Consider the following 111422-nt stretch of genomic DNA (forward strand, 5'->3'; position numbering starts at 1 on the left):
CAGGCCAGTTCGTGACGCTGGAACTGCCGACGCCGGACGGATCGCTGATGCGTACCTATACGCTGTCGTCCTCGCCGTCGCGGCCGTTCTCGATCGCGGTGACGGTGAAGGCGCAGGCGGGCAGCGTCGGCACACGCTGGATGTTCGATCACCTGGCGCCGGGCTCGCACGTCAAGGCCTATGGACCAGGCGGCGACTTTTCACTGCACAGCCATCCGGCGGCGAAGTATCTGTTCGTCTCGGCCGGTTCCGGCGTGACGCCGATGATGTCGATGCTGCGCTGGCTGAACGACTGCGCGCCATGGACCGATGTCGGCTTCGTCAACTGCGCGCGGCGCCCGGAAGAGATCATCTTTCGCAAGGAGCTCGAGCTGCTCGGTGGCCATATGCCGGGCCTGTCGCTCGGCTTCATGATCGAGGAGCGGTCGAGCCGCGAGGGCTGGTACGGCCATATGGGCCGCATCGACGCCATCCGGCTGCCGCTCCTGGCACCCGATTTCCGCGAACGCGAAATCTTCTGCTGCGGCCCAGATCCCTTCATGCGCGCCGTGCGCGGCATGCTGGAAGCCGCCGGCTTCGACATGACAAAGTACCATCAGGAGAGCTTTGCCGCACCGACCGTGGAGGAAATCCCGGCCCCGTTCGCGGCGCCGGCGCAGGACGGTGTGGCTGTCCCCGTCGAAGCCGCGACGCCGATCCGCTTCGCGCTTTCGGATGTCGACGCCGAATGCGTCGCCGGCCAGACCGTGCTGCAGACGGCGCGTGCCTCGGGCGTGCGGATACCGGCGGCCTGCGAATTCGGCCTGTGCGGAACCTGCAAGGTGAAGAAAGTCTCCGGCAGCGTCGAGATGAGCCACAATGGCGGCATCCTCGATCATGAGGTCGACGATGGCTTCATCCTGGCCTGTTGTTCCAAGCCACTGTCGGCGCTGGAAATCGAGGCTTGATGCCGAACTGATCGCAGAAATGGTCGGCACAGCTTGCCTTGCCGGGATATCGTTTTCGAATCCTTCTTCGGCCGTCGCGGCAATTCCGCCGATGGGACGATCAGGCGACGGTCGCCACCTATGGCGCATTGCCTTTCCAGCTGGTCTCGGCGACCTTTTCGGCGATCGGCTGAGACGAAAGCGACATCTGTTCGCCATGGCTATGATGTCTGGCCCGCCTGCAGCCGTCGAAACAAGGTTCTTGCGTCCGCGAGCCTGATCCCGGCAAGCATCAAGGCCGACAGCGACGTGCCGTGCAATCTGTAACGGTCGTTCAACCGCCAGGTTAGAACGCCCTTAACTGCTCGCTGCTAGAACTCACCGATACTGGTCGTTCTGGTGATGAAAGCCGTTTGCATGAATGCGCCGCTCGCTGCTCAGGGCAAGCTGGCAAGCTTGAAATCCAGCAAGGTTGTATTTCGACTTGTCGGGCCGGTTGTCGCAACACTGTCGATCGCCATTTATGCGATCGTCGTCTCGCTCTTCGTGGTGCCGAGCAATGTCGACGTGTCCTGGCTGCTGACGGTTGGCGACCGTGTCCTCGACGGCGAACGTCTTTACGTCGATATCGCCGAGGGCAATCCACCTTTTTCAACCTGGCTCTATCTGCCTTTCCTCGCCATGGAACGCCTGACCGGCCTGTCGGCGGAATTTTGGGTGAGTGTGGGCGTGGCGGCGCTCGCGGCTGCTTCAGTCTGCTTTTCGGCTCGTATTCTTGCGCGGACCGACGAGGTTCTGAAGCGGTGCGTCTGGATCATTCCGGCGGCGGTGTTTGTCGTGCTTTTCCTGTTTCCGCCGGATTTCGGCCAGCGCGAGCAGATTGCCGTAATTGCCTTGCTGCCGTGGCTGGCGTTGCTTTCGGCACGTGACCGAACGGTGGATTTTCGTACCGGCAGCACCGCCGAACGGATCGTCGCCGGTGTCGGGGCCGGTATCTTCGTGATGATCAAACCACCCTACAGCGTGCTGGCCCTGGCGCTGCCGGCCCTTGTGATTGCACTACAGCGACGCTCATTGCGTCCGCTTTTTACAACGGAGAGTGTCGTCGGCGGTATTCTGACCGTTGCCTATCTGATTGCACTTGCTGTTTTCATGCAGCCTTTCTTCGCCGAGGTGCTGCCTTTGTTGCGTCAGGTCTATCTGCCGATGCGGATGCCGGTCATGGACATGTTGATGCTATGGCCTATCCCTATGTTCGCGGCCATGGCAGGAGCCACACTGGTGATGGCCTATCCCGGTCGGCCTCACCGCGATGCGCAAATACTGCTTTTGGCGGGAGCGGCCTATGTCCCGGCCTTCGTCATCATGGGCAAGGGGTGGACATATCAGGCGCTGCCGTTCCTGACAGTCGGGGTCCTGGCATTGATGCTGCAGTCTATCAGGTTGAAACCATTGCGAAGTCTCCCTCCGCCATCCATCTTTGGGGCCGCGCTTGGGCTGTTTTCGATCCTGGAATTGGTCGTGTTGCAACAAGGCTTGGCATTCACTCAGCCACGCGGCGATCTCGACGCGGCGGCGGTCGCCGTCAGCCGCGCGATCGACCATCCAACTTTCATGTCGATCGGCTCGCGGCTGCAGGCCGGCAATCCCCTCGCCCGAATGACTGGCGCCCGTGTCGTGGCACGCAACCCGTCCGCCTGGATGGTCAATGATGCCAGGATCCTCGTCGGGTTGGCGCAGGACCCTGCCCAACGGCTGGATCTGGAGACTTTGCGCCGGCAATATACCGCGGCGATAGCCGGCGAACTTGCCGCGAAACGGCCCGACATCGTAGTCGACGACGGGACGGCAGAGCCGCGTGCGCCAATACCGCCAATACCTTTGAGGGACAACATCGCAATCGCCAAGACCTTGGCGGATTACCGCCCACTGCTTCAGAACGGGTCGGTGACCCTGCTCATCCGCGCCGACGTCAAAGCTCGCCAATAGGCAGTTCAGCCAGCGTCCTACGACGGCATGTCGATGCCTGACGTGCCGGCAACCGTGGGCCTGCGCTCGCGGGCTATTATGTCGGCAAGCATCCATGCCGACAGGGACAAGGGCACCAACACGCCGATGCCAAGCCCGATGCCGTTCACCAGATGGGCGATGGCAGGATAGAGCCAGATGAGCGCCAGGAAAATCCTGGGCATGTTGGCGCGCGTCGAAAACAGGTAGGCCACTGCGACGGCAAGACCGACCGTGTCGTAGCTGTAGCCATAGGGCGTCGCGACCGTTGCCAGCACGGCGGTAAGGACCACTCTTTCGCCGTGCTCGACCTGCCGCTGGGGCAACCAGACCCAGATGGCGGCGCAGATCGCGGCAATGGTTGCAACAGCCTGCATCGCATAGGCCACTGCCAGCCCGGCGCCGCATGCGCGCGCCAGGAAGAACATGGTTGCGGCATTGGCCTGGTAGGGTTGCGGATAGGGTGCCTCCAGGATCGCCGTCATCAGGGGGCGGGTTTCGGTCCAGAACAGATGCCAGACGTCGAACCCGAGCGAGAGCCCGGTCACAATGAGCAGCATGGCCGATGACAGGGCCGCGGCGGCGATGGCACGCCAGTTGCCGCCGGCCAGCAGGCAGAACGGCACCAGAATGCCCAGATGCGGCTTGGCCGTCAGCAAACCGAACAACAGCCCAGCCAGGATCGGCCGTTTTGGCGCCACGGCCAGTCCGCCAATGAGAAGAGCGGTGGTCAGGGCACCGTTCTGGCCGAAGATGGCGTTGATGAAGACGGCCGGACACACAAGGACGGCCGCTTCGGCCCGCGTGCCCAGTTTCAGCGGCCGCACCGCCAGCCAGAGGCAGAAGACGGTGCCGAAAGTCCAGATGAAATAGGCCGGAAAGATCGGCAGCAGCGCGAGCGGCGCGCCGAAGACCAGGATGCTGGGCGGGTAGCTCCATTCCTGGTTGGGAAGATCGGGCGAAAACATCCGCCGCAAGGCCGCGCGATAGCTGTCGACGTCAAACAGCCAGGCTACATGGCCGTCGAGCGCCATGCGTCCGCCGGCCCACAGATTGGTGAAATCCCAATAAGGCAGCCGGTCACTGAGTTCGGAGAAGCCGTGCTCGTCGAAGGTCCACAAGGCAAGATGGTAGCGCAGTCCGATCAGGATTCCGGTGCACAGCACAAGTGCCGCGAAACGGAAATCGGATCGATTGCGGGCAGTCTGATCGGCCGGTGCCATTGCGCTGTTTCCAAGACCCTGTCCGCCTTGGTAAACGACGCGCGTTAAGATGGGCTTAGTTGGAACTCTCGTCGGGCTTCGTCACCCGCCGCAGCGTCAGATTGATCCTGCCGCCGTTCTTGAGCAGCGCCGAGGTCGAAGGGTAGATGCGGTCGACGCCATGGAAGGCAAGACGGCCCTCGCCGCCAAGCACGACGACATCGCCGCTTTTCAGCCTGAACGATTTGGTGGCGCCATCGCGCGTTGTCTGGCCAACCCTGAACAGGCAGTCGTCGCCCAGCGAGACCGAGACGACCGGTGCCGAGAAATCGGCCTCGTCGCGATCCTGATGCAGGCCCATCTTCGCGTCGGCCGTGTAGAAATTGATCAGGCAGGCCTGCGGTGGATTCGGATAGCCCGATACCTGCCGCCACAGGTCGAGCAGGCTGTCTGGGATGGGCGGCCACGGCTCTCCGGTCAGTGGATGCGTCGGCTGGTAGCGATAGCCGCGTTCCTTGTCGGTGACCCAGCCGAGCGGACCGCAATTGGTCATGCGCACGCTCATCTCCTTGCCGGTCCGCGGCATGGCCGGCACGAACAGCGGCGCTTGCTGGACGATGCTCCTCACCTCCTCGACCAGCGTCTCCTGGACGGCGCGGGACAGATGGCCCGGCATGTGGCGGACGCCCTTGGGCAGAACGAGCATGGAATTGGCTCACCTCGCGGATGTTCGGAGCCGCAGGATGCCACCATCACAGGCATGGGGCGACCCGAAATCCGTCGTCGATCTCATTGAAATTGCCGAAGCGGGAATGGGCGGTGAATTCGCGTTTCCCAATTGGCCAAAGGCGGTTGACGGACAAAGATTGGGAGACCGATTGTACATGATAGTGGTGCTTAATCGTTTTCCACCCGGCCGCGCAGCTTCTTGATCGTGCCGCGTCCCGCCTTGCTCTTCAGCCGCCGCTCGACCGCACCCTTGGACGGCCGCGTCTTCTTGCGCGGCGGCGGCGGTGGTTCTGCGGCCTTGGCCACCAGTGCCGTGAGCCTCGCCCGCGCATCGGCGCGGTTCTGTTCCTGGGTGCGGAAGCGCCCGGCCTCGATGACGATGACACCGTCCTTGGTGGCGCGCTGGCCGGCAAGTTTTATGGTCCGCTCGCGCACGCGGTCCGACAGGCCCTCCGCGTTTTGCGCGTCGAAGCGAAGCTGCACCGCCGTCGCCACCTTGTTGACATTCTGGCCGCCGGGACCGGACGAGCGGATGAAATCCTCGTGCAGGTCGCCCGGGCGGATCACGGCTTCGCCCGATATGATGATGTCGTCGTCGATCGGCATGCCGCAGTCATGGCGCGGCGGACCGAAAAAGAAAAGGCCCGATCGAAACCGGGCCTTCAATGGTGCTGAGTGACAACGATGCCCTGGCGATTACTCCGCCGCTACCTGCATGTGGGGCGCCGCGCCCATGACGGTTGCATCGACATGCGGTTCGAATTTCTCGAAATTGACGGCGAACATGCCGACCAGCCTTGCCGCCTGCAGGTCGTAGGCAGCCTTGTCGATCCAGGTGGAGCGCGGATCGAGAATGGCGCTGTCGACGCCAGGCACGGCCTCCGGCACCTCGAAGCCGAAATTGGCGTCGGTGCGGAACCTGGCCGTCTTCAGCGAACCGTCGAGGGCGGCGGCGAGCAAGGCGCGCGTCGCCTTGATCGGCATGCGCCTGCCGGTGCCATGGGCGCCGCCGGTCCAGCCGGTGTTGACCAGCCAGCAATCGGCGCCGTGGCGGGCGATCAGCTCGCGCAGAAGATTGCCGTATTCCGAGGGATGGCGCGGCATGAACGGCGCGCCGAAGCAGGTCGAGAAGGTCGCCTCGGGCTCGGTCACGCCCTTTTCCGTTCCGGCCACCTTGGCCGTATAGCCGGAGAGGAAATGATACATCGCCTGCGCCGGCGTCAGCCTGGCGATCGGTGGCATCACGCCGAAAGCGTCGGCGGTCAGCATGATGATGTTTTTCGGGTGACTGGCGCGCCCGGTCTTCGAGGCATTGGGGATGAAGTCGAGCGGATAGGCGCAGCGTGTGTTTTCGGTGAGCCGACCGTCATTGAAATCCGGCACGGCATCGGCGTCGAGCACGACGTTTTCCAACACGGTGCCGAAGCGCTGCGTGGTGGCGAAGATCTCCGGCTCGGCTTCCGCCGACAGCTTGATGGTCTTGGCGTAGCAGCCGCCTTCGAAATTGAAGATGCCGTGCGGACCCCAGCCATGCTCGTCGTCGCCGATCAAGGTGCGCGACGGATCGGCCGACAGCGTGGTCTTGCCGGTGCCCGACAGGCCGAAGAAGATGGCGGCATCGCCGGCCGGTCCCTCATTGGCCGAGCAGTGCATCGGCATCACGCCCTTCTCCGGCAGGAGGTAGTTGAGCATGGTGAACACCGACTTCTTCATCTCGCCGGCATAGGAGGTGCCGCCGATCAGCACGATCTTGCGTGTCAGGTCGACGGCGATCACCGTCTCGGTGCGGCTGCCATGGCGGGCGGGATCGGCACGGAAGGACGGCAGGTCGATGATGGTCGTCCCGGGCACGAACTGTTCGAGTTCGGCCGCGTCGGGACGGATGAGCAGGTTGCGGATGAACAGCGAGTGCCAGGCAAATTCGGTGATCACCCTGGTGGGCAGCTTGAGCTCCGCGTCGGCGCCGCCGACCAGATCTTGCACATAGAGATCCCTGTCCGCGGCGTGGGCCTGGAAATCGGCGAGCAGAGTGTCGAATTGGGTCGGCGAGATCGCCTTGTTGTTATCCCACCAGACTTGCGGTTCGGTGGCACCGTCGCGAACGACGAACTTGTCCTTGGGCGAGCGACCGGTGTGCTGTCCGGTCTCGGCGACAAGTGCGCCATGCGCGGTCAGCCGGGCTTCACCGCGCCGGATCGCTTCCTCGTAGAGGGCAGCCGCACCGAAATTATAGCGCACCACGCCGGAGGTTTTCAGACCGACACGATCGATCGCGCAGGCAGGATTGCGTTTGCCGACTTCCGACATTTGTGGCCCTTCTCAAGCTTGCCGCATCTTCGCCGGCATATTTCCGGCACACCTGCCAAGCAGGCCAAGATGGTCAGAACCAGAAAAGCCAAATGATATCAAATCTTTAATCGATTTAAAAAATTTGAAAGTTGTTTAAATCGTTTATATATGCAAAAAGTTTCGTGGTTGCCCAAAGGATTGGCGGTTATCGTTCGTCCAATCCGTGTCGAGGTAGGATTGTGGCCGCCGGCACGCCGCTCGTGACAGCGGACAAGGCCTATGCCACATTTTGTACCTAATTTGTCCTGCAAAAGCCCCTTCTCTTACGACAGAAGGGACAGCTCATGAGGGAGCCGCTTGAAATGGCAACAATCGCGCTTGTCGATGACGACCGCAACATTCTGACATCGGTGTCGATCGCCCTCGAATCCGAGGGGTATCGTGTCGAGACCTATACGGATGGTGCGTCCGCGCTGGAAGGCCTGGCGGCCCGGCCGCCGAACCTCGCCATCCTCGACATCAAGATGCCGCGCATGGACGGCATGGAACTTCTGCGCCGGATGCGCCAGAAATCCGACCTGCCGGTGATCTTCCTGACCTCCAAGGACGACGAGATCGATGAATTGTTCGGCCTCAAGATGGGCGCCGACGACTTCATCCGCAAGCCGTTCTCGCAGCGCCTGCTGGTCGAGCGGGTGCGCGCGGTATTGCGCCGGGCCAGCGCCCGCGAGGCCGCGGCAAAAGCGCCCAGCCAGCAGGCCCGCTCGCTCGAGCGCGGCCAGCTCGTGATGGACCAGGAACGCCATACCTGCACTTGGAAAGGCGAGCCGGTGACGCTCACCGTCACCGAGTTCCTGATCCTGCATTCGCTGGCGCAACGCCCCGGTGTGGTAAAAAGCCGTGATGCGCTGATGGATTCGGCTTATGATGAGCAGGTCTATGTCGATGACCGCACGATCGACAGCCACATCAAGCGGCTACGCAAGAAGTTCAAGGCCGTCGACGACGACTTCGAGATGATCGAAACCCTTTACGGAGTCGGATACCGGTTCCGCGAAGCATAATTTGATGTATGTCGACCAAAAGCGGTCCCGGGCTCGGGACTGCGACATGCATCAAACCAAGGACTAGCGGGAGCTGCTATTCGATGGCAGTGGAAGCACAGCGAAGCAGGTCGACGGGCGCCGCCAGGCGGCCGTCGCGCATCATGCCTTCCTTCGTGTCGAAAATCACGGTGCCGATGCGCCGGTTCCTCGGCCACCACATCTTTTCCAGCCTGACGCGGCGTATCCTCTTCCTCAACCTTGCCGGCCTGGCTGTCCTGGTCACCGGCATCCTCTACCTCAACACCTTCCGCGACGGGCTGATCGACGCGCGCGTGGAAAGCCTGATGACGCAAGGCGAGATCATCGCCGGCGCCATCGCGGCGTCGGCGACGGTCGAGACGGATTCGATCAGCATCGACCCGGAAAAGCTGCTCGAGCTGCAGGCCGGCGAAAGCCTGGGACCTGGCTCTGACCAGCTCGACAATCTGGATTTTCCGATCAACCCAGAGCGCGTGGCGCCGGTGTTGCGGCGGCTGATCTCACCGACCCGCACCCGTGCCCGCATCTACGACCGCGATGCCAACCTGCTATTGGATTCGCGCCACCTCTATTCGCGCGGTCAGATCCTGCGCTACGACCTGCCGCCGGTGGAAGAGGAAGAGCCCGACCTCGTCGAGCGCATCCAGAAGTTCATCTTCGACTTCTTCCGCAACACTGACCTGCCGGTCTATCATGAGCAGCCTGGCGGCAACGGCGCCGCCTTCCCCGAAGTGGTCAAGGCGCTTACCGGCAGCCCGTCGACCATCGTGCGCGTCTCCGAGCAGGGCGAGCAGATCGTCTCAGTGGCGGTGCCGATCCAGCGTTTTCGCGCCGTTCTCGGTGTGCTGATGCTGTCGACCGAAGGCGGCGACATCGACAAGATCGTCGCCGCCGAACGCAAGGCGATCCTGCGCGTCTTCGGCATCGCGGCGCTCGTCACCGCCATCCTGTCCATGCTCCTGGCCTCCACCATCGCCAACCCGCTGCGCCGGCTGTCCGCCGCTGCCGTACGGGTCAGGCGCGGCGTCAAGAGCCGCGAGGAAATCCCCGACTTTTCCGACCGCCAGGACGAGATCGGCAATCTGTCGGTCGCCGTGCGCGACATGACCAACGCGCTCTATGCGCGCATCGAGGCGATCGAGAGTTTCGCCGCCGATGTGTCGCATGAGCTGAAGAACCCGCTGACGTCGCTGCGCAGTGCCGTCGAAACATTGCCGCTCGCGAAGAACGACACCTCACGCGCACGTCTGATGGAGATCATCCAGCATGACGTCAAACGGCTGGACCGTCTCATCACCGACATTTCCGACGCCTCCCGCCTCGACGCGGAACTGGCGCGCGAAGATGCCGGCACCGTCGACCTGAAGAAATTCGTCACCGACCTCGTCGCTGTTTCGCGTGAAACGACGCGCAACAAGAAGGCGGTCGAGATCGAGCTCAAGATTGCCAAGCTGCCGCAGGGCGCCAAGGGCTATGTCGTCGTCGGCCATGATCTGCGCATCGGCCAGGTCATCACCAACCTGATCGAGAACGCCCGCTCGTTCGTGCCCGAGGACCATGGCCACATCAGCCTGTCGCTGGCGCGCGCCGGCAAGTTCAACATCCTGACCATCGACGACAATGGCCCCGGCATCCGCGCCGACAACATCGACCGCATCTTCGAACGCTTCTATACCGACCGGCCCGCCAGCGAGGCGTTCGGCCAGAATTCGGGGCTTGGCCTGTCGATCTCCAGGCAGATCGTCGAGGCCCATGGCGGCACGCTGACCGCCGAAAACATCCCCGGCACCAAGCCCGGCGAGATCAAGGGTGCGCGCTTCGTCGTGACGCTGCCGGCCGAGGGATGATCGCCGATCGTCAGGGATTGCGACGTGCGGCCTGAGAACGTTCACGCCACGGCACTGCTGATCGGCGAGCGCGGCATCTTCATCACCGGGTCGTCCGGGTCGGGCAAGACGACGTTGGCGCTGACGCTGATCGGCCATTGCATGCGGCGCGGATTGTTCTCGCGGCTCGTCGGCGACGATCAGCTCTTCGTCGAAGCCCATGCGGGGCGGCTGGTGTGCCGTGCGCCCGCCACCATCGAGGGCCTGGCCGAAGTACCGGGACTTGGGCCACGGCCTCTGCCGTTCGAGCCGGCCTGCGTCGTCGACCTGCATGTGCGGCTGTTGCCGGCCGCCGAAATCGCACGCTTCCAGGAGGACGTCCGCGACGACCTCGCCGGCTGCACGGTGGCGTGCATCGATCTGGGCGAGCGCAATGTCGCGGTTGCCTTGCCCGCCGTGATGGCACGGCTATCGATCGCGCCTTTTCTATGATCCGCCCTGGGTTTTTTGCTGCAATGCGTCAAAATGGCATGGGCCGGCGTAATTTTGGGCTTGTCAACGGGCCGCGCGTCGACAAGATAGCGCTCCCGCCGCCTGGAATGGCTGGCGAACATAAAATGCGCCTGTGAAGCGGCGATGACGGGAGCCACCAAAGAATGATCGGACTCGTGCTTGTAACGCACGGTCAACTGGCCACCGAGTTCAGACATGCCGTCGAACATGTCGTCGGGCCACAAGACAATTTCGAAACCGTGGCGATCGGTGCCGACGACGATATGGAGCAGCGTCGCCGCGACATCGTCGACGCGGTCGCCCGTGTCGATACGGGAGCAGGTGTGATCGTGTTGACCGACATGTTCGGCGGCACGCCATCCAACCTTGCAATCTCGGTGATGGAGTCCGGCCGAACCGAAGTGATCGCCGGCATGAACCTGCCGATGCTGATCAAGCTGTCGTCGATCCGCAAGGGCGACAACATGGCGGCGGCGCTCGATGAAGCGCAGGCCGCGGGCCGCAAATACATCAACGTCGCCAGCCAGCTTTTGAGCAGTAAATGAACGCGATATCCCCGGAAAAAGACCAGATCGTCCGGGAGTTTCCGATCGTCAACCAGCGCGGGCTGCATGCGCGCGCTTCGGCGAAGTTCGTCCAGCTTGCCAGCGGCTTCAACGCTTCAGTCCATGTCGAGAAGGACGGCGTCAGGGTCGGCGGCACCTCGATCATGGGCCTGATGATGCTGGCCGCCAGCCCGGGATACTCGATCCGCGTCACCGCCAGCGGCCCGGAGGCGCTCGAGGTCATGGATGCGCTGGAGCAGCTTGTCGCCTCCCGTTTCGGCGAAGAGTGCTGATCCCGAGTCAGCTCTCCGAGACATGCACGAATAAAGATTTCTTTATATCCCATTGTCGTGTGAAGCCTGATCTGCTAGTCAGGCCGGCAATTCGCGCCCTTGGAAATGTCTTCCGGCACGGGCGCATCCGCTAAAAATTCGCATAACAATTCGCATCGGAGCACTGCCATGACGGGTAGCAAGGACTATGTGGTCGCCGACATCTCGCTTGCCGGCTGGGGCCGCAAGGAACTCGATATCGCCGAAACCGAAATGCCGGGCCTGATGGCCTGCCGCGAGGAATTCGGCGCCAAGCAGCCGCTCAAGGGCGCGCGCATCACCGGTTCACTGCACATGACCATCCAGACAGCGGTGCTGATTGAGACGCTGAAGGTGCTCGGCGCCGACATCCGCTGGGCGTCCTGCAACATCTTCTCGACCCAGGACCACGCCGCCGCGGCCATCGCCGAGGCCGGCATTCCGGTCTTCGCCGTCAAGGGCGAGAGCCTCGAGCAGTACTGGGACTACACCGACAGGATCTTCCAGTGGGCCGACGGCGGCCTCTCCAACATGGTCCTCGATGATGGCGGCGACGCCACCATGTACATCCTGATCGGCGCCCGTGCCGAGGCCGGCGAGGACGTGCTGTCCAATCCGCAGAGCGAGGAAGAGGAATACTTCTATGCCCAGGTGAAAAAGCGCCTGAAGGCTTCGCCGGGCTTCTTCACCAAGCAGAAGGCGGCGATCCGCGGCGTCACCGAAGAGACGACGACCGGCGTCAACCGGCTCTACCAGTTGCAGAAGAAGGGCCTGCTGCCCTTCCCGGCCATCAACGTCAACGACTCGGTCACCAAGTCGAAGTTCGACAACAAATATGGCTGCAAGGAATCGCTGGTCGACGGCATCCGCCGCGGCACCGACACGATGATGGCCGGCAAGGTCGCAGTCGTCTGCGGCTATGGCGACGTCGGCAAGGGCTCGTCGGCCTCGCTCAAGGGCGCGGGCGCCCGCGTCAAGGTCACCGAGGTCGATCCGATCTGCGCGCTGCAGGCGGCGATGGACGGCTTTGAAGTGGTCACGCTGGAAGATGCGGCACCGACCGCCGACATCGTCATCACCACCACCGGCAACAAGGATGTCGTCACCCTCGACCATATGCGCTCGATGAAGGACATGGTGATCGTCGGCAACATCGGCCATTTCGACAACGAGATCCAGGTCGCATCGCTGCGCAATCTGAAGTGGACCAATGTTAAGCCGCAGGTTGACATGATCACCTTCCCCGACGGCAAGCGGATGATCCTCCTGTCGGAGGGCCGCCTGCTCAATCTCGGCAACGCCACCGGCCATCCGAGCTTCGTCATGTCGGCGTCCTTCACCAACCAGGTGCTGGCGCAGATCGAGCTGTTCACCAAGGGTGAGCAGTACCAGAACCAGGTCTATGTGCTGCCCAAGCATCTCGACGAGAAGGTGGCGCGCCTGCATCTCGACAAGCTCGGCGCCCGCCTGACCGAGCTATCGGGCGAGCAGGCCGCCTATATCGGCGTCACGCTGCAGGGCCCGTTCAAGCCGGAACACTACCGCTATTAACCAAAGCCGAATTTACTACAAGATATTGATGCCGGGCGATTGACTTTTCGCCCGGCATTATTTTTGCGTCGAATGATTCTTCACGCCGATTCCAGCAGGCGCTATTGTTGTGATTCGCGGGTCCAGGGGCGAGGACCGGCGCACGCGTCAGGGCGGTCTTGCATTCAGGCGGCGAAGAGGACCAAGACATGCCGGGGGAAAACCCGCTTCACGCGGGACAGGCCGTTTCCGGCGGCCACGACGATTCGGTGACCAGAGGCTCCGCGGCATGGCGCGGGCGCCGTTCGTGGCGTGGCCGCGCGGGACTGCTGCTTGCCGGCTCCACGCTTGCCAGTCCGTTGCTTGGCGGCGCCGCACGCGCCCAAGGCGCCGATGCGGCCGCAGCCAGCCTTTCGGTCAGCACGATCGAGGTCATGCAGCTCGCCGTCTTTGCCGGGGTGATGGGAGCGGCATTCCTGTCGGCCATCTTTCTCATTCGCGAACGGGCACGCACGTCGGCGGAGAATGTCGACCTGAGAAGCCGTATTGCCGACGTCAACGCGGCGCTGCGCCGCTCGGAGGCGCTGCTCAATCTGCGCGACCAGCGTGTGGTCATCTGGGCCTCGGAAAACAAGAAGCCCGAACTGATCGGCACATTGCCGGTCGAAAGCGGCGCACCCGAGGAGCGGGCGGCATTCCTGGCCTTCGGCCGCTGGCTGATGCCGCGTTCGGCGGCAGCACTCGAACATGCCGTCGCCGGGTTGCGCGAAAAGGCCAAGCCCTTCGACCTCGTCATCGAATCCCAGGCTGGTGCCCCGCTCGAAGTGCATGGCCGCAAGAGTGCCGCGCATATCCTGGTGCGGTTTGTTTCGCTTTCCGAAACGCAGCGCAGCCAGGCGCGACTGAAAATCGACAACCAGCGGCTGGCCGCCGACCATGAGACGATGATCGGCCTGATCGAGGCGCTGAAGATGCCGGCGTGGCTGCGTGACGAGCATGGCCGCCTCAAATGGGTCAACCGGGCCTATGCCGATGCGGTCGAAGCCGAGAGCGCGGAAGCTGCCGTGCGGGACGCCAAGGAGTTCCTCGGCGGCCAGGCGCGCGACGCCATCGCCACGCAACACAAAACGCATCCCGTGTTCGAGCAATCGCTTTCGACGGTGATCGAAGGCGACCGCCGCGTGTTCGCGGTGACCGACTTTGCCGGCGCCGACGGTTCGGCCGGCCTTGCCTGCGACACCAGCGCCATCGAGGCCATCCGTGGCGAATATGAGCGGACCGTGCGCAGCCACGCCGATACGCTCGACCAGCTCAACACCGCGGTCGCCATCTTCGACACCGACGAGAAACTGCGCTTCTTCAACCAGGCCTTCCAGAAACTCTGGGGCCTCGACCCGGGCTTCCTGCACAGCGCGCCCGACAATGCCCTTTTGCTCGACCGGCTGCGCAGCGAGGGCAAGATCGCCGAACAGCCGGAATGGCGCCGCTGGAAGGAAGGCCTGCTCGGCGCCTACCGTGCGGTCGAATCTCAGGAACACTGGTGGCACCTGCCCGACGGCAAGACGATCCGTGTCGTCGCCAATCCGCAACCCAAGGGCGGCGTCACCTGGGTGTTCGAGAACCTGACCGAGAAGATGGATCTCGAAAGCCGCTACCGCACCGCGGTCCGGGTCCAGGGCGAAACGCTCGACAATCTCGCCGAAGGCGTCGCGGTGTTCGGCCCCGATGGCCGGCTGCGGCTGTCGAACCCGGCCTTTGCCACGCTGTGGGGACTGGACAGGGAAGCCGCCAAGCCCAATGTGCACGTATCGGCCATACGCGAGCTCTCCGATCGGCGAGCGGTCGAGAGCCCCTGGCCCGGCTTCGTCGCCGCCATCACCGGCTTCGACGACGAGCGCCGCGACCGCCACGGCCAGACCGAGCTCAACAACGGCACCGTGCTGCGATACGCCGTGATCCCGCTGCCCAACGGGCAAGTTATGATGACCTTCGTCGATGTCACCGACAGCGTCCACGTCGAACGCGCGCTCAAGGACAGGAACGAGGCGCTCGAAAAATCAGATCAGCTCAAGAACGAATTCGTCCAGCATGTGTCCTATGAACTGCGTTCGCCGCTGACCAACATCATCGGCTTCACCGAGCTGCTGTCGCTGCCCGCGACCGGACCGTTGACGCAGAAGCAGCGCGAATATGTCGAGCATGTCGGTTCGTCCTCATCGGTGCTGCTGACCATCGTCAACGACATACTTGACCTGGCGACGGTCGATGCCGGCATCATGCAGCTCGACATTTCCGAAGTGCATGTCGACCGCACCATCGCAGCCGCCGCCGAGCTTGTCGCCGACCGGCTGGAAGAGCATTCGATCGGGCTTGCCGTCGACGCCGCCGCCGCGCCGAAGACGTTCCATGGCGATGAAACCCGCATCCGCCAGATCCTCTACAATCTGCTGAGCAACGCCGCCAATTACGCGCCGGAGGCCAGCACCATCCGGCTGGCCTGCCGCCAGCTGGCGGACGGGGTCGAGTTCTCGGTTCATGACGATGGCCCTGGCATGCCGCCCGACGTGCTCGATTCGGTGTTCCGCCGCTTCGAGCCGCGCGCCAATGGCGGCCGCCGGCGCGGCGCTGGCCTCGGCCTGTCGATCGTCAAGAGCTTTGTCGAACTGCATGGCGGCGCCGTTCGCATCGAAACCGGCAGGGACAAGGGCACGACCGTCATCTGCACCTTTCCCGACATGCCGGGCATCCGCGCAGCGGCCGAGTAGCGCGTTCGATGACGGAACCGGTGCTGGAGCGTTTGCTCGCCGACGAGACCCAGACAGCGCGGCTGGGCGAGGACCTGGCGCTGGCGCTGCGCGTGGGCGACGTGCTGGCGCTCAAGGGCGATCTCGGCGCAGGCAAGTCGACGCTGGCAAGAGCACTCATCCGGACGCTGGCCGACGATGCCGGTCTCGAAGTGCCGAGCCCGACCTTCACGCTGGTGCAGAGCTACGACACGCGCATCCCGGTCCATCATTTCGATCTCTACCGCCTGTCGTCGGCGGCCGAACTGGACGAACTCGGCTTCGAGGAGGCGCTGGCGCAAGGTGCCGCCCTGGTCGAATGGCCGGAACGGGCTGACGGCTATCTGCCCAAGACGACGGTGCTGATCGAACTGGTCCAGCATGGCGGGGGACGGCTGGCCCGACTGTCGGGGCATGGCGCGACCTTCGACCGTGTCGCGCGCTCGCTGGCCATGCGCGACTTCCTCGATAGCGCCGGATGGGGGCAAGCGCAGCGCCGGCATTTCATCGGCGACGCCTCGGCCCGTTCGTACGAGATCGTCTCGCTTGCCGGCGAGGCGCCCCGCGTGCTGATGAACTCGCCGCGGCTGGTGCTCGGCCCTCCCGTGCGCGACGGCAAACCCTATGCCGTGATCGCCCACACCGCGCAGTCGGTGTCCGCCTTCGTCGCCATCGACCGTGCGCTGCTGGCCGCCGGGGTCGCGGTGCCCAGGATCGACGCACAGGATCTCGACCGGGGTTTCCTGCTGCTCGAGCACCTGGGCTCGGAAGGCTTCCTCGACGGCAATGGTGAGCCGGTTGCCGAACGTTACGAGGCGGCAGCCGAACTGCTTGCCATGATGCACGGCAAGACCTGGCCGCACCGGATGGAAGCGGCTCAAGGCGTCGTCCATGAGGTGCCGCCCTTCGACCGTGACGCCATGCTGATCGAGGCGGACCTGCTGATCGACTGGTACGTTCCGGCGATATCGGGCGGCCCGGCGACCGACGTGCTGCGGTCCGGCTACCACAGGACATGGAACGCGCTTCTCGACCGGCTCAAGAGCAGCGAATACACGCTGATGCTGCGCGACTTCCACTCGCCCAACATCATCTGGCGCGGCGAGCGGTCCGGCCTCGGCCGGCTCGGCATCGTCGACGTCCAGGACGCGCTGATCGGGCCCGCCGCCTATGACGTCGCCTCGCTGGCCATGGACGCGCGCGTCACCATGGTACCCGAGATCGAGAAGCGGACGCTCGATGCCTATGTCGCCGCGCGTCATGCAGCGGGCGACTTCGATGAAGCAGGCTTCCTCGAAGCCTATGCAATCATGGCCGCACAACGCAATTCCAAGATTCTGGGCATTTTCGTGCGCCTCGAAAAACGTGACGGCAAGCCCTATTATCTCAGGCACCTGCCGCGCATCCGCGACTATCTCAGGCGGGCGCTGTCGCACCCTGCGCTCGCCGACCTGCGGGACTTCTACAGCGCACACGGGCTGCTGGAGGAACGAGCGCTGTGACGACGAGACCGGACACCGCCATCGTTCTTGCCGCCGGCCTCGGCAAGCGCATGCGGCCGATCACCGACACCATCCCCAAGCCGCTGGTCCGCATCGCCGGCAAGACGCTGCTCGACTGGGGCCTCGACAGCCTGGCCGCGGCCGGCGTCGACAAGGCGGTGGTCAATGTCCATTACCTTCCCGAACAGATCGTCGCCCATGTCGCCGCGCGCCGCGCGCCGCGCATCGTCATTTCCGATGAGAGCGAACGGCTGCTCGATTCGGCCGGCGGCATCGTCAAGGCGCTGCCGGAGCTCGGCCAGGAGCCGTTCTACATCCTCAACGCCGATACATTCTGGATCGACCACGGCCCGCTCAATCTCGGGCGGCTCGCCCTTGCATGGGACGCCGCGAAAATGGATATTCTGCTGATGCTGGCGGATCTCCATCAGGCGACAGGACACTCTGGCAGCACCGATTTCCTGGTGGCGCCGGATGGCGCCCTGCGGCGTTCGAAGGGTGATCCCGCGGGCCTGATCTATGCCGGCGCCGCGATCATCCATCCACGCCTGTTCAAGGATGCATCCGCCGAACCGCATTCGCTCAACGCCTATTTCGACAAGGCGATTGCCGCCGGCCGCCTGTACGGCATGCAGATGCATGGCCACTGGATCACCGTCGGCACGCCCGAGGCCATTCCGCTCGCCGAAGACGCGGTGGCCGGCGCACTCATCGGATTGCAATGAGCGGCTCGAGCCGCGTTTTCTCCATCCCCTCCGGAGCGCCGTTTCTGCCGACGCTGGCCGAGGCGCTGCTTGACGGCCGCCTTGTCCCCGGGTTTCGTTTCGATGGCGACCCGCTCGCGCTGGCCGATGTCACCATCTATGTGCCGACGCGCCGCGCCGCACGGGCCTTGCGCGGCGTCTTCGTCGACAGCCTGAAGGCGCGTGGCGGCGGCGGTTCGGCGATCCTGCCGGTGATCCGCCCGCTCGGCGAATTCGACGAGGACGAGGCCGCATTCGATGCCGAGCCAACCGCGGCAATCGATCTGGCGCCACCGATCGCCGCCACCGAGCGGCTGTTGCTGCTGACGCCGCTGGTGCGAGCGTGGAAACGCCGGTTGCCCGCCCATGTCGCGGCCCTCTTCGCCGAGGAGATCGTCGTCCCGGCCTCCACCGCCGACGCGATCTGGCTGGCGCGCGATCTGGCCGGGCTGATGGACGAGATCGAGACGGAAGGCACCGATTGGGCCAAACTCGCCGGCCTGGTGAGCGGGAACCTTGCCGGATGGTGGCAAGTGACGCTCGAATTCCTCGGCATCGTCACCGATGCCTGGCCGAAATTCCTAGAAGAGAGCGACCGCTCCAACCCGGCCGCGCATCGCAGCGCCCTGATCCGTGCCGAAGCGGCGCGGCTGCGGCGCAATCCGCCTGCCGGGCCGGTCATAGCGGCGGGGTCCACCGGCTCCATCCCCGCCACGGCGGAGCTGCTTGCGACCATTGCCGGCCTCTCCGGCGGCGCCATCGTGCTGCCCGGGCTCGACCAGATGCTGGACGAAGCCTCCTTCCAGGCGCTCGTCGCACCCGGCGCGCGTCCAGCCGTGCTTGGCCATCCGCAATACGGCCTGGCGAAGCTGATCGGCAAGATCGGCGTGCTGCGCGGCGATGTCGAGGAGATCGGCGCGGCCGAGCCGAAGCTTGCGCTCCGCGCCGCCCTTGTCGGCGAGGCGCTGCGGCCGGCCGAGACCACCGAATTGTGGGCCGAGACGCGAAACGGGTTTTCGGCGTCCGATATTGCCGGCGCCTTCGCCGACGTGACGCTGCTCGAAGCGGCAAGCGAGCGCGACGAGGCCGTCGTGATCGCCGTCGCGCTCAAGCAGGCAGTGGAAGAACCAGGCCAGAGAGCGGCTCTCGTCACCGGCGACCGCGCGCTGGCACGCCGCGTCAGCGTCGAACTCAAGCGCTTCGGCGTCGTTGCAGACGATTCCGGCGGCACGCCGCTTTCCAACACCCCGGCCGCCAGCCTGCTCAGGCTGGCGCTTGAAGCGGTGTTCCGGCCGGGCGATCCGGTCGGCCTGTTGTCGCTGCTCAAGCATCCCCTGCTTGGCCTTGGCCTGGAACGCGCCGATGTGCGCCACGCGGCGGAACTGGTCGAGCTGGTGGCGCTGCGCGGCGGCACCGGCCGCCCCGATATCACTTCGCTGCCGGATCTTTTCGAGGCTCGCCTCACCGGCTTCGGCAATGACAGCCGGCCGCCCTTCTGGCTTGCCCGGCTGACCGTGCGCTCCGTCGAAGCCGCGCGGACCCTTCTCGGACGCCTGACTGAAGCGCTAACGCCGCTTTCGGCCTTTCGCGGCCAGGCGGAAGCCGGCCTTGCCGCGCTGGTCGAAGCCAGTGTCGTTGCCCTTGAGAATCTCGGCCGGTCCGTCGATGGCGGTCTTGGCGAACTCTACGCCGGCGATGCCGGCGAAAAGCTCGCCGGACTGCTGCGCGGGCTGGTCGCGGCTTCGGCGCCGCTGTCGTTCGCGGCAATCGAATGGCCCGATGTGATGGAGGCGCTGATCGCGCCCGAGACCGTCAAGCCGGCGCAAGGCACCGACAGGAACATCGCCATCTGGGGCGCGCTGGAAGCGCGGCTACAGGACGTCGATACGCTGGTCATCGGCGGGCTCAACGAAGGGGTCTGGCCGCGCAAGCCGGAGAGCGACCGCTTCATGTCGCGGCTGATGAAGACCGGTATCGATCTCGAACCGCCGGAGCGGCGCATCGGTCTAGCAGCGCATGATTTCCAGATGGCCATGGGCGCGAGACACGTGGTGCTGGCGCGCTCGGCACGTGCCGGCGACGCACCCGCCGTGCCGTCGAGATGGTTGCAGCGGCTGCTCACCTTCATCGGCAACGACCATGCGGCGGTGCTCCGCCGGCGCGGCGATGAATTGCTTGCCTGGGCGCGCGCGCTCGATACCGGGCCGAAGCGGGATTTCGCGGCACGGCCGCAGCCGAAGCCGCCATTGCCGATGCGGCCGGGCCATTTCTCGGTCACCGAGATCGAGACGCTGCGCCGCGATCCCTACGCCATCTATGCCCGAAGGGTCCTCGGGCTGATGCCGCTCGATCCGCTCATCCGCGATCCCGGTGCCGCCGAGCGCGGCACGCTGTTTCATGCCATCCTGCATCTCTTCTCGTCCGAGGTGGCCGACCCGCGCGCGCCGGATGCGCTGGCCGGGCTCATCGCCGCCGGCCGCGCCTGTTTTGCCGAGGCGGCGCTTCCGGCCGATGTCGAGGCGGTGTGGTGGCCGCGTTTCGAAAAGCTCGCCGCCAACATCATCGAATGGGAGCGCACGCGCGCCGACGCGGTGATGCGGCGCCACGCCGAGGAACGGGCGGGCAAGACCGTCGTCGGCCAGTCCGGCGTGACGCTGTCCGGCTATGCCGACCGTGTCGATCTGCTGGCCGGCGGCATGGCCGACATTCTGGACTACAAGACCGGTTCCTCGCCTTCCAAGGCGCAGGCGCATACGCTGCTGGCGCCGCAGCTGGCGCTGGAAGGCGCGCTGCTGAGGCGCGGCGCGTTCAAGGATCTGGGTGCGCGCGAGCCGTCGCAACTGGCGTTCGTGCGGCTGAAGCCGAATGGCGAGGTGTTCGAGGAGTCCATACTCGAACACAATCGCCAGCCACGCACCGCGGCCGATCTCGCCGAAGAGGCCTGGGCGCGGCTGGAAAAACTGCTGATCCATTATACCGATCCGGCGACCGGCTATCTGTCGCGCGCGCTGCCGTTTCGCGAAGGCGAAACCGATGGCGACTACGACCATCTCGCCCGCGTGCTCGAATGGTCCGCCGGCGGAGACGCCGGGGATGAGGGAGGAGAGGCATGAAGAAAGCCTATTCGATCCCGACCGATACGGCTTCGAGCCAGGCTCGCGCCGCCGATCCCGGCAATTCCGCCTGGGTGTCGGCCAATGCGGGATCGGGCAAGACCCATGTTCTTGCCCAGCGTGTCATCCGGCTGCTGCTCAATGGCACCGATCCATCAAAGATATTGTGCCTGACCTATACGCGCGCCGCGGCCGCCAACATGTCGAACCGGGTTTTTTCGACGCTGTCGGAATGGACGACGCTCAGCGACGCCGACCTGGCGTCCAAAGTCGAGGCGTTGGAGGGCCGCCGGCCCGATCGCGAGACCATGCGCAGAGCCCGCCGCCTTTTCGCCGAGGCACTGGAGACGCCTGGGGGGCTGAAGATCCAGACCATCCACGCCTTCTGCGAATCCGTGCTGCATCAGTTCCCGCTGGAAGCCAACATCCCCGCCCATTTCGAAATGCTCGACAGCCAGATGGAAGCCTCGCTTTTTGCCGCCGCGCGCCGCGAGATGATTTCTGCCGCCGGCGACAGGAATTTGGCCGAGGCCTTCGCCACTGTGCTGGAACGCGGCGGCGAGGCCGGGCTCGACGCCTTGCTTGGCGAGATCGTACGCAAGCGCGACGGGTTGCGCCATTTCCTCGATGCCGTCGGGCGTGACGGCTTCCAGCCCCTGTTCGATGAATTCCATTTCCGCCCCGGCCAGACCGTCGAAGACATAGCGGCATCTGCATGGCCGCTGCCCGGCTTCCTGCCGGACTATTTTGCCGGCTTTGCCCAGGCAGCCGAAGCCACCGACGCCAGATCGGTGCTGAACAACATCCTGCCCTATGCGCGTCAGGCTTTCGCCGAGAGCGATCCCGTTCGACGGCTTCAATTTCTGGCAAGAGCCTTCCTCAAGACCGATGGCGATCCCTATGATCCGGCAAAGGCCTTCAAGAAGGCGCTGACCGACCGGCTGCCGGATCTGGCCGAGCGCTATCTGTCGGCGGCCAGCGCCATCATGGAGACCGTCGACCGGGTGGCGCTGTTCCGGATGCTGGAGGGCACACGCGCGGCACTGACCATCGCCGACTGGCTGATCGCACGCTACGAAGTGCTGAAGCGCAGCCGAGGCTTTCTCGACTTCAACGACCTGATCACCCGCACCGTGAATCTTTTGGCGCGGCCCGATGCCGGCCCTTGGGTTCAGTACAAGCTCGACCAGGGCATCGATCACATCCTGCTCGACGAGGCGCAGGACACCAGCCCGGATCAATGGGAGGTGGTGAAGCGGCTGGCGGAAGAATTCTTTGCCGGCTTCGGCGCACGCGACCGGATCCACCGAACGGTCTTTGCCGTCGGTGACGAGAAGCAGTCGATCTATTCTTTCCAGGGTGCGGCACCCGACTCCTTCGCCGACAGCCGGTTGCTGTTCGCCGGGCGGGTGCGCGACGCCGAGGCGTCCTTCGCCGACCTCAAGCTGACCTGGTCGTTCCGCTCCACGGACGATGTACTGGCCGCCGTCGACCGTGTCTTCGCCGATCCGATCGTGCGGCGCGGCATCAGCCACGACCCCGATCCGCTGAACCACAAGGCGATCCGCAGCGATGCGCCGGGCTATGTCGAGGTCTGGCCATCGATCGGCGCCGAGGCCGTCGACGAGCCCGACGACTGGGCGCAAGCCATCGACCATGCCCATGCGCCGGCGGTGCGCGTCGCCGAGAATGTCGCGGCCACCATTGCAGGCTGGATCGGGAAGGGCGAAATCATCGAGGGCCGTGGCAAGCGGCTGCGGCCGGGAGACGTGCTGGTGCTGGTGCGCAAGCGCGACAGCTTCGTCCACGCACTGACCCGCGCGCTCAAGCGCCGCGACATTCCGGTCGCCGGCGCCGACCGGCTGAGCCTGCCCGGCCATATCGCGGTCAAAGACCTGATCGCGCTCGGCCATCTGCTGATCCAGCCGCAGGACGACTTGTCGCTCGCCGCCCTGCTGCGCAGCCCGATCTTCGACCTGCCGGAGGAGAGGCTGTTCACGCTTGCCGCGCAAAGGCCGCCAGGCCTGTCGCTGGCGGCGTCGCTGCGCCAGCATGCCGGCGAAAGCGAAGCGCTAGCGGCGATCGTCGCGCAACTCGACGCCTGGGCTGGCGAGGCCGCCTTCAAGCCGGTGTTCGAATTCTATGCCGCCCTGCTGGCGCGCGATGGCGTGCGCCGCAAGATGATCGCGCGGCTCGGGCCGGAAGCCGGCGATATTCTCGACGAGTTCCTGAGCTTCTGCCTTGCCGAGGAGCGGACCGGCCTGCCCGGGCTGGAAGCCTTCCTGTCGACGCTGGAAAACGCCGGCCCCGAGATCAAGCGCGAGATGGACCAGACCCGCGACGAGGTCCGGGTCATGACCGTGCACGCCGCCAAGGGCCTGGAGGCGCCGGTGGTCTTTCTGGTCGACGGCGGTTCCGCTCCGTTCAGCGACCAGCATTTGCCGCGCCTGATGCCCTTCGACGGCTCTGGCCGACATTGGGACGGCAAGGGCTATCTCTGGCGTTCGGCCAGCGACGTCGCCAATGGCTTCTCGAAAACGGCAGCCGCGAGGGCACGTGAACTCGCCGACGACGAGTACCGCCGGCTTCTCTATGTCGGCATGACGCGTGCCGAGGACCGGCTTATCGTCTGCGGCTATCACGGCAAGCGAACGCCGAACACCGGCACCTGGCATTCGATCGTCAGCCGAGCGCTGAGCGGCGCGCCCGAAAGCGAACAGCGTCCGCATCCAGCCGGTGGCGAGCCTGTCTACCGTTTTCACGTCACCAAACTGCCGCCGGTTGCGCCAGCCCCGGGCGAGCAGGCACGGCAGGCCGATGCGTTCGGGCCGTTGCCGGCGACCCTGTTCCGGCCCTTGCCGCCTTTCGAGGATTTGCCGCGCCCATTGTCGCCGTCGGGCGCCTCGGCGCTGATCGAGGAAGGCAAGGAAGCGGTTGTCGACAAGGCCTCGCCGGTGCTGGACGCCGATGCCGAGCCGGGGTTTGCCGTCCTGCGCGGGCTCGCCTTGCACAAACTGCTGCAGATGTTGCCCGGCATTGCCGAGAGCGACCGCCAAGGTGCGGCAGGGCGTTACCTCTCGCGAACGGGTGCGGCGTGGCCGCCAGCCGAGCGCGAAAAGGCGCTGGCATCGGTGATGGCCGTCCTAGCCGAGCCCGGCCTCGGTCAACTGTTCGGGCCATCGTCACGTGCCGAGGTCGCGATCATGGGCAGCCTCGAGGTCAAGGGCAAAATCCGCTCCATCTCCGGCAAGATCGACCGCCTGGCGGTGACAGCGGATAGGGTTTCGATCGTCGACTACAAGACCAACAGGCCCGCACCTGCTTCCCTGGCCGAAGTCCCACCGGCCTACCTGCTCCAACTCGCGCTCTATCGCGCCCTGCTGCAGCCGCTCTATCCCGGGCGGGAGGTCAAGGCGGCCCTGCTGTTCACCGAAGCGCCAAGGCTGATCGAACTGCCGGCCCGGGCCATGGACGACGCCCTTGCCCGACTCACGGGAGCGTGACACAAGAACTGCTTGAAGAAGGGCGCGACAACCACCACATTTGGTGCGACGAAAAATTTCGAAAGGATTTCCGCATGACCACCGTCAAGGTCGACAAGAACAATTTCCAGGCCGATGTGCTCAATGCCCAGGTGCCGGTCGTGGTTGATTTCTGGGCGGAGTGGTGCGGCCCCTGCAAGATGATCGCACCGGCGCTTGAGGACATCGCCACCGAACTCGGCGCCAAGGTCAAGATCGCCAAGCTGAACATCGACGAGAATCCCGAGCTTGCCGCCCAGTTTGGCGTGCGCTCGATCCCGACGCTGATGATCTTCAAGGGCGGCGAAGTGGCCGACATCAAGGTTGGCGCCGCGCCCAAGACCGCGCTGTCGCACTGGGTCAACGGCAATCTCGCCTGATCCCATCTGAATTCGAAGCCTTGAGCCCGGCCAATCGCGCCGGGCTTTTTGTTGGCGTCATCGGTGCGCCGCTCTGGCCCTCACATCGGGGCACTCCATGTCCTCTGTTGGCAGCAGAAGCAGGAGAGAGAAATGACCGGATCCGCCAAGGCCACAGTCTTCATCGACAATGAGCGCGTCATCGTCACCGAATACCGCTTCCAGCCGGGCGACAATACCGGCTGGCATCGCCACGGCCACGACTATGTCGTCGTGCCGCTGATGGACGGCAAGCTGAAGCTGGTGACCAAGGACGGCGAAACCTTCGCCGAGATGAAGAAAGGTTCCCCTTATTTCCGCAAGGAGGGTGTCGAACACGACGTCATCAGCGCCAATGAGGGCGAGTACGCTTTTATCGAGATCGAGCTGAAGTAACCGTTAGATGGCGCGCCATCAATTGCCATCTTGATGGCAGGCCAAAACCGACATATATTTCCCTTGTCGAACGGGAGTTTGGAATGGCCGAACCACAGCTGTCAGTCCGCAGTGCAAAAGCGCGCGACCTAGCCCATAGACTTGCTCGTCGCGAAAATCGTTCGATAGCCGATGTGGTCGAACGTGCGCTCGAATCCTACGAGATTCGTGAAGCGGGGCGCGAGCCCGCATCCGCCTTCTATGCTCGACTTGCGTCAACCAGTGGCACAGACATCGACCTGGAGAAGATTATCCGCGAAGGCCGCCACGTCCATCCAGGCCCTGAGCTTTGATTTTCGTCGATACCAATGTGATTTCGGAGACCCTAAGGAAGGCGCCGGATGCAGCCGTCCTGACGTGGCTTGTCCGGAATGATGCTGAACTGGCCCTTCCCACGGTGGCGATCGCTGAGATCGCCTTCGGCATTCAAAAAATTAGGCCTGATGAGCGCGCCGATCGGCTGGAGCGGGGCCTTTCCCAATGGCGCCATCGATTTGCCGACCGGATCTTTGGGCTGACGGAAGAAGCTGCCTTGGCTTATGGCGAGATCATGGGGTTCGCGACGCGCCAAGGCTGCGGCATGTCAGCTCCCGATGGCATGATCGCGGCAATAGCACGCGTGAACGGAGGACGGCTTGCAACACGCAATCTCAACGACTTTGCCGCTACCAGCCTTGACCTGATCTCGCCGTGGGATTTTTGAACGGCCACTTGGGTCTTTCGGTCAAAAAGGCGAGGTAGGGCAGAATTCTGCAACAGGTGTCTAAGTAGGACGCCTCAGGTCGGCGGCGTGCCGTTCTCCGCCAGGACCGCGCCTGCGAGATAAAGCGACCCGCCGATCAGGATGCGCGGCGTCGGGCCGTCCCAGGTATCGCGCAGCAGCATCAGGGCGCTGGCGACGGAGCTTACCGGCTCGGCCGTCAGCCCGGCTTCCGTGGCGCGGATGGCCAGTTCGTCGCTCGGCACGCCGGCGTCGCTCTGGCTCACTGGCACCGTGTAGACATGCTTGACCAAGCCCTTGAAGGCGCGGAAATAGCCACTCTGGTCCTTGGTGTTGATCATGCCCGAGATGAGGAAGAGCGGGCGCGGGTTCTTTTCTTCCTGCTCGGCCAGCGCTTCGGCGACGACCACGCCGGCACCCGGATTGTGGCCGCCGTCGAGCCAGATATCGGCGCCTTTCGGCCCCAGTTCCGCCAGCCGGCCCTGCACCAGCTTCTGCATGCGGCCGGGCCAGGCGACGTTGGTCATCGCCTTCTCGGCGGCGCGGTGGCTGATCTCGAAGCCGGCGGCCTTGACCGCGGCGATCGCGGCGGCCGCATTGGCGAACTGGTGGCGACCGGGCAGGCGCGGCGACGGCAGGTCCATCAGACCATCATCGTCCTGGTAGACCATGCGTCCGTTTTCCTCGAAAGCGAGAAAATCCTGGCCATAGACGAGGGTCGGGCATTCCAGCCGCTCGGCGGTGTCGATCAGCGCCTGCAGCGCCGTCTCGCTTTCCTGCGCGCCGATCACCACCGGGCAGCCGCGTTTCATGATGCCGGCCTTTTCGGCGGCGATCAGCTCGACACGGTCGCCGAGATAGGCCTCGTGGTCCATCGACACCGGCATGATCACCGACACGGCCGGCCGCGCGATGACATTGGTGGCGTCGAAGCGGCCGCCAAGACCGACCTCGATGATGGCGGCATCGGCCGGATGTTCCGAAAACAGGATGAAGGTGACGGCGGTGAGTATCTCGAAGACGGTGATCTTCTGGCCTGCATTGGCCTTGGCGACGCGGGCAATGGCCTCGGCGAAGATGTCGTCGTCGACCAGCCTGCCGCCGCCCTCGGCGGCAAGCCTGTAGCGCTCATGCCAGTTGACCAGATGCGGCGAGGTGTGGACATGGACGAGCCGGCCGGAAGCTTCCAGCAGTGCCCGCGAGAAGGCGGCGCAGGAACCCTTGCCGTTGGTGCCGGCGATGTGGATGACCGGCGGCAGCAGGTCCTGCGGATTGCCGAGCCGCTCCAACAGCCGCGTGATGCGGTCGAGCGAAAGGTCGAAGCCTTTCGGGTGAAGCGCCATCAGGGCTTCGATTTCGCGGTCGGCGGCAAGCGTCGTCATGGCACAATCCCGGCGCATGGCCCGAGAGCCAGAATCGCTCCCGCAATGACCACGGCTATCAAAAAGGCTACAGCGCGCCACGGATGCTGTGCAATCGCTGTTCGCGGCGGCCAATGTCGCGTCAGGCCAGTCTCGCGTCGGGCCGTTGCAGCGTCAAGCCTGCGGCCGGGCTTCGGCAGCAACCACGGCCGGCGGCAGGATTTCCGGTTCCAGCGGCTTTTGCTCCTCCGGCATCTTGAGCAGCATTTTCAGGAGCCGCGCGATCGTCTGGCGCATTTCCAGCCTGGACACCACCATATCCACCATGCCGTGCTCCATCAGATATTCGGAGCGCTGGAAGCCGTCGGGCAATTTCTCGCGGATGGTCTGCTCGATGACGCGCGGACCGGCAAAACCGATCAGCGCGCCCGGCTCGGCGATGTGCACGTCGCCCAACATGGCATAGGAGGCGGTGACGCCGCCGGTGGTCGGGTTGGTCAGCACGACGATATAGGGAAGGCCGGCTTCCTTCAGCCGGTCGACGCCGACCGTGGTGCGCGGCAATTGCATGAGGGACAAAATACCTTCCTGCATGCGGGCGCCGCCGGAAGCGGCGAACAGGATCAGAGGCCGCTTGCGCTGCAAGGCGACCTCGAAGCCATGCACGATCGCATCACCCGCCGCCATGCCGAGCGAACCGCCCATGAAAGCGAAATCCTGCACCGTCACCACCACCGGCAGGCCCTCGACGGTGCCCAGCGCATTGATGATGGCGTCTTCCAGGCCGGTCTTGGCCTTGGCGTCCTTCAGCCGGTCGACATAGCGTTTCTCGTCGCGGAACTTCAGTGGATCCTGCATAACCTTGGGATTGTCCAGGGTCTCGTACTTGCCGTCGTCGAAGAAGAATTTCAGCCGCTCCTTGGCTGAGATCTTCATGTGGTGACCGGACGACGGGATGACGAACTGGTTGGATTCCAGGTCCTTGTGGAACACCATCTCGCCGGTCTCGGGATCCTTGATCCAGAGATTTTCGGGCATGTCGGTCCGCCGGCCGAGCATCGAATTGATCTTCGGGCGAACGTAATTGGTGATCCAGTTCATCGCTTCGGCTCCTGTCCTGACGAAGAGTTGGGTAAAGACTTAGGAAGACTATTCGGCGGCAGCAAGGCGGGCCGAGCGCACGCCTTGCGCAAGGCCGCTGACCAGCGTGGCGACCGCCTCGGCCGGATCAGCGGTCTTTTCGCCCTTCGGACCCAGCACATTGGCGACCGCATTGACGATCGCCGTGCCGACGACCACGCCGTCGGCGTTGGCGCCGATGACGCGCGCCTGTTCGGCGGTCTTGACACCGAAGCCGACGCAGACCGGCAGATTGGTGTGACCCTTGATGCGCTGGACCGCCGTGGCGACCTTGCCGGTGTCGGCAAGCGCCGAGCCGGTGATACCGGTCATCGACACGTAGTAGACGAAGCCGGACGTGTTCTGCAGCACCTTGGGCAGGCGCTTGTCGTCGGTGGTCGGCGTCGCCAGGCGGATAAAGTTGATGCCGGCCTTGAGCGCCGGGATGCAGAGTTCCTCGTCCATCTCCGGCGGCAGGTCGACGACGATCAGCCCATCGATGCCGCTGGCGATCGCGTCCTTCAGGAAACGGTCGACCCCGTAGATGTAGATCGGATTGTAGTAGCCCATCAGCACGATCGGCGTTTCATCGTCGCCGGCGCGGAAGTCCGAGGCCATCTTCAGCGTCTTGACCAGCGTCTGCCCGCCTTTCAGCGCCCTGAGGCCGGCGGCCTGAATCGCCGGGCCGTCGGCCATCGGGTCGGAAAACGGCATGCCGAGCTCGATGATGTCTGAGCCGGCTCTTGGCAGTGCCTTCATGATCGACAGCGAGGTTTCATAGTCGGGGTCGCCACCCATGAAATAGGTGACGAGCGCCGGGCGGCCTTCGTTCTTCAGCTTCGCCATGCGGCGGTCGATGCGGGTTGTCATGATCAGATCTCCATGCCCAGCATCGAGGCCACCGTGTGCACGTCCTTGTCGCCACGGCCGGACAGGTTGACGATGACGATCTGGTCCTTGTCCATGGCGGGTACGATCTTGACCGCATGAGCGATGGCGTGCGCCGATTCCAGCGCCGGGATGATGCCTTCGACGCGCGTCGTCAGCTTGAAGGCTTCGAGCGCCTCGTCGTCGAGGATAGGCACATATTCGACACGGCCCGAATCGCGCAGCCACGAATGCTCCGGGCCGACGCCGGGATAATCGAGGCCGGCCGAGATCGAATGGCCGTCCATGATCTGGCCGTCGGCGTTCTGCAGGAGATAGGTGCGGTTGCCGTGCAGCACGCCGGGGGATCCAGCGTTCATCGAGGCGCAATGCTCGATGCCGTCGAGGCCGCGTCCGCCCGCTTCGATGCCGATGATGCGAACCTCTTTGTCATCGAGGAAGGGATGGAAGATGCCGATCGCATTGGACCCGCCGCCGACGGCGGCGATGATGGTGTCGGGCAGCCGTCCCTCCTGTTCGAGGATCTGCGCGCGGGCCTCGGTACCGATCACCGACTGGAAGTCGCGCACCAGCTCCGGATAGGGGTGCGGACCGGCGGCGGTGCCGATCAGATAATAGGTGTCCTCGACATTGGTCACCCAATCACGAAGGGCTTCGTTCATGGCGTCCTTCAGCGTGCCGTGGCCAGCAGTGACGGGCCGCACTTCGGCGCCCAGCAGCTTCATGCGGAAGACGTTGGGGCTTTGCCGGGCAACGTCGGTCGCGCCCATATAGACGACGCAGGGAAAGCCGAAGCGGGCGGCGACGGTCGCCGACGCCACGCCATGCTGGCCGGCGCCGGTCTCGGCGATGATGCGCTTCTTGCCCATGCGCTTGGCCAGCAGGATCTGGCCGAGGCAATTGTTGATCTTGTGCGAGCCGGTGTGGTTCAAATCCTCGCGCTTGAAATAGACTTTCGCGCCGCCCCCGAGGCCTTTCGCCGAGGAAACGTCACGAAGATGTCTGGTCAGGCCTTCGGCGAAATAGAGCTTCGAGGGCCGCCCGGCATAGTGGGTCGACAGACCGGTCAGCTCAGCCCTGAAATCCGGATCGTTCTTGACCTCGTTCCAGTTTTTCTCCAGGTCGAGGATCAGCGGCATCAGCGTTTCGGCTACGAAACGACCACCGAAAATGCCGAACATGCCCTGTTCGTCTGGCCCGGTGCGGAAGGAATTGGGTGTCGCCGGCTTGTTCATCGCCGATCTCCTGGTTCGAAAATACTGTTCAGGCGGCGCGGTCGCCCCGCGCGGCCCTGACGGCCCGGAAAAACTGTTCGATCAGCGCCGGGTCCTTGATGCCCGGCGCGCTTTCCACGCCCGACGAAATGTCTATTGCGGGCGGATTGGCAAGCCGAAAGGCATCGCCGATGTTGGCGGCGTTGAGCCCACCGGAAAGCATGTAATCGATCCCGGCGTCAAGGCCGGCGAGAATGCGCCAGTCGAAGGTGACGCCATTGCCGCCCGGCAGCTCGGAGCCCCTCGGCGGCTTGGCGTCGAACAGGAAGCGATCGGCAACTCCGATGAACGGCCTGATCCGGTCGAGATCGGCGGCCTCGCTGAGCGGCAACGCCTTCATCACCGGCAGCCCATGGCGGGCTTTCAGTTCGGCCACTCGCTCGGGGGTTTCGGAGCCGTGCAGTTGCAGCATGTCGGGCTGCATCTTTTCCACGATTTCATCGAGGAAGGCGTCCTTCGCATCCACGGTGACGGCAACCGCCAGGGCCTTGCCACGCGCCGCTTCGCGCAGGCGGCCGGCTTCGACGGGCTCGACATAGCGCGGGCTTTTCGGAAAGAAAATGAAACCGACATGGCTGGCGCCGCCGGCAAGGGCCGCCGCCATTGCCTGGTCGGTTCTCAAGCCGCAGATCTTGATGTCGAGCGCCATGGCGCGGGAATTGGCACGAAAAGCGCCAAGAGTCGAGAAAAAGCATGCTGTTTGCCGGCAAGGCGAAAGACGCTACCTATTGAGGGATAGCATGCCAGGCGGGAGAAAGATCATGGCCGACCAGACCGTTGCCGAACTGAAGCAGAAGATAGCGCAAGCGCGCGAGGTCATCGCGCATCTGATGGACAAGGCCGCCTTCAACGGCGCCGAAGCGCATCGGGCGCTGGATTATTTCGGCGGCGACGCCTTCGACCGGAACTTTCTGCCCTGGCCTCATCATGGCGAAGAGGGATTGCGGCCAGAGGAGCTCAACGCGGCGAATGACGACTAGCGGCCTACTCGAACACGATCGCCTGCAGCGCTCCGCCATTGCGCTTCAGCCAATCCTTGCAGCGGTCGGTGTCGGGGCAGAGTTTTTCGCACAATTTCCAGAATTTCGGCCCGTGGTTCATCTCCTTGAGATGCGCCACCTCATGCGCGACGAGGTAGTTGATGACCGGCTGCGGCGCCATCATGATGCGCCAGGAAAAGGAGAGATTGCCTTCGGAGGTGCAGGAGCCCCAGCGGCTGGACGTGTCCTTGTAGCGGATCGCCTTGGCGCGCTTGCCGAGCGCCTCGGTGTGTCTGACGACCAGCTTCTCGATCTCCTTCTTGGCCTCGCGCTTCAAGAAATCGGCGATGCGGCGCGGCAGATGGATGCGCTCGCCATGCACGATCAGCAGCGGGCCGCGCTCGTCGCGCGATATGGTGACGGTGCCGCGCTTTGACGGTTCGTGCACGATGCGGTGGGCCACGCCGCGTACCGGAATCTTGATGCCGGGTCGGACCTGCGGCCGTGTCGGCACCTTGGCCAGCCGCTGCTCCAGCCAGTCTTGGTGGCGGTCGAGGAACCTGTCCACCTCGCCGCGGCGCAGGCCCGGCGGCACGGTGATGCGCAGGCCTTGACCGCCGGAATCGATGCGCAGCGTCAGGCGCTTTGCCCTGGCGCTCTCGACGATCTTGAGCGGCAGGGTGCGGCCGGCGACACAGTATTCCCGCTCCACGGCAGGCGTGGGTTTGGGCTTCGTCAGATTGCGGAAGAACCCGATGGTCATGGCAGGACGATACGCGATTCGAGGAAAACGAATAGAACAAAAAAGAAACGGCGCCGCTCACGCGACGCCGTCATCCTACCTTGGCTTGTCGCTAGGCCTCAGTCGTCGAGCAGATTCGAGCCTTTGCCACGCTTGGTGGGGGTCGTTCCGGTGCTCGGATCGGTCTTGGTCGGAGCGGTCGACTTGTTGCGGTTGGCCATGAACCGGTCGAATTCGTCCTGGTCCTTGGCGCGGCGCAATTCGCGGGCATACTCGTCGAACTGGGTCAGCATCTCGTCGAGCTTGCGGCGCTCTTCGTTCAGGCGTTCAAGCTCCTTTTCGCGCCAGTCGTCGAAAGCGACGTTGCCGGTGCGGGCCGAGCCGTGGCCCCAGCGCGCGGCCTTGTCGGAACCACGGCGGCAGCCGGCGAAGATGCCGTCGGTCGCGCGGTTGACGTCACGCTTGAAGCCCTCGAGCCGGTCGCCCCATATGATGTAGGCGAGCATGGCGAAGCCGAGCGGCCAGAACACCATGAAGCCGATCACCATCAACGCGATGGTCGCCGGCGTCCAAGCCGGGCGGATCAATGCAGATGTGTTCATTTTCTCCCATTCCTTCGGTTGGAGACAGCCAGAACCGGCTGCGTGGAATCGAAATGGGAAGGCGAAAACGGCGATTCAAGACAATGTCGGCCAAAACCGGACAAGCTTCTGAAATGATTGTCGCTTTTTGAGCATATCGAGGGAAAGAACGGCCAAGCCGGCGATCAGGCCCCAAAAAGCCGCACCGACGCCGAACAGCGTCAGCCCGGAGGCGGTGACGACGAAGGTGACGGTGGCGGCCATGCGGTCGCCCTCATCCTTGAGCGCGATCGCCAGCGCGTTGGCAAGCGAGGCCATCAGCGCGAGACCCGCCACCAGCACGATCAGGCTCTGCGGCAGGACGGCGAAGATCGCCACCAGCGAAGCTCCGAAAATCGCGAAGATCAGATAGGCAAGTGCATAGAACGGGCCGGTCTTCCAGCGTTCAGCCGGATCGGGATGGACGTCAGGCCCGGTGCAGATGGCCGCCGAGATCGCCGCCAGATTGGTGGTTCCGGCCCCAAACGGCGCCGACAGGAGCGAAAACAGGCCGGTGATGCCGATCAGCGGGCCGGGCTCGGGATGGTACCCCGCGGCGCGCAGCACGGCGAGGCCGGAAAGGTTCTGCGAGGCCATGGTGACGAGATAGAGCGGCAGTGCGAGACCGATGATCGCCTTGGCTGTGAAATGCGGAGCAATGAACGTCAGTGTCGACAGTTCGGGCGCGGGCAAGCCGCCGACGCGGCCTGTCAGGAAGGCGGCAAGGCCGCCGCCGACCAGCACCGCCAGTACCGACAGCGCCGGATTGAACAGCCGGATGACAAAGAATGCCGCGATCAGCGGCAGGATGAGCCAAGGGTCCGCCGGGATGGCCTTCATGGCGTTGATGGCGAAGGTGACGACGATGCCGGCCAGCATGCCGGAAGCGACCGAAGCCGGTATTCTCGATATCAGCCGGGTCAGCGGCCCGAACAGGCCGGTCGCGACCAGCAGGATACCGGTGACGATATAGGCGCCGACGGCCTCGCCCATCGAAAAGCCGCTCGAGGCGGCGACCAGCGCCAGGCCGGGCGTCGACCAAGCGGTGATGACAGGCATTTTCGTGCGCCATGACAGCCACAGGCACTCGGCCGTCATAGCCAGACAGATCGCCGTCACACCGCTCGCCGTCTCGACCTGCGTCGCGCCGACCGCCTTGGCGGCGGCGATGACGATGGCCAGCGTGCCGCCAAAGCCGACGATGGCCGCGACGAAGGCGGAGACCGGGATGGAAAGACGCACCGTCATTTGCCCCGTCCGGCCATGTCGCCGACGGCCCGCACCAGCATGTCGAGGTCTTGCGGCCGCGACAGGCGATGGTCGCCGTCAGGAATCAGCGACAGCGTGACATCGTCGGCCGGCAGCAGGCTGACCAGCCTCAAGGCGTGGCTCGACGGCACGTCCGCATCGGCCAGCCCCTGCAAGATGTGAACCGGGCAATGCGTGTCGATCGGCCCGGTCATCACCCGGTTTTCCCGCCCATCCTCGATCAGGGCGCGGGTATAAATGTAAGGCTCCCCGGAATAGTCCGACGGCTCCGCGAAGTAGCCCTTTTTGGCGAGCTCGCGCTTCTGCGCCTTGGTCAGCGCCGGCTCGACCAATTCACTGGTGAAATCGGGCGCCGGCGCCAGCAGCACCATGCCGACGACGCTTGCGTCGCCCGCCTTGCGCAACTCCTGCACCATGCGCAGCGCGATCCAGGCACCCATCGACGAACCGACCAGGACCTGATCGCCCTTGGCGAAGTGCCGGAAAACCGCAAGGCTTTGCGCGAGCCAGGTCGAAATCGTACCTTCGGCGAAGGCGCCGCCGGATTCGCCATGGCCAGAGTAGTCGTGCCGCAGGAAGGCACGGCCTTCCCGTGCCGCCCAGTCCGACAGCGTCTCGGCCTTCGTGCCCAGCATATCCGACTTGTAGCCGCCGAGCCAGACGATGCCGGGCGTCGAGCCGCCCGCGTGGCGCACGGCGATATCGGATCCATCAACATCGAGAAAGGTCGGAGCGGCGGTCATGGCTGTGGGGCGGTCCTGATTTTTTTCACGCCTCGCTTTTGGCACGGCCAAAGGCAAGGCGGAAAGTGCTCGCGATGTTTCTTTGCTTGGCACAGGCTCGTGATCAGGTGATTTCTTGAGAACGCTGTGCTATTGACTTGCGCCGCGCGCTTCCCACATTGGCGCGTCCACACACAGATTTGTACGAACCCCGAACGAAACGGCCAAGGAGACCACGACCATTCGCAGACCTTTCAAAGCAGCGGCGCCGACCAAGGATGGGCCGCGCTCCAACCGTGATATCCGGGTTCCCCGGGTCCAGCTTATCGACGCCGAAGGCCAGAACCGTGGCGATGTTTCCATCAACGACGCATTGCTGCTCGCCGAAGAGGCCGGGCTCGATCTGGTCGAAATATCGCCCAACGCGGTGCCGCCCGTCGTAAAAATCCTCGATCTCGGCAAATTGAAATACGCCAACCAGAAGAAGGCGGCCGAGGCGCGCAAGAACCAGAAGGTCATCGAGATCAAGGAGATCAAGATGCGCCCGAACATCGACAGCCACGACTATGAGACCAAGATGAAGGCGGTCCGCCGCTTCTTCGAGGAAGGCGACAAGGTCAAGCTGACGCTGCGCTTCCGCGGCCGCGAGATGGCGCATATGGAACTCGGCATGCAGCTTCTGAACAAGGTGCGCGAGGAGGTGGCGACCATCGCCAAGGTGGAAGCCGAGCCGAAGCTCGAAGGCCGCCAGATGATGATGGTGCTGGCGCCGCGCTAAGCCTGCGTTGGCGTGAAGTGCCTGAGATCACGGCACGGTCACGAAAAGGTTAGGCGGGCAGCCGCACTCTAAATCCGCCTGAATTGTGATACAGGGCGTCCCGACGACCGGCGGGACGCCTATTCCTGGCTAAAGCTGCGATCGCCGGCTAAGCTCCTCGACGATCGGATCCCAACTTGGACACAGAATACAAACACGGGCTGGGCAACTACCAGCAGATGCGCCGGCTGGTGCTTGCCGTGCTCGTGGTGGTGCTGTTTATGGCGCTGCTGTTCGGCCAGTCGACCTTCCCGCCCGACACGCCGGTGCACGAATCGATCGAGATGTTCGGCGTGCTGTTGATTTTCCTCGGCATCGTCGGGCGCCTCTGGGCGACGCTCTACATAGGCGGACGCAAATCCTCCGAGGTGGTGACCGGCGGGCCCTATTCGATCACCCGCAACCCGCTCTATGTGTTCTCTACCGTGGCCGCCGCCGGTGTCGGCGCGCAGATCGGCTCGTTCTCGGGCATCGTCCTTTTCGCGGTCCTGTGCGCGGGCGCCTTCCACATCGTCATCCTGCGCGAGGAGAAATTCCTCAAGGAAGCGCTCGGCGCGCCGTATGCCGACTATCTGGCGCGCGTGCCGCGCTTCTTCCCCAAGCTTTCGCTCTACCAGGAAGGCGACACCGGCAGCTTCAAGCCGCGCCTGCTTTTGACCACGCTGCTCGACGGGCTGGTGTTCCTGATCGCTCTGCCGGCTTTCGAGCTGATCGACGGCGCTCAGCTATCGGGTATACTGCCGGTGTGGTTCAGGCTGCCCTGACCGGGGACGGTGCGTCGCACGGCTTCGGGTGTTGCGCCCGCGCCATCTTTGATCTATAGCACCGCCGTTCCAAGAAAACCGCCCGGCAGGGCATGCCGTGGCGGTTTCATTTGCTTTTCGGGCTTTGGTCGGCCCGGAGCGAACAAGAAGCGCGATCGTGCGCCAACAATACGGAGTAGCAAAATGCCCAAGATGAAGACCAAATCGGCCGCCAAGAAGCGGTTCAAGATCACAGGTACGGGTAAAGTCCTGTCGGCTGCGGCCGGCAAGCGTCACGGCATGATCAAGCGTTCCAACAAGTTCATTCGAAATGCCCGCGGCACGATGGTTCTGGCTGAACCGGATGGCAAGAAGGTCATCAAGAATTTTCTTCCGAACGGCCTTTAAGTTTTAAGGAGATCATGACATGGCACGCGTAAAAAGAGGCGTCACCTCGCACGCCAAGCACAAGAAGGTCCTGAAAGCCGCCAAAGGCTTCTACGGCCGCCGCAAGAACACCATCCGCATCGCCAAGCAGGCGGTGGAAAAGTCGCTGCAGTACGCCTACCGCGACCGCAAGAACCGCAAGCGCTCGTTCCGCGCGCTGTGGATCCAGCGCATCAACGCCGCGACCCACGAGCACGGCCTGACCTATGGCCGCTTCATCGACGGTTTGAACAAGGCCGGCATCGAGATCGATCGCAAGATCCTGTCCGACATGGCCATCCACGAGCCGCAGGCTTTCGCCGCCCTCGTCGCCAAGGCCAAGGTCGCGCTCGAATATCTGAAGAACACCACGCCGAATGCTTTTGAGAGCGCTGTCGCCTAGAGCATGATGCCAAAAAGTTTCTGACTTTTTGGACAACATCATGCTCCAGGGAAATTAGCGAGGAGCGCGATCTTTTCCGAAAAGTCTGCAACTTTTCGGGATCGGGCTCCGAGCCCAGCGCTTCCCAAGCACTTTCGACACTTGATTTGGGGAACCCGCGCTGGCACGGCTGGCGCGGGTTCTTTTTTTGACCCTGATGTAACCAAAATGGTGTCGAACGAACCGAAATGGTGTCGGTCGCCCGATCAAGAAAGCTTCCCCGTGAACGCCACTGCTGGAAATCTTGAAGCCCTGGAAGCCTCTCTGCTTGCCGACATCGCCTCGGCCGCCGACGAGGCGTCTATCGAGGCGGTGCGCGTCTCCGCGCTTGGCAAGAAGGGCTCGGTCTCCGAAATGCTGAAGACGCTTGGTGCGATGAGCGCCGAGGAGCGTCAGGTGAAGGGCCCTGCCATCAACGGCCTTAAGAACCGCGTCACCGATGCGCTGACCGCGCGCAAGGTGGAACTGAAGGACGTGGCGATCGCCGCACGGCTTGCCGCCGAGAAGGTCGACGTGACGCTGCCGGTGCGGCAGTCGCCGGCCGAGCGCGGCCGCATCCATCCGATCAGCCAGGTCATCGACGAGATCGCGGCGATCTTCGGCGATCTCGGCTTCGCCATCGCCGAAGGTCCCGACATCGAGACCGACTACTACAATTTCACCGCGCTGAATTTTCCCGAAGGCCACCCGGCGCGCGAGATGCACGACACCTTCTTCTTCCAGCCGGACGAGAAGGGTGAGCGCAAACTGTTGCGCACGCACACTTCGCCGGTGCAGATCCGCACCATGGAGAAGCAGAAGCCGCCGATCCGCATCGTCATCCCGGGCAAGACGTATCGCCAGGATTCCGACGCCACCCATTCACCGATGTTCCATCAGGTCGAGGGGCTGGTGATCGACAAGTCGGCCAACGTCGCCAACATGAAGTGGGTGCTGGAAGAGTTCTGCAAGGCCTTCTTCGAAGTGCCTCAGGTCAAGATGCGCTTCCGGCCGTCCTTCTTCCCGTTCACCGAGCCGAGCCTCGAGGTGGACATCCAGTGCGACCGCTCCAGACCCGGCGAAGTGCGCTTCGGCGAAGGCGCCGACTGGATGGAGATCCTCGGCTGCGGCATGGTGCACCCCAATGTGCTGCGCGCCGGCGGGCTCGACCCCGACGAATATCAGGGCTTTGCCTGGGGCATGGGCATCGACCGCATCGCCATGCTGAAATACGGCATGCCGGACCTGCGCGCCTTCTTCGACGCGGATGTGCGCTGGCTGTCGCATTACGGCTTCAGGCCTCTCGACATGCCGACGCTGTTCGGAGGCCTGAGCGCGTGACGGTCCTGAAGACTCCTGCTGCCCGCTATTACGGAATCGTCCAATGAAATTCACCCTCTCCTGGCTCAAGGACCACCTCGAGACCGACGCCACGCTGGCCGAGATCGTCGAGCGGCTGACGTCGATCGGCCTCGAGGTCGAGCATGTCGATGACAAGGCGGGCCTGAAACCCTTCGTCATCGCCAAGGTGCTGACGGCGGTGCAGCATCCCGACGCCGACCGGCTGCGGGTGCTGACCGTCGATACCGGTGACGGCAAGCCGCCGGTGCAGGTCGTCTGTGGCGCGCCCAACGCCCGCGAGGGCCTGATCGGCGCCTTCGCCGCGCCCGGCACCTATGTGCCCGGCATCGACGTCACTTTGGCAGTCGGCAAGATCAGGGGCGTCGAAAGCCATGGCATGATGTGTTCCGAGCGCGAGCTGGAATTGTCCGATGAGCATAACGGCATCATCGACCTGCCCGAGGATGCGCCGGTCGGCACCAGCTTTGCGTCCTATGCGCATCTCGACGATCCGGTCATCGAGATCAATTTGACGCCGAACCGGCCCGATGCCACCAGTATCCATGGCATCGCCCGGGATTTGGCGGCGAGCGGCCTCGGCCGCCTCGTCGGCGGCGCGATCATGCCGCATGTCGGCAGCGGCATGTGTCCGGTCAAGGTGACGATAGTGGCACCGGAACTTTGCCCCGGCTTCGCACTCAGGCTGATCAAGGGCGTCAGGAACGGCCCCTCGCCGAAATGGCTGCAGCAGCGGCTGATCGCCATTGGGCTCAGGCCGATCAGCGCGCTGGTCGACATCACCAATTACGTCACCTTCGATCGCGGGCGGCCATTGCATGTCTTCGATGCCGCCAAGGTCACCGGCAACCTCGTGGTGCGCCGCGCCAAGGACGGCGAAAAAGTGCAGGCGCTCGACGGGCGCGAATACACGCTGACGCCGGAGATGTGTGTCATTGCCGACGACGATGGCGTCGAATCCATTGCCGGCATCATCGGCGGTGAGCATTCCGGCTGCGATGAGAACACGACGGACGTGCTGATCGAATCCGCCCTTTGGGACCCGATCACTACGGCCCGCACCGGCCGCACGCTCGGCATCATCACCGATGCGCGCTACCGCTTCGAGCGTGGTGTCGATCCTGAATTCATGGTGCCGGGTATCGAGCTGGCGACCAAGCTGGTGATCGACTTCTGCGGCGGCACTCCGACGGAGGCCGAGGTGGCCGGCTATGCCGGGCATCAGCCGAGGATCGTTTCCCTTCCCTTGTCGGAAGTGAAGCGGCTGACCGGCATCGAGGTGCCAAAGGCGGAGAGCCTCGACATCCTGTCGCGTCTCGGCTTCCATGCGCAGGGATCGGGCCACGTCGTCGACGTGACCGTGCCCTCCTGGCGCCCCGATATCGACGGCAAGGCCGACCTGGTCGAGGAGGTCATGCGCATCCATGGCGTCGACAATATCGCGCCGCAGCCGCTCGGCGCGCATGACGTGGTCAACGGCAAGATCCTGACGACACTGCAGATCCGCACCCGTGCCGCCAAGCGTTCGCTTGCCGTGCGCGGCATGATGGAGGCTGTCACCTGGTCGTTCATTCCAGCCAAACACGCCGAACTGTTCGGCGGCGGCCAGACGGCGCTGAAACTCGCCAACCCGATCGCCGCCGACATGTCCGACATGCGGTCCTCGCTGCTGCCGGGACTGATTTCGGCCGCGCAGCGCAATGCCGACAAAGGCATTGGCGACGTTGCCTTGTTCGAGGTGTCGGGCACTTATGAGGGCGATGGCGCCGACCAGCAGCGGCGCGTCGCCGCCGGCGTGCGCCGCGGCACGGCCAAGCTCGACGGCTCCGGCCGCAACTGGGCCGGCAATTCCGGTCCGGTCGGCGTGTTCGACGCCAAGGCCGACGCCATCGCCGCCCTCGAAGCCTGCGGCGCGCCGGTCGACCGGCTGCAGATCGAGGCCGGCGGACCGGCCTGGTATCACCCCGGCCGTTCCGGCACGATCAAGCTCGGTCCAAAGACCGTGCTCGGCACGTTCGGCGAGTTCCATCCGAAGACGCTGGAAGGGCTCGATGTCTCCGGCCCGCTGTGCGGTTTCGAGGTGTTCGTCGACGCCGTGCCCGAGCCGAAGGCCAAGCCGACGAAAACCAAGCCCAGGCTGGAGCTGTCCGCCTTCCAGGCGGTGAAGCGTGACTTCGCCTTCGTCGTCGACAGAGCCGTCGAGGCCGGCACGCTGGTACGCGCCGCACTTGCCGCCGACAAGAAGCTGATCACGGCTGTCTCGGTCTTCGACGTGTTCGAAGGCGTGTCGCTGGGCGAAGGCAAGAAGTCGATCGCCATCGAAGTGTCGATCCAGCCGATCGAGAAGACGCTGACCGACGAGGATTTCGAGGCGCTGGCCAAGCGCATCGTCGACAATGTCGGCAAGCAGACGGGCGGCGTGCTGCGCGCTTAGAGCGGCTCAACGCCGCTCCAAGCATTTGTTCTTACGCAATTCCGGACGGAAAACCGCTCGACACTTTTCCTGGAATTGCTTTGGTGGATTGCGCAGCAATGGCGAATCGCCTTCCAAAGGGCGATGGACCATCTGCGCTATTCCGGACTCCCATTCGAGAAACAACGCCAGGCGTTTCTAGACATCGTCGCGGCCGATCCGCTGCTGGCCGAAACGCTGGCGCGGGTGCGCATGCTTGTGCTGCCAGACTGGCTGGTGGTTTCCGGCGCGCTCTACAACAGCGTCTGGAACCATCTGACCGGCAAGCCGTCTGGTTACGGCATCAGGGATGTCGACCTTTTCTATTTCGATGACTCCGACCTGTCCTATGAGGCGGAGGACGCCGTGATCCGCAGGGCGGCGGCCCATTTCGAGGGACTGCCGCTGCCGGTCGAGGTACGCAATCAGGCCCGCGTGCATCTGTGGTATCCGCAGAAGTTCGGCCAGCCCTGCCCGCGCTATACGAGTGCCAGCGAGTCCGTCGGCTATTTCGCATCGAAGACGCATGCGGTCGGAGTGCGCTACGGCGCCGATGGGGGGCTGGAGCTGGTGGCGCCGTTTGGGCTGGATGATCTTTTTTCGTTTCGCATCACGCCCAGCCGGGTGATGGACAATCAGCGAACGCATGAGGCGAAGGGCAAGCGGGCGCAGGAGTATTGGCCGGAGATTACGGTTGTGCCGTGGTGAGCCGACCGAAATAGGAGATGTTGGCGGGACAGCGCCCCCCTCTGCCCTGCCGGGCATCTCCCCCACATGGGGGGAGATTGGCAACTTCGCGGTCCTTTTTTCGACGTTGGCAGTTGGCGAAAGTAGAGGTGCATCCACTCTCCCCCCTCGTGGGGGAGATGTCCGACAGGACAGAGGGGGGCGCCTCGCGCCTACGTCAGCAAAGGGGGCGCCTCGCGCCCATCTATCTACCCATTCACCAGTGCCAGCAGTTCCTCGGTGTAGCGCTTGCCCATCACCTTGTCGGGCGACAGCGCATCGCCGATCGATGCCACCTCGGCCGCGCTCAGCTCAATCCCGGCCGCCGCCGTGTTCTGCTCCAGATGGCGGATTTTTCGGGCACCCGGGATCGGCACGATGAAGTCGCCCTGGTGCAGCACCCAGGCCAGCGCCAGCTGCGCCGAGGTCACGCCCTTCTCGGCCGCCATCTTTTCCAGCGTGGCGATCACCTTGGCATTGGCGGCCATGGCGTCGGCCTGGAAGCGCGGCAGGCCACGGCGCCAGTCGTCGCCGCTCAGGGTCTCCGGCTTGGCGATCGTGCCGGTGAGCAGGCCGCGGCCTAGCGGGCTGTAGGGCACGAAGCCGATGCCGAGTTCGCGGCAGACAGCGAAGACCTCGTCTTCAGGGTCGCGGCTCCACAGCGAATACTCGCTCTGCACCGCCGCGATCGGGTGCACGGCGTGTGCCCGTCGGATGGTGGCCGCACTTGCCTCCGACAGGCCAAGCGCCCGCACCTTGCCCTCGCGCACCAGCTCGGCCATGGCGCCGACCGTATCCTCGATCGGCACGTTCGGGTCGACACGGTGCTGGTAGTAGAGGTCGATGACATCGGTGCCAAGCCGCTTCAGCGACGCTTCGGCAACAGCCTTGACGTGCTCGGGACGGCTGTCGACACCGGCCATGCGATCCATGCCGGTGCCTTCCTCCAGGATCTTGAAGCCAAATTTGGTCGCGATCGTCACCTTGCCGCGAACCGATTTCAGCGCCTTCCCCAGCAGGATCTCGTTCTCGAAGGGGCCGTAGACCTCCGCCGTGTCGAAGAAGGTGACACCGATCTCGACGGCGCGGTGCAAGGTGGCGATCGCCTCGGCTTCCGGCTGGCCGCCATAGGCAAAGCTCATGCCCATGCAACCAAGGCCGACCGGGAAGACTTCGAGTTCAGTTCCTAGCTTGCGGGTTTTCATCACGCGTCTCCTTGTTGTGATGCGGCAGAAGTAATGCCTTGCCGTCCGTTCGATAATCGGCTCTTCTTAGTACGGGTCGTTCCAAGAAATAGATCAATGAACCGAGCGCATCTCTCACAGCTTGCGGTGCTGGCAACCGTTGCCCAATGCGGCAGTTTTCGCGGTGCGGCCAGGGAATTGGCGATCGCGCCTTCGGCGGTGAGCCACGCGGTCTCCAGCCTGGAAGCACGGCTTGGCGTGCGCCTTTTGGCGCGCAGCACCCGTAGCGTCGCTCCGACCGAGGAAGGCGCGCAATTGCTGGAGCGATTGCGCCCGGCGCTTTCCGAGATCAACCTGGCGCTGGAGACGGCCGTCGAGGCGCGCGACCGGCCCGCCGGGAACCTGCGGCTCAGCGTGCCACGCACCTCAGCACATCTGGCGCTGACGCCACGGCTCAGCGCCTTTGCGTCGGCCTATCCCGACATCGTGCTGGAGATCGTCATCGAGGATCGCTTCACCGACGTGGTGGAAGGCGGTTTCGATGCGGGTGTGCGGCTCGGCGAAAGCCTGCAGCGCGACATGATCGCGGTGCGCATCGGGCCGGACATTCGTGGCGCCGTGGTCGGCGCGCCATCCTATTTCGAGACCATGCCCCGGCCGCGCCACCCGCGCGAACTTGCCGATCATCGCTGCATCCGCTTCCGCTTCTCCAGCGGAATCCTCTACCGCTGGGAGTTCGAGAAGGACGGCGAGGCGATCGAGCTGGCAGTGCAGGGACCGCTGATCCTCGACGAGGACCATCTGATAGCGCAGGCCGCGATCGACGGCGCGGGACTTGCCTTCGTCTTCGAGGATTATGTCCGCACGCCGCTTGCCGACGGCCGGCTGATCCGCGTTCTGGAGGATTGGTGCCCATCGTTCGACGGTTTCTTCGTCTACTATCCGAGCCGCAGGCAAATGCGGCCGGCGCTGAGGGCTTTCGTCGATTTCTTCAAGGTGAGCGGGTAGGCCACCCTCCCCAAAGGCGGAAGAAACCCAGCCCGGCATTCGTTCGCCTCGCATGCAGACCATCACCAACACCGCGACCCGCTATGGCTGGGCAACCATCGTCCTTCACTGGCTGGTCGGGATTATCTTCATCGGCCAGTTCATGCTCGGCTTCGTCATGGTCAGGACCCAGAGCCAACGCACGGCCTTCGAGCTGATCCAGTTGCACAAATCCCTGGGCTTTCTGCTGCTTGGCCTCATCATCTTGCGTGTCGCCTGGCGGCTCGGCAATGCGACACCGCCCTTGCCGCCTTCTGTCGGCGCCCTGGAGCGCCGCTCGGCGCCGCTGGCGCATCTGGCACTTTATACCTTCCAGATCGCCCTGCCCCTGTCCGGCTGGGCGCTGGTATCGGTTTCGACGCTGGAAATCCCCAGCATGCCGTTCAACCTGTTCGTCATGCCCAACCTGCCGCTGGCCGAATCCGACGCCGCTGAAAGCTTTTGGACGTCGGCGCACTGGTATCTCGCCTATGCCGGCATCGGGCTGGTTGCGCTGCATGTCTGTGCGGCCCTGCGCCACCATTTCCTGCTGCGCGATAGCGTGCTCACGCGCATGATAACGCCTTCGTCAGCCGGGGAATAGAACGGGCATTGGTCTCGTTTGTGAGGTGAGGACGCGAAAGAGCGTTGCCTCCGAACAAGGAACAACCCAATGCATGCGCGAATCCTCGGATTGGCGGCTGCCGCCGCCTGCCTTGCCATGCCCGTCCATGCGGCAATCGTGCTCGGCGATGCCGCCGGCAGCTACACGATCAGCCAGGCCGGCTCGGCGATCCGCTTCACCATCGGCAAGGCCGGCGGCGGCGGCTTCGACGGCGCCTTCGCCCGTTTCAAGGGCACGATCCGTATCGACAACAAGGATGTCGGGCGCTCGAAGGTCGACCTCACCATCTACCCCGAAAGTGTCGGGACCGGCCAGGGCCGCATCGATGCCTTCCTGCGTTCCGACGCGGTGTTCGACGCCGCCAATAGTCCCGAAATCCAGTTCCGTTCGACCAGCGTGACCCGCACCGGCGACACGACGGCGCTCGTCGCCGGCCGGCTGACGGCGCGCGGCAAGACGTTTCCGGAAAAATTCACCGCCGAGCTCGACGGGTTGAAGAGTGGCACGATCAAATTCCACGTCACCGGCAAGGTGCTGCGCTCGCGCTACGGCATGGATGTCGGCACACCGCTCTATTCCAACGTCGTCGATTTCGACATGACGCTGACGGGGAGAAGGGGCTGAGAGGCAGCGGTACCGAGCACCCGCATTGGCTTTTCCACCGATTTCAGGCAAACCTCCTTGCCTGTAAAATCGACATGGAGAAGCGTGATGTTCCGATGGGGTGTGTTGTCGACGGCCAAAATCGGTCGCGAGCAGTTGTTGCCGGCGATCGTCGAGGCGGAGAACGGCGTGCTGTCGGCGATCGCCAGCCGCGACCTGTCGAAGGCCAAGGCATTGGGAGACCGCTTCGGCGCGCGCCATGCTTTCGGCTCCTATGAGGAGTTGCTCGCTTCCGACGAGGTCGACGGCGTCTATATCCCGCTGCCGACCTCGCAACACGTCGAATGGACGGCCAAGGCCATCGAAGCCGGCAAGCATGTGCTGGTCGAAAAGCCGCTGGCGCTCGACGCCAGGGACATCGCGCCGCTGATAAAGCTGCGCGACCAGAAGAAGGTGCTGGCCTGCGAAGCTTTCATGGTCATCTACCATCCGCAATGGGTCAAGGTGCGTGATCTCATCGCCAGCGGCGCCATCGGCCGGCTGCGCCATGTGCAGGGCGCTTTCTCCTACTACAATGTCGACCCCGACAATATGCGCAACAAGCTCGACCTGGGTGGCGGCGCGCTGCCCGACATCGGCGTCTACCCGACCGTGTCGACGCGCTTTTCGACCGGCAAGGAGCCGCTGCGCGTGCAGGCGACGATCGAGCGCGACAAGACATTCGGCACCGACATCTATTCCTCGATCCGCGCCGATTTCGGCGATTTCGAACTGTCTTTCTACCTGTCGACCCAGATGGCGGCGCGCCAGGTGATGGTGTTCCACGGCGAGAAGGGTTTCATCGAAGTGTTCTCGCCCTTCAACGCCGGGCTGTACGACCATCACCGCGTCGAACTGCACAACCAGAACCACACCGAGGCCCAGGTGTTCCGCTTCCCCGGGACACAGCAGTACAGGCTCGAGGTCGAGACCTTCGCGCGGGCGGCACAGGGCGGCAAGGAGCGGGTCTTCACGCTCGAAGAATCCGTGCTCAACCAGAAAGTCATCGACGCTATCTTCCGCGCCGGCGACACAGGGGGCTGGGAGACCGTCTGAGTCATTGTCTGACGCAATTCCCTAGGGAAAGCGCTACGCGCTTTTCCCGGGGAAAACCGCCTCACACTTTCCTCGAATTTCTTGCTTAGCCGGTTAACTGGAAGAAAAATGGCTGACGACGCGGATGTGATCATTGTCGGCGCCGGCCTTGCCGGGCTGGTTGCCGCCGCCGAGCTTGCCGAAGCCGGCAAGAAAATCATCATCGTCGACCAGGAGCCGGAGCAATCGCTGGGCGGCCAGGCATTCTGGTCGTTCGGCGGGCTTTTTCTCGTCGATTCACCGGAGCAGCGGCGCATGCGCATCCGCGACTGCCATGATCTGGCGCTCGAGGACTGGATGGGCACCGCCGCCTTCGACCGGCCGGAAGACCACTGGCCGCGCAAATGGGCGGAGGCCTATGTCGGCTTCGCCGCCGGCGAGAAGCGCCCCTGGCTGATCGAGCGCGGCCTGAAGTTCTTTCCTGTCGTCGGCTGGGCCGAACGCGGCGGCGGCAATGCCATCGGCCACGGCAATTCGGTGCCGCGCTTCCACATCACCTGGGGTACTGGCCCGGGCGTCCTCGAACCTTTTGTTCTGCGCGTGCGGGAGGCGCAAAAGCGTGGATTGATCGACTTCAGGTTCCGTCACCGGGTCAATGCGCTGACCCGTACGGGGTCAACCGTCGACGGCATACGCGGCGATATCCTGCAACCGAGCACGATTGAGCGCGGCCATAAGAGTTCGCGCGAAATATCAGGCGATTTCGAGCTTCATGCGCAGGCGGTGATCGTCGCCTCCGGCGGCATCGGCGGCAACCATCAGCTGGTGCGGGAAAACTGGCCCAGGCGGCTGGGCTCGGCACCCAAGCGCATGATCACCGGCGTGCCGGACCATGTCGATGGCCGCATGCTGGCGATCACGGAACAGGCCGGCGGCTCGATCATCAACCGCGACCGGATGTGGCACTATGTCGAAGGCATCAAGAACTGGGCGCCGATCTGGACCGATCACGCGATCCGCATCCTGCCCGGCCCGTCCTCGCTGTGGCTCGATGCCCGGGGAAAACGGCTGCCGGTGCCGCTCTATCCCGGCTTCGACACCCTGGGCACACTCAGCCACATCATGAGCACCGGCTTCGACTATTCCTGGTTCATCCTGACGAAGAAAATCATCCAGAAGGAGTTCGCGCTGTCGGGCTCCGAACAGAACCCCGATCTGACCGGAAAGAGCTGGCGCCAGGTGCTCGGCCGCGCCACGTCGGGCATCCCCGGCCCGGTCAAGGCGTTCATGGAAAAGGGCGAGGATTTCATCGTCGAGACCGAATTGCCAAAGCTGGTCGCCCGCATGAACGCGCTGGCCGGCGGCGAACCGCTGCTCGATGTGGCAGCGGTCGAACGCGAGATCCGCGCCCGTGACATGCAACTCGACAACCCGTTCTCCAAGGACATGCAGATCACCGCGTTGCGCGGGGCGCGGGCCTATCTCGGCGACCGGCTGATCCGCACGGCAAAGCCGCACAAGATGCTCGACCCGGCGAACGGACCGCTGATCGCGGTGCGCCTCAACATCCTGACCCGCAAGACGCTGGGCGGCCTGCAGACCGATCTCGACGGCCGCGTGCTTGATACCGACGGCCAGCCGGTGCCGGGCCTCTATGCCGTCGGCGAAGCCGCCGGTTTCGGCGGAGGCGGCGTGCATGGCTACGCGGCGCTCGAAGGCACGTTCCTGGGTGGTTGCATTTTCTCGGGCCGCGGCGCCGGTCGGGCGGCTGCGCGGTCGGTGTGAGACGGCAGCGGCGTGAGTCGACGGCCGGCCGAGCATGGCAAAGCCGGTGCTATCGACGGCGCAACCGACGAACTGCAGTTCAAGGATTTGGCGCACCCGACAGGATTCGAACCTGTGGCCTTCGCCTTCGGAGCATGGAGGTCGGAGACCTCCACGCCGCTGGTGTCTTCGTTCGAGTCCGAGGGCAATCGCCACAATCAAGGAAAGCGCGATCGTCGCCGACCGTCGTCAATCCAGCAACGGCTGCGATGCGCACAAGCGGAATCGCCGAAGGTTGGTCGTCGGTTCATGGACTAAGGGCGGTGGAGCGCGGTCGACATCCGCGCACCTGTGCCTTCACTTAGGCTGCTTCGGCGCTTCAGAGAGGTTAATGCGATTGCCCTCAGCGTCGAATATCTGGCCGACGGCCCCGAAGTGGCCTTTGGCCTCGTTGATAAGTTGCATACCGAGGGCGGAAAGTCTTGACTTCTCAGCGGCGAGGTCGGGCACAACGATTGTGATCAGCCCCTTCCCAGCGCGCGGCTCATCCAGCCAAAGCTGCAGGCCAGCCGTACCCATGTTGCGCCATTGCGCCATACCCGGAATGGGCTGATCATCAGCAGGGCGACCCATAAGCGCCTCATACCAGACGAGCGCCGCGTCGAAGTTTAGAACGGTGGCGGAAGCATAAATGCCTATGACGGGCATCCCGTTGGTTGTCATGGTCTTTCTCCGTGGTTGACAACTGGATGTCGTCCCGGAGGCATCGATTTCGACAGGCTCTGCGCGAAAAGCCGCGCTCAGCTAAAAAATTTTTAAACGCTGCTCTTCAAGGTGGCGCCTTTCACCCTTGGCCCAGCACAGTCCGATCGCCACGGTGAAAGCCTCGATCGCATCAGCGCGTCTTCCAAAATCGGTACAAATCTGAGCGCGCGCCGCCCAATAAGGCAGGTAGCCTGCCATCTTCGGATTTTCAGCGAGTCGGAAGATGTCGTGTAGGGCTTCGTGTGTCCGGCCATTCCTTGCAAGGGCGGCGGAGCGATTGAGCGTCACGACTGGAGAGGGAGCGATCTTGTTCAGAACGTCATAAAGAGAAAGGATCGCTTGCCAATTCGAAACCCCATCCAGTCGTCGTGCAACGTGGGCCGATTGAATGGCGGCCTCAATTTGATAGCGGCCCGTTCGTCCAATCGCGTTAGCTCGGTCCAGCAACGCTTCAGCGGCATTCAAGTGCTTGCGATCCCAGAGCTTGGTGTCCTGGTTGTCGAGGGGCACGAATGCACCATCGGCGTCCTGGCGAGCGGTACGCCGGGCTTCCGAATAAAGCATGAGCGCAAGCAACCCCTTCGGCTCCGGTTCCTCCGGTAGTAAAGATACGACCACCCGTGCCAACCAGATAGCCTCATGTGCCAATGTCTGGGCGCCGTCGATGTCCATCCACCCGTTCGTATAGCCAGCATAAATGGCCGCGAGTACCGCCGGCAGGCGCGTTTGCAGTTCCTCCTTCTCTGGGACAATGAACGGTATTTTCTCGTTCTTGATCCTGGCCTTAGCTCGGACCAGTCGCTGGCCCATCGCTTTGGGCGAGACGAGAAATCGCGCGGCGATGTCGGTCGCGGTGAGTCCGAGCACTGTCTGAAGGATTAGCGGCGTTTGTGCAGCGGGTTCGATCCGGGGGTTAGCGCATGCAAACATCAAGGCAAGTCTGCGGTCTGTGATTTCGTCTTCAAGCTCTGACGCCGCGACAATTTCCGCGGCGATCAAATCCAGATGGCTGGCGTTATTGGCTCTTACCTCTTCTTTGCGTCGTTCATCGAGCTTGCGTCTGCGCGCAATCGTGAGAAGCCAGGCGTCGGGGTTGTCGGGCACACCGCTGCTTGGCCACTTTTCGAGTGCGGTCAGGAAGGCGACAGCCAACGCATCTTCGGCTGCCGCGAGATCCCCGGAGCGGCCTCCAAGATATGCGATCAGCCGACCATAGCTCTCCCGCGCCACGGCCTCTACCACTGTTCGGGCGTCAGAAGGGCTTGCAGCCGTCATTTTAAGTATTCCGATACTTCCCTGATGCGACGAACCTCGACCGCGCCCCATGTCGCCGCAGGGCATCGCGCCGCCCACTTGTTGGCCTCGTCTTGATCGATGACATCGATAATGAAGTAGCCGCCGAATTGTTCGCGAACATCAGCATAAGGGCCGTCCACCACACTGACGTCGTCTCCTTGAATCCGAACGATACTTGCCTCGGAAGAACTGACCAGTGCGTCAGTCGAAATGAATACGCCTGCTTTTAAAAGCGCCTGCTGGTAGGCGTACATCTGCCCCATGTACCGGGACATATCCTCCGCTGGCACCGCTTTTCCGGCGGTTTCGTCCGCGTGCAACATAAGCATATAACGCATTTTTCTTCCCTATCCCGAGTAGTCGTTCGAAATTCGATCAAGCTCGTGCGAAGCAATCGTCCAATCATATATCACGTAAGCGAGTCCGAGCTTGCGAATACGCTCTTCAGCGGTACGCGCGACTTCGCCTGAATGTCCCATATCGGCTATCCAGCTTGCAGGCATTCGAAGAAAGCAGCGCTCATGAGCAGTAAGCAACATCGTTCCTGCGGATTTGTTTGCTCCTGGAGCAAGGCGCTGGCATGCCAATCCGGTAGAAAAGCTCGTGATCTTTACGCCAATGACATCCATGCAGCGGAACGCCCGCCCACAGCGATCGGCATAGAGCTTATTGAGGGATTCAGGACGCTGATGCGGAAGGACATCATCGAATGTCCGATTCTATTCCGAAAGGCTTGGCTGCGGAGCATTGTCGATTGGATCAACGCGACGCCGAAACCGTCCGCATCGTCGATGACAAAGCCAGTCTGGAACAGGTAATCGCCGCTGCGAACGCGCGGGCCATTCAAGAACCTTGTGTCAGCAGTTCTGTACTGAAATGGCGCGCCCGAAGAGATTCGAACTCCTGACCCCCAGATTCGTAGTCTGGTGCTCTATCCAGCTGAGCTACGGGCGCGCATCAGGCCATGTTTTCGACGGCCCCGCGATCCGGTCCGAAAGACCGGCCGCGAATGTGTGCAGTTCCCTAACGACTGAATTTGCGAAAAGCAAGCCGATCCGGCAAAAGTTTTGTCGCAAGCCTGTCATGCGGCGATGCCGGCGCCGATCCCGGTCCTTCGAGCCGCTGTAAGGCCCGCCTAAATCCAGACGGCGGATGATCGGGAACGGCCAGCGACGAGCGACGGGGCTGGAAGGCAAGTAACCTCAGGAAACGTCACGGAAGCCGTCAGGCCGGGCGGCGCAAGCTGCCACGGGCCTGATCGAGCCGCACCGGTTGGTCGGGGATGGTGACGGCGAATGTCGTGCGCCCCCCAATCGACTCGATCAATTCCACCGTGCCGCCATGCGCCCGGATCAGTTCGTGCGCGATCGCCAGGCCGAGGCCGGTGCCGCCGCTGCGCGCCGAGCCGCGGAAGGCCGCGAACAGGTTTTCGCGCGCCTTCGGCGGCAGACCGGGGCCGGTGTCGGTGACGGCGATGCGGCTGACACTCCCCATGCGCTCGGCCGATACCGCCAGCCGCCGCACCACGGCGCTTTCGGTATCCGCCGCCATCGCCTGCACCGAGTTGCGGCAAAGATTGGTGAGCACCCGGAAGAGCTGGTCGGAATCGGCGTCCACCTCGAAAGCCATATCGACGGCGTTGATGAACTCGATGTCCTGCTCGATGTCGAGCAGGCCGTGCACGTCCTCGACCAGTTGGCGCAGCCTCACCCTGCGGCGCGAAGGCGGCGGCTCCTGCGTGCGGCCGTAATGAAGCACGCCCTCCGAATAGGAGACGGCGCGGTCGAGCGCGCGCAACAGTTTTGGCGCGAAGGCCTGCACGGTCGGATCCTTGACCTGGCGCAGGCGGTCCGACATCAGCTGGGCCGAGGCCAGGATGTTGCGCATGTCGTGGTTGATCTTCGACACAGCGAGCCCGAGGTCGGCAAGATGCTTCTGCTCGGCCAACATCTTTTGCAGCCGCTCCTGCATCTGGGACAGTTCGCGCTCGGCCACGCCGATCTCGTCGGCGCGGTCGGCGGGGTGAATGATCCGCCCGGGGTCGTCGGGAGCCTCGGAGAAGGACAGCATCGAGCGCGTCATGGTGCGGATCGGGCCGATCATGATCAGGTCGATCGCGGCATAGACCAGCATGGCCGTGAACAGCGAGATCAGGAGCGAGACGAAGGCGACGTTGCGCGAATAGATGAGCATGGCCTTGCGCAGGGAGTAGTCCGGCATGATCAGCTCGAACTCCTTGTCGCTGTCGCCGACCGGTCCGAAAACGCGCAGCATCCTGTCGCCGCCGAAGAACAGCGTGTCCAGCGCGCCGGTCATGCCCTTGACCATGCCGACGCTGGCGAGATCGATGTGTTCGTCGACCTGCGGCGGCATGTCGGCCACCACCAGAAGCCGCGAGACGCCGCCGTCGCGCACCGCGATCGCCTTGGCGCCGATGGCCATCAGCACGTCATTCTGGGCCGTTCGCGACAGCGAGGTCGAATCGCCCTGCACCAGCACGATCGACACGGCAGCTGCCGTGCTCAGCCTCTCCTTGAGCCAGCTCAGCCTATAGCTGGCGATCCAGGGCAGGAAGATCAGTACTTCGGCCAGCAGCACGAAAACGATGGTGAGCAGCAGCAGCTTCGTCGACAAGCCGCGCGACAAGGGTACAGTGCGGACAGCGGCTGACGCCGTTCCGGTCCCTTCCCCTGCTTGGCTGGCTTCGCTCATGCGACTCGATCTTCACAATCACTTGATCAGCCAAGATTAGGCGATTACGGCTTTTTTGCCAATTTCTCCCTTGGTCGGAAAAATAGATGCTCCAAAAAGGTGCGTCTTTGGCGCGCCGACGCCGGATTGACTTCCAAAACCCTTCTTTCTATAAGCCCGCTCACGCTCGGGCCATTCGTCCCGGCGCGGTTTCGATCGCGCCAAAACCGGCCCGGCAAAGCTCCTGTTACAGAGTGACAGAATCAAGAAGGGCCGCACCCCGCGGTATTAAAACAAATGAAGCGTACCTACCAACCGTCCAAACTCGTCCGCAAACGCCGGCACGGCTTCCGTGCCCGCATGGCCACCAAGGGTGGCCGTGGCGTCGTCGCAGCTCGCCGCAACCGCGGCCGCAAGCGGCTCAGCGCCTAAGCGAGACGGGATCGTTGCCCGCAACCGGAAAGCCAGTGGGCCAAAATCCCAAGCGGCTTCTGAAACGCGCGGAATTCCTGGCCGTCCGTCGTGGTGAAAAGCGACGCGGACGGTTTTTCCTCGTCGAGGTCCTCGACCGCGGCGACGGCGGGGTGCCGCGCGTCGGCTACACCGTCACCAAGAAGGTCGGCAACGCCGTTGTGCGCAACCGTGTCAGGCGGCGACTGAAAGAGGCCGTCCGCGTCCATGCGGCAGATGACATGGTGCCCGGCAATGATTATGTCATCGTCGGGCGCGATGATGCGCTGCGCGCGCCTTTCGGCCAGTTGAAGGCCGAACTCTCCCGCCGACTTCGCGGAACACGATAGGCCAAGGGCTCTCGATGGAAAACAACCGGAACTTCTTCATCACCATCGCGCTGTCGGTGCTGATCCTGGCGGTATGGCAGTACTTCTACGTGCTGCCACACAGCGAGGCACAGCGCGAGGCCGCCAAGATCGAGCAGCAGCGCATCGAGGAACAGAAGAAGGCGGCCGATGCGGCCAATCCAGGCGCATCGACGCCGGCGCCAGGCACAACCGCCCCGGGCGCCATTCCCAACGCCCCCGGCGGTGACGTCGTCACCGCCGCCAGCCGTGATCAGGCTCTGGCGGCATCCAAGCGCGTCAAGATCGACACGCCGAGCCTCGAAGGCTCGATCAATTTGACCGGCGCGCGGCTCGATGACCTCAAGCTCAAGCACTACACCGAGACCGTCGACAAGAATTCGCCCGAGATCGAACTGCTCAACCCGCAAGCGCTGCCCACCGGCTATTTCGCCGAGATCGGCTTTGTCGGCAACGACAAGACCGGCGCGGTGCCGGGTGCCGAAACGGTGTGGAGCGTGGACGGCAATCCGACGCTGACTCCGTCGACGCCGGTGACGCTCACCTACACCAACGACAAGGGCCTGACCTTCAAGCGCACCTTCTCCGTCGACGCCAACTACATGTTCACGGTGTCGGACACGGTGCAGAATTCCGGCTCGAGCGCAGTTTCGCTGTTCAACTATGGCCGCGTCACGCGCTACGACAAGCCGGCCGTCGCCAGCACCTATGTGCTGCATGAAGGCCTGATCGGCTTCACCGGTACGGAAGGCCTGCAGGAACACAAATACGCGTCGGTCGAGAAGGACAAGCAGTATCAGCCCGGCAAGTCGACCGACGGCTGGCTCGGCATCACCGACAAATACTGGGCCGTCACGCTGGTGCCGACCGAGAAGCAGCCGTTCCAGCCGCGCTATGCCTATTTCGAGGACGGCCGCCACCGCTACCAGTCCGACTTCCTGACCGACCCGATCAATGTCGCGGCCGGTCAGTCGGCGACCGTCGAGACCGAAATCTTCGCTGGTGCCAAGGAAGTCGCCAAGATCAACGCCTATGCCGAAGACCGCCACATCAAGCGGTTCGACCTGCTGATCGATTGGGGCTGGTTCCACTTCATCACCAAGCCGATGTTCTGGCTGATCGACACGCTCTACAAATTCCTCGGCAATTTCGGCCTGGCGATCCTCGCCACCACCGTCATCGTCAAGGCGCTGTTCTTCCCGCTCGCCAACAAGTCCTACGCGTCGATGGCGAACATGAAGAAGGTGCAGCCCAAGATGCTCGAGATCCGCGAGAAATACGCGGACGATAAGATGAAGCAGCAGCAGGCGATGATGGAGCTGTACAAGACCGAGAAGATCAATCCGCTCGCCGGCTGCTGGCCGGTGGCGCTGCAGATTCCGGTCTTCTTCTCGCTCTACAAGGTGCTCTACATCACCATCGAGATGCGCCACGCGCCGTTCTTCGGCTGGATCCAGGATCTGGCCGCGCCCGATCCGACATCGATCTTCAACCTGTTCGGGCTGGTTCCAATCACGCTGCCGCACATGCTGATGATCGGCGTGTGGCCTCTGATCATGGGCGTCACCATGTTCCTGCAGATGCGCATGAACCCGACGCCGCCGGATCCGACGCAGGCCGCGATCTTCACCTGGATGCCCGTCATCTTCACCTTCATGATGGCCGGGTTCCCGGCGGGTCTCGTCATCTACTGGGCCTGGAACAACACGCTGTCGATCCTGCAGCAGGGCGTGATCATGAAGCGCCAGGGCGCCAAGATCGAGCTGTGGGACAATCTGGTGGCGCTGTTCCGCAAGAAACCCTCGCCGGCGGAATAGCCGGCGCCTCTTTGGCAAAGGAGCCCGCCCCGGTAAACCGTAAATTTGGGCGGTTAGGGAGCGCAGATTTGACGGCTGGGTCCTGTGTTCTACAGGGCTCAGCCTTTTAGTTTCAGTGATGCAGCGTGCGATGCCGTGGTCCGGCACGCGATAGGGACCAGGGACCGCGCCGGCATTTTCCTGGCCTCCCCTTATTGCCGGCGAATCAGCCGAACCTCGCTGCTGCCGGATTGTCCCGCATGGAACTTATTGCGCGTTCAAGAGTTCGCGCATGAGGCTTCCTAAAAGCTCCCGCGTGGGAGGATCAGGTCGACCCGCCCATCCAAATTCAAGGCAGTGCAGCGGACCGACCTCATCACATGCTACTTGCAGCGAGGCATTCCGATGAGCAGCAACATTCATCCAAAGACACGCAAGCCCACCGACAAGGATTTGAAGCAGAATCCCGGAATTGGCGCCTCCAGGGGCACGATCAAGGGTGGCAATCTTCTCGACGAGGACGAGGAACTGGACGGCGAGAACACTTTTGAGGGAGATGTCGATAACGACACCACGCCGCAAGGCGGCGTCAATCCCCGGCAGACCGGGCGCACCAACGAATAGGAGCCTGGCACGACGTCACGTAGACCCGATCAAACGCCTGATTGGAGGCTGTCATGCTGGATTTCGAGCACGCCAGGCATCGGATGGTGGAGGCGCACATCGCACGCCGCGGTGTGCATGACAAGCGCGTCCTGAATGCGGTGCGCCGGGTCGCGCGTGAGAAATTCGTCGACGAGGGTTTTGAGGAATTCGCTTATGAGGACAGCCCGCTGCCGATCGGCAGCGGACAGACGATCTCGCAACCCTTCATCGTGGCGAAAATGGCTGAGATGGCCGAGATCGAGGCGACCGATCGCGTGCTGGAAATCGGCACCGGCTCGGGCTACGCGGCAGCCGTACTGGCCGAACTTGCCGAACACGTCTTCACCGTCGAGCGGCATCGATCGCTCGCGCAACAGGCGGAACGGCGGCTCAATGCCGCCGGCTATCGAAACATCGAGGTCAGGGTCGGCGACGGCACGAAAGGCTGGCAGGAAAAGGCGCCCTTCGACGCTATCGTCGTCGCGGCCGCCGCCACGTCCATTCCCCTCGGTTTGCAGGAGCAGTTGGAGATCGGCGGCAGGCTGATCATTCCGGTCGGTGAAGACGTGTACTCCCAGCGGCTCGTTCGCCTCACGCGGATTGCGGCAAACAAGTTCGAGGAGGAGGATCTCGGTGGCGTCATGTTCGTGCCGTTGATCGGTGAGCATGGCGGGCACGACGAAAACGCGCCGTCGGCGCGCGAGGCACCCCCTCCTCCATTGCCGCAGCAAATCGCGCGGGCGGCCGAAGATTTGCCGCCGATCGACGATCCGGCCTTCGGCGCAATGTTCGACCGGTTCGGCGACCGGCGCGTCGTCCTGCTCGGGGAGGCCAGCCATGGCACTTCGGAGTTCTATCGTGCCCGCGCGGCTGTCACGCGACGCCTCCTCCAGCGACACGGGTTCACCATCGTGGCCGTCGAGGCGGACTGGCCGGACGCCGCGCAGATCAACCGGTATGTTCGCGCGGAGGAACGGCGGTCGGATGCGCAGCCGCTCTTCCAGCGCTTCCCGACCTGGATGTGGCGCAACACCGAAGTGTCCGAATTTATCGGCTGGCTGCATGAGTACAACCGGGACGTGCCCGATCATGCGCGGAAAGCAGGCTTCTACGGACTCGATCTCTACAATATGAGCGGCTCGATCGCCACGGTGCTTGCCTATCTGGACAGGGTAGACCCCGAAGCTGCCGCCGTCGCGCGCGAGCGCTATGGCTGTCTGATGCCCTGGCAGAACGAGCCCACCACCTATGGACGCGCGGCGCTGCGGCCGGGCTACAGAACCTGCGAAGAGGCGGTGGTGCGACAGTGCATGGATCTGTTCAGGCGATCCATGGCCGAGGGCAACGGCGATCTCCTCGACGCAAAACAGAGTGCACGGCTGGTCGCATCGGCCGAGCGGTACTATCGCGTGATGTATTATGGCGGCGCCGAGACCTGGAACCTGCGCGATCGGCACATGTTCGAGACGCTCGATCAGCTTCTCGAAACGCATGGCCGGGATTCGAAGGCCGTGGTGTGGGCGCACAACTCACATATCGGTGACGCACGGCATACCGACATGGGTACTGTCCGCGACGAGCTGAACATCGGCCAGCTCTGCCGGGAACGCTTCGGTGCGCGGACGGCGCTGATCGGTTTCGGAACAGATACCGGTACTGTCGCCTGTGCCTCGGATTGGGACGGTGAGATGGAGGTGAAGGCCGTGAATCCTTCGCTGCCGCACAGCTTCGAGCGGCTGTGTCACGACAGCGGCAAACCGTCGTTCCTGCTGGATTTTGGGCGCCATGGTCAGCTCGGCGACGATCTGGCGGCGCCGAGGCCGGAACGCTATATCGGCGTTATCTACCGGCCGGAGACCGAACGGCTCAGCCATTACATGGACTCGTCCGTCTCCCGCCAGTTCGACGCCTTCGTCTGGTTCGATCGAACGTCAGCGGTCACGCCGCTCGGCAAGTCGGCCGACAGCACCGGCAAGGTACCGGATACGTTTCCCTTCGGCATCTGAATGCCGCCAAGACGTCACTCCATGACGGCGCTGTGGTCGATCTTTGCCGGCGTTCCCGGCTTACGCAGCAGGAGCACCAGCGGGATGGCGGCCAGCGACAGGATCATCATCAGCTTGAAATCGTTCATGTAGCTGATAACAGTCGCCTGCAGCGTCACCACACCGTCGAGCGCGGCGCGGCCGGCGGCGGTGTAGGGGTTCATTGCCTGGAAGATCGCCGGATCGCCGAACGCCTGGTTGAAGGGCGTCACATAGGTGGCGATGTTGGCGTGGTTGATCTGCACATTCTGCGTCAGAAGCGCGGTGACCACCGATATGCCGACGCTGGAGCCGATGTTGCGCGACAGATTGTAGAGGCCGGTGCCTTCCGCGCGCCGCTCCGGCGCCAGCGTGGCGAAGGTTATGGTGGTCAGCGGCACGAACAGGAAGCCGAGCCCCGCACCCTGGATGAAGCCGGTGGAGATGATGGTCCATTGCGAAACGTCGGGCGTCCAGCCGGTCATGTCGTACATCGCCCAGGCGGTGATCAGCAGGCCGATGAGCAGCAGCCAGCGCGTATCGACCTTGCCGATCAGCCTGCCGACCAGGAACATGCAGGCCATCGTGCCAAGCCCGCGCGGCCCCATGACGATGCCGGCCGTCACCACCGGGTAGCCCATCAACGTCTGCAGATAGGGCGTCATCAGCGCCAGCGAGGCCAAGTAGGTGATGCCGATAATGAAGATGAAGATCATGCCGACGGCGAAATTCCGATCGAGGAAAAGCCTCGGATTGACGAAGGTGTCGCGGGCGGTGAAGGTATGGACAAGGAAGATGTAGAAGGCCGATGCGCAGATCACCGCCTCGACGATGATCTCCGACGACGAGAACCAGTTGAGCTGCTCTCCGCGATCGAGAAACATCTGCAGGGCCGCGATCGTGATGCTGAGCATGCCGAAACCCAGCCAATCCAGCCTTGCCTTGAAGTCCAGCTTGGTTTCCAGGACGTACAGCGACACGCCGGCGAAGGCCAGCGCGCCGATCGGCACGTTGATGTAGAACACCCAGCGCCAGCTGACATTTTCGGTCAGCCAGCCGCCGATGACCGGTCCCAGAACCGGCCCGACCATCACCGAGATGCCGAACAGCGCCATGGCGGAGCCGCGCTCTTCCACACTGTAGATATCGAGCAGGATGCTCTGCGACAGTGGCACCAGCGCCGCGCCGAACAGGCCCTGCAGCAGGCGGAAGCCGACGATCTGAGGCAGCGACTGCGCGAAACCGCACAGCACCGAGGCGACGACGAAGCCGGTGATCGAGGTCAGGAGGATACGCTTGCGGCCGAAGCGGTTGGCAAGGTAGCCCGAAGGCGGCGTCATGACGGCCGCCGCCACGATGTAGGAGGTCAGCACCCAGTTGATCTGGTCGGCGCTGGCCGAGACGCTGCCCTGGATATAGGGCAGAGCGACATTGGCGATGGTCGTGTCCAGCGCCTGCATGATGACGGCCAGGATCACGCAGGCGGTGATGGCGCCGCGATTGGCGACCACCGGCGTGGCACCTGCCGCGGACGCGCTGGTCATGACTTTTGTCCGAACAGGCCGATGAGATTGGTGAGGAAGTCCGGCAGGCCGCGTGCATGGCCCGTGTCGACGTCGACCACCGCGCTCATGCCGCCGCGCAGCGGAGGCTTGCCCTTCATATCATCGATCGTCACGCGCATCGGGATGCGCTGCACGACCTTGACCCAGTTGCCGGTGGTGTTCTGCGCCGGCAGCAGCGAGAAGCTCGACGACGAGGCCGGGCTGATCGAGGCGACAGTGCCGTGCCAGACGGCGCCCGGATAGGTGTCGACGCTGATCGTCGCCGTCTGTCCCGGCCGCACATAGGTCAGCTCGGTTTCCTTCGGTTCCGCCGCGATCCACAGATCGGTCGACGAGACCAGGCTGAACGCCGGCTGCGAAGCCGGCAGGTACTTGCCGACCTGCAGCGCGTCGACATTGGTCACGATGCCGTCGAACGGCGCCTTGACCACGGAATCGGCGAGGTTGCGCTGTGCATCGTCGACGCCCGACTGGGCCTGCAGATAGAAGGGGTTCTTCTCCACCGGCTGGTTGGCGTCGCCGCCGAGCTGGGCGAGCGTGGCCTGCGCCTGCGACTTGGCGACGGACACTTTCTGGCGGGCGGCGACGAGGTCGTGCTGGGCGCTGTCGAAAGACGCCTTCGAGGCGGTGGAGGTCTTGAGCAGATCCTGCTGCCGCTGGAAGGCGGCCTCGTAATAAGGGATGTTGGCCTGCGCCTGCTCGATCTGCACCAGCGACTGCTGGTAGCTCGCTTCCAGGGTCAGCACCTGGTTGCGTACCGTGCCGAGCTGGGCCTTGGCGGCGGCGAGAGCGGTCTCGAAAGAGGCCGGCCGCAGGCGAAACAGCACGTCGCCCTTCTTCACCGCCTGGTTCTCATGCACGTCGATCTCCTGCACCGTGCCGGAGACGTCAGTGGAGACGCCAAGCGACTGGGCCTGGATGTAGGCATTGTCGGTCGTCATCAGCTGGCCGCCGGTGACATAATAATAGCCGCCGACGACCAGCGCGACGGGAAGCAGCGCAAAAAGGGCGGGCCGTGTCAGACCGCGCTTCGGTTTGGCCGGAACAGGAGGAGCAACGGCGGCGGCGGCCTGCCGTGGCTGCGGCTCCTTGGCCGGAGCCTCGAGCGCCGCCGGCTCCAGGGCGACCGGCGCTTCCAGCTCGCCATTGTCGATGACGACGTTGGTCCGCCTCTGCTCCCGCTCGTTGTCGAGCTGGATAATCTGGTCGGTCCGACCTGCCGGTGTCTCGTCTCCGGCAGGCTTCTTGGGGGATGTTGATTCAGCCATGTACTTTCTCCCGGTCGACGGCTGGCTGGGTGCAAGCCGCGAGCAGATTGGATTTGATCAAGCTTAGGGTTTGCAGCAGATGCTGCTGTGTCTCAGGCGAAAGGCCGGCGAAGGCCTCGTCTCGTGTTTTCTGACCGTTGCCGCGCATGATCCCGAGCAGCGGATGGGCCTGCGGTGTCAGGTAAAGCAGCCAGGCCCTGCGATCGGCGGGATCGGGCCGGCGCACGATGAAGCCGCGAGCTTCCATCTTGTCGAGCAGCCGGGCGAGCGTGATCGGCACGATCTCGATGAGGTCGGCGAGCTTGTTCTGGTGGATGCCTTCATGCAGCGAAAGGTACGCCAGCACCTGCCACTGGGCGCGGGTCAGCCCCGATGCGCGCGACCGCTGCTCGAACCGCTTGCGAAGCAGGCGCGCGACGTCGTGCAGCACGAAGCTGATATTGGGCGAAGAGGGCATGGGAGGAGATCGGGGGTCAACTGACAACTTTTCGTGAGCATGCTTATTATCATCATGCACATAATCCTGCTGGACGCCCCGCGCAAGACCGATTAAGCCCCGAGGACGAAAAAACGCATGGGCCACGGCGCGAAAAACGCGCCAGGCGGCGAGATTATGCGGCAAGGATTTTGGCGATGGATTGGATCAGGATCGCGGCCGTCACGGCTCTCATTGGGTGGCCCGCCGCCGCGGCTGCTGAGGATGCGGTCAGCTGTGGCGGCGCCGCCATGCTGGGCGGCGCGCAGCTCAACTGCAGCCATGTCGAACCCAAGGCACCGCCGCAATTCTGTACGTTCAGCTGGGATCTCCACACGATGGCGGGCGATCAGAAGGTCGTCGAAGGCACCTTCATGCTGCCGCCCGGAGCGTCGAACGTTCAGGTCTATCAAGGCAGTGGTTTCGACAGCGCGCTGTCCAACCCGATCGTGATCTGCCGCGGCAACAAATGAGCTTGTCCGCCACGGAAGGCTCGCTCGTCAGCCGATTGGTGCTATAGGGCGGATCACGTTATTTTGACCAGGCACGCGAATCCCGGATCCGCGTGGCTATCACTTCCTGGACGGACTTCGACATGGACGGACCCAACCCCGGCATCAAGCACCCGATCCCGATGCACACCCGCGTCGGCTTCCTGAGGCCTTTGGTCACGGCGCCGAACATCGAGATCGGCGACTTCACCTATTATGACGACCCTGACGGGCCGGACAAATTCGCCGAAAAATGCGTGCTGCATCACTATCCCTTCATCGGCGACAAGCTCATCATCGGCAAGTTCTGCGCCATCGCCGAAGGCGCGCGCTTCATCATGAACGGCGCCAATCACGCCATGTCCGGCTTCTCGACCTACCCGTTCAACATCTTCGGTCATGGCTGGGAAAACGGTTTTGACCCCGCGACCTGGTCGAAGGAAGTGCGCGGCGACACGGTCGTCGGCAGCGATGTCTGGATCGGCATGGAGGCGGTGATCTTGCCGGGCGTGGAAATCGGCCATGGCGCCATCGTCGCCGCCAAATCGGTTGTGACGCACGACGTGCCGCCCTATGCAATCGTTGCCGGCAACGCGGCCAAAATGGTCAAGATGCGTTTCGACGACAGGACGATCCGGCGGCTGCTGGCAGTGGCGTGGTGGGACTGGCCGGTGGACAAGATCGGCCGCAATCTCGATGCCATCAGGGGCGCCGATATCTCTCTTCTGGAGGCAGCAGCTTGAACGTTCCCAACAGCACCGCGATCGGCACCGACCTTTTCACGCGCCGGTGGATCTTCATCCGCGGCGTACCGGCCATGAAATTCCTGCCGCCGGAAGGGCCGCCGGAGATCGCCTTTGCGGGCCGCTCCAATGTCGGCAAGTCGTCGCTGATCAATGCCCTGGTCAACCAGAAGGGACTGGCGCGCACCTCCAACACGCCGGGGCGCACGCAGGAGCTCAATTATTTCGTGCCGGACGGGTTTTCGGGCGAAGGCGCCGACCTGCCGCCGATGGCGCTGGTCGACATGCCGGGCTACGGCTACGCCACCGCCCCAAAGGAGAAGGTCGACGAGTGGACCAAGCTGGTCTTCGATTATCTCAAGGGCCGGGTCACGCTGAAGCGGGTCTATGTGCTGATCGATGCCCGCCACGGCATCAAGGCCAAGGACGACGAGGTGCTGTCGCTGCTCGACAAGGCGGCGGTGTCCTACCAGATCGTGCTGACCAAGACAGACAAGATCAAGGCCGCCGGCGTGCCGCGGCTGATCGAGGAGACGCTGGCCAAGATCAAGAAGCGGCCGGCGGCGTTTCCGTTCGTGCTGGCGACGTCATCGGAGAAGGGCCAAGGCCTCGAGGAATTGCAGGCCGCGATCGTGCTTGCGGCCAATGGAGGCTAATGCATGTCGCCCGGAAGAAGCGTCCGGGACAACGACATGCATAAAATCAGAAACTTACAGCAGGTCGGGCGAATCCTATTCGCCGCGACATGCTGTAGTCGTCTACGCGCGTCCGTTGACCGCGCCTTGGCAATCCGTCAGCATCGCAGTGCCGTTTTGAGGGCATCCGGATGCGTATCGTTTTTCGTTGTGATCCCGCGCTTGCCGAAACGCTGCCCCGGCCGGTTCCGGCGCGCGGCGTCCTGCCCGACTGGCTCCGCAAGATGCCTCCGAAAGCCTATTCGGAAATCCATGGGCGAGAGATCAGGACGGTAAAACAGTGTCCGCCCTTCGTCGACGCCATGACACATGGCTTCATGATCCTGCTGCCATGCGATGTGACCGTCGAGAACGGCGCCTTCGAATGGCGGTGGGACATCGCCGAGCCGTCAACGAAGGGGCACCCGCGTTCGCCGCTCAGCTTCCATGTCGCCGAACAGCTCGCCGGCGCACCGTTCTCCAATGGGCTGGCAGCCATAAAATTCAACAGTTTCTGGACGATCGAGCTGGAGGAAGGCTGGTCCCTCTTCGCCACCCATCCGATCAACCGCGATGATCTTCCTTTCCGCCTGGTGACCGGCGTCGTCGATTCGGATCACTTCCAGGACGCCGGCATCAATTTCCCGGCGATTTGGACCGACCAGGGTTTCTCCGGCGTGCTGGCGAAGGGCACACCGGTTGCGCAATGCTTTCCCGTGCCGCGCGCCGCGCCCGAACTCGTCTTCGAAAGCTTCGATGCCGTGCGCAAGGCCTCCTATGAAAAAACCGTCGCCGATGTTCTTGCCGAACCCGGCGTCTACCGGAAGCAGTTTCGCGTAAAACGCGCCCGCTAGAACTTTTCCTGGAATTGCTCTTACAGCATGTCGTAGTCCCGGAACCGAGGACACTTCCGGGCGACATGCATTAGCCTCCAAGCAAGCCCTTCAACGCGTCGCGATCGATCCAAAGCTTGCCGTGCGGCGCTGAAGTCAGGGCCATCGCGATGATGCCGAAGGTTGTGGCGCGCTGCTCGTAGGCCGTCCGATAGGCCTCGATCGCGGCGTCCATATCGCCCGTTTCCTGAAGCGCAATCCCCAGATTGACCGCCGCTTCGGCATCGTCGGGGTGTATCTCCAATGCTTTGCGATAGGCGGCCGCCGCCCCCACATGATCATGCAGATCCTGCCTGACAAGGGCGAGGTCGAACCATGCCGATGCAGGCGCGTTTCCCTTTACGGCCCGTTCCAGCAAAGGTGCCGCATCGGCAGGCATTGCGTCCTCGAACAGCATGCGGCCCAGACGCGCCGCCGCTTCCGCCGACAGGGGATCGGCAAGTGTCACGTGCCGCCATACTTCGAGTGCCTGGGTCCGGTCGCCTGCCTCGTCGAGCGTTCGCGCCTGCTCGATAAGCACAGCAGCATCAGGCGCCAATTCGGCCGCGCGTGAGAGATGGAACAGCGCTTGGTCAAAATCCCGTGCCGCCCGCGCCAGGCGGCCGGCGAGCAATTGAGCCGATGCGTTGTCAGCCCGGATCGCCAGACTTGCATGAATATGGGTGCGGGCTCCCAATATCTCGCCCTTGGCGAAAAGAACGGCGGCCATGAGGTGGTTGAGGGCAGGGTCGTCCGCCGCCTGGCGAAGAGCCTTCTCGCAAAGCAGCCGCGCCTGCTCGTGGCGACCGGCGTTGAAGTCCGCCACGATGCGTCGCATCTGACTCTGGAGCTTCGGATCGCCCATCCCGATCTGCCTTCACGCTGGCGAACGAGAATCATTTCCCGCGGAATGCTTCGTTCGGCCCGGTTATCCAGACCTTGACGCTCAGCGCCTGGAGGTCAAGCCGGTCCCCGCAAAAATCGGCGACTGGAGGCCGTTTAGGAGCGTCATGTCAGGGTGAGTTTTGAGGCCCTTTCTTCCTCGGCCATCCTTTCGGTGCCATAGGCTTTCAGGAACATGTCGACGCCCGACCTGACGATGTGGTCGATCTCGTCCTGTGTCGGGGCCTTGGTGCGGTAGGCGAAGATGCACTGCCGGAAAAGGCCGGCCAGGCATAGTTCGGTGAACTGATAGGCGGCGAGGTCGACGTCGTCGATCTCGAGCAGGCCGCGCTCGATGGCGGCATTGAGGAACGTCGCGACCTTGTCATGGCCGCGCTTGGGACCGCGTTCGTAAAAGCGCGCGCCCATGTCCGGTATCCTGTCGGAAGCGCCGATAACCGTGCGCTGCGCCTGGATGACCTTGGCCGAGGTGATCTTCATGGACAGCACCTTGCCGAATTTGACCAGCGTCTGGCGCAGGTCGTCGGCGCGGTCGAGCATGTCGTACATGTTCTTGAAGATGGTGCCGCGCTCTTCCTCGATCAGCGCCTCGAACAGCTCTTCCTTGTTGGCGAAGTAGACATAGATGGTGCCTTTCGACACGCCGGCCTCGCGCGTGATGTCGTTCATCGAGGCAGCCTCGAAGCCTTTTTCGATGAAGACACGGCGGGCACCGTCGATGATCTGGCTGCGCTTGACCGGATCCTGTCCGGCCGCCGGGCGCCCACGGCGCAGACCGTCCAGCAGGTCTTCGCACGGGTCGGTTTCGGCGTTGCTCACAGGCTCAACCATTAAAGTCACACCTCGAAAATAATTCGAACCAACCGGTTCGATTTCCCCTTGATATGGTCCTCTTTACACGCTATGTCAACGCCCAGATCGAACCGAACGGTTCAGTATTATAACTTTAGCGAGATGTCATGTCCTCGAACACGCCCGCCACCGCCGAAGTCCGTCCTTTCCCCAACGCCAAGGTTGCCCCGGCGACGGAAGCGCCCGATGTGCATGTCCAGCCGGCTGTCGCGCCGCCGCCGGAGGCTGAAGCTCCGGCCAAGAAGAAGCGCTCGGCGCGCTCCTTCCTGCTGCCGATCATCGGCCTTGCTCTTTTGAGTGGCGGCGCCTGGTACGGCTATGACTACTGGACCACCGGCCGCTTCATGATCTCGACTGATGACGCCTATGTCCAGGCCGATATGGCGTTCGTCTCGCCAAAAATTTCAGGCTATGTCGATCAGGTCCTGGTCGGCGAGAACCAGCAGGTCAAGGCCGGCGATCCCCTGCTGACGATCGATGCCGGCGACTACAAGATCGCCGTTGCCCAGGCCGAGGCGCAGATCGCCACGCTGGCCAAGACACTCGACCGCATCGACGCGCAGACCAAAGCCGCGCAGGCTTCGCTGCAGCAGGCACAGGCGCAGAAGGTCGCCGACCAGGCCGCCGCCGCCAACGCCGGCCGTGCCCAGCAGCGCGCCGCGCAACTGGTCAAGACGCATGTCGGCACGCAGGCACAGCTGGACGACGCCCAGACCGCGCTCGACCAGGCCAATGCCGCGCTCGTCGGCGCCGACGCGCAGATTGCCGCCGCGCAGGCCAATATCGGCGTGCTCGAGGCGCAGCGCGCAGAATCCGCCAGCACACTGGCGTCGCTGCAGCTCGGCCGCGACAAGGCCGCTCGCGACCTCTCCTTCACCGTGCTCAAGGCGCCGTATGACGGCGTCGTCGGCAACCGCTCCGTCGAACAGGGCGATCTGGTCAGCCCCGGCCAGAAGCTCGCCGTGGTCGTGCCGATGGACAAGCTCTACATCGTCGCCAATTTCAAGGAGACGCAGCTTGCCCGACTCGTGCCCGGCGAAAAGGTCAACATCTCGGTCGACGCCATCGACGGCCACCCCATCCAGGGGACCGTCTCCTCGCTGGCGCCGGCGTCGGGCGCGGTGTTCTCGCTGCTGCCGCCGGAAAACGCCACCGGCAACTTCACCAAGGTGGTGCAGCGCGTGCCGGTCCGCATCGACGTGCCGGCCGATGCGCTGAAGACCGGCAAGCTGCGCGCCGGCTTGAGCGTGGTCGTCGCCGTCGACAGCCGCACCGCCCGCCACGACCAGTAACTAAGCGCTTTTCGGAGGGCGGCTCGGTGGCTGATTAAGCACCGGGCCGCCCGGCCTGCCTCAAGGAGGCTCAGGACATGGCAACCGCAACCATCACCGCAGGATCGCCGCCGGCGATACCGGCCGCGCCCGACACGATCTCGACGCGACGCATCATCGCCTTCCTGGCGATGGTGTTCGGCATGTTCATGGCGATCCTGGACATCCAGATCGTCTCGGCCTCGCTGTCCGAGATCCAGGCCGGCCTCAGCGCCAGCTCCGACGAGATTCCATGGGTGCAGACGGCCTATCTGATCGCCGAGGTGGTCATGATCCCGCTGTCGGGCTTCCTCAGCCGGATGCTGTCGACGCGCGTGCTGTTCACAGTCGCGGCCGCTGGCTTCACCGCGGCCAGTGCGCTGGCCGCGACCGCCACCAACATCGACCAGATGATCGTCTACCGCGCCGTGCAAGGTTTCATCGGCGGCGGCATGATCCCGAGTGTCTTCGCGGCGGCCTTCACTATCTTCCCGCCGTCGCGCCGCGCCATAGTCTCGCCGATGATCGGCCTGGTGGCGACGCTGGCGCCGACGATCGGCCCGACCGTCGGCGGCTATATCAGCCACGCCTTTTCATGGCACTGGCTGTTCCTGGTCAATGTCGTGCCGGGCATCCTGGTGGCGACCGCGGCCTGGTCGCTGATCGATTTCGACAAGCCCAATCTCAAGCTGTTCTCGAAGTTCGACTGGTGGGGCCTCGCCGGCATGGCCGCCTTCCTCGGCTGCATGGAATATGTGCTCGAGGAAGGTCCGAACAATGATTGGCTGCAGGATCAGGCCGTGTTCATCTGCGCCATCATCATGACCATCGGCGCGGTGATCTTCTTCTGGCGTGTCTTCACGGCCGAGGAACCGATCGTCGACCTCAAGGCGTTCAGCAACATCAATTTCGCCTTCGGCTCGCTGTTTTCCTTCGTCATCGGCATCGGCCTCTATGGCCTGACCTATCTCTATCCGGTCTTCCTCGGACGCATCCGCGGCTACGATTCGATGATGATCGGCGAAGCGCTGTTCGTCAGCGGCCTGGCCATGTTCGTCACCGCGCCCATCTCCGGCATCCTGTCGAGCAAGATGGATCTACGGCTGATGATGATGATCGGCCTGTTCGGCTTCGCCACCGGCACCTGGTGGATGACGCATCTGACCGCCGACTGGGACTTTTACGAGTTGCTCATCCCGCAGATCCTGCGCGGCTGTTCGATGATGCTGTGCATGGTGCCGATCAACAACATCGCGCTCGGCACCTTGCCGCCGGACCGGTTGAAGAATGCGTCCGGACTGTTCAACCTCACCCGCAACCTTGGCGGCGCCGTCGGCCTTGCCCTCATCAACACCGTGCTGATCGACCGCAATGCCTTCCACTATGCCCGGCTCTCCGAGCACGTGCAGTGGGGCAGTGCCGCCGCGCAGACCAAGCTGCAGAACATGACGCTCAATTTCGAGCAAACCACCGGCCTGGACGCCACAAGTGCGGCGATCTCCAAGCTGTCGGGCATGGTCCACCAGCAGGCGGCGCTGCTGTCGTTCATGGATGTGTTCTACCTGCTGACCGTCCTGTTCGGGACGCTGGGGTTCTTCACCATGCTGATCAAGAAGCCGGCCGCGCCCGGTGGTGGCGGAGGCGGCGGGCACTGAAGCAATTCCAGGAAAGTGTGAAGCGGTTTTCCGTCTGGAATTGCGTGAAGGCAAAAAATGAAAACCGTGGCAGCGGTTTCGGGAAGCTCCTCCAGTCCACGCCCGAAAGCTCCGACCACGCAAAAAGCTCCGGGCCGCAAAGCCCGGAGCTTTTTTATATCCGCTTGGACCTGGCGTAATTCCAAGACAAACTAGATATTTAGCAGCTCGCCGTTAAGCTCGAATCGAGCGGAAGCCGCATGCAGGCAGCGCGAATGATTAAAACATCTCCGGATATCTTATCGTAATGGAGACTTGGGTTCTTGCCATCTTGCTGGTGGCGTGTGTGATCGGCTGTCCATTGTGGGTTCGTGTTTGTTTGACGAACTTGCGCGGATGGTTTGCAGCCGGTGTTGTCAGCCAACGCACCGGCAACATTTCCCGAGAGACCCAGCCTGTCCGGTTCCACTGCATTCTTGCCATGATGGTGTTAGGCGCGGTTTTACCAATTGTCGTAACGATCACTCTGGCCTTTCAACTCATCTCGAGCATCTAGGCCAGCAATAGGGCAGCTCCGCGTTTCCCTGAAGCGTAGAACCTACCTTGTCAGGCGGTCGTGGGCTTGAAGGTCAGCGCCACGCCGTTGATGCAGTGGCGCAGGCCGGTCGGCGCCGGACCGTCGTCGAAGACGTGGCCGAGATGGCCGCCGCAGCGGCGGCAATGCACCTCGGTGCGGGTCATGCCCAGCGAGCGGTCCTCGGTCTTGCCGATGCCATTGGCGATCTCCTGCCAGAAGCTCGGCCAGCCGGTGCCGGAATCGAATTTCGTCTCAGAGGGATAGACTGGCAGGTCGCAGCCGGCGCAGGCGAAAATGCCCTTGCGGTGTTCGTTGAGCAGCGGGCTGGTGCCGGGATACTCGGTGCCCTCCTTGCGCAGCACGTCGAAGGCGGCCGGCGACAGGATGGCTTTCCACTCGTCGTCGGTCTTGGTGATCTCGAATTTCTCGGCGGCTTGCGCGGCCTGCGGGCTGCCCATGCGCAGCATCGTTGCCGCGGCCCCGACGACGCCGATAGCGGCGGCACCGCTCAAAAGAAAATCGCGACGGTTCATGACCAGTTCCTCCTGTCGTCTGTTTTGCCAAACTATGCCGCCGCCCGAAAGTCAAAAGCCGGTGACGGTTGTCCCAAACGACACTCCGCGCCGTCCCACGGTTGACCGTGGGCGGCGCGGAGCACGCGTGTCGATTGCGGATCACGTGAGCGAGACGACGCAATCGACGGAGGGCTCTTGCAACGGGTTCGTCCGCGGGAAGCGCCTCGTTACATCTTTCGCCCGATCACATCTTCGGGAGCAGAACCGTGTCGATGACGTGGACGACGCCGTTGGACTGTTCGACATCGGGCGCAGGCTTCGATTGCCAAGGGAATTGCCGCTGGCTAGCTTGGCGGCGGCAACGGGGGAGTGCGCATGTCGGTCGAACGGATCCTGTGGGAAGAAGACGCAACCGGTCTAGCCGGTCTGATGCGCAGGGGTGAACTGTCGGCGATCGAACTGACCGAGGCAGCGATCGCTCGGGCCGAGGCCACCCGCCCCGAAATCAACGCCACGGCAGAGCCGCTCTATGAGGCCGCACGGACCCGGGCAAAGAGCATCGACCGTTCGTTGCCGCTGGCCGGAGTGCCCTTTGCCATCAAGGATCTCGGCATCGCCGTCAAGGGCGTGCCCTCGCATGGCGGCAGCCGCATTCCGGCCTGGGTGCCCGATTTCAATTCGGTGATGACCGAGCGCTATCTCGCCGCCGGGCTGATCCCGATCGTCACCTCGACCTCGCCCGAGCATGGGTTGCGGCTGATGACCGAATCCAAGGCCTTCGGCATCACCCGCAATCCCTGGAACACCGGCCACACCACCGGTGGCTCGTCGGGCGGTTCGGCAGCGCTGGTCGCCGCCGGCGTCGTGCCGGTGGCGCATGCCTCGGATGGCGGCGGTTCGATCCGCGTGCCGTCGGCCTGCAGCGGACTTGTCGGCCTCAAGACCTCGCGCGGCCGCGTCCCGCTGTCGCCGCTGGTGAGCGAAAGCTGGTACGGCATGGTCGTCGATCATGCCGTCACCCGCTCGGTGCGCGACTGCGCGCTGCTGCTCGACCTCACCCATGGTCCCGATACGCTGGCGCCTTATGCCGCGCTGCCGCCGAAGGGCACGTTCGCAGCCGCTGCGGCACGCGAGCCCGGCAAGCTCAGGCTGGCGGTGTACCGCAAGTCGCCGCTTGGCCTGCCGATTTCGGCCGAGACGCTCAAGGCGCTCGACATTGCCGTGGCACTCGCCCGTGAAGGCGGCCATTCGGTCGAGGACATCGAACTGCCCTTCATCGGCCGCGATTTCTTCGCCGATTTCTGCACGACGGTCGCCTCCGCCGTCGCCGGCTCGCTGCGGGCCGAAGCGCTGCGCGTCGGCCGTTCCGTAACGGGCGACGTCGAGCGCGCCACGCGGGTGCTCGGCCGGTTGGGCGAAATGGTCTCGGCCGGCGAGACCTATGCCGGCCTGCAGCGCCTGCACACCGCCTCTCGGCAACTGATCACGGAGACCGCGCGCTATGATGCGGTGCTGATGCCCATCATCGCGCACCCGCCGCTTGCCTGCGGCGCCATGGATCCCAAAGGTGCCGATGAACTCGTCGAGAACCTGCTCGACAAGCTTCACCTCACCTCCTTGCTCAAGATCAAACCAGTGTTCGGCCAGTTGATGGACAAGAGCCTTTGGTTCACGCATTGGCCCGCGATCCAGAATGTCAGCGGACAGCCGTCGATTGCGCTCCCCGTCCATGTCACGGACGCCGGCCTGCCGCTCGGCATCCAGGCCGCCGGCCGCCCGGGCGACGAGGAAACGCTTCTGTCGCTCGCCGCGCAGATGGAGAAAATCTCGGGCTGGCTGACGCGGCGGGCGCCGCTGATGGTGCCGTCACAATGACGACACCGTGAACCGCTCGAATATGACAGCAATGCCATTTGCGGCTCGCGTCAATTCCCGCTAAGACGCCGCCGTCCCTATAGATATCCAGGAACGCCCGATGACGGACATCACCGCCACCGCCGAAATGCAGGCTGCCCTCTTGTCGCGTGCGCTGCCCTACATGCAGCGCTACGAGAACAGAACCGTCGTGGTGAAATATGGCGGCCACGCCATGGGCGATATCGAGCTCGGCAAGGCCTTCGCGCGCGACATCGCACTGTTGAAGCAATCCGGTGTCAACCCGATCGTCGTCCATGGCGGCGGCCCGCAGATCGGCGCCATGCTGAACAAGATGGGCATCGAATCCAAGTTCGAGGGCGGCCTGCGCGTCACCGACCAGAAGACCGTCGAGATCGTCGAGATGGTGCTGGCCGGGTCGATCAACAAGGAGATCGTCGCGCTGATCAATGCCGAGGGCGAATGGGCGATCGGCCTCTGCGGCAAGGACGGCAACATGGTGTTCGCCGAAAAGGCGCGTAAGACCATGATCGACCCGGATTCCAACATCGAGCGCGTGCTCGATCTCGGCTTCGTCGGCGAACCGGTCGAGGTCGACCGCACGTTGCTCGATCTTCTGGCGCGCTCCGAAATGATCCCAGTGCTGGCGCCGGTGGCGCCCGGCCGCGACGGTCACACCTACAACATCAACGCCGACACTTTCGCCGGGGCCATCGCCGGCGCCTGCAAGGCCTCGCGCCTTCTGTTCCTCACCGACGTGCCGGGCGTGCTCGACAAGGACAAGAAGCTGATCGACGAGCTGACGGTCGCCGAGGCCAGGGCGCTGATCAAGGACGGCACGGTCTCGGGCGGCATGATCCCCAAGGTCGAGACCTGCATCGAGGCGATCGAGCGCGGCGTCGAAGGCGTCGTCATCCTCAACGGCAAGACGCCGCATTCAGTGCTGCTCGAACTTTTCACCGAACACGGCGCCGGCACACTGATCGTGCCCTGAGCGGCGACTTTGCCGCAGCCGGCCGATCAGGCGGGCTGCGGAATGCGCGCGATGACCTTTATCTCGAAGTCGAAGCCTGCCAGCCAGTTGACGCCCACTGCGGTCCAGTTCGGGTAGGGCGCCTCACCGAACGCCTTGAGCCGAACGGGGTTTATCGCGTCCCACTGCGCCTGCGGATCGGTGTGGAACGTGGTCACGTCGACGATGTCGTCGAACGAGCAGCCGGCGGCCTTCAGCACTGCCGCCAGATTGTCGAAGGCAAGCTGGACCTGCTTTTCGAATATAGGCTCCGGCGATCCGTCCTCTCGGCTGCCAACCTGCCCCGAGACGAACAGCAAGTCCCCGGAGCGGATCGCCGCCGAATAGCGGTTGATCTCGTAGAGAGCTTGCCGGCCGGCAGGGAAGATCGCGTCACGTTTGGTCATTGTTCACTCCATTTGAGACAAGGCAGGCCGGACGCTGACGATCTCGAAACGGCTGCATCGATAAGGGCGAGCGCCGTTAACGAGGCTTCCGGTTTTGGTCGTGGCACTCCGGCACCCGAGGCATTGACATACGCCCCGTATGCTTAATTGGGTGCATACGACGCGTATGTCAATGGATATGCGTTGCGCTATTTTGGGCTTGGGCGAGAGGCTCAGATACCTGGCGAAATTGCGCCGACGGCTTCGGTCGGTTTGCGTGGCGGACGCGTGGCGATCATCGACTCTTCTTCCGCATCCTGCGGTGCGCCCCAGAATTCGGCGAGCGTCGGGCCGCCTGTCATCCGGCGGTCGGTCACCAGGAATCCCCAGACCTCGCGGAACCAGACGCGGCGGCCCATTTTGGTGTACCAGCGCATCGAATGCCGCTGCTCGGGGTCGGGGTGGAACAGGACGCGCGCCAGCGCCTTCGGCCGCGACTGCACCGCCAGTTCGATCAGCTTGACCGAGAAGAACAGCATCCACGGCTTCAGCCGCGTCATGTGCAGCACCTGGTGCTTGTAGTCCCACAGGCGGGCGTCCGTTTGGATAACCTTGCGGTCGCGCGCGATGCGGAAAAACGGCGTCCAGCGATGCGGCGTCACATAGAGCGCCTGGATCTGGTCGGGGTCATAGGCGAGGAGCTGGCGGAAGCCGCGCCACAGATCGCGAAACCGTTCGTCCTCGAAACCGGCCACCCAGGTCGCCATCGACAGGATACCGTGCTTTCGCAGCAGCCTTATCGCCTCGCGGTCAGACGAGGTGCTGCCGCCCTTGCGGATCAATGCAAGCGTCTGTTCGTCGGTGTTTTCCATGCCGAGCAGCCAGCGGATGACACCGGCCTTGCGATAGAGGTGCAGCATGTCGGCGTCGCGCACGATGTCGTCGGCGCGTGTCGAGCCGACGATCAGCACCGGCACATTCTCGGCGATCATCGCATCCAGGAAAGCGCGCCACGCCTTCTTCGAAACGGTCGGGTTTTCGTCGGCGAGGTTTATCAGCTCGACGCCGTGCTCGCGGTGCAGCCAGGCGATCTCCTGCGCGAATTTCTTGGGATCGCGATGGCGCCAGCGGGTCCAGAAACCACGCTGGCCGCAATAATTGCACAGATGCGGGCAGCCGCGCGAGAACTGCATGACCACGGCGCGCTTGCCGCCCCAGTAACTGTATCCGCGGTGGTCGATCAACTCCCAACCGACGCGGTAGGCGTCGAGGTCGGCGATCGTCATCGCCCCTTGCGTGGCAAAGGGACGATCGAGATCGTCGCGATAGGCGATGCCGGCAACGCTTGCCGGCGGCTGGCGCATTTCCACCGCCTCGACCAGCGCCACCACGGTGGCCTCGCCCTCGCCGCGAACGATGAAATCGAAAACGCTGGTTTCGGTCAGGATGTCATGCCAGTGATAGGTCGGGAACACGCCGCCATAGAGGATGATCGTCGCCGGCTCGCGCGCCTTGATCATCGCGGCGATCAACAGGGCGGTCGGATGCGCCGAGGTCGATCCGGAATGGCCGATCAGGACGAAGTCTGGGCAGTCCTTCAGGGCTTCCGCGATGACCGAGGCGAGCGGCATCGGCCCGAATTCGGCATCGACGAGCCGCACCTCATGGCCGGCGTCGAGCAGCGGGCCGCCGATCGCCAGAAGACCGAGCGGCGGCAGATGATCGTCGGGCACTCGGCTGCCGATGGCGGTGTGCGGCGGATTGATCAGGACGATGTTCATGGCGGACCTCCTGGGAGTTGGTCCGCGCATGCTGGCCGGCGATAGTGCCGCCCGATTGGCCCGTTTCAGCAGTTTGCTTGCAGCTTTTCCGCAAAAACGAGGAAGACATCATCGCCTGAGATGCGCAAGCGGCACGTGGCCAGGTCCCTTGATGTTCTGCAGCACGAGTTGCGTATGGACATCGCGCACGCCGTCGAGCCGCATCAGCCGGTGCATGACGAAGGCGTTGAGCTCGTCGACAGACGGCACCATGACATGCAGCAGGAAATCGTGGTCGCCGGTCATCGTCCAGCACGACGACACCTCGTCCATGCGCTGGACGGCGGCGATGAAGCTTTCGGGCGAGCCGTCGCTGTGGCTGACGAGGCGCACCTGGATGAACACCTCGACCATCAGGCCGATGGCGCGGCGGCTGATCATGGCGGCAAAGCCCTTGATGATGCCGGCTTCCTGCAGTGCATCGAAGCGCCGCGCGCAGGGCGTGGTCGAGAGGCCGATCTCCTGCGCCAGTTCGGAGACAGGCTTGCGTCCGTCGCGTTGCAGGACATCGAGCATCCTGATCTCGAAATCGTCGAATTGAGGCATTTTAACTCGTCCTTTGCGGATTGTGAGTGAATGTTATCCCGAATATGGCGAGCGGGCCATCATCAAAACCGAATTGCCTCTGCGGGTCGGGTTAGCATTGCGGTGCGTCAACCATCGATGATCTGCGAGGAGAAAGACCATGACGACGATGAGCGTTGCCGAATATGCCCGCGACTGCGCGGCGCAAGGGTTGCGCGGCGACTATTCGGTGTGTCGCGCCGATTTCACTGTGGCACAGGGCTATGATTACAGCGCCGAGGAGCAGGCGGTGTGGCGCACGCTGTGCGACCGCCAGACGAAGCTGACGCGCAAGCTCGCCCACCACTCCTATCTCGACGGCGTCGAGAAGCTCGGCCTTCTCGATCGCATCCCCGATTTCGCTGACGTCAGCGCCAAGCTGCGCAAGCTCACCGGCTGGGAAATCGTCGCCGTGCCCGGCCTCATTCCGGCCGCCCCCTTCTTCGATCACCTCGCCAACCGCCGCTTCCCGGTCACCAACTGGCTGCGGACAAGGCAGGAACTCGACTACATCGTCGAGCCGGACATGTTCCACGATTTCTTCGGCCATGTGCCGGTGCTGTCGCAGCCGGTGTTCGCCGACTTCATGCAGATGTATGGCAAGAAGGCCGGCGACATCATCGCACTCGGCGGCGACGAGATGATCACGCGGCTCTATTGGTACACGGCCGAATACGGCCTGATGCAGGAGCCCGGCCAGCCGCTGAAAGCGTTTGGCGCCGGACTGATGTCGTCCTTTACCGAATTGCAGTTCGCGGTCGAAAGCAAGGACGCCCACCATGTGCCTTTCGACCTCGAGACGGTGATGCGTACCGGTTACGAGATCGACAAATTCCAGCGCGCCTATTTCGTGCTGCCGTCTTTCGACGCCTTGCGCGATGCCTTCCAGACCGCGGATTTCGAGGCGATTGTCGCGCGCCGCAAGGGCGAGCCAGCGCTCGATCCGGCGACGGTCTAATTCGCCTACATGGCGGCCCCGGCGGCGGGGCGTTCTCCGCCGCCTGGACATCCCGCCACCTCCTACAATGCGTAGATGGTCCGGTTGAACTTCGTTTCCATCACCACATGGGAAGCGGTTTTGACAACACCGTTGATTTCATTCACCGCATTCACCTCCCGGTTCAGCTTCTCAAGCGTCTCGGCGGCAAGGTGGATGATCAGGTCCCACTCGCCTGTTATGGCGTAGACCGCCTGGATCGAGGGCATCGCCTTGATCTTCCTGGAGACGTCCGGATAGCTCTTGTTGTTGAGGGCGGCGAGCGTGAAACAGTGGACGGCATTCTGGGCGACCTCCTTGGTCAGCCGCACGGTATAGCCTTCGATAATACCGCCGGCCTCCAGCTTCTGGATCCGCTCCTGCAGCGCTGTCCGCGATACGCCGAGCTGACGTGCCAGTGACGCGACCGGCTCACGCGCATTCTTCTGCATCAGCGCGAGCAGCTGACGATCCTTGTCGGTCAATTCCACAAAAAAATCCTCTCGCTCGATCCGCGCTGTAACCGCCGCGCGATCCTATCGGCTGAACCGCCCCGGCGACAATCCGGAAGACTGGCCAGAAGACTGGCCTGCGCGAACGGAACAAGGCGACCATATCCGGCATTTTGCCGTCTCAAGACACGCAATGACTGTGCGATCGCCATTATCCCGCATTTCGCCGGGTAGAACCCTTCTTTTTGCTACCTGACTGTCTGGGGCCACAAACGCCGGTCCATCAGGGGGAACGAGCTTCGGCTGTGGTCGGCACAAACCGAAACCGATCCGCGTTGAAGCTGTGGCTGAAAGCGCTGAGGTCCGACGTTACGCATCCTATCAGTTTCAACCACAAGGGAGGGATAACTTTGAAAAAGCTGCTCGATTTAGCCGTTCTTGCCGCCGCGACATTCGCGATCACGACGGCGGCCATGGCCGGGGAAACCCTGGACCGCGTCACGTCGAAAAAGGCGATGGTCATCGCCACCAACGCGGCCTGGCCGCCACAGAGCTTTCTCGACGACAGCAACGAACTCGCCGGTTTCGACATCGATGTCTCGCGCGAAATCGGCAAGCGGCTTGGTGTCGATGTCTCGTTCGAAACGCCCGACTGGGCGACGCTGACCGGCGGACGCTGGCAGGGGCGCTACGATCTCGGTGTCGGATCGGTCACCCCGACCAAGGCCCGTTCCAAGGTGATCGACTTTGTCGGCATCTATTATTACAGCCCCTATGTCTACGTCCTGCACAAGGACAGCGGCGCGAAGTCGGTCGCCGATCTCAACGGCAAGATCATCGGCGTCGAGACGGCGACCACCTCGGAGGATTTCATCCGCCGCAAGCTCGAAATCGACGCGCCCGGCCTGCCCCCCATCGAATACAAGCTGGAGCCGGGCGAGATCCGCACCTACGCGGATTCCATGCTTCCCTTCGATGACCTGCGGCTTGGCGACGGCGTGCGCCTGAATGCCGTGATCGCGCCGGAGCAGACGGCGCAGAACGCCATCAAGAACGGCTATCCCGTGAAGATCCTGGAAGGCGAGTACGCCTTCCGCGAGCCGCTCGTCGTCATCGCCGAAAAGAAGGATCCCGAGTGGACCGCAAAGGTCGCCGGCATCATCACCGGGATGAAGACGGACGGCACGCTCGCCGCGCTGACCACGAAGTGGTACGGCAAGGACTACAGCGCCAAGTAAAGTCATTCCGCCGGCTGCCCCTCGGCAGCCGGCGGACTTCACCCCACCAAATGCATGCTCCTCACCGCAAAGTCATCGATGGCCTATCCGGACACCTACTACGCCCGCACCCTGACCGACCGGAAGACGCGACCTTCGCTCAAAGGCGAGGCGCAATGTGACGTGGCCGTCGTTGGCGCCGGATTGGCCGGGTTGACGACAGCGCTGCAGCTGGCGCGCGCCGGACTGCATGTCGCCGTGCTGGAAGCCCAGCTCGTCGGTTTCGGCGCTTCGGGCCGCAATGGCGGTTTCGTCACGCCCGGCTTCGCCACCGGCGGCGACAATATCGCCGCACGTGTCGGCGGGGAGGCAGCACGCGACCTGCATCGGCTGTCGATCGAAGGCGTGGAATTCGTGCGCGACACGATCGAGGCGCTCGGGATGTCGGCCGCCATGCCGCGTGCCGGCCTGCTCAGCGTCTTGCGCTACGACGACGGCGACGCGCTGAAGGCCTATGCCGAACAGATGGCCCGCGACCATGGCTATGAACTTCAGTATCTCGACAGGGAGGACGTCCGGTCGGTGCTGAAGTCCGTCCGCTACCACCAGGGGCTGCGCGACCCGAACGCCTTTCACATCCATCCGCTCAACTATCTGCGTTGCCTGGCCGATGAGATCGAGCGGCTTGGCGGCGAGATTCACGAAAGCTCCGAGGTCGTAGAGTGCGACCTCTCGGGGTCGCAAAAGATGCTTCGCACCAGACAGGGCACGCTTCGGGCGTCCCGGATCGTGCTCGCGACCGGCGGCTACACCGGGCCGGTATTCGGCCGGCTCTACCGCGCCTTTTTGCCCATCGCGACCTATGTGATGGTTTCCGAGGCGGCTCCCCGCCTCATTGCGCAAGCCGTGGCCACCACGGACGCCGTCGGCGACAACAGGCGGGCCGGCGACTATTATCGCCTGGTCGAGAGCGGCAATCGCCTCTTGTGGGGCGGGCGCATCACGACGCGCGCCGCTTCCGCCGACGCGCTGGCACACGAATTGCGCCGCGAGATGGTCGGCACCTACCCGCAGCTTGCCGGCCTCAAGACCGAACTGGCCTGGTCGGGGCTGATGTCCTATGCCCGGCATCTGATGCCCCAGATCGGGGAGATGCAGCCGGGCGTCTGGTACTGCACCGCTTTCGGCGGCCATGGCCTCAACACCACGGCGATTGCCGGAAAAATTGTCGCCGAGGGCATTCTGGGCGCCTCGGACCGCTACCGGCAGTTCGCGCCCTTCGGATTGAGCTGGGCTGGCGGCGCCGCCGGCCTGGCCACCGCGCAACTCACCTACTGGAAATTGCAGGCTCAGGACTGGTGGCGAGAACGCCGCGCCAAGGACAAGGTGACGGCATGATCGGCAGGCTGATGCTCTCCCATCCAGGGCTTACCCGCCGCGCCGCGGGCGCGCTTTTTCCGGCACTGCTGGCTGCGGCCCTCTACGCCATGGGCATCAAATCGAGCTGGATCGGCTCTTTGATGCCGCTTGCATCCGACTGGTTGCAGGCCAACCCCGCTCTGTCGCGCGCCCTCTCCGCCGTATTGATCGCGCTCCTGGTGCTGACGAATGGCAAGCTGCTGCTGCTCCTGCCCCGACGGCAGCAGATCGTCGGCGTCTGGATCGAGCTGTTCGCGCTGCTGATGCTGTTCTTCTATTCCTTCGACCTCTCCCTTGCCTTCATCGCCAGGAAGGTCGGTTTCCTGATCACCCAGGGCGTCACCACGACGCTCTACATTTCGGCGATCTCGATCCTGATCGCGACCTTGATCGCGCTGGTCGGCGCCATCGCCAAACTGACCGGAAATGGCATCGTTTACGGGCTCGCCACCTTCTACACCTCGCTGTTTCGCGGCCTGCCGTTGCTGATGCAGATCTACATCATCTATCTCGGCCTGCCCCAGGTCGGCTACGTGATCGGCGCGGTGCCGGCGGGCATCGTGGCGCTGTCGCTGTGTTACGGCGCCTACATGACCGAGATCTTCCGCGCCGGCATCGAAAGCATCCCGCGCGGTCAAAGCGAAGGCGCCACGGCGCTCGGCCTGAGCCCCGGCCAGACCATGGCGCTGGTCATCCTGCCACAGGCCATGCGCGTCATCATTCCGCCGACCGGCAACCAATTCATCGCCATGCTGAAGGATTCCTCGCTGGTATCGGTCGTCGGCGTCTGGGAGATCATGTATCTCGCCCGCACCATGGGCCAGACGGAGTTCCGCCACATCGAGATGCTGATCACCGCCTCGATGATCTACTGGATCCTGTCGATCGCGCTGGAATTCGGCCAGGCCTATCTCGAACGGCGCTTCGGCCGGTCGGAACGCTAGGCGTAGGTCATCGCCTCCAAGCATGGAATGGCATGGCTGGGGCTCTCCGATTGGCCTCGGCATCCTGCTGGTGTCGCTGGCCGCCGCCGCCGTGCTGGTGCGCATCGCCGTCTATGGTCTTTGAGCCTCTGCCGGCGCCATTTTTGGCGCCGGCCCTGGGACTTCATGGAGGTCGCTCAGGCCGTTACCACCTTGCTCAGATGGTCGCCAAGCCGGCAGGCGAGCGCGGTGATCGTCGTCGTCGGGTTGGCTTGTCCCGACGTGCAGAACACGGAGGAGCCGCCGACATAGAGATTGTCCATGCCATGCACCTTGCAATTGGCGTCCACCACGCTCCTGGTGACGTCCGTGCCCATGCGCGTGCCGCCCATGTGATGATTGCCCGCCGTCTCTTCGTTGGTCGGATAATCCTCGCCGTTAGAGATCCAGTCCGCAATGCGCACCCGGCCCAGGTTTTTCTGGGCCAACGTCGTGCCGAACAGTTTCAGGCCTTCGAGAAGCGTGCGACGTTCCAGTTCCGATTTCTTCCAGTGCAGCTCAATGCGCGGCACGCCGGCATGGTCGACCTCGGTCTTCGACAGCTCGATCTGGTTCGAAGCCAGCGGCGCCTGTTCCCAGGCGACATAAAGCTGCGCGGCGCAACGCAGGTTCTGGTCGAGTTTGCGCGATACCCATTCCGCCATGTGCGGCGCCGTACAGGCAAGGTCGGCGATGAGGCTTTTGACGCCCGGATAGGGAGCCTCGATCAGCCTGATGCCGAAATTCATGATCTTGAGCCGATCCATCGCGGCAGGCATCGGCGAGAAGAAGGCCTCCTTGACGGCATCGACCTCGAACGCGTCATAGTCGGCCAGGATGGCATTGCCGCCCTCGAAGGTCGGATGCTCCATCCAGTAGCGGCCAAGCGCCGTCGCGTTCGGCACGACACCGCCGTTGGAGCGCTGGTTCGACCACAGCAACAGCCGTGAATTCTCCAGCCCGCCGGTGCAGACGATGAAATCGTCGGCGCTGAACGAGCCGGCGTCCCTGCCGTTGGACCACAGTTTGGCGCCGGTCACCCGTTTGCCGTCGCCGGCAAGCTCGGTGGCGTAGGTGTTGAGTACGATGGCGATGTTTTTGCTCTTGTCGAGTTCGTCGGCAAATTTTTCCGCAAACCGCACCGCCGGGCTCTTGATCAGCTGCACCCAGCGAATGTCGTCCGAGATCGGCACATCAGGCCGAAAATCGGGAAGGTCGAGGATGTCGCGCACTTCGGCAAGATAGGGTTCGATGTCGGCGCGACGGATCGGCCAGCCGGTATCGGGCGCCCAGGCCTTCGGCTCGAAATCCAGTTTGTCGAGCACGCGGCACCAACCGGCCCAGTGATTGGAGCTGCCGCCCATGAACCGCAGCCGGGTGATGTCGAGATCGAAATAGAAGTCACCGACGGTGGTGCCGCGGTAAAAGTCCTGCGAGCCGTCGCTGAATTCCCGCGAACCGGCTTCCAGCACCACTACCGGGATGCCGGCCGCGCCAAGTTTTCTGGCGATCGTGGTGCCGGCCGGACCGGAACCGAGGATGCAGACCTTTGGCGCAAAGTTGGCGGCGCGATACGCCTCGTAGCTGTCGAAGATCATGCCAGGTCGCTCCGCTTCAGGATCCAGCCATTGACCTCGACGATCTCGTCAGGGTCGACCCGGGATGAACCGGCATGGGTGACGTCGGCGTCAGGCAGCTCGCGGAACAAGGACAGGGCAGGCAGGGCGATCAGCGCTTGCACGAGCGTACGGCGCGAGATTTTTTTGATGGAGAAACTCATGACAGGTCTCTCTGCTAGGGGCTTCGATACGCGCATGACGTTCCCGAACGGCACACGCATCGTCAGGCAAGCCAATATCGTGCCAAGCATGGCCTCGAGGCGGTGAAAGTGCCGACAAGCGGCACAAACGGATGCAAACAAGGTTACAGATTTCTTAACGGGCCAGGTGTGCCGGCCCGGCCTGCTCATGCGGCTTCGGAAATATCGGTATCGAGGATCGTCAGGTTGCGGCCCGCATGCTTGGCCTGATAGAGGCGCCGGTCGGCGGCGCGCATCAGTTCCGATACGTTGACGTCCTCGCCGCAGACGGTGCCGCCGATGCTGACGGTCAGCGGAATGGTTCGTTCATCGACGGGCCGGAAGCGGATCAGCTCGACCTCGCGGCGGATCCGTTCGGCAACGCGCTTGGCTTCCTGTTCCGTGGCTCCGATCAGAAACGCGCCGAACTCCTCGCCGCCGATGCGGCCGAGCACATCGCCGCTGCGCACGCCGCGCTCGATGGCGCTGGCGATCAACAGCAGCGCGTCGTCACCTGTCAGGTGGCCGAAATTGTCATTGATCGTCTTGAAATGATCGGCGTCGATGATCAGCAGCGCGCCACGGTCGGACTTGCGCCGGGAGCCGTCCAGCGCGGCGAAGAAGCTCTCCCGGTTGAGCATGCCGGTCATGTCGTCGCGGCTCGCCTTTTCCGCCAGGCGGCGGTGCGCGGCGGCGAGTTGGGCATGGGCACGTGCGAGTTCGCGATGGGCGTTCTTCAGCCTGTCGCTCTGCCAGAACGTGCCGGCGCACGCCGTCCAGGCAAGGACCAGCGGACAGAGCGTCAATGTCAACCAGATCGTTCGCGTGAGCGGGAACCCCATGGCTGGGACGATGATCAACGTCAGCAGAAGAGATGCAGCGACGGAGGCGAAGGCGGTGGCGGCGGATTTGAGAATGATGCTGTTCATCGCAGGCTCCCCACAGGACTGTCTCTGTGCCAGCAAGCCCTGAAGGCTACCTTTCCGGGATGCATAAAATTTGAATCGTGGGGTTATTTCTGCAACTTCAACGCGAAGAAGTTGTGGATAAAGTCCCTTTCAGAATCCCTGTTTCATGCCATAAGGAGCGCATGACCACGCTTCCCGATCCCGCCCGCTTCGCCCATGTCACCGACTGGGTGTTCGACCTCGACAACACGCTCTATCCGCACCACTCGAATCTGTTCTCGCAGATCGACGTCAAGATGACCGCCTATGTCGGGGAATTGCTGGCGCTGCCGCGCGAGGAGGCGCGCAAGCTGCAGAAGGAGCTCTATCTCGAATACGGTACCACACTGAACGGGCTGATGACGCGCCACGGCATCGATCCCGACGACTTCCTCGAGAAGGTCCATGACATCGACTATTCGTGGCTGGTACCCGATCCCGTTCTCGGCACCGCCATCCGCCAGCTTCCGGGCCGCAAGTTCATCTTCACCAATGGCGACCGCAGGCACGCCGAGCGCACCGCGCGCCAGCTCGGCATCCTCGAGCATTTCGACGACATCTTCGACATCGTCGCCGCCGGCCTCAACCCCAAGCCGGCGCGCCAGACCTACGAGAAGTTCGCCGAACTGCACGCCGTCACCGGCCACAATGCGGTGATGTTCGAGGATCTTGCCCGCAACCTTTCCGTGCCGAAGTCGCTGGGCATGACCACGGTTCTCGTGGTGCCGCGCAATTTCGAGCCGACCTTTTCCGAAATCTGGGAACGCGACCCGGCCAACGAGGATGACGTCGATTTCGTCACCGACGATCTCGCCACATTCCTCACGACCATAGTCGTAAGGGAGTGAGGAATTGAGGAATTGAGGAATTGAGGAATTGAGGAATTGAGGAATTGAGGAATTGAGGAATTGGTCGGGACGCAAGACTGTGCCCCTTATTTCGTCAATTCCTCATTTCCCCAGTTCCCTCATTTCCCTTGTTCCCCCAATTCCTATTCCCCTAGCTTGTAGAAGCGGCTGACGATGCTCCAGGCCTCCTCGGCGGTGTCGACGAAATCGATGATGTCCTGGTCGCCCGGGCTGATGGTGCCTTGCTCGGCGAGGAAGTCGAGGTCGATCGCCCGCTTCCAGAAGGACTTGCCGAACAGGATCACCGGCACACGCTCCATGCGCCCGGTCTGGATCAGCGTCAGCGTCTCGAAGAACTCGTCCATCGTGCCGAACCCGCCGGGAAACACCGCCACGGCCTTGGCGCGCATGACGAAGTGCATCTTGCGGATGGCGAAATAGTGGAAGTTGAAACACAGCTCCGGGGTCACATAGGGATTCGGCGCCTGCTCGTGCGGCAGCACGATGTTGAGCCCGATCGAGGGCGCACCGACATCGTCGGCGCCACGGTTTCCCGCTTCCATGACGCCCGGCCCGCCACCGGTCACCACGACATATTCGCGATAATATGAAGTGGCCGACTGCCGCGAGCAGAGACGGGCGAATTTACGCGCCTCCTCGTAATATTTGCTGTTTTCCTCGAGGTTCTTCTTCTGCGTCTCGTTCTTGGCCGCCCAGGCCTCGCCGCCGGGTTCGGGCAGGCGCGCCCCGCCGAACAGGATCACCGTCGAACGGATGCCGCGCTCGGCCAGGATCATTTCCGGCTTCAGCAGCTCCAGTTGCAGCCTGACCGCGCGCAATTCGCGCCGCGTCATGAAGTCGGGATCGTTCCACGCCAGGCGGTAGGTTTCGGCCCGCGTCTGCGGCGTGTCCGGCACGCTTTTCGACCGCTCCAGATCCTCGTCCGAATGCGGCAGCGGCGTCCATCCCGCCTTTTCCATGGGAGTCATCGAATCCACCCGTCCATTCCTTTACTTGCGTCGTCCCGTGACGCAGCTGCGATTGACCCCCATTGAGCCTTAACATAGGGTCCGCGCGACTTTTAAACAGGTTAAGGCGCAGCCCCTTAACAGCTTGGTAATGGAGCGAATTCATGTCGAAGCCCGATCTGGCGAGCCTCGAAAAGACCATAGACAAGGCCTTCGAGGAACGCGACGCCATTTCGACCGCGACCCGCGGCGAGGTTCGCGACGCCATCCAGTCGGCACTCGACCTGCTCGACCGCGGCACCGCCCGCGTCGCCGAGCGGCAGGCCGACGGCAAATGGCACGTCAATCAGTGGCTGAAGAAGGCCGTGCTGCTCTCCTTCCGGCTCAATCCGATGGAAATCATCAAGGGCGGCCCCGGCGAGGCGGTGTGGTGGGACAAGGTGGCGTCCAAGTTCGACGGCTGGAGCGCCGTCGATTTCGAGAAGGCGGGCTTTCGTGCCGTGCCGTCGTCGATCGTGCGCCGTTCGGCCTATGTCGCGCCCGGCGCCGTCTTGATGCCGTCCTTCGTCAATGTCGGCGCCTATGTCGACAGCGGCACCATGGTCGATACCTGGGCTTCGGTCGGCTCCTGCGCCCAGATCGGCAAGAATGTCCACCTTTCGGGCGGCGTCGGCATCGGCGGCGTGCTGGAGCCGATGCAGGCCGGCCCCACCATCATCGAGGACAACTGCTTCATCGGCGCGCGTTCCGAAGTGGTCGAGGGCTGCATCGTGCGCGAAGGCTCGGTGCTCGGCATGGGCGTCTTCATCGGCCAGTCGACCAAGATCGTCGACCGCGCCACTGGCGAGATCTTCTATGGCGAGGTGCCGCCGAATTCGGTCGTCGTCGCCGGATCGCTGCCGGGCAAGCCGTTTCCAAACAACGAACCGGGCCCAGGTCTCTATTGCGCCGTCATCGTCAAGCGGGTCGACGCCAGGACCCGGTCCAAGACCTCGATCAACGAATTGCTGCGCGATTGATCTTTCCGCCGGGCAGGCGCACCTTCCGCCGGCGCGACGATCGGTCGCGCTGGTTCAACATGGAGGGGTGACATGGACTGGAAATATCTGCTCACAAGCTTTGACGGTCGCATCAACCGGGGCAAGTTCTGGGCTGGCATCGGGGTATTCATCGTTATCGGCGTTATAGCTTTCATTCTCGACGCGATCCTCGGCACCCGTTTCACCACGGCCAGCGGCGCCCAGGTCGGCATCATCGGCATCCTCTTCGCGCTGGCATCGATCTATTTTGCGATTGCCCTCTATGCCAAACGCTGGCACGACCGCAACAAGTCGGGCTGGTGGACGCTGATCGGCCTCGTACCCGTCATCGGCGGCATCTGGCTGCTGGTCGAACTCGGCATCCTCGAAGGCACCAGGGGCGCCAATCAATATGGATCGGACCCGCTTGCCTGAAAGATCGGATCTCACCTGGCTTTTCTTCAAGACCTCGGGCCGCGTCAGCCGCGCGGCCTATTTTCTCGGCGGATTGCTCGTCGCCATCATCCAGGCGTTCCCGCTGTACCGCTTCACGCTGGTGCCGGAGGGCTCGGCCGAGAGCAACATGTGGTCGTTCATCTTCTTCGTCGCCTTCATCGCCTCGCTGTGGTCGAACATCGCGCTGGCGGTGAAGCGTCTGCACGACCTCGACAAGCCGGGCATCGCCGCGCTGATCCTGTTCGTACCGGTCGTCTCGATCGTCGCCTTCCTTGTGTTGTGCCTGTTTCCTGGGCAGCCTGGGCCCAACCGCTACGGCCGGCGCACCAACGAGCCGGCTGAACCGAAGAAATAGAACATGATGTCGTCCGAAAACCGCGTCACACTTGTCGGCATGCTCCAGGCGGCCGGTCGGATATCTCGTCATGCGCTACCGCACGCTTGATCCGAAACTGATCATCGAAACCGCCGAGCGGCTTGAAGGCCGCGTCGCCGACCGTTTCCCGGACGCCGGGTTGCGCGGCGTCGCCGCCGAACTGGTGTCGCTGTCGCGCGATCTGGCCAAGGCCGCCAAGGTGCTGGAAGCGCCTATCTGGTGGCTGCGTGGCATCATCGCCGCCGCCGTCATCGCGGGCGCGCTGATCTTCCTGTTCGTCGGCACCATCCTGCCGCTCATTCACATCTCCCAGGCCGACGACGCGGTTCAGTCGGTGCAAGGCATCGACGCCACGATCAACATGATCATCCTCGCCGTGCTCGGCTTCCTCGCCCTGATCCGCACCGAGGAGCGCATCAAGCGCAAGCAGGTGTTTCGTCAGTTGCACGGCCTGCGCTCGCTGGTCCACGTCATCGACATGCATCAGTTGACCAAGGATCCGGCGGCGCTGTCGGCCAGTTTCAAGCCGACCTCGCATTCGCCCGCCCGCATCACCAATGCCGCGGATCTCGCGCGCTATCTCGACTATTGCTCCGAAATGCTGTCGATCACCGGCAAGATCGCGGCGCTGTTCGCCCAGTCCGTCAATGACGCAGTCGTCATCGACGGCGTCAACGACATCGAGAACCTGGCGTCCAACCTGTCGCGCAAAATCTGGCAGAAGATCACGTTGATCGACGGCCGGCGGGCGGCGCCAGAACCTTCTCCGGCACCAGGCCCGGCGAGCCGAGCCGCTCGGACTCCGCCGCGCGCACCAGGGCGCTGATCCGCTGGACCGTCGGCCGCCGGCGTGCCGGCTTTTTCAGCGAGCCGCAAAACAGCACCCTGCAGGTCGTCGATCTCGGTCGGCCGGCCGCGCCGCAGGTCGTCCCACATGGACGAGCGCGCCTCGGGGTCGATCGCCAGCATGCGCCGCGCCAGGAGCTTGAACAGCCAGTCGGGCAGCCTGAGCACCTTCGGCAGCAGTGCAGGGCGCAGGCCGGCGATGCGCGCCGGCGCGATGCCGGAGGCCTTCATCGCTTGCAGCGCCTCGTCGATCTGGGCGGCCAGGATCAACCGCCAGCGCCTGTCCGCAAGCTCGGTTGCCAGCGGAAGGCCTGACAGCGCCACCAGCGCATTGTTCAGGTTCATCAGAAGCTTGCCCCACAGCACGGCCTTCATGTCGCCATGTGTTTCGACAGCGAGGCCTTCGACGTCGAGAAGGCCGGCAAGGCCGGCAGCACCTTCTTCGACCATCACCTTGCCGTTGCTGGCGCGGTGGACGCGCAGCGGCAGCTCTCCATCGGCCGATTGCACGACATTGAACGGCACCACTCCGGCCAGAACGGTTTGCCGGCCAAGCGCCGCGCGCAGCCTGTCGGCATTGTCGACGCCGTTCTGCAGGCTCACCACCACGGCGTCGGGACGGGCAAAGGCCTTGATGAGGGCTGCCATATCCTGCGTGGCGCCGCTCTTGACGGTGACCAGGATCACATCGGCCGCCGGCAAGGCGACAGCAGGATCGGCGGTGACGGCAAGCGCTTCCGGCTTGATCAGGCGATCACGGCCCTGGAGGTCGCCGACGCGCAATCCGTCCTGCCGCAGCGCTGCCTCGATGCGCGGCCTGGCGAGCAAGACAACCTGCCGGCCGGCGAGCACCAGGCAGCCGCCGGCATAACAGCCAATGCTGCCGGCGCCGGCAATGACGATCCTCTTTTCCCCGTTCGTCATCTCTTGCTCCGCACAAGTCCACTATACGACATGAAAACCATAATGTCGGCGGTATCGCCGGCCATTGGCTTGGCCCTATGTCTGGCCGTGACAGGCCTTTCGCTTTCGACTATCGCTTTTGCCATGACGCTCCCGACTGATCCCGCCGCAAACCTCGCCTCTCTCATCCGCTGTGCCTCGGTGACACCAGCCGAAGGCGGCGCGCTGAGCGCGCTGGAGGCAATGCTGAAACCGCTCGGCTTCCTGGTCGATCGACCGGTGTTCTCCGAGGACGGCACGCCGGATATCGAGAACCTCTATGCACGGCGCTCCGGCAACGGCCCGCATCTGATGTTCGCGGGCCATACCGACGTGGTGCCTGTCGGCGACGAAGCCGCCTGGACACATCCGCCTTTCGCCGCCGAGATCGCCAATGGCGAGATGTATGGCCGCGGCGCCGTCGACATGAAGGGCGGCATTGCCTGCTTCATTGCGGCGGTGGCGCGCCATATCGAGGCAAATGGCGGCCCGAAGGGCTCGGTGTCGCTGCTGATCACCGGCGACGAGGAAGGGCCTGCCATCAACGGCACGGTCAAGCTACTCGAATGGGCCGCGTCCAAAGGCGAGAAATGGGACGCCTCGATCGTCGGCGAGCCGACCAATCCGGACACGCTCGGCGACATGATCAAGATCGGCCGGCGCGGCTCGATGTCGGGCAGCATCACGGTCAATGGCCGCCAGGGCCATGCCGCCTATCCGCAGCTTGCCGACAATCCGGTGCGCGGCCTGATGAGCCTGGTAGATGCCTTGCTGTACCCGGTCTTCGACAAGGGCACCAAGGATTTCCAGCCGACCAACCTGGAGGTGACTTCCATCGACGTCGGCAATCCAGCCACCAATGTCATTCCTGCCAAGGCGACCGCCACCTTCAACATCCGCTTCAACGACACCTGGACGGCCGAAACAGTCCAGGCGGAAATCCACAACCGCCTCGATCAGGCGGCAGGGCGCAAGAAATACCGGCCGGGCAAGAAGACGCCGGTCGACTATGACCTCGTCTGGCGCGACCGGCCGAGCCACGTCTTCCTGACCCGCGACGACAGGCTGGTCGAGAAGCTGAGCGGCTCGGTCAAGACGGTTGTCGGCAAAAAGCCGGCGCTGTCCACCTCCGGCGGCACATCGGATGCGCGCTTCATCAAGGATTATTGTCCGGTGGTCGAATTCGGCCTTGTCGGCAAGACCATGCACATGGTCGACGAGCGCGTCGCCGTCGCCGATCTCGAAACGCTGACGCGGATCTACCAGCGCTTCATCGACGACTGGTTCGGACAGGGCTGACCGGCATGCTTTCGGCGGACGAAACCCAAGCTTCGCTGACCGGCGCCTGGCGGCTGATGCTCGGCAAGGTCGACGGGCTGCGCCTGCTCGACCTGTCGGCCGACGGCTTCTGGAATTCGTTCTTCGCCATCATCGTCGCGGCGCCGGCGCTGATCGTCGGCTGGGTCGGCATCGCCAACGAGATCGGCGATCCCGATGCCTTCGCCGGCCGCTTCTCCATGCTGGTGCGGCTGGCGACGGTCGATATCGGCACCTGGGTGCTGCCGCTGGTCGCGCTCGCCTTGGTGGCGCCGCGCGCCGGCATCGGCGGGCGCTTCGTCCACTATGTCGTCGCCAGCAACTGGGCCTCGGCGATCACCGCCTGGCTGATGCTGCCCTCGGCGCTGATCAGGCTTTTCCTGTCGTCGACAAGCCAGGTCTCGAGCCTTGTGTCTCTGCTGTTGTTTTCCCTGTCGATGGTGCTGACCTGGCGCATGACCAACGCCACGATCGGCAGGGGCGCGGCGGTCGGCACCGCCGTTTTCGTCGGCATGTTCATCGCTTCGCTGCTGGTGCTTTTCGGGCTGCAGATGCTGCTCGGCATCGCCGTGCCGAACGATGTCGGGGCCCAGAGTCTTTCCCGAGTCTATCCGGGATAGAACCAGTTCTACCCGGGATAATCGACGCCTATCAGGAAAAGGCCGTCGGGCGGCGCCACCTGGCCGCAGGCGGCGCGGTCTCGCGCCTCGAGCGCCGCCTTGAGGTCGCCTGATGTCCAGCCACCGTCGCCGACCCGCTTGAGCGAGCCGACCATGGAGCGCACCTGGTTGTGCAGGAAGGACCGCGCCGAGGCTCTCACCTCGATCACATCGCCGGTTCGGCTGACATCGAGCCGCTCCAGTGTCCTGACCGGGCTGTTGGCCTGGCACTGGGTCGAGCGGAAGGTGGTGAAGTCGTGCCGGCCGAGCAGGAGTTTCGCCGCCTCGTGCATGGCGGCGGCATCGAGCCGCTTGGGCACCCACCATACCTTACCCTTCTCCAGCGCCGAGGGCGCCCGCCGGTTGAGGATGCGGTAGAGATAGTGCCGGCCAGTGGCCGAGAAACGGGCATCGAAATCGTCCGGGACGATCGTGGCCTTCAGGATGACGACGCGCGCGCCGGCCGCCTGCAGATGTGCATTGACGGCATCGCGCACCTTGTCGTCAGGCCACGCCTTGGCAAGGTCGACATGCGCCACCTGCGCGGTTGCGTGCACGCCGGCATCGGTGCGGCCGGCGGCGCGCAGCCGGACCTCTTCGCCACAGAATTTCTCGATCGCCTGTTCGATCGCCTGCTGCACCGAAGGCTGGTCGGCCTGATGCTGCCAGCCGGCAAACAGGCTGCCGTCATATTCGATATCGAGGCGAAAACGCGGCATGCCGGTCGGTAATACGCTCTCGCCTAGGCGGCGAGAGCGGTAAAGGCGGAGGCGTAGACCAGCCTGCCGGCTTCGGGTGCGTCGCCCCAGGCCAGCGCCTGCAGCGCTTCGCTTTGGTATTCGCTTTCGAACTTTTCAGCGCGGGCGTGGCTATAGCCGAAACGGCCGTAATAGGCCGGATCGCCCAGCACAACGGCCAGCGTCTCGCCGGCATCCTTGAGCCGGATGTGAGCCTCGCGGATCAGTGCGCCGCCAATGCCGGAGCCGTGAAAAGACGGCTCCACCGCCAGCGGGGCAAGCGCCACGGCGGCGAAACTCTTGCCGCCGTTCTGCACGAACAGCCGCGAAAACAGGATGTGGCCAACGGCCTGGCCGTCCTCTTCCGCCACCAGTTCGACGACGGCGTCACCGCCGGTCACCAACGCGTCGACCAGCCCGGCCTCCGTTTGCTGGCCGAAAGCGTGTTCCTCGACGAGGCGAATGGCCTCGCGGTCCCGCGGCGTCGCCGCGCGTATCGACATCATGCTCATGAGAATTTCAGTCCTTTTTCGATCTTGGCTCCGCGCAGGAACTCCGACGCGGCGGCGGGCCTTCCGCCCGCACGTTGAACTTCGACCAGCCTGACCGCGCCTTTTCCGCAGGCGACCGTCAGCCGGTCATCGAGAATTCCTCCCGACTCGCCCAAATCTTCCGAAAGCGACAGGCCTTCGGACAGCGTCGAGCGAAGCAGTTTCAGCCGCTCCGAGCGGCCGCCAATGTCAATCTCGGCCCAGGCGCCGGGAAAGGGCGATAGGCCACGAATGTGGTTGTGGACCTCGGCCGCGGGCCGTGTCCACTCCACGCGCGTCTCGGATTTATCGATTTTCCTGGCGTAAGTCACCCCTTCGGCCGCTTGCGCGGCAAATGTCAGGGTGTTCTGTTCCAGCCGCGCCAGTGCTTCCACCATCAGGGCAGCGCCAACGCTCATCAACCGATCATGCAGATCGCCGGCTGTCATATCGGGGTCGATGGCGCATTTTTCAACCAATCCCACCGGACCGGTGTCGAGGCCCTCCTCCATGCGCATCACCATCATGCCGGTCTCGGTGTCGCCGGCCATGATGGCGCGCTGGATGGGCGCGGCGCCGCGCCAGCGTGGCAAAAGCGATGCATGGCCGTTGACGCAGCCAAGCCGTGGCGCCTCCAGAACCGCCTTGGGCAACAGCAGTCCATAGGCAACGACCACGGCGATATCGGCGCCAAGGGCGGCAAAAGCGGCCTGTTCGACCTCGCCCTTCAACGATGTCGGCGTATGCACCTCGATGCCCAGCCGCTCTGCCTCGCGCTGCACCGGCGACGGCGTCAGCTCCAGCCCGCGCCGGCCCGCGGCGCGCGGAGGCTGCGTATAGACAGTTGCTACCTCATGTCCGGCTTCAGTGATGGCGCGCAGCGTCGGCACCGAAAACTCAGGCGTGCCCATGAAGATAACGCGAAGAGGCATTTTCTTTTGCGGCCTTGTTCCTGCCTGCCGTGACCCGGCTCAGACACTCGTTTCAAACGGGTTTACGAGCTTAAGGTCAAGCCCGTCGAAGTCGCGAACATTGCGGGTTGCCAGCGTAGCGTCATGCGCGAGACAGATCGCGGCGATCATGGCATCAGCAAGGCTGATTGGGCGCCCGAGCCGTTCCCGCGTCGCCCGGAGCTTGCCGGCAAGGCGGGGGATAGAGCCGGCAAATTCGACGACACGACCGGAGAACTGTTTCGAGATCAGGTGATCGAGAGCACGGACATGGCGATCGGAGCCGGTCTTGTTCAGGAACCGTTCGGCACCGAAGGATTGCTCCATGACGACGGGGCCGCACAGATAGAGGTCAAGCAACTCCTGTTTGCGAAACCATTCGACCACGTTTGCGTCGGGTGCCGTCCTACTCGTTTCGGAAATGACGTTGGTATCGAGGACGATCACTCGAAGTCCCCAACCGGGCGCCCAAAGTCGCGTTTTCTGTCCGCTTCGATCTCGTCCATGATCTCGGCGAACTCGTCGTCGATCGCGTTTTCAGTCGCGAACGCGGAGCGAATGTTGTCCCATGCCGACAGACCGGGCTCTGGCTTGGCCTCCTTTTCGGCGACCATGCCTTTACGCAAAAGATCGATCGCTTTGCCGGACAAGCTCTGGCCGCCGCTTCGTGCAGCCTGTTCGATTTCGCGTTTCAACGGTTCGGGGATGTCCCTGATCAGCATATCGCCCATGCAATTCTCCAGCGTTGATATCAATGATATCACGACGAGGACTGCTGCTCAATGGATTCTGCGCTCGCGTTGCGCCTATCCCACCAGCTTGCCTGGCGCCTTGTCCCTGGCGAGCTTCTTGAACTTCTTCACCACCATGTCGCGCTTCAGCTTCGAGATGTGGTCAATGAACAGCACACCGTTGAGATGGTCGATCTCGTGCTGCAGGCAGGTCGCCATCAGCCCTTCGGCCTCCATCTCCTGCAGCTTGCCGTCTCGGTCGAGATATCTGACCCGCACCGAGGCCGGGCGCTCGACCTCGGCGTAGTAATCCGGGATCGACAGGCAGCCCTCCTCGTAGACGGACCGCGCGTCGGCGCTTTCGAGAATCTCCGGGTTGATGAAGACGTGCGGCGCCGGCGTTTCGTCTTCCTTGGCGAGGTCGATCACCAGCATGCGCAGCGGTTCGCCGATCTGGATTGCCGCCAGCCCGATGCCGGGCGCGTCATACATGGTCGCCAGCATGTCGTCGGCCAGTTTGCGCAAGGGCGCGTCGACGCGCTCCACCGGCTTGGAAACCTGGCGCAGGACGGGGTCGGGAAGGATGATGAGCGGCTTGATCGGCATGGCGTTTCACCTAAGACCTCAAAAGAAAGGCGTCAACCGGTGCGCCTGAGCCTCGTTCACGTTTTGATCTGTGCCAGCCTGCCGAATCGGCTATGCTGTCCACATGAATGATCTGAGCACCATCCTTTCGGAGCCTGTCGTACGGCTCGGCGCCTCGACAATCACGCTCGGCCACGCGCTGGCCTTCGGCGCATTGCTGTTTCTCGGCTTGTTCGTGGCGCTCGTCGCTGCGCTGTGGCGGTCGGCCAAGGCGCGCGCGGTCGCCGCTGCGGAAGCCGCCGACCATGCCCGCGACGCGGAGGCGCGCATGGCTGGTATTTTGCAGGCACAGGCCGAAATGCAGGGCCGCATGGGGGCCATTGCCGAAGTGTTCGGCGCCCGGCAGGCCGAATTGACGCAATCGATCGGCCAGCGGCTCGACGCCATGACCGGCCGCATCGGCCAGACCATGACCGAGCAGACCAAATCCACACATGAAAGCCTGACGAAACTGCAGGAGCGGCTGGCGGTCATCGACACCGCGCAAGGCAACATCCAGTCTCTGGCCGGCCAGGTCGTTCAACTCCAGGCGATCCTCTCCAACAAGCAGACGCGCGGCGCGTTCGGCCAGTCACGCATGGAGGCGATCGTCGCCGACGGCCTGCCGCATGGCGCCTATGAATTCCAGGCGACGCTGTCTAACGGCAGCCGGCCGGACTGCCTGGTGAAAATGCCGAACGGCGCGCCGTCGCTTGCCATCGATGCCAAATTTCCGCTGGAAGCCTGGAACGCCATCCGCGCCGCCGACGGGGCCGACCTGCAGAAGGTCGCGGCCCAGGCCTTTCGCCGCGATATCGAGGTCCATGTCCGCGACATTTCGGAAAAATACCTGCTCCAGGGCGAGACGCAGGACACCGCCTTCATGTTCGTGCCGTCGGAATCGGTGTTCGCCGAAATCCACGAGAATTTCGAAGCGGTTGTCCAGAAGGCGCACCGCGCCCGTGTCATCATCGTCTCGCCTTCGCTGCTGATGCTGTCGATCCAGGTCATCCAGGCGATCCTCAAGGATGCCCGCATGCGCGAACAGGCGCATCTGATCCAGGGCGAAGTCATCAGGCTGATGGAAGATGTCCAGCGTGTCGACGAACGGGTGCGCAAATTGCAGGGCCATTTCGGCCAGTCGGCCAAGGACATCGAAGACATCCTCGTCTCGACCTCGAAAGTGACCAAGCGCGGCCAGAAGATCGAGGCGCTGGAGTTCGGGGAAGGCGAGCCCGACGCCGCACACGGCGGCACCGCCAAGGTCGAGGCCGCACCGCGCGTGGCCGATTCCAAGACCGGGCAGCTGAGGTTGAGGGTCGTCGAAGGCGACGACTGAACGCTACTGCTCTTCGACGATCGTCATCCCTTCGAATTCCGGCAGCCAATGCAGCGCTGAACGGTGCCAGAACTGCCGCCTCGGCACGAGTTCCTCGCGCTGCCGCGCCGTGCCGACTCGGATGCCGTAGACCTTCGGGCCGTCGCCGACCGACGTCGCATAGAGATGCGAGCCGCACTCGCCGCAGAAACCTTGGGCGCGCTTGGCGCCGCTGGACCCGGTCTTGACGTAGACCTTCGGTGTGCCCTTGGTGATCCGATAATCCTCTTCGGGCGCCCGCACCGAGACGCGAAAGGCCGTACCGGTCAGCTGTTGGCAATCGGTACAATGGCAGATCGAGGTCTTCTCCGGGTCGACCTCCGCCTCATAGGTGATGGCACCACAATGACATCCGCCGTCAATTTTCATCGCCATTCCTCCAACATCGATCAGGTGATCTTAGCGGCGCGGGAACGCGAGGCAACGGCGCGGCGCTGGTCCAGAGCCAAGGCATGATCAGGAAGAGGGGATTTTCGGATCATGGCCAAACTCTATCCGGACGCGGATTCGATCAGCTTGCGCCGCGTTTCCCAGGTGCCTGACGTCTGCGGCTTGACGAACAGCCTCGTGATTTCGGGCATCTCCTTCCTCAGCCGTGCCTCGAGACGCTCGATACAAGCCTCGATCTCAGGCGCCGACAGATGGTCCTCGAATTCGATGCTCAGGGCGGCAACGATCTCTTCCGGTCCCATATGCACCGTCAGCACACCGTTCGCCCGCTGCACCGCCGGATCCTGCTGGACGATCGCCAGCACCTTCCTCTGCACCTCGGGTGAGGCCGGCTCGCCGATGAGCAGGCCCTTGCTTTCACGCGCCAGAAAGATTGCCGTCGCACCAAGTATGAGCGCGATGCCGATCGAGGCAGCGCCGTCGAGTTCGGGCATCTCGAAAATCTCCGCCGCCAGGATGCCGGCAAAGGCGACGGTCAGACCGAGAAGGGCCGCACTGTCTTCGAACAGCACCGTATAGACGCTCGGGTCCTTGCTCGATTGCACGGCCTGCAGCCAGCCTTGCTTGCCCTTCTGCTTGCGGAATACCCTCAGTGCCACCAGCCAGGAGCTGCCTTCGAACAGGAAGGACAGGCCGAGAACGATGTAGTTGACCTTGACGTTGGCGACCGGCTCCGGCGCCATGATGTGGACGATGCCCTCGTAGAACGACACGCCGGCGCCCAGCGCGAAGACCAGAAGGGCGACGATGAAGCTCCAGAAATAGAGTTCACGGCCGTGGCCGAGCGGATGCGTACTGTCTGCCGGACGCGCGGCGCGGTGCATGCCGTAAAGCAGCAGGCCGCCATTGCCGGTATCGACCAGCGAGTGCACGCCTTCCGACAGCATGGCCGAACTGCCGGTGAAAAAGGCGGCGGCGAACTTGGTCAGCGCTATGGCGAGATTGCCGGCGAGCGCCGCATAGATGACCGTTCTGGAGCCGCCATGCCCTGCCATGCAGGTTTATCCTCTTTGAGGTACGATACAGCGGCTCCGCCGCGGAGCTGCACAGCCATCACAACGCGCCAATCGTCGGGTCGTTCAACGTCTTCGAAACCTGCTGGCAACAACGCCAGCTATTCCTGGATTTCGTCGGTCCATACCTTGAAGCCAGCGAGTGTACCTGGTCCGAAAAATATGGGTCAGCGGCACGTCCGCCGCGTCACGGCCCGAGGCGATCAGGATGCGGCCGATGCGTGGCGCGTTGTTGCGCGGATCGAAAGCGTGCCAGCGGCCGCCGAGGTAAACCTCCATCCAGGCACAGAAATCCATGCTCGCCCAGGGCTTCGGCATGCCGATGTCGCTGATGTAGCCGGTGCAATAGCGCGTCGGGATATTGAGTGCCCGGCAGAATGTGACGGCGAGATGCGCGAAATCGCGGCACACGCCACTCCGTTCGCGCCAGGCTTCCGCGGCGGTGCGCGTCACCCGTGCGTTGCCGTAATCGAAGACGATGTGGTTGTGGACGAAATCGCACACCGCCTGCACGCGCGGGATGCCGGCCGGCGTATGGCCGAACAGCCGCCATGCCTCGCTTGCCAGGAGGTCACTCTCGCAAAACCGGCTGGGCAGCAGGAACAGCAGCGTTTCCGCCGGCAGGTCGCGAACCTCGTGCTGCCACGCCATCAGTTCGCCCATCTCGAATGTGCCGGGGTCGCGGATCACCGCATCCGTGCCGAAAGTGAAACGCCCGGGTGGGGCGACGAATCGGTTGCACCAGTTTCCGAAACTGTCGCGATAACTTTCAATCGGCACCGGCGGGTTGGAGGTCAGGAAATCCGGGCGCTCGAGATCGGAGGCGCGGGAATAGTGGACATTGAGCATCGCGATGAGCGGCGTCTCCTGCGGAAAATCGAAGCTCATCTCGCAGCCGATGTGGATCCGCATTGTCGTCCTGACCGGCCTGCCTGACGATCACCCGGCGGTGCACGGGTCGATGCTGCAGTGCGAAGACAACCATGGCATGGACCGCCGGGGTTTACGAGCAAATTAGAAACCGGTTGAAAGCGGCCTGCCAGCGTTGGCAGCACGCACTACCCTCTTGCAGTCTGGCGTTTGTCTTGTTTCACTCCGTTTCCCGCAACAGGAGGAACGAATCATGGCCAAAGGTGCGATGAAGGCAGGCAAGGAAGCCCGCAAACCAAAGAAAGACGCCAAGAAGCCTGTAGCCGCTCCGACCCTCAAGGCAGCACCGGTCAAGGCGATGAGGCTCAAGGAAAAGTAAGTCTCGGCAACCGGCAGGGCGGGATTTCACCGGCGGCATTCGACACTGCCGCCGGCATGTGGTGATCGGGCGTTCGGACAGCCCTGCATCGACGGCGCGGGGACGACCTCGCACTTTCCGAAAATTCGGTCGGGACGACCCGCCATTGCCGCTGAGCATTCGAGGCCAGAAAGCCTGGATGTTCCGATGGAGCGTTGCGATGTCCTGGACTTTTCTGTTTTTCGCCGGCCTGTTCGAAATCGGCTGGGCGATCGGTCTCAAATACACCGACGGGTTCACCAGGCTTGTCCCGACCCTGCTCACGGTCGCGTCGATGATCGTCAGCCTCACCTTGCTCGGCCTCGCGCTGAAGGCGCTGCCTGTCGGCACCGCCTATGCGGTGTGGACCGGTATCGGCACCGTCGGCACGGCGCTGCTTGGCATCTGGCTGCTGGGCGAGCCCGTCACGGCCATCAGGCTCGGCTGCATCGCGTTAATCGTCTGCGGTATCATGGGGCTGAAATTCGCGGCTTGAACGGCCTTGTCCGCCGGCCGACGATATCGGCCGAGCCGACATGGACAAATGCGAAAAGGGCCGCGCCTTGGCGCGTCCCTCATTCATCATCCGTCGAGGTCGAGTGCGCTCTTAGCGACCCGTAAAGCCGGGAGGTGTCCTGCCGGTGCGCTGCTTGCGTGCCGCATAGCGCGCGTCGCGCTTTGCCTTTCGCTCGGCTTCATCGGCAAGCAAACGAGCAATACGCTCGTTCTCTTCAGCTTCCCGAAGCTTGGCTTCCGCTTGCGCCGCCTCTTCGGCGGCAATGCGCGCCGCTTCGGCTGCGGCCTCACGCTCGGCCTTCTCGATCGCTTCGCGCGCCAGCTTTTCCTGCTTCAGCCTGGCCTTTTCGGCCTCGCGGATCTCGCGAGCCGCAAGGATCGCCTTGCGTTCGGCCTGTCGTGCCAGCACTGCGGGATCGTCTGCTGCCGGCTTTGACTTGAAGCGCTCCAGAAGCGCCTTCTTTGCCTCGGTCGCGGCATTGCGCCGCTCGAAAATGTCTTTTTCCCTGTAGATAGCCAAGTCCACTTCCTTGAAGTCTATTCGCGACGCTTACATACGCGCGAAAACCGGGAGTTCAAGCGCCAAAACGGCATGCCAGCCATGAAAATCCGGGATGTTGCACCGGGGAGACGCATTTCCCGCCGAAATCGACATGCACTGTTCACCAGCCACCCTCTGGCGGCGTGGCGGACAGGTCGCTACCTCTAGCGCGACAATCAACACACTGGGATGACATCAAAATGGAACTCGGCCTCTACACTTTTGCCGATGTGAGCCCCGTGCCGGGCCCCGGCGCCATCGGCCCGCATGAGCGGCTGCGCAACCTGATCGAGGAGGTCGAACTGGCCGACCAGGTCGGCCTCGATGTCTTTGGCCTCGGCGAACACCATCGGCCCGACTATGCCGCTTCGGCGCCGGTCGTGGCTTTGGCCTCGGCTGCGGAGCGTTCGAAGCGCATCAAGCTGACCAGTGCGGTCACCGTGCTGTCCTCCGACGATCCGGTGCGCGTTTTTCAGCAATTCGCCACACTCGACCTCCTGTCGGGCGGCCGCGCCGAGATCATGGCCGGGCGCGGATCGTTCATCGAATCCTTTCCGCTGTTCGGCTACAACCTCGAAGACTATGACGAGCTGTTCGCCGAAAAGCTCGACTTGCTGCTTGCCATCCGCGATCAGGTGAAGGTTACCTGGTCAGGCAATCTGCGCGCGCCGATCAACGATCGCGGCGTCTATCCCAGGCCGTTCCAGGAGAGGCTGCCGGTCTGGATCGCCATTGGTGGAACGCCGCAATCGGCCGCCCGCGCCGGCGCGCTCGGCCTGCCGCTGGCGCTTGCCATCATCGGCGGCGAACCGGCGCGCTTCGCGCCGCTGTTCGACCTCTACCGTGAGGCAGCCAAGCGCGCCGGCAGCGATCCGGCAGGGTTGGCCACCAGCATCAACGTGCATGGCTTCATCGCCGAGACGACCGAGCAGGCGGCGGACGATTTCTATGGCCCGCAGGCCGAGGTGATGAACCGCATCGGCCGAGAGCGCGGCTGGGGCCCAACATCGCGCGCGCATTTCGACCAGTCGCGCGGTCCCAATGGCGCCCTGTTCGTCGGCAATCCGGAACAGGTTGCGGAAAAGATCGTTGCCCAGCACAGGATTTTCGGCAACGACCGCTTCCTGCTGCAAATGGCGATCGGCATCATGCCGCACGCCAAGATCATGAAGGCGATCGAGCTTTACGGCACCAAGGTGGCGCCGATCGTGCGCAAGGAAACGGCGAAACCCGCGCCGGCCATGGCGGCGCCTGTTGCGTGAACCGGAAGCAATTCCAGCCGCTCCCGTACTAGGCCCGCCACGTGCCCGGACACGGTATGTAATATGGGATACTCGTAGGCGAGCCACCGGTTGCGCAGTTGGCGGCAGCACCCCTCAACTGCGGCCCGCGCCGTCAGTGCCGGCTAACGGAACCTTGAAGCCGCGCCGGCGTTTTTCGTCAGCGGATCGCATCAGTTGCCGCCGAGGGGATCACGATGAAAGCCGAACCTGCCGCTTTGGGCGCAGGCGCAGCCGAAGCTGAAGAGACGCGTGTGGCGGCGCGCGCCGATACGCGCCTGATGCGCTCGCTGCTCATCGGCATCTTCCTGTTCATGACCGTCTATGCGCTCTATTTCGCGCGCGCCTTCTTCATGCCGGTCATCCTGGCCTTCCTGCTGACGCTGACGCTGACGCCGATCGTGCGGCTGCTGCGCAAGCGCGGCATTCCCGAAGTGGTTTCGGCGACGCTTCTGGTGCTTGTGTCCGTCTTCATCTTCGCGAGCGCCGGCTATGTGCTCAGCGGCCCCGTCATCGATCTCATCAACAACACGTCGTCCATCGGCCAGCAACTGACCGAGCGATTGGCGCAGTTGCGACGGCCGGTCGAGAGGATCATGGAGATTGCGCACCAGATCGAAGGGCTGACCGAGACCTCGCAGGAGCCGGGTGTGCAAAAAGTCGCGGTAGCGCAGTCAGGCTTCCTCTCGGCGGCGGCGAGCAACATCCTGTCGGCCGGAACAAGCCTGACCATCATCTTCGTGTTGTCGCTGTTCCTGCTCGCCTCGGGCACGATGTTCTACGAAAAGATCATCCAATCCTTCGCCAGCCTCACCGAAAAGAAGCGGGCGCTGCGCATCGTCTACGACGTCGAGCGGGAAATCTCGCACTATCTGCTCACCGTCACCATCATCAACACCGGCCTCGGCACGGTCATCGGCCTCGGCCTGTGGGCGCTTGGCATGCCCAATCCGCTGGTCTGGGGCGCGGCGGCCGCTCTGCTCAATTTCCTGCCCTATGTCGGAGCCATGATCACGTTTGTCCTGGTCACGGTCATCGCACTGATCAGCTTCGACACGATCGCCTACGCGTTGTTGGCGCCTGCCTTCCTGGTGTTGTGTGACATCATCGAAGGCCAGTTCGTAACGCCCATGGTGGTCGGGCGGCGGCTTGAGATCAACGCCGTGGCGATCTTCATCGCCATCGCATTCTGGTCATGGCTGTGGGGCTTCGTCGGCGCGCTGATGGCGGTGCCGCTGCTGGTCGTCGTCAAGGTGTTCTGCGACCATTTCGAGAGCCTTAGCCATGTCGGCAATTTTCTCGCCGCGCAACATACAGCGGTGATGGAGGAGGAAGCCGACGAGCAGGACGGCACGGCCGCCGCATAAACGGCGCACGGTTTGCGGCTGCGGGATCGAATGCCTATATCCGCCCGATCAGCGCCCGGTGCCCTTCCCGATGAACGACGCTCCCTTCGACCTCGACGCCTATTTCGCCCGGATCGGCCATGCCGGTTCCAGGGATGCTTCGCTCGACACGCTGAAGACGCTTCATTTCCTGCATCCGCAGGCGATCCCTTTCGAGAACATGGATCCGTTTCTGGGGCGCCCGGTCCGATTGGACGCCGCATCGCTACAGGACAAGATCGTCCTTGACGGGCGTGGCGGCTATTGCTTCGAGCACAATCTCATTTTCATGCATGCGCTGAAGGCGCTTGGCTTCGAGGTCGGCGGCCTCGCCGCGCGTGTGCTCTGGGGTCAGAGCGAGGACGCGATCACGGCGCGCAGCCACATGCTTTTACGCGCCGAGCTCGATAGCCGGACCTATATAGCCGATGTCGGCTTCGGCGGCCTGACCCTGACCGCCCCGCTGCTGCTCGAGCCGGACCTCGAACAGACGACCCCGCACGAAACGTTCCGCATCATCGAAATCGGCGACCACTTCCGCCTGCAGGCCGCTATCGGCGGCGACTGGCGCTCGCTGTATCGCTTCGATCTGCAGCCGCAATATGAGGTCGACTATTCCGTCGCCAACTATTTCCTGTCGACCAACCCGGCATCGCATTTCCGGACCTCGGTTTTGGCCGCGCGCGCCGCGCCGGACCGGCGCTACGCCTTGCGTGGCAATCGCCTGTCGATCCATCACATCGATGGCCGAATCGAGCAGAAGCAGATCGCCACCGCCGCCGAACTCGCCGACACGCTGGAAGGCCAGCTCGGCATCACCATTCCCGACCGCACGGCCTTCGAGGCCAGGGTGCGCGAGAAGAAGATCGTGGAGACCAGTACATGACCGAACTGTCCGTTCTCGACCTGTCGCCGATCATCGAAGGCAGCGATGCCTCGCAATCGCTCGCCAATTCGCTTGACCTCGCGCGCCACGCCGAGCGGCTCGGCTACAAGCGGTACTGGCTGGCCGAGCACCACAACATGCCAGGCATCGCCAGTGCGGCCACATCGGTCGTAATCGCCCACGTCGCTGGCGGTACGAAAACCATTCGTGTCGGCGCCGGCGGCATCATGCTGCCCAACCATGCGCCGCTGGTGATCGCCGAGCAGTTCGGCACGCTGGCCGCCTTGTTTCCCGGCCGTATCGACCTGGGGCTAGGCCGCGCGCCCGGCACCGACATGAACACGGCGCGCGCATTGCGCCGCAATCTCGAGGCCGGCGTCGACAATTTCCCGCAGGATGTCGTCGAGCTGATGGGCTATTTCCTGCCCGCCGAGGAAGGCCAGCGCCTGCGCGCCGTGCCCGGCGAAGGCCAGACCGTGCCGATCTGGATTCTCGGGTCGAGCCTCTACGGCGCGCAACTCGCCGCCATGCTCGGCCTGCCCTACGCCTTCGCCTCGCATTTCGCGCCGGCGGAGCTCGATCACGCGCTGGACATCTACCGCTCGCGCTTCCAGCCGTCGGAGCAGCTCGACAAGCCGCATGTCATGCTCGGCCTCAACGTCTTCGCGGCACCCACCGACGCCGAGGCACGGCTGCTGTTCACCTCGCTGCAGCAGGCCTTCGTCAATCTGCGCACCGGCAGGCCCGGAAGATTGCCGCCGCCGGTCGAGAACTATGACCGGGATCTCGACCCGATGGCGAAGACCATGCTCGGCCAGGCGCTGTCATGCGCCGTCGTCGGCTCGCCGGAAACGGTCCGGCAAGGCATCGATGCGTTCGTGCGCCGCACCGGCGCCGACGAGCTGATGGTCACCGCGCAGATCTTCGATCACGCCGCTCGCGTGCGCTCCTTCGAGATTCTGGCCGAGGCCCACAAATCGCTTTCGCAAGCAGCCTGAATTAATAGGCCGCCAGGTGCTTTTGCCTGTAGCGATGCTCTGCTAAGTGCGGGTCATCCTCAGGCAGGAGCGAGCTTTTCCGTGACACATGACCTCGACGCACGCATGCACTTCGCGATTGATCTGGCGCGGCGCGCCGGCGAACTTGGCCTGCAATATTTCCGGGATCTCGACAGCCTGACCATCGAAAGCAAGGGTCATCAGGACCTGGTCTCGCAAGCCGACCGCGAAGTCGAACTGTTCATCCGCGCGGCAATCGCCGCCGACTATCCGCAGGACGGCATCGTCGGCGAGGAGCATGCCTCGGTCGCCGGCTCGACCGGCCATGTCTGGGTCATCGACCCCATCGACGGCACCGCCAATTTCGTGCGCGGCATTCCGGCCTGGTGCGTGGTGATCGCTTGCGCAAGGGATGGAGAGACGATCGTCGGCGTCATCCACGAGCCGTCGACCGGTGAGACCTTCCACGGAAGGCTGGGCGGCGGCGCCTTCGTCAACGGCCGGCCGATCAGGACGAGCGCGGCGACCAGCCTGGAAGAGGGCTCGGTGGGCACCGGCTTCTCAAACCGGGCCGAGGCCGAAAACATCGCCGTGCTGATCAAGAAGATCCTGGCCGAGGGCGGCGTCTTCTTCCGAAACGCCTCCGGCGCGCTGATGCTCGCCTATGTCGCCTCGGGCCGGCTGCTCGGCTATGTGGAAGAACACATGAACGCCTGGGACTGCGTGGCCGGCATGCTGCTGATCGAGGAAGCCGGCGGCACGATCCTGAAGGCGAATCCGAAGACGGTGTTGCAGAGCGGGACACAGGTCATCACAGGCGGCAAGGGTGTGTTTTCGAAGCTGCAAGAGCTGTGTACTGGTGTTTTTACGCCCGGATCAGGCAGCAAATCCCAGCAGGCATGATGTTGTTCGAAACCGCTTCATACTTTTTCGGCACCATGCTTTAGGCACTCACGCTGCGCACCACCGCCGCCAACGGTCGGCATGAATTGCGGATCATCAATCGACCCTTGAGAAGCTCGCCGGAGCAATTCCGGGAAAAGTGCGTAACGGGGTTTTCCGTCGGAATTGCGAGAACAGGAGAGAGGGGCATCGCATGGCGCTGCCCCTCGTCTGCCGCAGCCGGGCTTTTCGCCTACAGGATTTTCGCCAGGAAACTCTTGGTGCGGTTCCTCTGCGGATCCGAGAAGAGCGCCTTGGGCGCTCCCTCTTCCACGATCAGTCCGTCATCCATGAAAATCACCCTGTGCCCGACCTCGCGGGCAAAGCCCATCTCGTGGGTGACGACCATCATCGTCTTGCCTTCGATCGCGAGCGTCTTCATGACCTGGAGCACCTCACCCACCATTTCAGGGTCGAGCGCCGAGGTCGGCTCGTCGAAAAGCATGACATTCGGTCCCATGGCCAGCGAGCGGGCGATCGCCACCCGTTGCTGCTGGCCGCCGGAAAGCTCGTCCGGATAGCTCGCTTCCTTCCCCACGAGGCCGACCTTGGCCAGCAACTCGCGCGCGACCCGGTTGGCTTCGGCCGACGCGATCTTCTTGACCTTGCGCGGGCCGATCGTGACGTTCTCCAGAATGGTCAGATGCCTGAAGAGATTGAACTGCTGGAACACCATGCCGACATGCTGGCGCAGCAGGTGAATGTTCGTCTTCGGATCGGTCAGCGTCATGCCGGCGATTTCAATCTCGCCGCTGGTTGCGGTCTCCAAGCCGTTCAGGCAGCGCAGAAACGTGCTCTTGCCGCTCCCCGAAGGGCCGATAACGACGACCACCTCTTTTTCCGCCACATGCGTGCTTATCCCCTTCAGGATCTCATTGTGGCCGAAGGACTTGTGAAGGTCTTTAACGTTTATCAACTTGAAGCCTCCTCTCCAGGTAAGACGAGAACTTCGACAAGGAGAAGATGAGGACGAAATACAGAGCCGCGATGAGACCCCAGATGGCGAAGGACGCGAACGTCTCGGCAATCACGATCTCACCCTTGTAGACCAGCTCGGCGATGCCGACCGGAGCCAGCAGCGAGGTGTCCTTGATCGTCTGGGCCGCCTGATTGACCAGCGGTGGAATCATGCGCTTGAACGCCTGGGGCAGAACGATGTAGCGCATCGTCTGAAAGCCGTTCATCGCGATGCTTTGGGCGGCTTCCTTTTGGCCCCGGTCGACGCCGAGAATACCCGCGCGGATGATTTCGGTGACGTAGGCACCTTCGTTCAGGCTGAGCGTGAACGCGGCCGCGAGGATGGGATAAGTCAATTGCCCGAACCAGTGGTTGACGGGCAGGATCGCAGGCAACCCAAGCACGATGAAGAAGAGTTGCACCAACAGCGGCGTGGATCGGAAAATTTCGACATAGGCGGTGGCGATCCACCGCAGCGGCGCGACCGCCGACAGGCGCATAAGTGCCGCGACCAGGCCGATGACCACCATCAGGATGATGGCGACAATCGAATACTGGATCGTCAGCCGCAAACCGTCCAGTAGAACGGGTAGGTTTTGCCGGATGGGATCCATGAACCGTGCCTTGGATTGCTATCCCCGACCGTCCCGGCGAGAAAACGCATCGCAGTGGTCTCGCCACTTGCTTTGCGGTCACCTGCTGGACGGCCGGGAGGCTGAGCTATCTGCCGTTCAGACGATCAGAACGAGACTCAGCCCGAAATCGCAACGCTCGCCGGCTTTTGCACTTCCTTGACCATGCCGCTGGTATCGCCGCCGAAATATTTCTCGAACAGCTTCTGATATTCGCCGTTCTGCTTGATCTTGGAGAGGCCGTCATTGATCTTCCCGGCCAGCTCGGGCTTTTGTTTGCTGATTGCGATGCCGTAATATTCGCCGGTCAGCAGCGGGCCGACGATCTTGACGTCGTCATGGGCGGTTTTGAAATTGACGTTGACCGGATTGTCGAAGATGACGGCGTCGGCCCCACCAGTCTCAAGCGCCTGATAGGCGGCATCGATGTTCTGGAATTGCTTGATGTAGTCGGACTGGAAGCCCTTGCCCGTCATATAGTCCACCGACGAGGTGGCTTTCTTGGTGGCAACCACGTGGCCCTTAAGGTCGTCGAAACCCTTGATGTCGGAGTCTTTCTTGACCAGCACCGAAAGACCGGACTTGTAATAGGCGTCGCTGAAATCGACGTTCTGCATCCGGCTGGTCTTGATCGTGATCCCTGCGACCGCCGCGTCGATCGATCCCGCCTGCAGGCTCGGGATAATTCCGTTGAACGGCAGTGTCTTCAGGCTGACCGTCATACCTTCCGCCTTGGCGATTGCCTTGATCATGTCGATGTCGAAGCCGGTAACCTCGCCGTTCGTCTCCGTCTCGAACGGCGGGAAGGTGGTATCCGCGCCGACGACGATGTTGGTCCCGCTTTGCGCGAGCGCCACCGACGTCGCGCCGTATGCAAGCATGAGGCCGGAAGCCAGTGATGTGACCAGCACGATGAGCGACTTGTTTTTCACAGATGTCTCCTTTCGGCGGGCATTCGTCAGCTTCGAGCAAATCAACGATGAGGAGCGGTGCGTGAATGCATGAACTCTGGGCCCGTCCAGAGCCATCTGGATCGGCAGGGACCCAAGTCAAGGCTTGGAGATGCTTCACATTTGCGTTTTGGATTGGGCCACGATTGCCGCTCTTTTCAGGGGGCGGCGACCCAGTTGGCGGGGCGGCGCCTATGCCAGCTTGGCCAGCAGCTTCATGAAAGTGGCGGCCTCCTTGGCCGTGAGCGGCGCCAGTGTTTCCTGCGTGATCTCCCTTGCAAGCGGGATCAGGCGCTCGATCGCGTCGCGGCCCTCGGCGGTCAGGTTGACCAACAGCCGCCTTTTGTCGACCTCATGCCTGGAAAGCTCGACCAGGCCGCGCGCCTTCAGCCGGTCGATCACGCCCTTTACCGTTGCCGCATCCATGGCGATCAACGTGCCGAGCTGGTTCTGCGAAGTCTCGCCGACATCGTGCAGCTTGGCCAGTGCTGCGAATTGCGGCGGCGTCAGGTCGGCGATACGGGCGGCGAAGATCGAGACATGGCGCTGGTGCGCCTTGCGCAGGATGAAGCCGACCTGTTCCTGCAGCAGGTAGTCGTGATCGTCGGCGTCTTCGGCCTCGACGAGCTTGAGCAGATTGTCCTCGCCGCTCACCGCAGCCCGTCCCAGGCTTTTATGTCGTCCGCCGCGAGGCCACCCATGCGATTATGGATGCGCGGGCCGCAGGTCATGGCCAGGCAGAACAGAATCTCGTCGGGGCGCGGGCCGTCGCTGATGCCGACTTCCATGGCGTCGAAATGGCTCCGCACATAGGCGGCATTGATATGGCCGAGCGGCACGTCGAGCTTCGAGCCGAAGGCACCGACCTTCTTGGCCGAAGGCACGATCGCCTTGGCATCGCCGAGCCGCTCGCGCATCGCGTAGCCGCCCGGCACATGCCAGAGCGCGCCGTGCTCCAGTTCGCCCGCGGTGCCGACGATGGCGCCCTTGCCGTAGCCGTCGATCTGTTTCACGTCACCGCCAAGTGCGGCGATCAGCCGGTCGGCGAGCAGCAGGCCGAGCGGCTTCAGATCGTCCATGGCGCTCTGCAGATCCTCGACATAGCGTCCGGCGAACGGGTTCCTGACCACGGCCATGGCGGCAGCACGCCGGCGCGGCACCGCGGCGACAGGCCCGCCTTCGTGAAAGATCTCTTCGCTCAGCACCGCGATCTTGCGGATTGGGAACTCAGGCATGGGCAACTTCCTCCGGTTCATGCTTGTTGGGCGGGCCGAGTGCGACGGAGCCACTGATACGGGCCTCCCCGCCAAGAAACAGCGCCGATGCGGCAACCAGGCCGCGCCGGCGAAAATCTTCGGCGACGGCAAGGCCATTGTCCAGCGCCCGCGCCACCTCGTCAGGTACAAGCGTGCCGACGCCTTGTGTCACCAGCCGCGCGCCAAGATCGCTGTCGGGCGACAGGTCGCGTGCGGGAATGCGCCTGATGGCGGGATTGCCGGGCAGGTCCACCGCGTTGGCGATGAGCGTCGCCGCCGCATCGGCCTCGGCGCCGGTCCGCGCTAGAACGGTGACGGCATCGGCAATGCCAAGCGAGAAAGAGCGGCCACGCCAGCCGCTGGTTGCGACACCGCGCACGCCATCGTCGGCGCGGATCGTGATCCGGTCGGCCATGCCGTTGCCGGTGCCGGCGACTGCCAAGCCAATCGACGTACCCTTGTCTAGATGGAGGGCGCTGTCGCCGCCATTGTTGACATAGGCGCGATCGAGCTTGCGACCGGCAAGCAGCGCGGCAAGCATTTCGTCGGCTACCGATCCGGCAACCGCGGCCATCGGCGTGATGAAGCATTCCGCCAGGGACATGACGGCTGCTTCCATGCGGCGCGCCGTCGGGCCGGCGAAGGCGCGCGGCGCCAGGAAAAATGCCGGGAGGCGCAATTCGGGAAGCTCCTCGACCAACTCGACCAGGATCGTCTGGAAGCGCGCGACGGCTTGGGCGTAGGCGGCGCGACACTCATCGGCCTCGCCGAAGGCCTCGACGATCAGGTCGATCGGCCCGTGGTTGAGATGCAGCCGCTTGCCGTCCTGCAGCCAATGCGCTTGCGGGCCTTCCATCAGCCAGCCCCGTTGGAGCCCGCGCGGCGCAACTGCGCCAGCGGCGGCCATGGATTGCTGGACGGGGCACCCGTGCCGCGCCGGGGGTTGAGATACTCGCCGCCCTTGGCGACGATGTCCGCAACGCTGCGAATTTCGGCCTCGTAGCCACCGAGCCTGATGTAATCGTCGCGGCGCAAGGTGAATTCGATCGGCGCCACCAGCGCCGGCGTCGGCACGTAGCCGAAGGCGCCTTCCGGAACCCTGCTGACATCGACCATCAGCGTGATGCCGCCGCCCGGCCAGACATAGACCGGCGCGCCGCCCACGGTGACGTAGGTTCTCAGGCCCTGCACCGAACGGGTGAGATTGACCGGGTTTTCGGTGACGCCGGCACGCAGCGACCCGCCGGCGCCGCCGATGAATAGCACGGTGCACAAAGCCGGCTCGCAATTGTCCTCGATCAGGTTGACGGATTTCTGCAGCCGTTCCGGAAACGGCTTTTCGACGGGCTTCAGCTCGTCATCGAGTTCGTAATAGGCGAACTGCTCACCGGTGGTCGAAACCATCAGCAGCGACAGGCCCGGCCGCGCGCCCTTCTTGGCGTTCCACTCGCCGAGGATCGACAGCGGATCGGAAATGCTGGTGCCGCCCCAGCCGAGGCCGGGCTCGGAGACCTTGAAATAGCGGCCCGGTGTGGAGCGGCGGCCGATGATCTTGATGCCGGTATCCTGCCAGCCCAGCACCTTGCCGGCCTGATGCTCGGAGACGACGCCGGTGATGTGATCGTCGACCACCACGACCTCGTCGACCAGGCCGCGCCATTGCGTGGCGAACATGCCGATGGTGGCCGAGCCGCAGCCGACGCGCATGCGGTGTTCCTGCTTGCCGTCGATGACTGGCGGTTTTCCGGCTTCGACAATGACCGTGGCGCCGCCGTCTATGCTGAGTTCCACCGGTTTGCGGTTGCACAAATTGAGCAGCGCGTCGCAAGTGGCGCGGCCCTCCGCCTTGGAGCCGCCGGTCAGATGATGCACGCCGCCCAGCGACAGCATCTGCGAGCCGTATTCGCCCGTCGTGACGTGGCCGACGGCCTCGCCCTCCGCCCGCACAACAGCCGTTTCGGGTCCGATATGACGGTCGGTGTCGATCTTCACCTTGACGCCGCAATAGGAGAAGATGCCTTCGGTCACCACGGTGACGAGATCGACGCCCTCGACTTCCTGACTGACGATGAAAGGGGCGGGCTTGTAGTCGGGATAGGTGGTGCCGGCGCCGATTGCGGTGACGAAGCGGCGGCCAGTGTTGACCAGTTTGCCGGCCCACTGGTCGCCCTCGGCGACAAAGGGCACCATGGCAGCGCCGGTTTCGGCTGCGTGGTCGAGGATGGTCAGCGGGTCCATGCGCACGATCCGGC

112 protein-coding genes, 1 tRNA gene and 2 pseudogenes (2 of these 115 cut by a window edge) are annotated in these 111422 nt (G+C 63.6%); 63 read left to right on the forward strand and 52 right to left on the reverse strand.

What is annotated here, in order from left to right; all coding sequences use genetic code 11:
* On the forward strand, positions 1-947 hold the 3' portion of the coding sequence (locus tag FJW08_RS13605) for a hybrid-cluster NAD(P)-dependent oxidoreductase (protein ID WP_140810995.1). The gene continues 154 nt to the left of window position 1, outside the view; 947 of the gene's 1101 nt are visible here — the last part of the coding sequence; its start codon lies beyond the left edge, outside the window; the stop codon is at positions 945-947.
* 396 nt (positions 948-1343) lie between these two features.
* Entirely contained in the window at positions 1344-2915 is a 1572-nt protein-coding gene (locus FJW08_RS13610) for a hypothetical protein (protein ID WP_140810996.1), read from the forward strand.
* Positions 2916-2932: 17 nt separating this feature from the next.
* On the opposite strand, the gene FJW08_RS13615 is transcribed toward FJW08_RS13610, so the two are convergent.
* The 4 genes from FJW08_RS13615 to FJW08_RS13630 all read right to left on the reverse strand — a co-directional run bounded on the left by FJW08_RS13615 (position 2933) and on the right by FJW08_RS13630 (position 7171).
* Positions 2933-4156, reverse strand: coding sequence for a glycosyltransferase family 87 protein (locus FJW08_RS13615; protein ID WP_140810997.1), 1224 nt, complete (start codon positions 4154-4156; stop codon positions 2933-2935).
* Positions 4157-4211: 55 nt separating this feature from the next.
* Complete coding sequence (locus FJW08_RS13620; protein ID WP_140810998.1) at positions 4212-4841, reverse strand: alpha-ketoglutarate-dependent dioxygenase AlkB; 630 nt, start codon at positions 4839-4841, stop codon at positions 4212-4214.
* 191 nt (positions 4842-5032) lie between these two features.
* Positions 5033-5470 (reverse strand): alternative ribosome rescue aminoacyl-tRNA hydrolase ArfB, encoded by a 438-nt coding sequence (gene arfB, locus FJW08_RS13625; RefSeq protein WP_140811000.1) that lies wholly within the window; start codon positions 5468-5470, stop codon positions 5033-5035.
* Positions 5471-5560: 90 nt separating this feature from the next.
* Positions 5561-7171, reverse strand: a complete 1611-nt coding sequence (locus FJW08_RS13630) for a phosphoenolpyruvate carboxykinase (RefSeq protein WP_140811001.1) — start codon at positions 7169-7171, stop codon at positions 5561-5563.
* A 344-nt stretch (positions 7172-7515) separates the two neighbouring features.
* Between FJW08_RS13630 and FJW08_RS13635 the strand changes: the two genes are divergently transcribed.
* From FJW08_RS13635 to FJW08_RS13710, 15 genes are all read left to right on the forward strand, one after another.
* On the forward strand, positions 7516-8217 hold the full coding sequence (locus tag FJW08_RS13635; protein WP_010912942.1) for a response regulator transcription factor: 702 nt from the start codon (positions 7516-7518) through the stop codon (positions 8215-8217).
* Positions 8218-8300: 83 nt separating this feature from the next.
* The gene (locus FJW08_RS13640; protein ID WP_140811002.1) at positions 8301-10085 is read left to right on the forward strand and encodes a sensor histidine kinase; all 1785 of its coding nucleotides are present in this window, start codon (positions 8301-8303) and stop codon (positions 10083-10085) included.
* Positions 10086-10109: 24 nt separating this feature from the next.
* Entirely contained in the window at positions 10110-10556 is a 447-nt protein-coding gene (locus FJW08_RS13645; protein WP_140811003.1) for an HPr kinase/phosphorylase, read from the forward strand.
* 164 nt (positions 10557-10720) lie between these two features.
* Positions 10721-11122, forward strand: coding sequence for a PTS sugar transporter subunit IIA (locus FJW08_RS13655; RefSeq protein ID WP_010912939.1), 402 nt, complete (start codon positions 10721-10723; stop codon positions 11120-11122).
* Positions 11119-11415, forward strand: coding sequence for an HPr family phosphocarrier protein (locus FJW08_RS13660; protein WP_140757225.1), 297 nt, complete (start codon positions 11119-11121; stop codon positions 11413-11415). Before FJW08_RS13655 ends, FJW08_RS13660 begins: the two co-directional genes overlap by 4 nt.
* A gap of 168 nt (positions 11416-11583) precedes the next feature.
* Positions 11584-12984, forward strand: a complete 1401-nt coding sequence (ahcY, locus tag FJW08_RS13665; protein WP_140811004.1) for an adenosylhomocysteinase — start codon at positions 11584-11586, stop codon at positions 12982-12984.
* Positions 12985-13172: 188 nt separating this feature from the next.
* On the forward strand, positions 13173-15728 hold the full coding sequence (locus FJW08_RS13670; RefSeq protein WP_140811005.1) for a PAS domain-containing sensor histidine kinase: 2556 nt from the start codon (positions 13173-13175) through the stop codon (positions 15726-15728).
* Between the two features lie 8 nt (positions 15729-15736).
* Complete coding sequence (gene tsaE / locus FJW08_RS13675) at positions 15737-17248, forward strand: tRNA (adenosine(37)-N6)-threonylcarbamoyltransferase complex ATPase subunit type 1 TsaE (protein WP_140811007.1); 1512 nt, start codon at positions 15737-15739, stop codon at positions 17246-17248.
* Positions 17245-17973, forward strand: coding sequence for a nucleotidyltransferase family protein (locus FJW08_RS13680; protein WP_140811008.1), 729 nt, complete (start codon positions 17245-17247; stop codon positions 17971-17973). Before tsaE ends, FJW08_RS13680 begins: the two co-directional genes overlap by 4 nt.
* A complete protein-coding gene (gene addB, locus FJW08_RS13685) occupies positions 17970-21104 on the forward strand; it encodes a double-strand break repair protein AddB (RefSeq protein WP_140811009.1) in 3135 nt (1044 codons plus the stop codon). The genes FJW08_RS13680 and addB overlap by 4 nt, the downstream gene beginning before the upstream one ends.
* Positions 21101-24607: a double-strand break repair helicase AddA gene (addA, locus tag FJW08_RS13690; RefSeq protein ID WP_140811010.1), complete on the forward strand. Its 3507-nt coding sequence runs from the start codon at positions 21101-21103 to the stop codon at positions 24605-24607. The genes addB and addA overlap by 4 nt, the downstream gene beginning before the upstream one ends.
* Before the next feature lie 74 nt (positions 24608-24681).
* Entirely contained in the window at positions 24682-25005 is a 324-nt protein-coding gene (gene trxA / locus FJW08_RS13695) for a thioredoxin (RefSeq protein ID WP_015314366.1), read from the forward strand.
* A 132-nt stretch (positions 25006-25137) separates the two neighbouring features.
* Complete coding sequence (locus tag FJW08_RS13700; protein ID WP_140506860.1) at positions 25138-25419, forward strand: cupin domain-containing protein; 282 nt, start codon at positions 25138-25140, stop codon at positions 25417-25419.
* 83 nt (positions 25420-25502) lie between these two features.
* A complete protein-coding gene (locus FJW08_RS13705; RefSeq protein WP_140811011.1) occupies positions 25503-25751 on the forward strand; it encodes a type II toxin-antitoxin system VapB family antitoxin in 249 nt (82 codons plus the stop codon).
* Complete coding sequence (locus FJW08_RS13710) at positions 25748-26161, forward strand: type II toxin-antitoxin system VapC family toxin (protein ID WP_140811013.1); 414 nt, start codon at positions 25748-25750, stop codon at positions 26159-26161. The genes FJW08_RS13705 and FJW08_RS13710 overlap by 4 nt, the downstream gene beginning before the upstream one ends.
* Positions 26162-26235: 74 nt before the next feature.
* On the opposite strand, the gene FJW08_RS13715 is transcribed toward FJW08_RS13710, so the two are convergent.
* The 5 genes from FJW08_RS13715 to FJW08_RS13735 all read right to left on the reverse strand — a co-directional run bounded on the left by FJW08_RS13715 (position 26236) and on the right by FJW08_RS13735 (position 31470).
* Positions 26236-27561, reverse strand: a complete 1326-nt coding sequence (locus tag FJW08_RS13715; RefSeq protein WP_140811014.1) for a folylpolyglutamate synthase/dihydrofolate synthase family protein — start codon at positions 27559-27561, stop codon at positions 26236-26238.
* Between the two features lie 153 nt (positions 27562-27714).
* Positions 27715-28641, reverse strand: a complete 927-nt coding sequence (gene accD, locus FJW08_RS13720; protein ID WP_140757244.1) for an acetyl-CoA carboxylase, carboxyltransferase subunit beta — start codon at positions 28639-28641, stop codon at positions 27715-27717.
* Between the two features lie 48 nt (positions 28642-28689).
* On the reverse strand, positions 28690-29529 hold the full coding sequence (gene trpA, locus FJW08_RS13725) for a tryptophan synthase subunit alpha (protein ID WP_140811015.1): 840 nt from the start codon (positions 29527-29529) through the stop codon (positions 28690-28692).
* A 2-nt stretch (positions 29530-29531) separates the two neighbouring features.
* Positions 29532-30782, reverse strand: coding sequence for a tryptophan synthase subunit beta (gene trpB / locus FJW08_RS13730; RefSeq protein ID WP_140811016.1), 1251 nt, complete (start codon positions 30780-30782; stop codon positions 29532-29534).
* A 28-nt stretch (positions 30783-30810) separates the two neighbouring features.
* Positions 30811-31470, reverse strand: coding sequence for a phosphoribosylanthranilate isomerase (locus tag FJW08_RS13735; RefSeq protein WP_140811017.1), 660 nt, complete (start codon positions 31468-31470; stop codon positions 30811-30813).
* Between the two features lie 112 nt (positions 31471-31582).
* Here FJW08_RS13735 and FJW08_RS13740 point away from each other — a divergent pair, with 112 nt between their 5' ends.
* Positions 31583-31801, forward strand: a complete 219-nt coding sequence (locus FJW08_RS13740; RefSeq protein ID WP_140506871.1) for a hypothetical protein — start codon at positions 31583-31585, stop codon at positions 31799-31801.
* Between the two features lie 4 nt (positions 31802-31805).
* On the opposite strand, the gene FJW08_RS13745 is transcribed toward FJW08_RS13740, so the two are convergent.
* The 4 genes from FJW08_RS13745 to FJW08_RS13760 all read right to left on the reverse strand — a co-directional run bounded on the left by FJW08_RS13745 (position 31806) and on the right by FJW08_RS13760 (position 35175).
* Positions 31806-32564, reverse strand: a complete 759-nt coding sequence (locus FJW08_RS13745) for a M48 family metallopeptidase (protein WP_140811019.1) — start codon at positions 32562-32564, stop codon at positions 31806-31808.
* 98 nt (positions 32565-32662) lie between these two features.
* Entirely contained in the window at positions 32663-33145 is a 483-nt protein-coding gene (locus FJW08_RS13750; RefSeq protein ID WP_140757254.1) for a DUF2852 domain-containing protein, read from the reverse strand.
* Positions 33146-33220: 75 nt separating this feature from the next.
* The gene (locus tag FJW08_RS13755; RefSeq protein ID WP_181182916.1) at positions 33221-34411 is read right to left on the reverse strand and encodes a benzoate/H(+) symporter BenE family transporter; all 1191 of its coding nucleotides are present in this window, start codon (positions 34409-34411) and stop codon (positions 33221-33223) included.
* On the reverse strand, positions 34408-35175 hold the full coding sequence (locus FJW08_RS13760; protein ID WP_140811020.1) for an alpha/beta hydrolase: 768 nt from the start codon (positions 35173-35175) through the stop codon (positions 34408-34410). The genes FJW08_RS13755 and FJW08_RS13760 overlap by 4 nt, the downstream gene beginning before the upstream one ends.
* Before the next feature lie 220 nt (positions 35176-35395).
* On the opposite strand from FJW08_RS13760, the gene infC reads away from it, so the two are divergent.
* The 7 genes from infC to FJW08_RS13795 all read left to right on the forward strand — a co-directional run bounded on the left by infC (position 35396) and on the right by FJW08_RS13795 (position 42080).
* Positions 35396-35932 (forward strand): translation initiation factor IF-3, encoded by a 537-nt coding sequence (infC, locus tag FJW08_RS13765; protein WP_010912915.1) that lies wholly within the window; start codon positions 35396-35398, stop codon positions 35930-35932.
* A gap of 176 nt (positions 35933-36108) precedes the next feature.
* Positions 36109-36735, forward strand: a complete 627-nt coding sequence (locus FJW08_RS13770) for an isoprenylcysteine carboxylmethyltransferase family protein (RefSeq protein ID WP_140811021.1) — start codon at positions 36109-36111, stop codon at positions 36733-36735.
* 183 nt (positions 36736-36918) lie between these two features.
* Positions 36919-37122 (forward strand): 50S ribosomal protein L35, encoded by a 204-nt coding sequence (gene rpmI / locus FJW08_RS13775; protein WP_006201248.1) that lies wholly within the window; start codon positions 36919-36921, stop codon positions 37120-37122.
* Between the two features lie 19 nt (positions 37123-37141).
* A complete protein-coding gene (gene rplT, locus FJW08_RS13780) occupies positions 37142-37543 on the forward strand; it encodes a 50S ribosomal protein L20 (protein WP_006201247.1) in 402 nt (133 codons plus the stop codon).
* Between the two features lie 261 nt (positions 37544-37804).
* A complete protein-coding gene (gene pheS / locus FJW08_RS13785) occupies positions 37805-38902 on the forward strand; it encodes a phenylalanine--tRNA ligase subunit alpha (protein ID WP_140811022.1) in 1098 nt (365 codons plus the stop codon).
* A gap of 43 nt (positions 38903-38945) precedes the next feature.
* Positions 38946-41354 (forward strand): phenylalanine--tRNA ligase subunit beta, encoded by a 2409-nt coding sequence (pheT, locus tag FJW08_RS13790; protein ID WP_140811023.1) that lies wholly within the window; start codon positions 38946-38948, stop codon positions 41352-41354.
* A 123-nt stretch (positions 41355-41477) separates the two neighbouring features.
* A complete protein-coding gene (locus tag FJW08_RS13795; protein WP_140811024.1) occupies positions 41478-42080 on the forward strand; it encodes a nucleotidyltransferase family protein in 603 nt (200 codons plus the stop codon).
* A 227-nt stretch (positions 42081-42307) separates the two neighbouring features.
* Here FJW08_RS13795 and FJW08_RS13800 read toward each other — a convergent pair whose 3' ends face one another.
* Entirely contained in the window at positions 42308-43303 is a 996-nt protein-coding gene (locus FJW08_RS13800) for an aldo/keto reductase (protein ID WP_140811025.1), read from the reverse strand.
* A gap of 96 nt (positions 43304-43399) precedes the next feature.
* Between FJW08_RS13800 and FJW08_RS13805 the strand changes: the two genes are divergently transcribed.
* From FJW08_RS13805 to FJW08_RS13825, 5 genes are all read left to right on the forward strand, one after another.
* Complete coding sequence (locus FJW08_RS13805) at positions 43400-44290, forward strand: LysR family transcriptional regulator (protein WP_140811027.1); 891 nt, start codon at positions 43400-43402, stop codon at positions 44288-44290.
* Between the two features lie 52 nt (positions 44291-44342).
* Positions 44343-44912, forward strand: coding sequence for a cytochrome b (locus FJW08_RS13810; RefSeq protein ID WP_140811028.1), 570 nt, complete (start codon positions 44343-44345; stop codon positions 44910-44912).
* Between the two features lie 69 nt (positions 44913-44981).
* Positions 44982-45557, forward strand: a complete 576-nt coding sequence (locus tag FJW08_RS13815) for a YceI family protein (protein ID WP_140811029.1) — start codon at positions 44982-44984, stop codon at positions 45555-45557.
* 87 nt (positions 45558-45644) lie between these two features.
* Positions 45645-46631 carry a Gfo/Idh/MocA family oxidoreductase gene (locus FJW08_RS13820; protein ID WP_140811030.1) on the forward strand — a complete coding sequence of 329 codons (987 nt, stop codon included), beginning with the start codon at positions 45645-45647 and terminating at the stop codon, positions 46629-46631.
* 108 nt (positions 46632-46739) lie between these two features.
* Positions 46740-48395 (forward strand): FAD-binding dehydrogenase, encoded by a 1656-nt coding sequence (locus FJW08_RS13825; protein ID WP_140811031.1) that lies wholly within the window; start codon positions 46740-46742, stop codon positions 48393-48395.
* Positions 48396-48731: 336 nt separating this feature from the next.
* On the opposite strand, the gene FJW08_RS13830 is transcribed toward FJW08_RS13825, so the two are convergent.
* The 4 genes from FJW08_RS13830 to FJW08_RS13845 all read right to left on the reverse strand — a co-directional run bounded on the left by FJW08_RS13830 (position 48732) and on the right by FJW08_RS13845 (position 51064).
* On the reverse strand, positions 48732-49097 hold the full coding sequence (locus FJW08_RS13830; RefSeq protein WP_140811032.1) for a VOC family protein: 366 nt from the start codon (positions 49095-49097) through the stop codon (positions 48732-48734).
* Positions 49098-49178: 81 nt separating this feature from the next.
* Positions 49179-50414 carry a DUF6596 domain-containing protein gene (locus FJW08_RS13835; RefSeq protein WP_140811034.1) on the reverse strand — a complete coding sequence of 412 codons (1236 nt, stop codon included), beginning with the start codon at positions 50412-50414 and terminating at the stop codon, positions 49179-49181.
* A complete protein-coding gene (locus FJW08_RS13840; RefSeq protein ID WP_140811035.1) occupies positions 50411-50773 on the reverse strand; it encodes a YciI family protein in 363 nt (120 codons plus the stop codon). The genes FJW08_RS13835 and FJW08_RS13840 overlap by 4 nt, the downstream gene beginning before the upstream one ends.
* A gap of 9 nt (positions 50774-50782) precedes the next feature.
* Entirely contained in the window at positions 50783-51064 is a 282-nt protein-coding gene (locus FJW08_RS13845; RefSeq protein WP_140811036.1) for a hypothetical protein, read from the reverse strand.
* 80 nt (positions 51065-51144) lie between these two features.
* On the opposite strand from FJW08_RS13845, the gene FJW08_RS13850 reads away from it, so the two are divergent.
* Positions 51145-51342, forward strand: coding sequence for a hypothetical protein (locus FJW08_RS13850; RefSeq protein WP_140811037.1), 198 nt, complete (start codon positions 51145-51147; stop codon positions 51340-51342).
* Here the strand turns inward: FJW08_RS13850 and FJW08_RS13855 are convergent.
* Positions 51313-51389 (reverse strand) — tRNA-Arg (locus tag FJW08_RS13855). The genes FJW08_RS13850 and FJW08_RS13855 overlap by 30 nt on opposite strands.
* Positions 51390-51659: 270 nt before the next feature.
* The gene (locus FJW08_RS13860) at positions 51660-53147 is read right to left on the reverse strand and encodes a HAMP domain-containing sensor histidine kinase (protein WP_140811038.1); all 1488 of its coding nucleotides are present in this window, start codon (positions 53145-53147) and stop codon (positions 51660-51662) included.
* Between the two features lie 276 nt (positions 53148-53423).
* On the opposite strand from FJW08_RS13860, the gene rpmH reads away from it, so the two are divergent.
* The 5 genes from rpmH to FJW08_RS13890 all read left to right on the forward strand — a co-directional run bounded on the left by rpmH (position 53424) and on the right by FJW08_RS13890 (position 58391).
* Positions 53424-53558 carry a 50S ribosomal protein L34 gene (gene rpmH, locus FJW08_RS13870; RefSeq protein ID WP_008833937.1) on the forward strand — a complete coding sequence of 45 codons (135 nt, stop codon included), beginning with the start codon at positions 53424-53426 and terminating at the stop codon, positions 53556-53558.
* Positions 53559-53572: 14 nt separating this feature from the next.
* On the forward strand, positions 53573-53926 hold the full coding sequence (rnpA, locus tag FJW08_RS13875; protein ID WP_027040889.1) for a ribonuclease P protein component: 354 nt from the start codon (positions 53573-53575) through the stop codon (positions 53924-53926).
* A 14-nt stretch (positions 53927-53940) separates the two neighbouring features.
* Entirely contained in the window at positions 53941-55761 is a 1821-nt protein-coding gene (yidC, locus tag FJW08_RS13880) for a membrane protein insertase YidC (RefSeq protein WP_140757416.1), read from the forward strand.
* A gap of 384 nt (positions 55762-56145) precedes the next feature.
* A complete protein-coding gene (locus tag FJW08_RS13885; protein ID WP_140811039.1) occupies positions 56146-56364 on the forward strand; it encodes a hypothetical protein in 219 nt (72 codons plus the stop codon).
* A gap of 53 nt (positions 56365-56417) precedes the next feature.
* Entirely contained in the window at positions 56418-58391 is a 1974-nt protein-coding gene (locus tag FJW08_RS13890; RefSeq protein ID WP_140811040.1) for a protein-L-isoaspartate(D-aspartate) O-methyltransferase, read from the forward strand.
* A 14-nt stretch (positions 58392-58405) separates the two neighbouring features.
* On the opposite strand, the gene FJW08_RS13895 is transcribed toward FJW08_RS13890, so the two are convergent.
* From FJW08_RS13895 to FJW08_RS13905, 3 genes are read right to left on the reverse strand one after another with little or no spacing between them, the layout of a single operon-like run.
* Entirely contained in the window at positions 58406-59953 is a 1548-nt protein-coding gene (locus tag FJW08_RS13895) for a DHA2 family efflux MFS transporter permease subunit (RefSeq protein ID WP_140811042.1), read from the reverse strand.
* Positions 59950-61242, reverse strand: a complete 1293-nt coding sequence (locus FJW08_RS13900) for an HlyD family secretion protein (protein WP_140811043.1) — start codon at positions 61240-61242, stop codon at positions 59950-59952. Before FJW08_RS13900 ends, FJW08_RS13895 begins: the two co-directional genes overlap by 4 nt.
* Positions 61235-61699, reverse strand: coding sequence for a MarR family winged helix-turn-helix transcriptional regulator (locus FJW08_RS13905; RefSeq protein WP_140757411.1), 465 nt, complete (start codon positions 61697-61699; stop codon positions 61235-61237). Before FJW08_RS13905 ends, FJW08_RS13900 begins: the two co-directional genes overlap by 8 nt.
* Positions 61700-61875: 176 nt before the next feature.
* Between FJW08_RS13905 and FJW08_RS13910 the strand changes: the two genes are divergently transcribed.
* From FJW08_RS13910 to FJW08_RS13925, 4 genes are all read left to right on the forward strand, one after another.
* Positions 61876-62190 (forward strand): hypothetical protein, encoded by a 315-nt coding sequence (locus FJW08_RS13910; RefSeq protein ID WP_140811044.1) that lies wholly within the window; start codon positions 61876-61878, stop codon positions 62188-62190.
* A gap of 122 nt (positions 62191-62312) precedes the next feature.
* Positions 62313-62951 (forward strand): CatB-related O-acetyltransferase, encoded by a 639-nt coding sequence (locus FJW08_RS13915; RefSeq protein ID WP_181182917.1) that lies wholly within the window; start codon positions 62313-62315, stop codon positions 62949-62951.
* Positions 62948-63607, forward strand: a complete 660-nt coding sequence (gene yihA, locus FJW08_RS13920) for a ribosome biogenesis GTP-binding protein YihA/YsxC (RefSeq protein WP_140811046.1) — start codon at positions 62948-62950, stop codon at positions 63605-63607. The genes FJW08_RS13915 and yihA overlap by 4 nt, the downstream gene beginning before the upstream one ends.
* A 170-nt stretch (positions 63608-63777) precedes the next feature.
* On the forward strand, positions 63778-64479 hold the full coding sequence (locus FJW08_RS13925; protein WP_140811047.1) for a hypothetical protein: 702 nt from the start codon (positions 63778-63780) through the stop codon (positions 64477-64479).
* A gap of 70 nt (positions 64480-64549) precedes the next feature.
* On the opposite strand, the gene FJW08_RS13930 is transcribed toward FJW08_RS13925, so the two are convergent.
* Both FJW08_RS13930 and FJW08_RS13935 read right to left on the reverse strand, forming a co-directional pair.
* The gene (locus FJW08_RS13930) at positions 64550-65362 is read right to left on the reverse strand and encodes a tetratricopeptide repeat protein (RefSeq protein WP_246682333.1); all 813 of its coding nucleotides are present in this window, start codon (positions 65360-65362) and stop codon (positions 64550-64552) included.
* Positions 65363-65505: 143 nt separating this feature from the next.
* Entirely contained in the window at positions 65506-66231 is a 726-nt protein-coding gene (locus tag FJW08_RS13935; RefSeq protein ID WP_140811048.1) for a TetR/AcrR family transcriptional regulator, read from the reverse strand.
* A gap of 128 nt (positions 66232-66359) precedes the next feature.
* Here FJW08_RS13935 and FJW08_RS13940 point away from each other — a divergent pair, with 128 nt between their 5' ends.
* On the forward strand, positions 66360-67544 hold the full coding sequence (locus tag FJW08_RS13940) for an HlyD family secretion protein (protein WP_140811049.1): 1185 nt from the start codon (positions 66360-66362) through the stop codon (positions 67542-67544).
* Between the two features lie 77 nt (positions 67545-67621).
* The gene (locus FJW08_RS13945; protein WP_140811051.1) at positions 67622-69217 is read left to right on the forward strand and encodes a DHA2 family efflux MFS transporter permease subunit; all 1596 of its coding nucleotides are present in this window, start codon (positions 67622-67624) and stop codon (positions 69215-69217) included.
* Positions 69218-69802: 585 nt separating this feature from the next.
* Here FJW08_RS13945 and msrB read toward each other — a convergent pair.
* Positions 69803-70306 carry a peptide-methionine (R)-S-oxide reductase MsrB gene (gene msrB / locus FJW08_RS13950; protein ID WP_140811052.1) on the reverse strand — a complete coding sequence of 168 codons (504 nt, stop codon included), beginning with the start codon at positions 70304-70306 and terminating at the stop codon, positions 69803-69805.
* Between the two features lie 357 nt (positions 70307-70663).
* On the opposite strand from msrB, the gene FJW08_RS13955 reads away from it, so the two are divergent.
* Both FJW08_RS13955 and argB read left to right on the forward strand, forming a co-directional pair.
* Positions 70664-72163, forward strand: coding sequence for an amidase (locus tag FJW08_RS13955; RefSeq protein ID WP_140811053.1), 1500 nt, complete (start codon positions 70664-70666; stop codon positions 72161-72163).
* A gap of 100 nt (positions 72164-72263) precedes the next feature.
* A complete protein-coding gene (gene argB, locus FJW08_RS13960; RefSeq protein ID WP_140757402.1) occupies positions 72264-73157 on the forward strand; it encodes an acetylglutamate kinase in 894 nt (297 codons plus the stop codon).
* 26 nt (positions 73158-73183) lie between these two features.
* Here the strand turns inward: argB and FJW08_RS13965 are convergent, their stop codons facing one another.
* The 3 genes from FJW08_RS13965 to FJW08_RS13975 all read right to left on the reverse strand — a co-directional run bounded on the left by FJW08_RS13965 (position 73184) and on the right by FJW08_RS13975 (position 75927).
* The gene (locus FJW08_RS13965; RefSeq protein WP_140811054.1) at positions 73184-73582 is read right to left on the reverse strand and encodes a RidA family protein; all 399 of its coding nucleotides are present in this window, start codon (positions 73580-73582) and stop codon (positions 73184-73186) included.
* A 212-nt stretch (positions 73583-73794) separates the two neighbouring features.
* A complete protein-coding gene (gene bchE, locus FJW08_RS13970; protein WP_140811055.1) occupies positions 73795-75342 on the reverse strand; it encodes a magnesium-protoporphyrin IX monomethyl ester anaerobic oxidative cyclase in 1548 nt (515 codons plus the stop codon).
* A gap of 108 nt (positions 75343-75450) precedes the next feature.
* The gene (locus FJW08_RS13975; RefSeq protein ID WP_140757399.1) at positions 75451-75927 is read right to left on the reverse strand and encodes an Lrp/AsnC family transcriptional regulator; all 477 of its coding nucleotides are present in this window, start codon (positions 75925-75927) and stop codon (positions 75451-75453) included.
* Positions 75928-76066: 139 nt separating this feature from the next.
* On the opposite strand from FJW08_RS13975, the gene phhA reads away from it, so the two are divergent.
* Positions 76067-76903: a phenylalanine 4-monooxygenase gene (gene phhA / locus FJW08_RS13980; RefSeq protein ID WP_140811056.1), complete on the forward strand. Its 837-nt coding sequence runs from the start codon at positions 76067-76069 to the stop codon at positions 76901-76903.
* 62 nt (positions 76904-76965) lie between these two features.
* On the opposite strand, the gene FJW08_RS13985 is transcribed toward phhA, so the two are convergent.
* Entirely contained in the window at positions 76966-77412 is a 447-nt protein-coding gene (locus FJW08_RS13985; protein ID WP_227792004.1) for an Lrp/AsnC family transcriptional regulator, read from the reverse strand.
* Between the two features lie 434 nt (positions 77413-77846).
* Between FJW08_RS13985 and FJW08_RS13990 the strand changes: the two genes are divergently transcribed.
* The 3 genes from FJW08_RS13990 (at position 77847) to FJW08_RS14000 (ending at position 80953) form a co-directional block, all read left to right on the forward strand.
* A complete protein-coding gene (locus FJW08_RS13990) occupies positions 77847-78611 on the forward strand; it encodes a transporter substrate-binding domain-containing protein (protein ID WP_246682339.1) in 765 nt (254 codons plus the stop codon).
* 78 nt (positions 78612-78689) lie between these two features.
* Positions 78690-79988 (forward strand): FAD-binding oxidoreductase, encoded by a 1299-nt coding sequence (locus FJW08_RS13995; protein WP_140811059.1) that lies wholly within the window; start codon positions 78690-78692, stop codon positions 79986-79988.
* Entirely contained in the window at positions 79985-80953 is a 969-nt protein-coding gene (locus FJW08_RS14000) for an amino acid ABC transporter permease (RefSeq protein WP_140811060.1), read from the forward strand. The genes FJW08_RS13995 and FJW08_RS14000 overlap by 4 nt, the downstream gene beginning before the upstream one ends.
* 176 nt (positions 80954-81129) lie before the next feature.
* On the opposite strand, the gene FJW08_RS14005 is transcribed toward FJW08_RS14000, so the two are convergent.
* From FJW08_RS14005 to FJW08_RS14015, 3 genes are all read right to left on the reverse strand, one after another.
* Entirely contained in the window at positions 81130-82569 is a 1440-nt protein-coding gene (locus tag FJW08_RS14005) for a GMC family oxidoreductase (protein WP_140811061.1), read from the reverse strand.
* Positions 82566-82751, reverse strand: a complete 186-nt coding sequence (locus tag FJW08_RS14010) for a hypothetical protein (RefSeq protein WP_140757392.1) — start codon at positions 82749-82751, stop codon at positions 82566-82568. The genes FJW08_RS14005 and FJW08_RS14010 overlap by 4 nt, the downstream gene beginning before the upstream one ends.
* Before the next feature lie 185 nt (positions 82752-82936).
* Entirely contained in the window at positions 82937-83698 is a 762-nt protein-coding gene (locus tag FJW08_RS14015; protein ID WP_140811062.1) for a GGDEF domain-containing protein, read from the reverse strand.
* A 161-nt stretch (positions 83699-83859) separates the two neighbouring features.
* On the opposite strand from FJW08_RS14015, the gene FJW08_RS14020 reads away from it, so the two are divergent.
* Positions 83860-84564 (forward strand): pyrimidine 5'-nucleotidase, encoded by a 705-nt coding sequence (locus tag FJW08_RS14020; protein ID WP_140811063.1) that lies wholly within the window; start codon positions 83860-83862, stop codon positions 84562-84564.
* Positions 84565-84707: 143 nt separating this feature from the next.
* Here the strand turns inward: FJW08_RS14020 and FJW08_RS14025 are convergent, their stop codons facing one another.
* The gene (locus tag FJW08_RS14025) at positions 84708-85553 is read right to left on the reverse strand and encodes an LOG family protein (RefSeq protein WP_140757389.1); all 846 of its coding nucleotides are present in this window, start codon (positions 85551-85553) and stop codon (positions 84708-84710) included.
* Between the two features lie 143 nt (positions 85554-85696).
* On the opposite strand from FJW08_RS14025, the gene dapD reads away from it, so the two are divergent.
* The 4 genes from dapD to FJW08_RS14045 all read left to right on the forward strand — a co-directional run bounded on the left by dapD (position 85697) and on the right by FJW08_RS14045 (position 88209).
* Positions 85697-86551, forward strand: a complete 855-nt coding sequence (gene dapD / locus FJW08_RS14030) for a 2,3,4,5-tetrahydropyridine-2,6-dicarboxylate N-succinyltransferase (RefSeq protein WP_140757388.1) — start codon at positions 85697-85699, stop codon at positions 86549-86551.
* A 72-nt stretch (positions 86552-86623) separates the two neighbouring features.
* Positions 86624-86986, forward strand: coding sequence for a DUF805 domain-containing protein (locus tag FJW08_RS14035; protein ID WP_140757387.1), 363 nt, complete (start codon positions 86624-86626; stop codon positions 86984-86986).
* Complete coding sequence (locus tag FJW08_RS14040; RefSeq protein WP_224590992.1) at positions 86979-87362, forward strand: DUF805 domain-containing protein; 384 nt, start codon at positions 86979-86981, stop codon at positions 87360-87362. The genes FJW08_RS14035 and FJW08_RS14040 overlap by 8 nt, the downstream gene beginning before the upstream one ends.
* Positions 87363-87432: 70 nt before the next feature.
* Positions 87433-88209, forward strand: a complete 777-nt coding sequence (locus tag FJW08_RS14045) for a hypothetical protein (protein WP_140811064.1) — start codon at positions 87433-87435, stop codon at positions 88207-88209.
* Here FJW08_RS14045 and FJW08_RS14050 read toward each other — a convergent pair.
* Positions 88109-89153, reverse strand: a pseudogene (locus tag FJW08_RS14050) (2-dehydropantoate 2-reductase). The gene FJW08_RS14045 and the pseudogene FJW08_RS14050 overlap by 101 nt on opposite strands.
* 123 nt (positions 89154-89276) lie before the next feature.
* Here FJW08_RS14050 and dapE point away from each other — a divergent pair.
* Both dapE and FJW08_RS14060 read left to right on the forward strand, forming a co-directional pair.
* Positions 89277-90470: a succinyl-diaminopimelate desuccinylase gene (gene dapE, locus FJW08_RS14055; protein WP_140811066.1), complete on the forward strand. Its 1194-nt coding sequence runs from the start codon at positions 89277-89279 to the stop codon at positions 90468-90470.
* Between the two features lie 5 nt (positions 90471-90475).
* Positions 90476-91108, forward strand: a complete 633-nt coding sequence (locus FJW08_RS14060) for a transporter (protein ID WP_140811067.1) — start codon at positions 90476-90478, stop codon at positions 91106-91108.
* Between the two features lie 8 nt (positions 91109-91116).
* Here the strand turns inward: FJW08_RS14060 and truA are convergent, their stop codons facing one another.
* The 6 genes from truA to def form a co-directional block, all read right to left on the reverse strand.
* On the reverse strand, positions 91117-91866 hold the full coding sequence (gene truA, locus FJW08_RS14065) for a tRNA pseudouridine(38-40) synthase TruA (RefSeq protein ID WP_140811068.1): 750 nt from the start codon (positions 91864-91866) through the stop codon (positions 91117-91119).
* A 23-nt stretch (positions 91867-91889) separates the two neighbouring features.
* The gene (locus FJW08_RS14070; RefSeq protein ID WP_140757380.1) at positions 91890-92396 is read right to left on the reverse strand and encodes an N-acetyltransferase; all 507 of its coding nucleotides are present in this window, start codon (positions 92394-92396) and stop codon (positions 91890-91892) included.
* Positions 92393-93346 carry a methionyl-tRNA formyltransferase gene (fmt, locus tag FJW08_RS14075; RefSeq protein ID WP_140757379.1) on the reverse strand — a complete coding sequence of 318 codons (954 nt, stop codon included), beginning with the start codon at positions 93344-93346 and terminating at the stop codon, positions 92393-92395. The genes FJW08_RS14070 and fmt overlap by 4 nt, the downstream gene beginning before the upstream one ends.
* Before the next feature lie 39 nt (positions 93347-93385).
* The gene (locus FJW08_RS14080) at positions 93386-93811 is read right to left on the reverse strand and encodes a type II toxin-antitoxin system VapC family toxin (protein WP_140811069.1); all 426 of its coding nucleotides are present in this window, start codon (positions 93809-93811) and stop codon (positions 93386-93388) included.
* The gene (locus tag FJW08_RS14085; protein WP_140757377.1) at positions 93808-94095 is read right to left on the reverse strand and encodes a plasmid stabilization protein; all 288 of its coding nucleotides are present in this window, start codon (positions 94093-94095) and stop codon (positions 93808-93810) included. The genes FJW08_RS14080 and FJW08_RS14085 overlap by 4 nt, the downstream gene beginning before the upstream one ends.
* 75 nt (positions 94096-94170) lie before the next feature.
* The gene (gene def, locus FJW08_RS14090; protein WP_140811070.1) at positions 94171-94701 is read right to left on the reverse strand and encodes a peptide deformylase; all 531 of its coding nucleotides are present in this window, start codon (positions 94699-94701) and stop codon (positions 94171-94173) included.
* Between the two features lie 103 nt (positions 94702-94804).
* Between def and FJW08_RS14095 the strand changes: the two genes are divergently transcribed.
* A complete protein-coding gene (locus tag FJW08_RS14095) occupies positions 94805-96058 on the forward strand; it encodes a DNA recombination protein RmuC (protein ID WP_140811071.1) in 1254 nt (417 codons plus the stop codon).
* Positions 96059-96061: 3 nt separating this feature from the next.
* Here the strand turns inward: FJW08_RS14095 and FJW08_RS14100 are convergent, their stop codons facing one another.
* The 3 genes and pseudogenes from FJW08_RS14100 to FJW08_RS14110 all read right to left on the reverse strand — a co-directional run bounded on the left by FJW08_RS14100 (position 96062) and on the right by FJW08_RS14110 (position 98472).
* Positions 96062-96466, reverse strand: coding sequence for a GFA family protein (locus tag FJW08_RS14100; protein WP_140757374.1), 405 nt, complete (start codon positions 96464-96466; stop codon positions 96062-96064).
* Positions 96467-96588: 122 nt separating this feature from the next.
* Positions 96589-97542, reverse strand: a complete 954-nt coding sequence (locus FJW08_RS14105; RefSeq protein WP_140757373.1) for a cation diffusion facilitator family transporter — start codon at positions 97540-97542, stop codon at positions 96589-96591.
* Positions 97543-97661: 119 nt separating this feature from the next.
* A pseudogene (locus FJW08_RS14110) lies at positions 97662-98472 on the reverse strand (transglutaminase family protein).
* A 211-nt stretch (positions 98473-98683) separates the two neighbouring features.
* Here FJW08_RS14110 and FJW08_RS33250 point away from each other — a divergent pair.
* Positions 98684-98809, forward strand: a complete 126-nt coding sequence (locus tag FJW08_RS33250) for a hypothetical protein (protein ID WP_140757371.1) — start codon at positions 98684-98686, stop codon at positions 98807-98809.
* Between the two features lie 199 nt (positions 98810-99008).
* The gene (gene sugE / locus FJW08_RS14120; protein ID WP_140757370.1) at positions 99009-99323 is read left to right on the forward strand and encodes a quaternary ammonium compound efflux SMR transporter SugE; all 315 of its coding nucleotides are present in this window, start codon (positions 99009-99011) and stop codon (positions 99321-99323) included.
* A 111-nt stretch (positions 99324-99434) separates the two neighbouring features.
* On the opposite strand, the gene FJW08_RS14125 is transcribed toward sugE, so the two are convergent.
* Positions 99435-99863: a DUF6481 family protein gene (locus FJW08_RS14125; RefSeq protein ID WP_140757369.1), complete on the reverse strand. Its 429-nt coding sequence runs from the start codon at positions 99861-99863 to the stop codon at positions 99435-99437.
* 221 nt (positions 99864-100084) lie between these two features.
* Between FJW08_RS14125 and FJW08_RS14130 the strand changes: the two genes are divergently transcribed.
* From FJW08_RS14130 to FJW08_RS14150, 5 genes are all read left to right on the forward strand, one after another.
* Entirely contained in the window at positions 100085-101146 is a 1062-nt protein-coding gene (locus tag FJW08_RS14130) for an LLM class flavin-dependent oxidoreductase (RefSeq protein ID WP_140811072.1), read from the forward strand.
* A gap of 215 nt (positions 101147-101361) precedes the next feature.
* The gene (locus FJW08_RS14135; protein WP_140757367.1) at positions 101362-102531 is read left to right on the forward strand and encodes an AI-2E family transporter; all 1170 of its coding nucleotides are present in this window, start codon (positions 101362-101364) and stop codon (positions 102529-102531) included.
* Positions 102532-102601: 70 nt separating this feature from the next.
* Positions 102602-103435: an arylamine N-acetyltransferase gene (locus tag FJW08_RS14140; protein ID WP_140811074.1), complete on the forward strand. Its 834-nt coding sequence runs from the start codon at positions 102602-102604 to the stop codon at positions 103433-103435.
* On the forward strand, positions 103432-104433 hold the full coding sequence (locus tag FJW08_RS14145) for an LLM class flavin-dependent oxidoreductase (RefSeq protein WP_140811075.1): 1002 nt from the start codon (positions 103432-103434) through the stop codon (positions 104431-104433). Before FJW08_RS14140 ends, FJW08_RS14145 begins: the two co-directional genes overlap by 4 nt.
* Before the next feature lie 81 nt (positions 104434-104514).
* Complete coding sequence (locus tag FJW08_RS14150; protein ID WP_140811076.1) at positions 104515-105336, forward strand: inositol monophosphatase family protein; 822 nt, start codon at positions 104515-104517, stop codon at positions 105334-105336.
* 232 nt (positions 105337-105568) lie between these two features.
* Here the strand turns inward: FJW08_RS14150 and FJW08_RS14155 are convergent, their stop codons facing one another.
* The 7 genes from FJW08_RS14155 to FJW08_RS14185 form a co-directional block, all read right to left on the reverse strand.
* A complete protein-coding gene (locus FJW08_RS14155) occupies positions 105569-106291 on the reverse strand; it encodes an amino acid ABC transporter ATP-binding protein (RefSeq protein WP_140811077.1) in 723 nt (240 codons plus the stop codon).
* Positions 106278-106946, reverse strand: coding sequence for an amino acid ABC transporter permease (locus FJW08_RS14160; RefSeq protein WP_140811078.1), 669 nt, complete (start codon positions 106944-106946; stop codon positions 106278-106280). Before FJW08_RS14160 ends, FJW08_RS14155 begins: the two co-directional genes overlap by 14 nt.
* Before the next feature lie 137 nt (positions 106947-107083).
* Positions 107084-107896, reverse strand: coding sequence for a basic amino acid ABC transporter substrate-binding protein (locus tag FJW08_RS14165; protein WP_181182918.1), 813 nt, complete (start codon positions 107894-107896; stop codon positions 107084-107086).
* Positions 107897-108106: 210 nt separating this feature from the next.
* Complete coding sequence (locus FJW08_RS14170) at positions 108107-108568, reverse strand: MarR family transcriptional regulator (RefSeq protein ID WP_140811081.1); 462 nt, start codon at positions 108566-108568, stop codon at positions 108107-108109.
* Positions 108565-109149 (reverse strand): amino acid synthesis family protein, encoded by a 585-nt coding sequence (locus tag FJW08_RS14175; protein ID WP_140811082.1) that lies wholly within the window; start codon positions 109147-109149, stop codon positions 108565-108567. The genes FJW08_RS14170 and FJW08_RS14175 overlap by 4 nt, the downstream gene beginning before the upstream one ends.
* On the reverse strand, positions 109142-110026 hold the full coding sequence (locus tag FJW08_RS14180; RefSeq protein WP_140811083.1) for a UPF0280 family protein: 885 nt from the start codon (positions 110024-110026) through the stop codon (positions 109142-109144). The genes FJW08_RS14175 and FJW08_RS14180 overlap by 8 nt, the downstream gene beginning before the upstream one ends.
* Positions 110026-111422, reverse strand: partial view of a 6-hydroxynicotinate reductase gene (locus FJW08_RS14185; RefSeq protein WP_140811084.1) — the 3' portion only. The gene runs 145 nt beyond the window's last position; 1397 of the gene's 1542 nt are visible here — the last part of the coding sequence; the start codon falls outside the window, past its right edge; it ends in the stop codon at positions 110026-110028. Before FJW08_RS14185 ends, FJW08_RS14180 begins: the two co-directional genes overlap by 1 nt.

The organism is Mesorhizobium sp. B3-2-1, assembly GCF_006439515.1.
GTDB lineage: Bacteria > Pseudomonadota > Alphaproteobacteria > Rhizobiales > Rhizobiaceae > Mesorhizobium.

Bases quoted from the DNA above. Each gene is read 5' to 3' on its own strand.
- FJW08_RS13610 (WP_140810996.1), top strand. From the start codon at position 1,344: ATGAATGCGCCGCTCGCTGCTCAGGGCAAGCTGGCAAGCTTGAAATCC.
- FJW08_RS13615 (WP_140810997.1), bottom strand. From the start codon at position 4,156: ATGGCACCGGCCGATCAGACTGCCCGCAATCGATCCGATTTCCGTTTC.
- FJW08_RS13620 (WP_140810998.1), bottom strand. From the start codon at position 4,841: ATGCTCGTTCTGCCCAAGGGCGTCCGCCACATGCCGGGCCATCTGTCC.
- arfB (WP_140811000.1), bottom strand. From the start codon at position 5,470: ATGCCGATCGACGACGACATCATCATATCGGGCGAAGCCGTGATCCGC.
- FJW08_RS13630 (WP_140811001.1), bottom strand. From the start codon at position 7,171: ATGTCGGAAGTCGGCAAACGCAATCCTGCCTGCGCGATCGATCGTGTC.
- FJW08_RS13635 (WP_010912942.1), top strand. From the start codon at position 7,516: ATGGCAACAATCGCGCTTGTCGATGACGACCGCAACATTCTGACATCG.
- FJW08_RS13640 (WP_140811002.1), top strand. From the start codon at position 8,301: ATGGCAGTGGAAGCACAGCGAAGCAGGTCGACGGGCGCCGCCAGGCGG.
- FJW08_RS13655 (WP_010912939.1), top strand. From the start codon at position 10,721: ATGATCGGACTCGTGCTTGTAACGCACGGTCAACTGGCCACCGAGTTC.
- FJW08_RS13660 (WP_140757225.1), top strand. From the start codon at position 11,119: ATGAACGCGATATCCCCGGAAAAAGACCAGATCGTCCGGGAGTTTCCG.
- ahcY (WP_140811004.1), top strand. From the start codon at position 11,584: ATGACGGGTAGCAAGGACTATGTGGTCGCCGACATCTCGCTTGCCGGC.
- FJW08_RS13670 (WP_140811005.1), top strand. From the start codon at position 13,173: ATGCCGGGGGAAAACCCGCTTCACGCGGGACAGGCCGTTTCCGGCGGC.
- tsaE (WP_140811007.1), top strand. From the start codon at position 15,737: ATGACGGAACCGGTGCTGGAGCGTTTGCTCGCCGACGAGACCCAGACA.
- addB (WP_140811009.1), top strand. From the start codon at position 17,970: ATGAGCGGCTCGAGCCGCGTTTTCTCCATCCCCTCCGGAGCGCCGTTT.
- addA (WP_140811010.1), top strand. From the start codon at position 21,101: ATGAAGAAAGCCTATTCGATCCCGACCGATACGGCTTCGAGCCAGGCT.
- trxA (WP_015314366.1), top strand. From the start codon at position 24,682: ATGACCACCGTCAAGGTCGACAAGAACAATTTCCAGGCCGATGTGCTC.
- FJW08_RS13700 (WP_140506860.1), top strand. From the start codon at position 25,138: ATGACCGGATCCGCCAAGGCCACAGTCTTCATCGACAATGAGCGCGTC.
- FJW08_RS13705 (WP_140811011.1), top strand. From the start codon at position 25,503: ATGGCCGAACCACAGCTGTCAGTCCGCAGTGCAAAAGCGCGCGACCTA.
- FJW08_RS13715 (WP_140811014.1), bottom strand. From the start codon at position 27,561: ATGACGACGCTTGCCGCCGACCGCGAAATCGAAGCCCTGATGGCGCTT.
- accD (WP_140757244.1), bottom strand. From the start codon at position 28,641: ATGAACTGGATCACCAATTACGTTCGCCCGAAGATCAATTCGATGCTC.
- trpA (WP_140811015.1), bottom strand. From the start codon at position 29,529: ATGACAACCCGCATCGACCGCCGCATGGCGAAGCTGAAGAACGAAGGC.
- trpB (WP_140811016.1), bottom strand. From the start codon at position 30,782: ATGAACAAGCCGGCGACACCCAATTCCTTCCGCACCGGGCCAGACGAA.
- FJW08_RS13735 (WP_140811017.1), bottom strand. From the start codon at position 31,470: ATGGCGCTCGACATCAAGATCTGCGGCTTGAGAACCGACCAGGCAATG.
- FJW08_RS13740 (WP_140506871.1), top strand. From the start codon at position 31,583: ATGGCCGACCAGACCGTTGCCGAACTGAAGCAGAAGATAGCGCAAGCG.
- FJW08_RS13745 (WP_140811019.1), bottom strand. From the start codon at position 32,564: ATGACCATCGGGTTCTTCCGCAATCTGACGAAGCCCAAACCCACGCCT.
- FJW08_RS13750 (WP_140757254.1), bottom strand. From the start codon at position 33,145: ATGAACACATCTGCATTGATCCGCCCGGCTTGGACGCCGGCGACCATC.
- FJW08_RS13755 (WP_181182916.1), bottom strand. From the start codon at position 34,411: ATGACGGTGCGTCTTTCCATCCCGGTCTCCGCCTTCGTCGCGGCCATC.
- FJW08_RS13760 (WP_140811020.1), bottom strand. From the start codon at position 35,175: ATGACCGCCGCTCCGACCTTTCTCGATGTTGATGGATCCGATATCGCC.
- rpmI (WP_006201248.1), top strand. From the start codon at position 36,919: ATGCCCAAGATGAAGACCAAATCGGCCGCCAAGAAGCGGTTCAAGATC.
- rplT (WP_006201247.1), top strand. From the start codon at position 37,142: ATGGCACGCGTAAAAAGAGGCGTCACCTCGCACGCCAAGCACAAGAAG.
- pheT (WP_140811023.1), top strand. From the start codon at position 38,946: ATGAAATTCACCCTCTCCTGGCTCAAGGACCACCTCGAGACCGACGCC.
- FJW08_RS13795 (WP_140811024.1), top strand. From the start codon at position 41,478: ATGGACCATCTGCGCTATTCCGGACTCCCATTCGAGAAACAACGCCAG.
- FJW08_RS13800 (WP_140811025.1), bottom strand. From the start codon at position 43,303: ATGAAAACCCGCAAGCTAGGAACTGAACTCGAAGTCTTCCCGGTCGGC.
- FJW08_RS13805 (WP_140811027.1), top strand. From the start codon at position 43,400: ATGAACCGAGCGCATCTCTCACAGCTTGCGGTGCTGGCAACCGTTGCC.
- FJW08_RS13810 (WP_140811028.1), top strand. From the start codon at position 44,343: ATGCAGACCATCACCAACACCGCGACCCGCTATGGCTGGGCAACCATC.
- FJW08_RS13815 (WP_140811029.1), top strand. From the start codon at position 44,982: ATGCATGCGCGAATCCTCGGATTGGCGGCTGCCGCCGCCTGCCTTGCC.
- FJW08_RS13820 (WP_140811030.1), top strand. From the start codon at position 45,645: ATGTTCCGATGGGGTGTGTTGTCGACGGCCAAAATCGGTCGCGAGCAG.
- FJW08_RS13825 (WP_140811031.1), top strand. From the start codon at position 46,740: ATGGCTGACGACGCGGATGTGATCATTGTCGGCGCCGGCCTTGCCGGG.
- FJW08_RS13830 (WP_140811032.1), bottom strand. From the start codon at position 49,097: ATGACAACCAACGGGATGCCCGTCATAGGCATTTATGCTTCCGCCACC.
- FJW08_RS13835 (WP_140811034.1), bottom strand. From the start codon at position 50,414: ATGACGGCTGCAAGCCCTTCTGACGCCCGAACAGTGGTAGAGGCCGTG.
- FJW08_RS13840 (WP_140811035.1), bottom strand. From the start codon at position 50,773: ATGCGTTATATGCTTATGTTGCACGCGGACGAAACCGCCGGAAAAGCG.
- FJW08_RS13845 (WP_140811036.1), bottom strand. From the start codon at position 51,064: ATGGATGTCATTGGCGTAAAGATCACGAGCTTTTCTACCGGATTGGCA.
- FJW08_RS13850 (WP_140811037.1), top strand. From the start codon at position 51,145: ATGTCCGATTCTATTCCGAAAGGCTTGGCTGCGGAGCATTGTCGATTG.
- FJW08_RS13860 (WP_140811038.1), bottom strand. From the start codon at position 53,147: ATGAGCGAAGCCAGCCAAGCAGGGGAAGGGACCGGAACGGCGTCAGCC.
- rpmH (WP_008833937.1), top strand. From the start codon at position 53,424: ATGAAGCGTACCTACCAACCGTCCAAACTCGTCCGCAAACGCCGGCAC.
- yidC (WP_140757416.1), top strand. From the start codon at position 53,941: ATGGAAAACAACCGGAACTTCTTCATCACCATCGCGCTGTCGGTGCTG.
- FJW08_RS13885 (WP_140811039.1), top strand. From the start codon at position 56,146: ATGAGCAGCAACATTCATCCAAAGACACGCAAGCCCACCGACAAGGAT.
- FJW08_RS13890 (WP_140811040.1), top strand. From the start codon at position 56,418: ATGCTGGATTTCGAGCACGCCAGGCATCGGATGGTGGAGGCGCACATC.
- FJW08_RS13895 (WP_140811042.1), bottom strand. From the start codon at position 59,953: ATGACCAGCGCGTCCGCGGCAGGTGCCACGCCGGTGGTCGCCAATCGC.
- FJW08_RS13900 (WP_140811043.1), bottom strand. From the start codon at position 61,242: ATGGCTGAATCAACATCCCCCAAGAAGCCTGCCGGAGACGAGACACCG.
- FJW08_RS13905 (WP_140757411.1), bottom strand. From the start codon at position 61,699: ATGCCCTCTTCGCCCAATATCAGCTTCGTGCTGCACGACGTCGCGCGC.
- FJW08_RS13910 (WP_140811044.1), top strand. From the start codon at position 61,876: ATGGATTGGATCAGGATCGCGGCCGTCACGGCTCTCATTGGGTGGCCC.
- FJW08_RS13915 (WP_181182917.1), top strand. From the start codon at position 62,313: ATGGACGGACCCAACCCCGGCATCAAGCACCCGATCCCGATGCACACC.
- FJW08_RS13925 (WP_140811047.1), top strand. From the start codon at position 63,778: ATGCGTATCGTTTTTCGTTGTGATCCCGCGCTTGCCGAAACGCTGCCC.
- FJW08_RS13930 (WP_246682333.1), bottom strand. From the start codon at position 65,362: ATGGGCGATCCGAAGCTCCAGAGTCAGATGCGACGCATCGTGGCGGAC.
- FJW08_RS13935 (WP_140811048.1), bottom strand. From the start codon at position 66,231: ATGGTTGAGCCTGTGAGCAACGCCGAAACCGACCCGTGCGAAGACCTG.
- FJW08_RS13940 (WP_140811049.1), top strand. From the start codon at position 66,360: ATGTCCTCGAACACGCCCGCCACCGCCGAAGTCCGTCCTTTCCCCAAC.
- FJW08_RS13945 (WP_140811051.1), top strand. From the start codon at position 67,622: ATGGCAACCGCAACCATCACCGCAGGATCGCCGCCGGCGATACCGGCC.
- msrB (WP_140811052.1), bottom strand. From the start codon at position 70,306: ATGAACCGTCGCGATTTTCTTTTGAGCGGTGCCGCCGCTATCGGCGTC.
- FJW08_RS13955 (WP_140811053.1), top strand. From the start codon at position 70,664: ATGTCGGTCGAACGGATCCTGTGGGAAGAAGACGCAACCGGTCTAGCC.
- argB (WP_140757402.1), top strand. From the start codon at position 72,264: ATGACGGACATCACCGCCACCGCCGAAATGCAGGCTGCCCTCTTGTCG.
- FJW08_RS13965 (WP_140811054.1), bottom strand. From the start codon at position 73,582: ATGACCAAACGTGACGCGATCTTCCCTGCCGGCCGGCAAGCTCTCTAC.
- bchE (WP_140811055.1), bottom strand. From the start codon at position 75,342: ATGAACATCGTCCTGATCAATCCGCCGCACACCGCCATCGGCAGCCGA.
- FJW08_RS13975 (WP_140757399.1), bottom strand. From the start codon at position 75,927: ATGCCTCAATTCGACGATTTCGAGATCAGGATGCTCGATGTCCTGCAA.
- phhA (WP_140811056.1), top strand. From the start codon at position 76,067: ATGACGACGATGAGCGTTGCCGAATATGCCCGCGACTGCGCGGCGCAA.
- FJW08_RS13990 (WP_246682339.1), top strand. From the start codon at position 77,847: ATGGCCGGGGAAACCCTGGACCGCGTCACGTCGAAAAAGGCGATGGTC.
- FJW08_RS13995 (WP_140811059.1), top strand. From the start codon at position 78,690: ATGGCCTATCCGGACACCTACTACGCCCGCACCCTGACCGACCGGAAG.
- FJW08_RS14000 (WP_140811060.1), top strand. From the start codon at position 79,985: ATGATCGGCAGGCTGATGCTCTCCCATCCAGGGCTTACCCGCCGCGCC.
- FJW08_RS14005 (WP_140811061.1), bottom strand. From the start codon at position 82,569: ATGATCTTCGACAGCTACGAGGCGTATCGCGCCGCCAACTTTGCGCCA.
- FJW08_RS14010 (WP_140757392.1), bottom strand. From the start codon at position 82,751: ATGAGTTTCTCCATCAAAAAAATCTCGCGCCGTACGCTCGTGCAAGCG.
- FJW08_RS14015 (WP_140811062.1), bottom strand. From the start codon at position 83,698: ATGAACAGCATCATTCTCAAATCCGCCGCCACCGCCTTCGCCTCCGTC.
- FJW08_RS14020 (WP_140811063.1), top strand. From the start codon at position 83,860: ATGACCACGCTTCCCGATCCCGCCCGCTTCGCCCATGTCACCGACTGG.
- FJW08_RS14025 (WP_140757389.1), bottom strand. From the start codon at position 85,553: ATGACTCCCATGGAAAAGGCGGGATGGACGCCGCTGCCGCATTCGGAC.
- dapD (WP_140757388.1), top strand. From the start codon at position 85,697: ATGTCGAAGCCCGATCTGGCGAGCCTCGAAAAGACCATAGACAAGGCC.
- FJW08_RS14035 (WP_140757387.1), top strand. From the start codon at position 86,624: ATGGACTGGAAATATCTGCTCACAAGCTTTGACGGTCGCATCAACCGG.
- FJW08_RS14045 (WP_140811064.1), top strand. From the start codon at position 87,433: ATGCGCTACCGCACGCTTGATCCGAAACTGATCATCGAAACCGCCGAG.
- dapE (WP_140811066.1), top strand. From the start codon at position 89,277: ATGACGCTCCCGACTGATCCCGCCGCAAACCTCGCCTCTCTCATCCGC.
- FJW08_RS14060 (WP_140811067.1), top strand. From the start codon at position 90,476: ATGCTTTCGGCGGACGAAACCCAAGCTTCGCTGACCGGCGCCTGGCGG.
- truA (WP_140811068.1), bottom strand. From the start codon at position 91,866: ATGCCGCGTTTTCGCCTCGATATCGAATATGACGGCAGCCTGTTTGCC.
- FJW08_RS14070 (WP_140757380.1), bottom strand. From the start codon at position 92,396: ATGAGCATGATGTCGATACGCGCGGCGACGCCGCGGGACCGCGAGGCC.
- fmt (WP_140757379.1), bottom strand. From the start codon at position 93,346: ATGCCTCTTCGCGTTATCTTCATGGGCACGCCTGAGTTTTCGGTGCCG.
- FJW08_RS14085 (WP_140757377.1), bottom strand. From the start codon at position 94,095: ATGGGCGATATGCTGATCAGGGACATCCCCGAACCGTTGAAACGCGAA.
- def (WP_140811070.1), bottom strand. From the start codon at position 94,701: ATGCCGATCAAGCCGCTCATCATCCTTCCCGACCCCGTCCTGCGCCAG.
- FJW08_RS14095 (WP_140811071.1), top strand. From the start codon at position 94,805: ATGAATGATCTGAGCACCATCCTTTCGGAGCCTGTCGTACGGCTCGGC.
- FJW08_RS14100 (WP_140757374.1), bottom strand. From the start codon at position 96,466: ATGAAAATTGACGGCGGATGTCATTGTGGTGCCATCACCTATGAGGCG.
- FJW08_RS14105 (WP_140757373.1), bottom strand. From the start codon at position 97,542: ATGGCAGGGCATGGCGGCTCCAGAACGGTCATCTATGCGGCGCTCGCC.
- FJW08_RS33250 (WP_140757371.1), top strand. From the start codon at position 98,684: ATGGCCAAAGGTGCGATGAAGGCAGGCAAGGAAGCCCGCAAACCAAAG.
- sugE (WP_140757370.1), top strand. From the start codon at position 99,009: ATGTCCTGGACTTTTCTGTTTTTCGCCGGCCTGTTCGAAATCGGCTGG.
- FJW08_RS14130 (WP_140811072.1), top strand. From the start codon at position 100,085: ATGGAACTCGGCCTCTACACTTTTGCCGATGTGAGCCCCGTGCCGGGC.
- FJW08_RS14135 (WP_140757367.1), top strand. From the start codon at position 101,362: ATGAAAGCCGAACCTGCCGCTTTGGGCGCAGGCGCAGCCGAAGCTGAA.
- FJW08_RS14140 (WP_140811074.1), top strand. From the start codon at position 102,602: ATGAACGACGCTCCCTTCGACCTCGACGCCTATTTCGCCCGGATCGGC.
- FJW08_RS14145 (WP_140811075.1), top strand. From the start codon at position 103,432: ATGACCGAACTGTCCGTTCTCGACCTGTCGCCGATCATCGAAGGCAGC.
- FJW08_RS14160 (WP_140811078.1), bottom strand. From the start codon at position 106,946: ATGGATCCCATCCGGCAAAACCTACCCGTTCTACTGGACGGTTTGCGG.
- FJW08_RS14175 (WP_140811082.1), bottom strand. From the start codon at position 109,149: ATGCCTGAGTTCCCAATCCGCAAGATCGCGGTGCTGAGCGAAGAGATC.
- FJW08_RS14180 (WP_140811083.1), bottom strand. From the start codon at position 110,026: ATGGAAGGCCCGCAAGCGCATTGGCTGCAGGACGGCAAGCGGCTGCAT.